This is a genomic window from Endozoicomonas sp. GU-1 (assembly GCF_027366395.1).
Classification (GTDB): domain Bacteria; phylum Pseudomonadota; class Gammaproteobacteria; order Pseudomonadales; family Endozoicomonadaceae; genus Endozoicomonas.
Genome location: NZ_CP114771.1, coordinates 4035109 through 4150451, shown reverse-complemented (window position 1 = coordinate 4150451; position 115343 = coordinate 4035109). Strand labels below are relative to the sequence as shown.

Sequence of the window (115343 nt, the reverse complement as noted above, 5' to 3'; positions counted from 1 at the left end):
AGGAACAGAACCACAACCGGTATCGCCGGTGTAATCCAGCCCGGTACCAGAGGGACGCCGAGCAGATTGGGCAACATAAACCCGACACCACAGACCACAACATAAGCCAAGGCGACGTCATAAGGCAGACCGAGATACTTTTCCAGCAAAGGGATCATGGCCATACCGACCACAAACATGATCATGCCCTGGATGGCTTCAGCCCACTCCCAGCGATAGTGAATAAAAGGCAGGCGAACATGAAAAGGTCCTATTTTACAATAGGGCTGCTCTTCACCATGAGCACGTTTAATAACTGACATGCACTTTCCTCAGGATTTTATCCGTCATTCAGAACTTACAGAACTTTACTTTGAGAAATTTCCTGAACCATCATACGTTCCCCGAGTTTCACGCTGATAAACCACTGGATAAACTCATTCGGCGGGTGTAAGGAATTGTCCCGAAATAATTTCCACATTTTGAACTCGATCTCCGTTCATCCTGAGCTTGTCGAAGGGTGATTGGCACAATACATGAGGCCGTAGTTCGCGCCCTTCGACAGGCTCAGGACGAACGTAGTTTTGAAACTAAGAAATGTGGGAATTATTTCAGGACAGCTCCTAAGCAGTTAATCAGATGTAATAACATTTCCTGCCTAAGCGGTCAGTCACTCTGCGGAGTTACAACTACACTAATTTAGCCAAGACTATGCTCACTAGGTTGTGTCTTGCATAGTAACTGCTCACTTAGCCAGAAAATACGACTCCATTATGACCAGATACTAAGAACTTGAACATATAAACGACAATGTAATTGGAAGAGCCTTGAATCAACTTTTGAACTGGGTGTAAGTCAAGTCTAATTATCGCTGGCTGTCAAGGCAGTGAATGTTTTTAATGTACGAGTTTTCCAGGGTTAACCGTTTGAGGCGGGTAAGTAGTGACAGGCTTGTTCTTTCAATACCTTGCGTCAGCTTTTTACTGATAACATGGTTATCTTCTATTAACATATTCCGGCTTAATGCCAAGCGCTTCAAGGTAATCCGGCAGGTTGAGTATGCAGAGGAAATCGCTCCAGGGTAAAAAAGTAAACTTATTCTGGAGATAGTGTCGTATATCTTCAGCTTCCGAGGAGTATACAAAAGCCGCCAGCCAGTTCACATCACTCAGACTTTGCATGTGAGCCTCATATAACGCATCACTGCTGATCTCTATTTCTGTGGGCAACTGCCCTGTAGCACCATCAATACCCTGCCGGGCTTTTGCCAGATTATGGATATTCATGCATCCCTTTGCTGTTGAATCTAATGCCTTGGGGTCAATCCCTGCTTGCATCATCCCCCGCTGGAAATGGGAGTCTCTTTTGATCAAGTAGTACAAAAGACATGCCTGATAACAGGGGATTGGCAGGTTTTTATCCTCTGTGGTCAAGCTTTTTCTGAGAATCTCTTTTTGAGGCTCAGCCAGAAAACCGGCAGCCCATGGGGACGTCAATATCATGTTGACCAGCCCGGAGTCTGGGGAGGTCATTTGCTTCAGGGCCCAGGACATACTTTGTTGCAGTCTGTCTCGCTCTGCACACAGTGCGTACTCATCACCGGGCAGTATTCTGTTAGCCTCAATCTCAATAATGGTCTTCTGATTAGCGAGGTTGAATTTTTGTGGTTGCAGGGGAAACAATCCCGGAGCGTATGCATTAGCTATTTGCTGGCCAAACTTCGTCAGGGCATTGATTATTTTCTCTGCTGCTCCATCGTGGGCAAATAATGCTGAGTTTTCCTGAATGTAGGCGTCGCGTACCCTGCATCTGAACGACGAGAGTTGTTTAGTGCCCACCTTGATCATCATCCCCCGGTGGTGAACATACCCTTCTGGCATGGTAATCGCCAGATCCCGACGTTGAAATGCGAGATTACTGGCCAGGTTTTTTGCTGACTCGTCGTCCCAGCCCTCTGTAATCAGCTTTTCCAGGCTTTTGATACAATCTCCCACACTTTGAATGCGGTCATAGGACGCTTTTATGCCTGTTCGCCCATTTGCCATACGGACATTGATCAAATCGGCGATCATCAGATTAATGATGAATTTTTTTGACCTGTCATCAACAGCACAATCTGACAGGTCGTATTTGTTCAAAAGAACATTCTGAAATAATTCGTAGTTGATAATTGCGGCATGTAATTGAGTAGTAGCAACTTTTGCCTGCAACTCCTCCAGGCACATCTCTTCTTCAAAGCCAAGCCAGGACGCATCATAGTAAAACTCCCATTTCCCATTGTTTGTCGCCTGTCCTGGCGTTTGTGCATGTTTTCGGGATGTTGTCTGAGCCAACACAAGAGTATCAGGTGCTAAAGGATTCATCGTTGTCGGCGCTCCTGTCATTCACGTTATTTGATTGGCATACAGAGTTACAACTTTTTTTGACTGGATGTTCGTGCATAAGTTCAATTTTTTTCACTGCGGACAAAGCTAATCGTTCAGGTTATAAAATATCCAAATCCAGTTGCAGGGACTAAAAAAATCAACGGCTGAGAAATAAACAGAAAACTTAGGTTTTATACCTAAAAGACGCTGACAATCTTTTTTGTTATATTGTCAAACCATTAAACCAAACAAAGACCAGCACAACCTGGTAAACGACTCGGACTGAGTTGATGTAAACGAGAGCAAGCTGTGACGTCACTGAATAACACAATAATTAGCCATGGAAGCGTTATTGCACGCCAACTGACGTCCTCCGGATTTTTCAGGCTCAATCACCTCAGAACACTCTGTCAGGTTATTCTGATTATCCTGCTTGCCAGGCAGCTGGCTATGATCACATGGCAGCTTCTGCCAGATAACCCGACCGGGCACTCAACAGTCCAAAGTATCAAGGCACAGATCCCGACAGCCCGAACTACGGCCAACAACAATCCGCTTTCTGCGCTGGAAAACCTGCAGCTGTTTGGTAAACCACCCGCCCCACAGCAAACTCCTGTTCCGGAAAATGTCCCCGTGTCACGCCTGGCGGTGCGCATCACCGGCCTGGTTGCCAGCAGTAACCCGGATGAATCTCTGGTCATTATTCGTTCCGGGGCTTCTGATGCCACCTATCGGCCCGGCGACACGCTGAAAGGGACACGGGCAAAAGTGGACAGGATTTATGCTGACCGGGTCATCATTCGTAACGGTGAGCGGTACGAATCACTGCTGATGTACCCGGATGAAGCCAGAAAAGGCACCGCTATTCACACAACCTCAGCAAACCGTCCCAAAAGCCGTGCTGTGGCCGATATTCGCCGAAAGCTTCAGGATAAACCGGACTCCTGGGCAGAGATCGTGACCATTTCACCCGTGCGCAGAGACGGAAAATTACAGGGATACCGGGTCAATCCGGCCAAATATCCGGACTATTTTTCTCAGCTTGGCCTTAAAGCCAACGATATGGCTGTGGCTATCAACGGTTATGACCTGACAGACACCAGCGAAGCCATGAAAGTCATTGGACAACTGTCTTCAATGACTCAGCTCTCATTAACCATTGAGAGGGATGGCCAGCGTTTTGAGATTGACCTGTCTTCCTGATTATTAAGATATACAAAGGTGCCGCTATGTTTTCATCGTCGGTGTGCGCAGGGGAAATCCGTGCACTGATATCCAGGACGCGTTTTTTATCCCTGCGTTGGCCGCAGGCGTTATTAACAGCCATACCGTTTGCGCTGGCGTTGCCTTTATCACCCGCTGTACTGGCCAGCAGTTCTTCTGCACCGAACTATAACTCTCTGGGAACGGGCAGTTATGCATCCGCCCATTCCCTGTATTCCGCCAGTTTTGACAAGGCGGATATTAAAGAGTTTATCCGCACGGTCAGTGCCAACCTGAACCGCACCATCATCATTGATCCCGGCGTTCGGGGTGAGGTGACTATCCGGGCTTATGAGCAACTGAACCGGCAACAGTACTATCAGATGTTTCTGTCGGTACTGTCCGTTCATGGGTTCGCGGCAGTTGAAGATGAAAATGGTCTGGTCAAAATCATACCGGACAAAAATGCCCGCACCTCATCCATACCGGTGGTGGCCGGTAAAAAGCTGGGCGAACAGGTCACCCATGGTGGTGATGAGATGGTCACCTGGGTTCTGCCGGTAAACCATGTACCTGTCCGTGAGTTGTCACCTATTCTCCGACAACTGGTAGATAATTCAGGCAGTGTCGTACATTACGACCCGTCGAATATTCTGATTCTCAGTGGCCGGGCCAATAACCTTGAGCGTGTTGCCGAGGTGGTTCGTCGTGTTGATCAGGCAGGCATGCGCAATATTCAGATTGTCCAGCTGTTCCATGCCTCCGCCAGTGAGATGGAGCGGATTCTGATGTCGATCTACGCCGGACAGGGTCAGAAAGCCAACGGTATACCCCCCGTCATTGTCAGCAACGAGGCCAGCAACCAGATCATTCTCTCTGCCGATACCCAGACCCTGCAACGCATGAAAAGCCTGTTGCTGCAGATGGATGCCGAGCGTAAGTCCACTGGTAATATCCGTGTCTTCTATCTCCACTATGCCAAAGCAGAAGACCTGAAAAAGGTACTGGACGGCATTGGTAAAATGCTGATTGCCTCTGGTCACAGTAAAAGCGCATCCGGTGATTACAGCATTGAAGTCCATGAGCAGACCAACGCACTGGTGGTCACCGCACGCCCTGATGTGATGCAGGCCATGGAATCTGTGATTGAGCAGCTGGATATCCGCCGCGCCCAGGTGATGGTGGAAGCCATTATTGTTGAAGTGGCGGATGGGGATGGCATTAACCTGTCATTCCAGCTGGCCAGTGCCGATGGCACCAGCCTGATGCAGTTCCAGGATGGTTCAAGCGTTCCTATCGGGGAAATTCTGATGGGGATGAAAGAGGCTGAAGGTGAGAAAGGATCAACCGTAGTTACGACTGATCCCAATACAGGCCAATTAATCACCACCACAAACCCGGATAAAGATGGAGATTACACCGCCCTTGCCGCAGCACTGGCAAAGGTCTCCGGCGCAGCCTTCAGTGTCACCTCCGGTGACTGGACCGCACTGCTTCAGGCCGTCACCACATCCAGCCAGTCCAATGTGCTGGCGACGCCAAGCCTGCTGACCCTGGATAATGAAGAAGCCTCCTTTATTGTCGGTGATGAAGTGCCCACACTCACAGGCTCAACGCCCAGCTCCGGTAACGATAACCCTTACCAGACCATTGAGCGTAAGGAAGTGGGTGTCAAACTGACGGTCACGCCACAGATCAATGCCGGAGATGCCGTTAAACTGACCATTGAGCAGGAAGTCTCCAGCGTTAATGGCCGCACTCCCGTTGATGTAACCTTTGCCACCCGCAAGGTAAAAACATCGGTGATGGTGAAAACCGGAGATACCGTTGTTATAGGCGGACTGCTGGATGAAAACGTCCAGGAAAGTGTTTCCAAAGTACCGCTGCTGGGTGATATACCCGTCCTTGGTCATCTGTTCCGTTCGACCTCCAGTAAAAAGGTGAAGAAGAACCTGATGGTCTTCCTTCGTCCAACCATTATTCGGGATGATCTGACCATGAACGCCATCAGTGGCCAGAAGTACGACCTTATCCGTGCTCACCAGCTGGACAGGCAGGCCCAGGGTATTTCATTGATGCCCGGTTTCGACACCCCGGTGCTCCCGGAACAACCAACGGCCCGGGATTTCCTGGATGAACTCAGACGTCAGATGGATGAAGAGTCTGCAGAGGCTGAAAAGGCTGTCGAGCTGGAAAAAGCCTCAACTCAGGCATCCATAAAACCAGTTCGTCGTACCGGCGGGGAAAGGTAATGACCGAAGCAGCCCTGAGCCCTGATACAGCCCTGAGCCCTGATACAGCTTTGAGCCATGGAACATCCCAATGGGAAGAGCAAGCCCTCAGTGAAGCGCTGGCCCTGACCATTGAGAAACGGATGAGGGATTCGGTAACCCCCGGGCCAGAGTCTGTCAGCCCGGAAAGAAAACGCAGCTTGCCGTTCTCTTTCGCCCGTCGCTTTAACTTGCTGCTCGCATACAATGACCAGGGCAAGGCTCAGGTCTGGCACAAAGGGCTGCCGTCTACTGCAGCACTGCAGGAGGTCAGACGTTTCGCAGGCGTATCACTGACCCTGATAGCCCTGGACGATGATGAGTTTGAGCAGAAACTGGCCAACCATTATCAACAGGACTCCTCCGTTGCACGACAACTCATGAACGACATCGGCAATGATGAAGGTCTTCAGGCCCTGGCAGAAGAACTGCCAGAAGATGAAGACCTGCTGGAAGCTGACGACGGTGCACCGATTATCCGCCTGATCAATGCCATGCTCAGCGAGGCCATCAAGGAAGGTGCCTCTGACATCCATATTGAAACCTTTGAGCGAAACCTGACCGTTCGTTTTCGTGTTGACGGTGTTTTACGGGAGATACTCCGTCCCCAGCGCAAGCTGGCCGCCGTGCTGGTGTCCCGGGTAAAAGTCATGGCCAGACTGGATATCGCGGAGAAGCGTATTCCCCAGGATGGTCGTATGTCCCTTCGTCTTGGTGGCCGTGCCGTCGATGTTCGTGTCTCAACCCTGCCTTCTCGCCACGGTGAACGAATCGTTATGCGTCTGCTGGATCGCAACAGTGTCCGGCTAGACCTGGCCAGTCTTGGCATGGAAGGCACACTTTGCCAACAGTTTCGGGAGCAGTTGCATAAACCCCATGGCATCCTTCTGGTTACCGGCCCTACCGGTTCCGGCAAGAGTACCACGCTCTATGCGGGGCTGAGTGTCATTAACAACAGTGAGCGCAACATTCTCACGGTTGAAGACCCCGTGGAGTACGAACTGGAGGGGATTGGCCAGACCCAGGTTAACCCGAAGGTGGATATGACCTTTGCCCGGGGACTGCGGGCGATTCTGCGACAGGACCCGGATGTGGTCATGATCGGTGAGATCCGTGACCTGGAAACCGCCGAAATTGCCGTACAGGCGTCGTTAACCGGACACCTGGTACTCAGCACACTGCACACCAATACCGCCGTCGGTGCCGTTACCCGCCTCCGGGATATGGGGGTTGAGCCCTTCCTGCTGGCCTCAAGCCTGCTGGGAGTACTGGCCCAGCGACTGGTCAGAACACTCTGCCCGGACTGCCGACAACAGCGCCCTGCCACCGACCTTGAAATCAGCCTGATGGGACTTTCAGCAAACCATTTGCTGTGGCAATCCACCGGTTGTGAGGCGTGTCATAACACGGGTTACCGTGGCCGAACCGGCATCCATGAACTGTTTCTGGTCAATGACCGGTTACGCCAGCTGATTCATGATGGTACCGGTGAACAAGTCATTGAACAGGAAATACGTCATTCGTCGAATAGTATGCAAACGGATGGTTTCAGAAAAATTCTCAGCGGCATCACCACTCTGGAAGAGGTGATGCGTGTCACCAGGGAATAACAGCCTATGAGCGTATTTGCTTACGAAGCCCTGGATGCCAAAGGGAAAAAAAGTAAAGGCGTCATAGAAGCCGACTCACCTCGTCAGGTGCGGCAAAAGCTGCGGGTTTCCGGACTCAATGCCATCGCCGTCAGTGCAGCTACTGGCCAGGAAACGTCGGATACGACCCAAAATAAACGTTCATCATCGAGCAGCCTGTTTCGCTCTTTGTTGCAAAGACAGGCAACCGATGCGGAAGTCGCACTGCTGACACGGCAACTGGCGACGCTGGTTGCTGCGGGCATCCCCCTGGAAGAGTGTCTGCAGGCACTGGTAAGACAGCTGCGCAAACCGCACCTGAAATCCATTGTCACCACGGTTCGTTCAAAAATTCTTGAAGGGCAATCGCTGGCGGACAGCCTGGCCTGCTACCCGAAAACCTTTGACCGGCTTTACCGTTCCATGGTGGCGGCAGGGGAAAAATCAGGCCACCTGGATGGCGTGCTGGAAAGGCTGGCCGACTTCACCGAGCACCGGCAGAAAATCAAAGGGCAACTGATTCAGGCAATGATCTACCCGGCCATCCTGACGCTGGTTGCCATTGCTGTTGTGGCAGCGCTGCTGGTGACCGTGGTTCCCACGGTGGTTGAACAGTTTGCCCATATGGGGCAACAGCTGCCCGCCATGACGCTCACTCTGATCAGCATCAGTGACTTTGTTCGTGCCTATGGACCGGGCATTGCCATGGCGCTGCTTGTCACCCTGGTAATACGCCAACAGATCCTGCAGCGAAGCCGAACCTGCCGACTGGTACACGACCGCTGGCTACTAAAATTGCCGCTGATTGGCAGTGTTCTCAGCGGGGTCGATGGTGCCCGTTTTGCCAGAACCCTGAGCATACTGACCAGCAGTACCGTACCACTACTGGAAGGGATGGGAATTGCGGCAAAGGTGCTGGTGAATCAACACATGCAGGCGTCGCTGCTTAACGCCGCTGAGCGGGTCAGGGAGGGATCTTCCCTCTGGCAGTCACTGGAGCAGACCGAACTGTTCTCCCCCATGATGCTTTACATCATTGCCAGCGGTGAAAAGTCCGGTGAACTGACCGGCATGCTGGCCAGGGCGGCAGATAATCAGGATCAGCAATTTGAATCCCAGGTAAATATCGCACTGGGCATTTTCGGCCCATTGCTGATTGTTTCCATGGCCGGTGTCGTACTGTTTATCGTTATGGCCATTTTGACGCCAATGCTGGACCTGAACTCACTGGTGGGCGGTTGATGTTTGTGTACCTTCAGGGTCCGGTGGGAATGCATATCGTACTTACATTCTGTTGCCAGACTTCAGAGTAAACTTTGTGGTAAAAACCAGTATCAGACCATTAGGAAAAACCCAATGAACCCTCTTAATAAAAGACAGAAGCAGTCAGGTTTTACCCTGCTGGAAATCATGGTGGTGATTGTCATTCTTGGCGTACTGGCCAGTATGGTTGCTCCCAACATTATCGGCAATAAAGATAAGGCCGATCTGCAAAAAGCGGTGAGTGATATCGTTGCCCTGGAAAATGCACTGGATATGTACAAGCTGGAAAATAACAACTACCCCTCCACCCAGCAGGGACTGGCAGCGCTGGTCAGCAAACCGTCTGGCAGCCCGGAGCCCAGATCGTACCGTGACAATGGCTACATTCGTCGTCTGCCAAAAGACCCGTGGGGTAACGATTATCTGATGCTGAGCCCGGGGGAACACGGTCCTGTGGATATTTTCTCTTCTGGCCCGGATGGTCAGCCAGGCACCGATGATGATACCGGTAACTGGAACCTGGATAGCTAACCACACCCAATGGCTAACGACGTTACACACTCCGAAACAGGACAGCGAGTCAACCAGCACGGATTCACACTGCTGGAAATCATGCTGGTGATGGTACTCCTGGGGTTAGCCATATCCGCCATTCTTCCATCACTGATGCCTGACGACAGTGGTGCACTTATGCAGAAAGAGGCCCGACGTCTGATCATGCTGGCTCACACCTCGCAGGAAAAAGCACTGCTCAATGGTATCGATATGGGGCTGCAACAGACGACCGAAGGCTATCAGTTTCTGATTTATAAGCAGGGGAAATGGCAGCCAGTCAGCGAGGACCGGACCCTCTCACCGGTTGCATTGAATAAGGCTCTGCGATTGGCCATTTTGCCTGGTGAGTCGGTTTGGCGAGAAACACTGGAACAGGATAAAGGTTTTACCTTTGACACTGATGATAAAGCGTCTTTATCAGACTCCGAACCTAAGGCTGAACCAGATCTGTTCTTCTGGGCCTCCGGAGAGATTTCACCGGCAGAGTTAAAGCTCTTTTCTGCGGATGACCCCAGGCACGCCCTGTCTATCGATATCGAAGAACATGGCGAAATCGCCCTGATGAAAGGAGTCAAACAATGACGCCTTTCAGAGTCTCTGCGGCACAGGGTTTTACTTTACTGGAAGTACTGCTGGCCCTTGCACTGCTGGCCATTGCCGGGATGTCGGTACTGTCCATGAGCGGCGAAAGTGTGCGCAACACGCCGATACTGGAACAACGCACCCTGGCAAGACTGGTGGCGGATAATCAGATGACAGACATTCATCTGACACAGCAGTGGCCAACACTCAGCTGGCAACGGGCAGAGCATGAACTGGCTGGACAGCAATGGTTTGTACGTTTTCGCAGTATCAAAACCGCTGATAACGATTTCCGGGCGATTGATGTTGAAGTACGCGGTGAACAGGGCGAACAAAGTCCGGTACTGGCGACACTGAGAAGCTATATGGTCAAACAGGGATAATGCAGATCAAACGACAGCTAAAGGGCTTTACTCTGTTGGAAATGCTGGCGGCCATCGCTATTTTCAGCATCATCAGCCTCAGTGCCTGGCAGATTTTTCAGGGCGTGATGACCGCCCATGATGTTGTGCTGACTAAAAATGAGCGCCTGCGACAACTGCAATACACGCTGTTGCTGATTGACCAGGACCTGCAACAAATTGCCGACCGGGGAACCCGGGTAGATAACCGGGTCACGGCGCAAAGCCTGTTCAGCGACTCGCAGATGCTGGACAGTGACGATGAAGCACTGGCACTGGTGCGCCATGGTTGGCACAACCCGGACTACCGGTTACCCAGGCCGGAACTGCAGCGGGTCTTTTACCGGCTCCGTGATAACCGTCTGGAGCGCCGGTATCATCATGTCCTCGATCCTGCATCCATCAATGTTGAGCCGGTTACCCAGATCTTATTAACCGATATCAACTCATTGAAATTCAGTTTTTACATCAATGGTCAGTGGCGGGACTCGTTATTATTGGCTGAAGGCTCTTCAACACCCGCAGGCTCTTTACCAGAAGGACTGAAAATTGAGTTTGATATGAACGACCTCGGACGTATAGAGCGACGCTATATACTGCCAGCATCCTGGCAGCCTGCATCATGACGGGTCTAAATAATGATTCACCACAGAGGCACAGAGACACAGAGAAAGGCTTTCTTTTCTCCGTGTCTCTATGCCTCCGTGGTAATTGCTTTTCCAGGCACAAAGGTAGTAAAGCCCATTACCCTGATCGCCAGCAAGGCATTGCCCTGCTGAGCGTATTGCTGATGCTGACACTGCTGGTTTTACTGGCCAATGAGTTAACACTCTCCTTCCGCACCCAGTTGACCAGAACCCAATCCATGCAGGAACGGGAACAGGCGCGCTGGTATGCCTTTTCCGGGGAAAGCCTGGCGATCAAAACACTGAAACAGAACTTTGAAGATGATCCGGACATCACCCATCTCGGGCAGTACTGGGCCAGCAACAATGTAGTATTACCGGTTGAAGGCGGCCAGATTGCCGGTCAACTGAAAGATTCTCAGTCCTGTTTTAATATCAATGCCCTGGCAAAGCCGTTTACAGAAGCGAACGACACATTTCAGAAGTCACCTGAAAGTCAGGTATTTTCTGCTCTGCTGCAATACCTGGAAATACCACAGTGGGAGTCAGACAGCATTACCCGGGCAACCCGAAACTGGGTTAGCAGTGAAGCTCTTCGGGAAGGCGAAAGTGACCTGGATTACCTCGCCCGACCACTCCCTTATTTAAGCAGCAAAACCCTGATGCGCGACATCAGTGAATGGCGTGCCGTGGCCGGAGTATCAACGTCCGTCGCCCAAAAAGTTATGCCTTACCTCTGTGCCCTGCCCAGTACCGAGCTGGCCATCAATGTGAATACCATTCCTGTTGACCAACCGGAAATACTGGCCGCGCTCTATATTGATCAGCTGCCCGTTGATCAGGCACGCAATATTCTGGAAACCCGGCCACGGGAAGGATGGGATGCGGTGGCCGATTTCACCAGCCAGCCACTGCTGGCAAACTTCAGCAGTACTGGCGCAGACAAGCGTCTGACCATCGTCAGTTACTATTTTGAAATGCATGCAACAGCCAATTACGGCGCAAGCGAAGTCAGACTGAACACTCTTCTGGCTCGCTCCAAAGACAACCAATTAACGGTCATTCGCCGTAAATTTGGAGGAGTTTAATGAATCCTCACCTGCTATTGAGGTTACCGGAGCATCACGACCAACCGGTTTATTGGCAGCTTTGCCCGGCGGATATCGCCACTGAAACGCTGCAGGACAACCATGAAGAACACGCTATTGCCTATGGTTGTTGGCCAACAGTATCGGATTTTATTGCGCAATATGCCGACACAACCGTCAGCAGCGGGACATTGTCCGGTCAGCCAATTGCTACGATGGCCGTTACCATTCTGGTGCCATCAGCCCGGGCGACACTGCATACTCTGACTATTCAGGGACGACTGACCCCCACTGTTCGCCAGTCCCTTCCCTGGCGTCTGGAAGAAGAGCTGGGTGATGATGTTGAAGACCTGCACGTTGCCGTTCTCCAACATGGGGACAGCCAGGCTCATCTGGCCGTCATCAAACAGGCCGATATGACACAGTGGCAAGGCTGGCTGACCGATGCCGGGGTGATAACCAAACGCTGGGTACCCGATGCCCTGATGCTACCCATTGAAGAAAACCAGTGCCGTTTATTACAGATTGATGATTTGACCATTGCCCGATATGGCCAGTGGCAGACAGCCGTCTGTGAGTCACAGTGGTTAACGCTGTTTATGGATGGCCTGAAAAAGGAGCATCCTGAACTGACGTTTTTGGAAACAGAGCAACATGTCCCATCGCCATTAACACTGCTGGTCCCTCAGGCCGGTAATACACAGCTCAACCTGCTGCAGGGACAATGGCAGCCTGCCTCACCCTGGCGCCAACGACTACTGCCCTGGTGGTCCACCGCCCTGATGGGCTGCCTGCTGCTGATACTGGTAACCGCTAACTCGGTCCTGGAAACCCATCAACTGGAACAGACTGCGGCATCTTATCAACAGCAGGCCAACGATATTTACCGGCAGCTGTTTCCGGGTGAACGGGTTGTCAGGCTACAATCCCAGATGCGGCAGAAGTTGGCCGCGTTACAGCAACCGGAAGAAACCTCACAGAGTATGCTGGCCATGCTGGCCCGGATTACCCCGGTGCTGAATGCATTCCCCGAGCTGCAAGCCAGCTCCATGACCTTCACTGTTAACACCAGAGAAGGTGCACGACAAAGTATGCGTATTCAGGCACAAGCCAGTGACTTTGAGGTGTTTACCCGTTTTCGGGAACAGTTTGAACAAGATCTTAACCGGGGCGAAGGACTGACCATTGCCATAGAAGCCCTTGAACGTACCGGAGATACAGTAACTGGCATGCTGGTTATTTCAGGAGGTGTGTCCTGATGAGCTTCCTTACCAATACCATAAACAGCGTCAGTCCTTTCTGGCAAAGCATGATTGGCCGCTGGCGGCAGCTTTCCCGGCGCGAGCAGTGGCTCACCGCCACGGCACTGGTGACACTGTTTATCTGGCTGATCTGGCAGGGCCTGATGACACCGCTTATTGAACAGCAGGCACTGGCAGAGAAGAAAGTGGCTGCCAGCCGCGCACAGCTGACGCAGATACAACAGCAGGCAGAGCAGATCCTCAGTTTGAGGGCTTCAGGTGCCACTGCCCGCCCTGTCAGCAATACGCCCATGGACCAGACCATCCACCAGCTGGCGGGTAGAAATCAACTGGTCATCCAGCGGGTTCAGCGAGCCAACGACCAGGGTGAAACACTGGATATTGATCTGGCCAATGCTCGCTTCGATAAACTGATAGGCTGGCTGACAACATTGGAACAACAGCATCGGATCAAGGTGGCCAACATACAACTGGAAGCCACGGATACCAGTGGTTTTGTTGAAGTGCGTCGCCTGCAACTTGAACGTGATTGAGCAGAATATGAAACAGGGAAAAACAGGTAAGGTTATACTGCTTTCGACGCTTGGTCTGGTCAGTTACAGCGGCTTTCTGATAGCCAATATGTCGGCGGCAACCGTTTGGCAATACCTGCCAACCCGGCAATTACCCGTCAACATATCTGGAATTACCGGCACTCTATGGTCTGGAGCCGCCGAAAGCGTCACGCTGACGGTGTTACGAAAGCCGCTGGCGCTACCAGCCATCCGCTGGCAGATTGAACCCGCCTCGCTCCTGAAAGGTGAGGTTCAGGTTTCGGTGGAACTGGGCAATGCAGCATCCCCTGTTGAAGGCCAGGGAACGGTAGTGATTAACCGACAGACGCTGACACTGAATAATGTCGAACTGGATACCACAGCGCCGTGGCTACTCGCATCTTTACAGGACACGACAGTCGGCAATATTCCCGGTGAAGTACAAGGTAATGTCCTGCTGGAACTGGATGAGCTTATTTTAAACGACAAAGGGTGTGTGAATATTAATGGTAATGCAGCACTCACAAACAGTGGATTAACCTCACCCTCCGGCCAGTTTGATCTGGGGAATTCAACTGCACAATTAAGCTGTCAGAACCGAAGCCTGATCGCCAGGGTGACACAGACATCATCCATCATAAACAGCTATGGCGATTTTCAGCTGGGCACCAGTGGCCGTTATACCTTTACCGGAAAAATGACGCCCGATGCGTCGCTACCTGCTCCGATGAAACAAGGACTGGCTTTTCTGGGGCAGCCGGACAGCAATGGTGCCTACGCCTTTAGTTTCAAAAGCTCGATCAAATAAGCTCGATACCAGTCAATTCCCCGGTGATGCAATGGCGTAATACCGGGGTCTAGGAGCCCTGTAAAAAACCGGAGCTTTATTCAGGCTTCGGTCATTGTCTGACTCTTTGCATTTCTTCTTTTCCACGAAAATCAAGCTGTTACCCTGGCTGACCAGCCTGTCAGGCATCTATATGAAAAAAAATGGTTAACTACTTGTAAAGAATTTTCAGGTAATAGGGAAATTTCACTCTAATAGGGAATAGCACCATGAAAATAACAAAATCCATGATAGATCATCCCCACCGTATCAAAGAGCCCACTCCAGAGAAACAAGGCAGTTGGCAGGGACGAAGCTTGAAAGAACTGGCTCTGGCCTGCAAGAAAAAGCTCCAGCGAGTGTATGCTTATATTCGGTACAAAGATTTCCGCCGGGTGTCTGAACGTCCTGTTTCGTTAACGAATCGACATGGCCAGCCTATGGAAGATCTGGGTGAGGGTACCTTGGGCCGTGCGAAACTATGCCGCCATGGACACCATTTCATGGTGGCCAAAAAGCCCCATGCAGATAGGAGAACAGTCACTGAAGTTATGCGTAGCAACATAGTTGATGCATTATCCCAACGCTGTTTCAATAACATTATCACTATTGAGCAAATGGTTGAGGCACAAGATAAGGTGGGCTCACTGCTCGAAGAAATCAATTCCCCCGAAAAAGAGTGTGAAGTGGCCTTGAGATGCGCCGGTGATTATGTAATACCCCATGAATTAATTGACGGCGTGATCCATACGCCACTTCATGGCACAAGTATGGGTTCCTTAATCGAAGCATTGCACAACACAGGTGCCCAGCCCGGGAACGATCCTGCAACAGTTAATACCATCTCCCACAAGGATGAAAAACTGCTTGCCCACTTATTCAAACAAGCTACTTTAGCGGTTGCTTCACTACACGAAAAAGGTTATGTCCATCGGGATATAAAGCCGCAAAATTTTGTGATTGATGGCGAAGCTCGCCTGAAGCTGATCGATTTTGGCTTAGCCAGAACTGCGGGTGATCCGAAGGTTGATTTAACCATCAAGGATTACAACCCGGCAGACTTTGTGCTGCATATCGCTCTTTGCCCCCCTGGCTACAGGTCACCCGATGATCTGATTTTACAAAATGCCAACTTAAAGGCTGAAGATGCCTGGTCTTTGGGTGTACTGCTGACAGAGATGTTTACCGGGAAGCGTTACTTCTATCGATCAGACCTGTCAGAAGCTGTGGAGACGATCGAATACAAACTCGAGGGACGGGATAAGGCCATTGCCGAAATGGAACGTATGGGCGTTAACAAGGAAGCGATCCAACTGGCAAAAGCTCTTTTGCATCAGAACCCAAGTCAAAGGATGACTGTGGCAGAAGCACTGAAAAGCCCGTTCCTGGAGGAAGTTGATCTGGCAGCATTTGGAGCTTAGGAACTGTTAATGCTGCACTTATTACGGGGCAATTCCTTCAAGGTCACTACTCTCAGTTAACGACGATGGTAGAGACCTCCATGTCTGGAGCATTCATCACAGGCAGAGTCCTGTGGAAGCCATCGTTATATGTCTGTTACTTCTGCAGGTGGTTCACAATGATGGCAAGAGTGTCTTCTATCTTGTCAAAGCGTTCACAGGTTTCTTGGCGCAACATTCCAACATCTTGCTGAAGTGAGCTGACATCTTGCTGAAGTGAGCCGACATCTTGCTGAAGTGAGCTGACATCTTGCTGGAGTGAGCCGACATCTTCCCGAAGTGAGCTGACATCTTGCCGAAGCAATTCAATAGCTTGTTCATGTTTAGCGCTGTGCAGGAACAGCCTTTGAATGCCGTCTTGTGTATTCCTGATACTGACTTCCATGCGTCCCATAGGATCATCACTATGTCTGTTATGAGCCATATATCCACCTGCTGTTATTGGAATAGGTAGCGTAGCAGATGATTTTGGGCTTGCCACACAACACTCAGTTTTTACCACCAGCATATTCATCAAAAATGACAGGGATCATTAACATGGAAACTCTTTTGTGGGAGGATTAAGCAGCCAAACCCCTCTCGATAGCTGCATTGGGTCAAACTCACTCAAGCTGATATTTCTGCCGGAAACCATGCAAACTGCGCAAATCAAAGTAACTAATGAAAACGGCCTGCACACTCGCCCTGGCGCTGTATTTGTCAAAGCGTGCCAAGGGTTTGTCAGTACGGTCACCGTTGATAACAAGGGACACAAGGCCGATGCCAAAAGCCTGATGAAGCTCATGTCTGCCGGTATCACCAAAAACGACATGATCACTTTGACCATTGAAGGGAGCGATGAAGCAGCGGCAATGGAACAACTGAAAGTCATTATCGAAAGCCTGATTGGCGAAGGAAAGACCAGCAATAGTCGCTATCTATCCATGCCGCCATGCCATGAAGCGCCTGGTTGATCATCTTAACCTGATCTGCTCTATCTGGTTTTGAAAATCCCTCAGTATATCTTCGATCTGCTTGTAAAGGGTGATATGCGCCTTTTCCAAATCGTCAATTTGCCTGTCAATACCCTTTAACCCTTGTTGATCTTTCCTGGTGACTTTTGCATAGGTCTCTTCATACATTTTTGCGGAGTGATAATATTCATCACTTTTCATATCCAATAACTCCTGAGCCAACTCACCCTCCTCGAGCTCAACAGTAACTGCAGGAACCTCAGGCTGCTCTTCCAGGTGACTCAGCTTTTTTTCCATCAGCCTGTCAGCAAAAGAGCTGAAGCTTACTCTTAATTTTTTATCCGGAGACCCAGAAGAATCGTCGGGAACGTGCGGTGAAATAAGATGCCCTTCTACCATAAGCCCGGAACCATGAGGCATACTCAGTTCCTGCGCTTTTCTGAGAAAAGAAAATTCATTGCCCGCCTGGGGCATTACAATCACAAAATGCTCTTGGTCACAGGCACCATTGATGTCGACACTATTTCTGGTGAACCTGGGTTCAGGCAGCGTTTTACTGACTGCGGGAATCAGGTTTTTTACCTCATAGTACAGCCTTTTTGAGTATTCAGGATCTGTCAGATTAAGGGTCAGAGTGAAAGCATAGTGCAAATCGTTGCCCTTCATTCCGAAATGTACAGAGTCTCTCTTAATACTGTTAGCTTCCAATGTTCCGAATCGAATGGGTGCACTGTACTCTTCACCAACAACAACGTTAAAGATCTTGTTTTTTAAAAAGCAATCATCTGATTTATTTTCATCGATGGGTGCAGCAGCCAAACAATTAACATCCAACAGTACACAGCTCATTATGAATATGGGAAACAAAGCCTTCCAGATCATAAACTACAACCTATTGAGCATTGAGGTCTGATCAGTATATGTTATATCCAGCATTTAGCCTGTGGATTATCTGCCTATTTTAATTTTTTAAACAACAGAAAAACAAAAGGCTTAAAAAGAAAGGAACCACAAAGACACAAAGTGTTTCTGAGATTGCCCGAGCTATGCCAGGCAAATCAAGAAAGGCATCCTTTGTGCCTTCGTGTCTTTGTGTTTCAAGGCTTTTACACTATTGCAACACCATTGAAGCATGGGAACGAGGCAACAGGTCAGTGCTTCCTCACTCCATCCACAGTACGAATGTAGTTGGCCCGTTCAAAGGCTTCCGGGTTGGCCACAGAGCGCTGGCTCATCAGCCCGCGCATGTCATTCAGCCCGACAAAATCCCGCTGTTTCAGCCACACCTCCAGGCCTTTTAACAGCACAGACACATAGTCCGCCCCATTGCGGATCAGTGCAGAAGCCAGCATCACTGTATCCGCCCCACCGAGCAGATATTTGATAATGTCTTCATGGTCGTAGGCTCCGGATGTGGCCGCCAGAGAGGCATTGACCCTGCCGTGCAGCACACTGATCCAGCGCAGTGGAATGCCGATCTCACCGGCTTTGCTGATTGGCCAGTTGGTTTCAACCTGCATATTGTTGAGATTAAAGTCCGGCTGCAGCATTCGGTTGAACATCACCAGTGCATCAACACCCATCTCATCAAACTGTCTGGCCATATTGCCGAAGGCACTGAAGAATGGATCAATTTTCAGGGCAACCGGAATGGTGACACTGTTTTTTACACTGCTTACGACGTCCAGATAGACGTCCTCAACCTGACGTCCGGTGATTTCCAACGAAGGTGGGTTGTAATAAATATGCAGCTCGATACCATCCGCTCCAGCCTGCTCGATCTGTCGGGCATAATCCATCCAGCCACCCTCCGAACAACCATTCAGGCTGGCAATCACCGGGATACCCACTGCGGCCTTAACTTTATGAATGGTGTCCAGATATGCCTGCGAACCACGTTCCAGGGTCAGGCCGGCAGGCAGAAAAGAGGTGGCTTCCGGAAACAGGTCATCTCTGGACAGGGCAATCCGTTCTTCCTCTTCTTGCTCCCGGCGAATCTGTTCTTCAAACAGGGAAGGCAGAACCACAGCTGCAATACCGGCCTTTTCCAGACGCTGGATACTTTTCAATGTAGACGTCAATGGACTAGCTGCCGCTATTAACGGATTTTTAAGGCTTAACCCCATATAGTTGGTGGTCAAATCCATCATCTTTGCTCCTCAATCACCACAGAGACATCAGAGTGCTATTTCTGCACCCTGAGCCTCGTTCCCGGGGGAACGATGGATTAACTCTGTATCTCTGTGGTCACTTTATTAATGAACAGCCGACGCCTTCTCAGGGATAAAGTCCATGGCATTGTGCGTTGCCATTTCCTCATAGACGCCCCACTTCCGGTTGATCACTTTCTGGGCCTCGTCAAGAATCGCCTCCGCTTCATCCGGGCAGGCAATATTCAGGGCCCGGTAGCGAACCTCACCACGGATATACTCCGTCAGAGGCACACTGGGTCTGAGCGAGTCCAGTTCAAACGGGTTCTCATGGTGCTCTGTACGACCAGGGTTGTACCGGAACAAAGGCCAATGGCCAGAACGCACGGCCAGTCGCTGCTGCTCCATACCGTGGGTCATGTTAATGCCATGGGCAATACAGTGCGAATAGGCGATCACCAGTGAAGGCCCGGGCCAGGCTTCAGCCTCACGAATGGCCTGAAGAGTCTGCTGCGGACTGGCCCCCATGGCAATCCGGGCCACATAAACATTGCCATAGGCAATGGCCTGCAGCGCAACATCTTTCTTGGCGGACCGTTTACCTGCCACCGCAAATTTTGCCACCGCACCCATCGGCGTGGATTTTGACGCCTGGCCGCCGGTATTGGAATAGACTTCGGTGTCCATGACCAGCACATTGACGTTACGGCCGCTGGCCAGCGCATGATCAAGGCCGCCAGAACCAATGTCGTAAGCCCAGCCATCACCGCCAACAATCCAGACGACACGTTTCAACAAACGGTCCAGCACAACCTTGAGGCTTTGTGCTGCGGGTGTTTCGACCTGTGCAAGTTTTTCCTGCACCTGCTGCAGTCGCTCTCGCTGATTTTGTACATCAGTATCATTCAACTGAGGTGCATGGATGATGGCATCCACAAGATCATCGCCCAGCAGTTCCCGGAAAGATGCCAGCTCCAGCATCGCCTGCTCCGCCTGATGGTCACTGGACAGACGGAAACCAAAGCCAAACTCGGCATTGTCTTCAAAAAGCGAGTTGGCCCAGGCAGGTCCACGCCCTTCCGCATTTTTTGACCATGGTGTGGTTGGCAGGTTACCACCATAAATGGAAGAGCAACCGGTGGCATTGGCCACCAGCAGACGATCACCAAACAGCTGGGTCAGCAGTTTCAGGTAGGGCGTTTCACCGCAACCACCACAGGCACCGGAGAACTCAAATAAAGGTTCAAGGAACTGGATACCCCGCACGGTGGAGAAATCCACCTGACGGCGATCATTTACAGGCAGCTGCTCAAAAAACGACAGATTCTGTTTTTCCTGCGCCAGTACCGGCTCCTTGTCCATCATATTGATGGCGCGATCACCACTCTTTTTGGGATTACGAACCGGGCACGCTGCCACGCAGAGACCACAACCGGTGCAATCCTCCGGGTAGCACTGCAGGGTGTAGCGGGTTTCCGGAAAACCACGGGCGCTGATGGCTGCTGACTTAAACTCCTCCGGTGCATTCACCAGGCTGGCCTGATGGTAGAACTTCGCACGGATAGCCGCATGAGGGCAGACCATACTGCAATTACCGCATTGGATACAGGCCTCTTCATCCCAGACCGGAATCTGCAGGGCAATATTGCGTTTTTCCCAGCGGGTTGTGCCGCTTGGCCAGGTACCATCCACGGGTATCTGACTGACCGGGATCAGGTCACCCTGTCCGCTAATCATACGGCTGGTGACATCTTTAACAAAGTCAGGTGCCTGCTCAGAAACTACCGGCTTCTCTACAGACGTTTCACCGGGTAAATCGGCATGCGCGATACCTGGAGGGAATTTTACGACGTAGAGATGTTCCAGAGTCTGATCCACCGCCCGGAAGTTTCGCTCAACAACATCTGTACCTTTGCGTCGGTAGGTCTTGTCAATCGTCTGCTTGATACGGGCAATGGCCTCATCCCTGGGCAGAACACCGGACAGGGCAAAGAAGCAGGTCTGCATTATGGTATTGGTTCGGTTGCCCATACCGGCAGATTTAGCCACGGCAGCACCGTCGATCACATGGAACTTCAGTTTCTTCTGAATCAACTGTTCCTGCACACACCGTGGCAGATGAGCCCAGACATCATCCGGTCCATAGGGGCTGTTCAGCAGAAAAACACCGCCCTCCTCGATATTGGCAAGCACATCGGTTTTCTCCAGAAAGTTAAACTGATGACAGGCAACAAAACTGGCCGACTGAATCAGATAAGGGGCTTCAATGGGCTGTCGGCCAAATCGCAGGTGAGAAATGGTTTGTGAACCTGACTTTTTAGAATCGTAAACGAAGTAAGCCTGGGCATTCAGCTGCGGATCACTGCCGATAATCTTCACGGAGTTCTTATTGGCACCGACGGTACCATCGGCCCCAAGACCGAAGAACATCGCCCGGACACTGTCACGATCTTCGATAATAAACGACGCATCATAGTCCAGGCTGGTGCCCATCACATCGTCGTGAATACCAACGGTAAAGTGATTCTTCGGCTTTTCCTTCAGCAGCTCGTCATACACCGCCTTCACCATGGCAGGGGTGAACTCCTTGCTGGAAAGACCATAACGGCCACCAATAACCCGTGGCATTTTCTTCAGCCGGTCACTCATATAGCCTTCGGACAGTACCGTGATCACGTCCTGATAGAGTGGTTCACCGCTGGCCCCGGGCTCTTTGGTGCGGTCCAGTACGGCAATGTCGGTGACCGATTCCGGCAGAAGATGGAGGAATCGCTCCGCTGAGAATGGTCGATAGAGCCGAACCTGAATCATCGCCACCTGGTCGTCTTCCGGCAGTTCCCGATTCATAGCGGCCAGGGTCATCTTGACCGTTTCGGCACCAGAGCCCATAACAATGATCAAACGTTTGGCATTCTGGGGTCCAAACCAGCTGAAAGGCTGGTAATAGCGGCCGGTCAGATCCGCAAAACGCGCCATGCAGGCGGCAACAATATCCGGTGTTTTTTCATAGAAGGGATTGGCACTTTCCCGGGCCTGGAAGTAAACATCCGGGTTCTGTGCCGTGCCGCGAATGACCGGATGTTCCGGATTCAGAGCCCGACGACGATGATCGTGTACCAATTGATCATCAATCATCGCCCGGATCACCGCATCAGGCAGCAGGGCGATCTTGTTAATCTCGTGGGAGGTACGGAAGCCATCAAAGAAGTGCATAAAAGGCACCCGGGATTCCAGTGTCGCCGCCTGGGCAATCAGGGCCAGGTCATGGGCCTCCTGAACCGAACTGGCGGCCAGCATGGCAAAGCCGGTACTTCTTGCCGCCATCACATCCTGATGGTCACCAAAGATAGACAACCCCTGGGTCGCCAGTGAGCGTGCTGCAATGTAGAACACCGTCGGCGTCAGTTCCCCGGCAATCTTATACATATTCGGCAGCATCAGCATCAGCCCCTGGGAGGCGGTAAAGGTGGTGGTCAGCGCGCCGGTCTGCAGTGCCCCGTGAACCGCACCGGCAGCACCGGCCTCACTCTGCATCTGGGCTACATGGGGTCTGCCGCCCCAGATATTTTTGATGCCTTCGGCCGACCACTGTTCTGCCAGCTCCGCCATATTGGACGACGGAGTAATAGGATAGATGGCACAGACTTCATTGGTCCGATACGCAACGTAAGCAGCTGCCTCATTACCATCAATGGTGACTTGAACCGGCTGTTCTTTCGGCTGAGACATTACCGTACCTCCATTTGAGCCGCCATGGCGGGCAGTGAGACGTTTTGATGCACGGCCTGCATCTCGATAGCATGACATGGGCACTGACGGTAGCAGGCCAGGCAGCCGGTACAGAGTTCATGGTTAACCTGGTAGCCCTCACCTTTACCCAGCTTGGTAATGGCACCTTCCGGGCAGGCCCCGAAACAGCCATCACACTCAAAACAGTTACCGCAGGAGAAACAGCGACTGGCCTCGAAACGAACCTGGGCCTCACTGAGACCATGAACCACTTCACTGAAGTCATTACGCTGCGCCACACTGAGCGCATGCTCATGCTGACGATCGGCCTGGGTACGGTACCAGAGATGCAATCCGTCAAAGTCCACCAGGTGTTTTACGGTGATCTCATTCACTTTTTTACCGGTCAGCCAGCTATCCATAAAGTGGGCAGCTTTCTTGCCGTGCCCCACCGCAATGGTGGCAGTACGATCAGACGGCACCATATCACCACCGGCAAAAATACCCGCACAGCCGGTCATCATTTGGTCATCAATGGTCAGTGAGCCCCAGCCATCAAATTCCAGACCGGGTACTCTGTCCAGCATGTCTCTTTCCACATCCTGACCCAGGGCCAGAATCAGGGAATCCACCGCCAGTGTTTCAAAGCGGCCGGTTGGATGTGGACGACCATCATCACCGATCTCCATAATCTCAACGTTAAATTCACTGCCTTCAATATTCTGGATGGTTCGCAACCAGTGGATATTGACGCCTTCTGCCTCGGCTTCATCCGCTTCAAAACGGTGGGCGGGCATATGATCACGGTCGCGGCGATAGATGATCATGGCCTCATCCACACCCATTCTTTTTACCGTGCGTGCGGCATCCATCGCCGTATTACCACCGCCGTATATTGCTACCCGACGACCCAGCACCGGCTGTTCGCCCACGCCGGTTTCCCGCAGGAAGCTGACCGCATCCAGCACTTTGCCAGCATCACGGGCAGGAATATCAACCTGCTTGCCAATGTGTGCACCAATGGCCAGGTAAACCGCATCAAACTGACCTTCTTGCTTTTCTGCCAGCAGGTCTTCTACCCGGTGATTCAGGGTGATTGAGATCCCCATGGATTCAATACGGGCAATCTCGGCGGCAAGCACGTCCCGTGGTAAACGGTACGCGGGAATACCAAACTGCATCATGCCACCGGCAATCGGTGCTGCTTCACGTATTGCAACGGTATGCCCCTGCAGGCGCAAATGATAAGCAGCACTCAGACCGGAAGGACCGGCACCGATAACCAGAACCTTTTTCCCGGTCTCGCTTTTGGGCGTCGGCATAGGCCAGTTCTGCTCAATGGCCATATCCCCCAGGAAGCGCTCGATGGCATGAATACTTACACCGTCGTCCACTTGTACACGACTGCAGCCATCTTCACAGGGGTGATAACAGATTCGACCATGGGTTGCCGGCAGCGGGTTGTTGTTCATGAAGGTGCGCCAGGCTTGTTCAAAGCGCCCTTCCTGAGCCAGTGCCAAAGCACCCTGGATATCATTCCCCGCCGGGCAGGTGTGATTACACGGGGGCAAAGAATTCTGATAAACCGGCTTGCGGGTAACCACCGGACCAGTACCCTGTACCGGCGATTTTTCCGGGGGCTTGGTCATATCCAGGGTATTCATAACGACTCCTCTATTGAACACTCATACCATCGCCGCCTGCTAACAATAAGCGCGGGCAAGTCATTGTGGCCTGTGGGACAAGGCGAAGTGACCAGTCATAACCTGAACTATGGTGAGAAGCTTCAACGCAGGCGATGGGCCAGGCTGTGCAGCCCATGGTTATAGGGTGGCAATGGAGCCGTCACCATACCAGAGCATTTCTGCACAGCAATGATCAAGGTCATGGGAAGCGCTGATTACCTCAATTTCAAAACACTAATTCAGCCTTCCGGCTTCTTAATGCGTCCAGTTTCGATAAGTTGGTCAAAAATCTCTCCTTCATCAAATAGCCCTGCTACTCTCCTGAGAGTCAGAAATTTCAACCTCAGTTTCTCGCAATCCGTACTACGGTGGCCATTTTCGGACCACCTCCCGGAATTGCAAAAGCTGAAGCATGTTATTTCCAGCAGGAGTAATCACCATGTTGACAAACTCGTTGCAAACCCCATCACAGCCCTGCCCACAAAGCCATGGCACCGACGACGACACCAGGGATACATTCAACAGCCAGATAATTTCCTTTCATGGCAGGAACGCCGAAAGGCAGGCTTGCCCTGCCAACTCCGGGACATTTATTTGTGCTGGTAACGGAAGCAGTCCTCTGCCCGGTAATCGGCTGTGCTCCTTTGCCCTTAGAGTGATTCAGGGCAGTGGCAACCTGATGCACAATGCCGCAGAATTTGCCGCAGGACAGGTGATGGGTTCCGATGACATTGACTGGCTATGTCCAGAATTAAAACAGAGCCTGGTGGCTTTGGCGACATTATCCACTCTAGTGCAGACGGCCGGGGCAACAAAGCCATGCAGATCATATCCCCATTTTCATGGGGTCCTTTGTGATCGATCCTGTTTTCAGTGTGGGTCTCGTTATGCACCGATTTGTCTTCCCTTAGTGACGCGATGCAATGGCAGAAAAGATTGCCCAAATAACTTAGACGAAAATGGATGCAATAAACGAACTTGCGAAGACTTGGGGCGCAGGTATCTGTGTGGCAACTCAACATGCAGTAACACCCCATGCTCAACTACTCCCCCTGAGACTACTGAGCCAACATTATCTTCCATGAATACCAGCTTTACCCCATCTTCCGTCCAGATTTTTGAACCCCCGACATCGTTCTTTAATCAGACAACCAACTCCACCAGAGCTTCCCCTTTACGGACTAACGACACCACTTCACCCACCTCTGGCAATACGCCCGAAACAGTCTCTGCGGTGGTTATTGGCGCGATGATTATTCTAGGTGCCTTGACCGCACTCTATTGTGTTAGCAGCTATCAAAGTTACCGGGTACTGAGGCGCAACGATGACGAGTCATCAACTTGCCAGCTGATTGGCAGGGCGCTTGCCAATCCAATGTACTTTCATACACATCAACAGCAAGCTACCGACAGACGGGCTGATGTTGAACTGCTGGACTCCCCCGGACCGGAGTAATCCGGAGAGTTTTCCAGTTTGATAGGGCAAGGGTTTTATTCGGGTTACTACTGAAGCTACACCATCCCATGCTCCTTACGTATCCGCTCAGAAGCATATTTGATAACTTTCGGATCAATATTCATCGCCATTTTAAAAAAAGCTGTGTCATCTTTCAGGGTGTCAGAGAGAGCTAGAGACATGTAATAAGATTCACCACATTTTACCAACCCAAGCATTATTGTCGGATCATCACCGTAAGGCCGCCATTCTAAAAACGAAAGGTAACGCATGTTTAAATCCAATACTTGTAACATGGCATTTCTGACTGTTTTTTTGCCACTCATGGCCTGAACCATGTTGAAAAATAGTTCTTGGCTGGCGTTAGCCGCGGCCCTGAGCACTTCAGGATCATCCCAGAACTTCTCATCGGCATGCTGTAATGCCTCCGGGGTGTGGGTAGCAGCATTCAAAACAACCTCTTTGTCCTGCTTTAGTTCACTGGGCAAATATTCAAGCAACAGTCCATTTAATTTGACCAGTGGTAACATCAGTTGCTTATCACTCAGCCAGTCCGTTTTTGCTTTGACCAGGGGAATCATCACTTGCGGACGCAAAATAAGCAGAAGCTTGATGCATTCCTGATTATGGGTGAAATCATCATCAGAAAGTTCAGGCAACTCATGGCTAGACTCAGGCACGCGGGTGGCAGCAAACCTGATGAGTTTGCTTTGTGGCCCCTCACCCAAAAGCGTGCACAGTAGATCAGGTATATCCTTACCCTCGCATGAAAGCCCGATACTAAAAAGGCTGCACTTTAAAATCCACTGACTATCGACTTTATCCAGACTATCAATATGAAACTTAATCTCGGCAAAGTTATCAAAAGATGGCATGCCAGGCGTTGGTCTGTAAAAACGTATATCTTCATTATTACTGTTATTTAACAGGTTTATTGCCATGAGCAATTGATCCCGCAGCCGGTTTATAGAGGGCACCCTGTTAATTTCACAGACGATTTCTCCAATTGATTCATTAATTGCAATATTGCAGCTTTGCCCGGGATGGGAGCTTGCCACTGCATTCATCAGTAACGCCAGATTAAAAAAACGCTTGCATTTCCCATCCCGCGCTTGGGGGTTCGAGGATGTTACCCACCTGGAGTTGAAGTCATCAACCATCCTGACCTTCAGGGTTCTACCTTTGCCACCGGGTCCATCCGCCATTACCTCAATGACCCCTTTATGATAATTAATTTGGGTATTGATAATGCACACACCGTCCATATTCAACACAGTATTGTCCGAGCCAAATCCCTCAAGAGCTGCTGCACATTCATCTGTGAATATGTCAACGTTGTTCGGTGACGGGAAATTAACCATGGTCAACTTTTTGGATTTTTTAATTGTTTCTCCCTGCCCGGAAGCTACGGCAATAACACCAAGCATATCCACAAACCATTGGTGAATCAGGAAGACGATATCGTGAATGGAATCCACTTCATCCGCTTGCCTTGGCAAACTCAGCTGCAGCAACGAATCCCGTAATGCCACGCAATCCATTCGCCACTGACGGAAACAGACCGGGTCAGGCAGCAGTTCCTGCGCGGTAGTCAGCCCAGCGGTTACTGCTACCAGTTGTGTTGCCACACGTTGCTGTATTTGGTTAACCCGACCTTTCAATACCTCCAGGTTGGCCAGGGCAGTAGTAATTTTTTTGGTGGTTTCTTCCCCTTTTGCGCCGGTGAGCAAGTATTGTTCATAACCGAGCAACAACGCGTCAGTATCTGCCAGTAAATGGGCAATCTCTTCTTCCAGCTTCAGCAATACCTCTGCCCGCTGGGGCGACATGCTTAACAGCAGATTATTATCCGGTGACAGACACTGGTTCAACAGACGATCACGGCTGAAATAGTGGAGTAACAGGCCATTTAACCGGTTCAACTCCCGGAACTGCTCATCAACCCTCATTGAACTGTGTTCTGCTGGCTGCCATTGGTCGGTGTAGGCGATAGCGGTACTGAAGTCACCGCTGACTGCCGGCAACATACTCTCGGCAAACTGTTCATACTGGCTGCCGGCCAGTAAAAAAGCACCGGGCTGTTGGTCAAACTGGCCACAAACCAGGGTCACTTGCTGTCCCTCAAGACCTTCACCCGCTGCCTCGTCAGTACCGGTAATAACACAGGGTTTACCGGCCTGGAGCAGGGTAATGGCCACATGGTCGCCACTGCCTCCCTGCTGGAAAACAAAGCCGCCTGCCTTAGCCAGAACCTCCGGTGCCAGCATCCACAGTTCACAGTGTGGTGCCATAATAATGGCTCCCTGGGGGATGTGACGGCTGGACTCACCGGGCTGTAACCGGATCAACGGCCCCTGGCACAGCCCTTCACTCACCAGCCTGCCAGAACAGATAAACTCCGCAGGCCTGGCAGCGGAAAATTGCCTGCCCCCGCAAAGGCGTGTCATTGGGCGAACCTGAAGGATGACCACTTCGCCCTGGTGGTTAATGGCAAACTCAACGTCCACCGGACAACCGAGCAGGTTTTCCAGCTGTTCAATATAGTGATAAAGCTGCCTAACTGAAGACTCTGGCAGTGTTTGCGACTGCCCGCCAGCAATGGGTGCCAGTCTTTCTGCAGCGGTGTTGTTGCCCTGCGGGTCCAGTACAAACGTACTGTTAACATTGCCTGCCGTGTAAACAGGGGTGATGTTAAGGCCACGGGATATGGTGTATCGGTGCGGGGTAATACCAAATTGACCGGCAACCGCCCCTTTGGGTTGTCCGGGCACAAACTCAATTTGTACTCTGTTATCTTTAAGGTCGGTATAGCTCATTGCCACACCGCCAAACCGGCAGTCCACACAGTGTTGCATGACCAGGGCCATCGGGGCGGGCATGGTCGAGGCGCAAACCTCCGGGCGATAACCGGAAGCCAGCACCTTCAGGCAGGTGCGAACAATATCATCCTCTCCGTGCACCAGTGATTCGTACTTGCCGGCCTGGGCGTCACCGTAGCCATCTTCTCTGGCACCGGAGCTGCGTACGATGATTTTCTGGTCCGGCTGATCCTGGCACAGCTCTTCAAACAGTTGCTGCATGGTTCTGGCCGTCGGATGGTTCTTAACCAGCTGATAAAAGGTTTCCCCGGCGATAAACGCCGATAATGCCGCCAGTTGTTGCTCGCGGAGTTGTTGATCAGCGGTGGCATTAACCCGCGTTTTCAGCTCATGCAAGCTGGTGGTACTGCCGGAACAGAGTGACTGAATACCCGGTATTGCCCGGGCCACAGTGGCAACGCTGACAGGCAGGTTTTCCAAAGCCTGTGTCTGTGCAATCTCCAGACAACGGAAGTCAGGTACCGGAATACCGTGTTCCTTCATGTGTTTCAGGAACATGCCTTTGCCACCGTACCTCGCCCGGTAACCAGGCTCAGGTTGGCTTTGCCTGCCCACGACACTTTCCGCCCGAGCGGCAGAAGCATTATCGGTAGTGTTGGTATCAGGCTGTGCAGAAACATTGTGTTGGCTCTCAGTACCTGCCGAGCTGCTTTCAGGACTGTTCTGAACCGCGGGCTGCACAAATGCAACCTCATTTCCTGGGTTATGGGAATTGGTTACCAAAGGCTCTGGCTGTGATTTTACTGGAACAATATTCGGTGGTTGAATTCGATGGCTGAGTAAAAACCGGTCTTCTTTGGGTACAGGGGCAACCGGTTCAGGGGATGAAAACCGGGTTGTTTCCTGAGTAGTGGCCGGTGTCTTGGTGTCATCCGGGGCTGCAGGCCCGGGTGTTGCAGTCTGAACCTGCAAGTTGCCTGGTGGTTCGTATGTCACCGTCCTGCTGGCAATTTTTTTGAAAAGAGCCGTTGTCAGCCCGGAATCAGGATAAGTGTTGATGTAAATCCGGGCTGCGGCGACTGAGATGGTTCTGGATTTGCCGGAAAAGCAGAAGACAGCGAACAGGGCTTTACCCAATCCAGCAGTTTTGTAGTTGTACTGAATATTTTCCAGCCAGCTCAGCTGGACGGAGGTAGACGGGATCATATTAAAATCCTTTTAATTAATTAGTTTTTTTGTTTTGACCCGTCAGACCAGAATTAGTTCATTTTTACCGGGTATAAAGGCGCAACGATGACGAGAGATCAACTTGTCAGCTGATTGGCAGGGCGCTTGCCAATCCAATGTATTCCGTACATATCAACAGTTAGCTACCGGCAGACGGGCTGATGCTGAATTGCTGGACTCCCCTGACCAGAATCTTCCAGCATGATATGGCATTAAAAGACCAAGCCTGCTGATTAACTTTGCATAGACAAAATATTTTGTATTCGGGAGTCCAATTTCTTTTTTAATTCCTGATAATCTTCATTGCCTTGTGTCATGAAAAGTACCCTGTCAAGAACGTCATGGCCATAGTCTATTAGTTGCTTTAATTCTTCACCCGTAGCAATGACTCTATCCTCAGCATGAGAAATACATTTTGTGTTTTGATAAGCTTGTTTATTCGTTCTGATGTCAGACATCAGCCCGGCAACTTGATGATTGAGATTTTTCAGGATTTCACCTGCTTTCGGTTGGAATTTCAATTTGTTAAATCTGGATCTGAATTGGGTCAGGGCCTGTGCTGCTAATTTATCAGTAATCGTTTGTGATGAGTCAATAACATTGTTGTCAGATCCTAATTTCAACGCCTCACTCCAAGATTTCACATCGCTGATGATTTTTTTGGCAGAGGGGACACTATGGCCATTATCAATAGCTGATAGTTCTTCGGCTATAATTTCAGTGTATAATGGGATTTCAGCTACATTTCTGACGATTTCAAGATACTCTGTTGCCAACTCCTCAAGTTTTGCCATGTTCTCCCGCAATTGATCCAGCCTCTGCTGTTCTGATAGCTGACCTCTGTTGACCAAAGACTCTGACTTGACCGGGACATGCAGGTTGCCTGCAGGACTATGAGTCACCGTCCTGCTGGTAATTTTTTTAAGAGCCGTTGTCAGCCCGGAATCAGGATAGGTGTTGATGTAAATCCGGGCTGCGGCGACTGAGATGGTTCTGGATTTGCCAGAGAAGCAGAAGACAGCAAACAGGGCTTTACTCAATCCTGCAGTATTGTAGTTGTACTGAATGTATTCCAGACAGCTCAGCTGGACGGAGGTAGACGGGATCATATTAAACTCCTTTTTATTCATTAATTTCTTTGTTTTGACCAGTCCGACCAGAATTAGTTCAATTTTACCAACCTCCCGGAATATCTACCCAAGAGTCTGCAGGAGGCTGTCGGACTTAAGACTGTCCGGGGGATCGAGTCCAAAAGCATTTCCACGCTCGGTCAGTCGGTAATGGTTATCTACACCATGTTTTCTAACTTCAAAAGCAACTGATACTGGGAAAAATTCACAAAAAAATCCTGTTGATGTTGAGACGCGGTATTGTCTTGCTGGCTTAAAAAGTGGGGCAGGTAGTTGTCTAATACATGTTCAAATAACCCAACTTCTCGATCACTCAGTGATTTATAGGCATCTACAGCAGCAACTGCAGGAATATCCGCTTTGTTATGCTTGTAATGCAAAATGGCATCGAGAATATCTTTTCCTGCGTCTGAAACTTTAAACCTTGAAAGGATACCTTTCTGATTGACTGCTATCGCTGTTCCCCGATCAGCACAGTGACCAGAACCTGAAAAGCTACCCGTTTCTGATAAACGATTCATCCGATTTACACCCGTTGAGGCTTTTCGTCAGGATAGCTTTTCAGTTCACCCTTATCGATTTAATTCCCAACGAGAGCGAAAACGCTCATTGCTTTATCGTTGCGCTTTTTGAAGGGTGTTTAAGTTGTTAACCAAATCAGGGAACTTAATTGTGTACGTTCAATCGAAACCCTGAGAAAAAACAGTAGATCGAATCGAAATTGCTTACTGGTACTATTTGTCTAAGTCGGAGCCTGTATGAATCCTGCGGAATTATTTACTTGTTCAAACCAAAATCCTGACCAGATTGTTGACGATTTCATCACATCCCAAGGCTCCTTTAATGGCAGCTCCATAAGCAATGCTGACATGGCCTCAAGACAATTAATCCCGCCAGATAATACAGCGGCTCAACAGGCCTCCAGCCTCAATCAATACGACGGTATCTCAAGTACCTTTGGCATTCCTTACCTTTCCGGTCTGTTATTTAAAGCGGGAATGACGGCCACATCGGAACATGTTGACCCGGTTGACCGCAGCCGTGCCAGATCGAAAATCGAGCAATTACTGCAAACTATCCAGGGCTCCATCAATGGAACCCTGACCCATGGCTCAAGAGCGCCGATTGCCGATGCCCCGGTTTGGTTAACACCCGAGGTAATAACAGGGGGTTTTACCACCGGGCAGCTGGCGGCCGGAGGGCCACTGAGTCACTATGAAATAGAACTGGCCAGTCAGTTAGGACTATCAGTAACCAGCGATCTACCCGATGATCTGGCAAACATCAGGTCAGCACTTAACCAGATCTGGTTTACTGAACCGTATTCCTGCCACCTCGAGACCATGCTTCTAAACGGCAAATACCGTGTAAACACCCCCGAAGAAGGGGTTATGTTAATTCTGATGGCGCTTCACCGGTCAGGACACGATGACGAGGCTGAACAACTGATTGAAACCATTTCCCCATATCTGGGAAGTGTCAGGTTTTTCCCGGAACCGGCCGAACAGCCCCTGCCATTAAACACGGATGAAGCCATGAGAAGCGTGGCAGAGGTACTGACTCAACTGGACAACCGCTTTGGCCCTGCCCCTGAACACAAATCCAATAACCGGCTGCGGCTGGATCAAAATGCCCTGGTATTTGATCAGTGGCTGCCACTGAAGGATCGGCTTGTGGCACTGATTCAGGGCACAGTAGAAGGGGATTTACCTTATTACAACACTGAAGGGGAGCTGTGCGGTGGCATGCCTTTGGCCAGGGTCACAACAGAGTGGTTTGAACAAGCCTCACGGTACCTGGCGGATAGAAAGCAGATAACAGAGCAACACCCCGAATTGATGTATCGTACTACCCGTAAACGTGGCAGTGAGCGGATTCTGCAACGTTCACTGGAAATATTACTGGCGTACCCGCCAGAACATCGGTGCCACTCCGATACGGAAGGTTTTCAAAAAATCCAGTTCACACTGAGAAAAACCCTGGCAGATATCCATCGCAAGCAAGGGTTTCCTGACACTGAACGGTATCAGCAAGCACTGAACCAACGCCAGGGCTGGCTTGAACACTATCAAAAGAGATATCACACAGGTCATTCCCTGATCCATCAGCTACAGCCGTTAAAAGACTGTGTTCAGGTAAAACCACAGGACCTGAACATGGACACAGCAGGATTGCCCAAACCGATAAAGAAATTACTGGCAGCAATTCAGTCAAAACCAGTGATTGAGCTGCTTGAATGGGGCGATATCACCTCAGCTGAAGTACTGGCCAGCAAATACCTGAACATCGCCGCCATTGTCAAAAGTGACAGCATACTTGACCCCAGCCTGGCCGCCTTGTTTGCACAAGTGACACAGGCTTTCTTCAAACGACGATCTGTCCTTCTGCTGAAACTTCAACATCAGGTCAGGATGGAAGAACTGCCCTGGGTAAAACATTTACAGGCAATCACCCCCTTCGACCAGGACAAAAGAGTCAAGAATGCAGACAAGCTTTTAACGGATATGGTGACTCAAGTCTTAACCTATTTTCCCCAGACCATTTTGCCCAATAGATTTATCAAATCCCTGGGTCAAATGATCGAAGAACTTCCAGAACTCTCTTTAGAGCCTCCGCTCACTGAAGAGCTTGCAGCCGATATATTCATGCATAAATTCTCTGATAAATTCCTCATGGCTGCCAAACAGGCAGCCAGCCTGATGCAGGGAACCCTTTATGAAACATATTACGGCCTTGATTACGGGAGCATTGCCAAACTTAAAACGCCGGATGCCCTTTATTGTCTGTGCAAGCAAAAAAGTGGTGTGACCAAAGAAAGCCGCGGGTTGTGGAATCACAGAACTGTTGAAAATGGCAAGATCATTGAGTGGCAACAGATAATCACCACGCATAACCTGGCCACGTTGACTGCATTGACCAATGCTTTAGACTTGCCTGAACTGTTTAGCAGTGAGAGTGGTAAGACATTGAACCACAAGATTGCCCGCTGGATAGTGATCAAATGTGTACGCTATAACCCGGCCAATCCTGATAAGATAAGGTTGCAGGAACATAAAAATATTGCCTACGCTTTTCGTCAGATGATATTTTTTCTATCTTTTCAACCCCACGATGCTCAATTATCCGTATTGGAAAAATTAAAAGTTATCCCTCGAAATCTGGCACGTAAAATTACTGATCTCTATATTGAAACACCAGGGCTTGTCAGGTTTGATGATATGAATGTTATTGAAATGATGGCAGCGGGTGAACATGATCGCAAACTTTTGGAAAAGAAACAGCGGCTAGACAGACTGAACAAAAAGAAAGAACAGGTAGACACAATGATTCATTCTCTGGAAATGGTTTTAACTGACCATAAGACACAAGAGTCCTATAAACCATTTGTGGCCTGGTTGTAATAATTATTTAACTATGTCATTGCAGTTAACTTTTAACCAATAAACTTCATAACTCTAACCAACAGAATAAGGAAGTAAACATGTATTCCATTAATTCCCCGGCGGCTAAACGTACCATTGATTCTTTTTCTGACGACGAGTCCGCTGGCTCACCTGCCAGCAGAAATGGCAGCAACATCCGCAGCATACCGCCAACCCATGAGCCGATGGATCAGTTGGAGCAAGGGCAGTCTGATCAGAGACTCTCCCTGAATGATTACTCTGTCAATAATTGTGAGGTTGTCAATACCCTGCAAAGAGAGCTAACCCCGACAGCAAAAGCCCCTTCTTATGATTACCCTGAAGCTTCGTTCAAGCGATTCAATCCAGGTGTGAATGGCGCAAGATTGCAACTGGAGATAGGCCTTGCCAGGGATCACATCCAGTCCTTTATGGACCAGCACTATCCCGGAAAATTTGCCCTGACCATTCCCGATGACAATGCCATGAAAGTGAGCGCTGAATTTGTTGCCCCTTTTGGCTGGTGGGAAGGCGCTTGCTACAAGGTTGAATTCGATTTCAGCAATACTGATAAGCACAATGAAGGGCCATCGGTCAAAGTCCTATTGGCTCCGCCGGTTGCTCATCTGTTTGGTGGAGAATTGTGCCTTGCCCAGATCATTCCGCACTCTGCCTGTCCGGATTATTGGAAAGGAGAAGATGCTGCAAAATACAGCAGCTATAATTTTGACCGGGTGCAACAATTATGAATGTGATGAATTTTCTTATTATGGACACCGACTTCTGGGAAGAAGGAACAGGTTACGCACTGAACTATCCAGATCCCAAAACCTTTCATCTATCCAGGACTTATTCCAGTCAGTTTCATCGTGACAAGGTGAAAATGTTTTCAGGGTCCGAAGGGCTTGAACGTCTGAAGCGTCATATTACAGAGGAGATCGCGTCCGTCAACCAACGGGCCAAAGGTAGCAACAGTTCACTGTCATTCGATGTTGACCCGGAAATGATCTACCAGAAAAATTTTGACCGTCCGGAATTTTCCCTCATCGAGCCCAGAGCGTACGACTTTCCAGCAGCAGGCCCCTATGGCGAAATATTTGAACGGGTAATGATCTACTCCCCCGAGGATTTGTCAGGCTGCATATCGGTGGAACCCATAGTTATCGAACCCAGTGGCCAATGGGAAGATCAGTTGTCAGTAAAAAATCAGGTGATGATGAGGCTCGAACGCAATGGAAAAACGTTGATCACTCCACACAAAGCAGACTACTTTTACCCGATACAGCTTGATCCACAAGGAAGGGTCGGCGAAATTCATATTACCCCTAAAAACCGATTTTTCATCACCTATCGTGATGATAAAGGCAAATTACTATCGTATCCTCCCGGATATAATTATTCTGGTACTGAATTGAGAATTGGATCAAAAAAAGTAGAAGTTGAACCGTTCGAAGCCTTCACCTTAAGTGAGTTAAAAGAAGTATTGAGCATGAAGCTTCGTTATATAACAAGTGACTCACATGAGTTAACCGATGTGTATTATGGTCAAAAAATGATTGAAAACGATGATGATTTGAACGAAGCAATTACCAGTTTAAAACAAGACATCAAAAATAAAAATCGTAACAGGAAACACACAAAAAGATTGGGGGTTATTTTTATTAAAGAACCATCTAAAGAATGGGAATGGTATAATCGCAGGGAGTGGAAAGTATCATTAAAACCGACGAAAACCATCGCTAAAGCCAGTAATCTGGCATTACAGTTCGAACTAACCATTTCTCCGGAGACGCCTATAACCGCCCAGCGTTACCGGGATGGCATGCAGTGGGGAATTAAAGCCAATGCCTGGCTACCGGTTATGGACAAGGAGATGCAAGTTTATGAAAAAATCACGGTTATTAAACAGCTGATTGACTTTGCCCACAAAACAATGAGGCTGCCTTACAATAGGGCCGCTCTCACCGCCTGTGATGCCAATAACATCATCATGAAGTCCATGACCATGACCATGGTCAATGCACTGAAAAATGGTGAGGACTGGCTCCCATCTCAATGCTTCCTGGATTTAATGGTGAATGCTATCAATACGCACCACGAAATCGGTGAGTTATATGCCGATAGAAAGTATCGAAACCTGAGGTTAATGGTACATGCATTTTCAGGAACACTGGCTAAGAATAACCTGAAAGACTTTGCATTTTTAATCAACTATCTGGTGTCTGCCTGGAACCAGCTGGACGGTATCAGTAGCCAGGAACGCGATGCATTAAAGCCAAGGCTAATCATTAATGCTTTTATAGAATACCTTGTCAGGGTAATGGAGCGTGAATCCAAAGATCCTGAGAAATGTGCAGCACAAGGTTTGGATAATGAAGCGGAACTCACGCTGGAAAAGATCATTAACGCCTCAAAGACTGGCTTCAGTGTGGTTGCCCATCAGCTGACCCTGCTTGTTTTTTTATTATGCCGCCAGGACTCTTTAAGCAAGCTGGCAGAGCCTGAGCGGGAACAGTTACAATCACGAATCAAAGAGATCCAACGATTTATTTCCACCAACCAGAAAGACCAGTATGCTCAGCTGATGCAACGACTGCTTCCTGATAAAAACAAATGGATAAAGCCTGTTGACTTTACCTCCAAAGAACATCAGCAAACCATCATCGAGACAGTGCTGGAAAAATTTCATCAAAGAACCCGGCAGCCAGAACCATCACAAGCCAGTGAGGATTCAGAACTGCCAATGGAAGTGGACAACAACAGAACGATACCGGGTAAGGCATTCGCTGTTCTGGATGACAAAGAGTATGAACGTCTGGATACGCAATTGAGCGAGCAACTGGCGAGATTTAAATTGCGTAAAAATGTCGAGGTAGAAGAAGAAGGGTTCATAAAGTATGAGCATAATTGCCATAACTGCGGTGGTCCTTATAAGACCAATAAAAAGCTTTATCAAACGACAAACGAGGTTAAAATGAAACGGGAAAGAGATGGTTTTGTCTACCGTTCTGGAATGCCTGTCCATAAAGAATGCAAAGAGGCAAGGCAGGAAGCCACACGAAATGCCTTTTCTCTAATCATGGCCATGGAAGCAAATTACCCTTATGTCCCCAATGAAAGTACAAACGATTAACGATCTCCAGAAAAAGTACAAAAGATTGTTCGTACCCAGTGATGCTGGACATAAGCAGCTAGCCAAACCATTAAAACTGTCCAATAATTTATCAGAGATAAAACATATTACCCAAATAAAAAAAACGTATTTAGCGACCGATAAAACCGGTACTACCTTAAGTAGCTAACCATATGGAATCATATATTTCTGACTCCTTGTTCAGGCACTCTGCTTCGTTACAACTCCGGTCACATAGCTACGGCTATGCTCCCTCCGTTGTGCCTCGCATGGCACCTGCCCAAGTAGCCAGAAATATAGGATTCCATATGGCCAGCTACTTATAAATTTTAAAGTGGGCAGTTTTTTCCATACCAATGAACGTGAGCTATTGAATTATGCAAAATAAACCAGCAATCTTAACAGGGAGAAAGGTCAAAAGATGAACTCTTCAGATTTACCCGAAAAAGTAAATCGATTAAACCAGGTGTTTGCGAAACAGGCAAACCCTGAGGATGCTGAAACAAAGGAACTGCTTAACAGTCTCTCGGATGTTATTACCAAAACGGTTGCGCACATGAGTGACAATAAAAAGCAATCATTCTCTTTTACTCAGAGTGAAAAAGATATGCTTTGTAACTCAATATTGAGTGCTATCCAGAAGACATCAGCAAGGGACCATGCAGAGGTATTTAAACATCTGGCTCCTGAAATAGTTAATAGCATTGAACAGATAATGACGATGCTACCGGCTCCGGAAACTTGAGCATCTTCTACACGCTATAAAAGTTTACTTACTTTATTGTCAAGATCCCCCCTACTCATTTTATTATAAAGTGTGGCAATGCCTGATGCCTGTGCATCTGCCACACATTGCTTACCTTCGTTGTTGTCAGATTAACAGTTTCCTGATTATTCAGATTTAATGGAACATCATGTTTGATTTAATCCAAACCACCATTCCACTATAAACCACTCTTTTTATTTCTCTCATCAATAAAACCGATGACATTCTGAAGCTCTGCTATGCTGATCATGCAGTCAGTGCATAGCTTTAGAGCAGCCATCGCCTGAATCCCGGGTTGATAAATAGCACTTTTTTTTCCCATAATTTCTAATATGGGTGCTGCATGGCTGTCTAACTACAAAATGGTTTAACACAAGGCTTTGTAACAACAAAAGACAGGTAGCTGTATGTCGCTAGAAACAAGAGTTGAGATGCTGGAGAAGCAACACCAGTCCCTCTACAACACAATTCATGGACTGGTAAAAGCGATGGCGGATATCAAACACATCGCATTGAAAAACCAGCATGAGATCATTGGCGTCAAAGTCAATATGTCCGGTATTCAGACAGAGGTTACCAGCGTTAAAGAGGATGTCTCCGAACTGGCCCAGGCCACGCTGTCCGGTTTTGAACGCACCAGTGAGTTAATGACGAATACCCACAAAATTCTGGATGATATCAGTGAGCATCTGGACACCATTAATGGTCGGCTGGATGAAACCAACAAACTGGTTGATGGAACCCATGAGCGTGTTGATGAAACCTATGAGCGATTAAACGAGACCAATGAGCGCCTCGGTGAAAACAGCGAACGCCTTGATGAAGCCAATGAACGGCTGGATGAAAACAATGAACGTCTCAGCAGTACCAATGAGTGGCTTGGTGGCATCAATCAGCGTCTTGAAGGTGTGGAGAGTCAGGTAAAAGAGGTTCGAAAAGATATTCTCACCCTTGGGCAGATGATCAAGCACCGTCTACCAGAGAAGTGATTCTCTTTTCCACTCCTTGTAAAACGTCTGGCAGGTTTGGTAAGGCCTGCCTCGTTCAACCATGAGTGCAGCCAGTCACTGATAAATACGGTTCCTGAAAATAATGATCGTAATACATGATCAATCATCATCCCTGTTAGCCGCTGCCAATAAGCATCAGATTATACCGGTAGCTTCAGGTTGATTGACTGGCAAGGACACTGCACGATCTCTTAATAACGCCTGATGCAACTTCAAAATATCCCGGTACTCAGTGTCTGACTGACCAGAGAGTGCACTGATAAACGGACTGGTGACCACTTTGGACAGCACACCCAAGGGACTCCGATGCAAACAGTAATAAGCCACTTTACCCCAGAGCGTTTTCGGCGCAGCATCAATGGATCGACTTAAATTCAACCGGAACCGGTTTAATGGATGGACGGAAATTTGCTGATCATGAGCGTAAGTTTCCAGTTCAAGAAAACAGACTGATCCGGATTCAGGTACAGGTCTACTAATATCCTGCTCATAGGCCATCAACTGCTCTTCTGAACCATCAGTGGGTTTCGATCTTCCGGAAAGATAAGACATCCCACTCAAAATCGTGATCACCAATTCATTAATGACACTGGCTATCACGATACTCTGAATTTTCCCCGGTTTAACGCCATCGGCAAACAGATGATCGGTCATCAGCTGTACTCCCAGGGTAGCGCCCCTGAAGATAGCCAATCGAAACAGAGCAAAAAATAGCCATGCCTTTGTTGGAGACAAGCCTTTGTCAATCAGTCTGGACTGTATGGCAGCGCCCAAACCAAGAACAACGGTATGTGCTAAAAGCAAGTCAGTAAACAGTTTGCGTGGGTTACTTTGTTCAGTACTGCCGGTAGCAAAATACTCTCCCCCGGCAATGGAGGCACCAACGGTAAGCATTGTCAAAACCTGGCTGCCAAAAAGTTCAATGACCCACATTTTCACACTTAAGCAGCGTTTCTCAGCGGGGTTTTCAATAAATTGACTATTGATTCCCAAGGCATTCTTAGTGCTCTGAAAACCAAAAAAACTGACCAGGCTGAGAATAACACCGGCATATTTGAACCTTTCCAATACCGGGTTGTCCGAAGGGGTTCCGAGAAAACTGGTACTGGGGTAACCCAAGGCTGTCTGTACTGCCGCAGCCACTTCATCCCCTCCCAGAAACAGTCCGGAGCCAATACAGGTAGTGGTAAAGGCATGCAAGAATGTTCTGAGGTCTGGCTCCGGATTTTTTGAGGCATGGCTTAAGGCACCACCCAAACTTCTGAACAACATTCTGCAAGCTTCCGGCGGGCTGTTCCAATGTTCAAAGTCGTGTTCAAACAGCGCCGCCGGAATAGCGGCTCTATTAGCAAAAACAGCATTGTGTGTACCATAACGACCATCATCATGAGTGGCAGTTTCCAGATGGGTCACTGCCGGAATAATAAAGTCGTTTACCTGCAGTGTTGAATCAACCACCTGATAGCTGTCAGGCCGGGAATCGCCTGATGCTGATTTCGCCAGTCGATAATCCATAACCCGCCGCTCCCCGAAATCAAGAAGACAGTGAATACTCTCCGCCTCACATTCCTGATCATCGCTCACCCAGAAACCACCCACCGCCGTTGCCTCAGTAATACCTGAACTGCTTTCCACATTGACCATGATGGTCTTATCATCTTTACAGATAAAGCAACCCGGTTTTGGCGCATTTAAGGAACAGGTAATCGTTAATTCATTGGGAATATTATTTTGGCCCTTTGATTGAATAATAAAGCTGACTGGACCTTCTTTTAATTTTTCTGCCAGGCTTGCAACCTTACTACCCGACCTCTCTATCATTTCTATCCCGGGCAAAGTATCTTTCTGTCTGAGTTCGACCGCAATTTGATGGGGCAGTTGTTCAGCAAACTGCTGAGGTATGGACTCTACTTCCTTAGAAGTATTGATCGGTGTTAATGAAAAATCATTGTGCTGGAACTGAGTTCTCAGACTCAGAGAAGACCCTGATTCAATCATACCGATAACATCCCAATTTGTTTTTAAAGATAAGAGCAGCGATCAAAGAAAGCAAAAATCAAATCATATGAGGGCTCTGCGTCTTGTCAGAACCTGGGTGTCCTGATTTTAGCCACCACGGACTCGAGATAGCTGACCATGTCCGGGAACAGGGATTCACAAATGGCCTGATGCTCCTCTGTTTCTGTCTTTTGCAGAACCGTCTTCATCATACTGTGCAGTTCAGCCTTCTCCTGCTCACTGAACGAATAGTGATGATCCGGTTCGTGGTGAAGAAAACCCACCATTTCTGTCAGTCCATAACTGAGCGCCTCAAGGACAATCTCCCGGTCAATCTCTCCCGACTCAAGCAACCCTGTTAACAGTTGCTTCACCTGAGTTATCTCTTTATCAATATCGCAGGGATCATTTTTGCCGGATATGGGTTCTGCTTTTGAGTTCAGGTAATTGTCTTTAATAAACTGCTTAAGCTCTCTTTCTTTAACGGTATCGGTTTCTGATACGGCAAGATCATCCTCGGTAAGACCCGGGCTTTCCTGGAACAGTGAAAAATACTTTTCCTGAACATAATCATCGTAATCCATGATCAATCATCGCCTCTGTTAGCAGCATCAGATTATACCGGTAGCCCACTGGCTTCAGGTTTATTGACAGGCAGGGACACTGAACGATCTTTTAATAACGCCTGATGCAACGTTAAAACATCGCGATATTCAGCGTCTGACTGACCAGAGAGCGCACTGAGAAATGGGCTGGTGACCACTTGAGACAGCACGCCCTGAGGATCCCGATGCAAACAGTAATAAACCACTTTGCCCCAGAGTGTTTTCGGCGCAGCATCAATGGATCGGCTTAAGTTCAACCGAAACCGGTTCAATGGATGGACAGAAATTCGATGATCATCAGCGTAAGTATCAAGACCTTTGGCTGATTCGGACTCAGTTGCCGGTTCCCGGATATCCTGTTCATAGGCCATCAGCTGCTCTTCTGAACCATCCGTGGCTTTTGATCTTCCGGAAAGATAAGACATTCCACTCAAAATCGTGATCATCAGCTCATTAATCACATTGGCGATCACAATACTCTGAATTTTCCCCGGTTTAACGCCATCGGCAAACAGATGATCGGTCATCACCTGAACCCCCAGGGCCGCACTCCTGAATATGGCCAACCGAAAAAGGACAAAAAACAACCATGTCTTGGCCGGAGACACACCTTTGTCAATCATCCTGGATTGCACGCCAGCCCCCAGACCAAGCACAACCGTCTGTGCTAAAAGCAGGTCAGTAAACAGCTTTCGAGGATTACTTTGTTCGGCACTACCGGTAACAAAATACTCGCCCCCGGCAATGGCGGCAGCAATGATAAGCATCGACAGAATTTGACTGCCAAACACCTCCATCACCCACATTTTCGCACTTAAGCAGCGTTTCTCAGTGGGATTTTCAATAAATTGGCTACTGACTCCCAGGGCATTCTTAGTGGTCTGAAAACCGAAGAAACTGGCCAGGCTGAGCGTGATACCGGCATATTTGTACCTTTCCAATACCGGGTTATCCGACGGTGTTCCGATAACACTGGTACTGGGAAACCCCCTGGCTGTTTGTATTGCCGCCGCGGCTTCATCCCCGCCCAGAATCAGTCCGGAGCCAATACAGGTAGTGATAAAGACATGCAAAAAGGTTCGCAGGTCAAGCTCCGGATTTTTCGAGGCATGGCTCAGAGCGCCCCCCAAACTTCTGAACAACATGCGGTAGGCTTCCGGCGGGCTGTTCCAATGGTCAAAGTCGTGTTCAAACAGTGCCGCCGGAATAGCGGCTCCGTTGGCAAAAACAGCATTGTATGTACCATAACGACCACCATCATGACTGGCATGTTCCAGATGGGTCACTGCCGGAATAATAAAGTCGTTTACCTGCAGTGTTGAATCAACCACCTGATAGTTGCCAGCCGGTGAACCGGTTGATTCTGATGTCGTCAGTTGATAATCCATAATCCGCTGCTCCCCGAAATCAAGAAGACAGTGAATGCTTCCCGTCCCATCTTCCCCCTCACCACTTATCCAGAAACCATTTGCCACACTTTGATAAATGTCACCTGACGTGTTTTTAACATTAATCATGATGTTTTCATCATTTCTGCAGATAAAGCAACCCGGTTTTGGCTTATTTAAAAAACAGGTGATCATTAATTTATCGGAGGTATTATTTTGGTCTTTTGATTGAATAACAAAGCTGACCGGACCTTCTTTTAATTTTTCTGCCATGCTTTCACTCTTGCTTCCCGGCCTGCCTTTCATTTCCATGCCGCACAGGATATCTTTCTGTCTGAGTTCAACCGCGATTTGATGGGGCAGTTTATCAGCAAACTGCTGCAAGACACGCTCTTTACCATTTAACTGTTCAATGGGTGTTAATGAAACAGCATTGTCTGGTAACTGAGTTTTAAGGCTCAAAGGAAACCCTGATTCTATCATACCGATAACATCTCAATTTATTTTTAAGACAGGAATAGCGACCAAAGATCCCAGAAGCCAAAATTCCACAGTGTGAAAATAGCTATAACAAACAAAAGCTCAAGTTTTTATATATATAAAACGTAACTTCTGACTGATACCTGACAATGACAATTTTGTGCCCTTCAGAATCAGGCGGTAGTACTATCGAATTCTATAAGTAGCTGGCCATATGGAATCATATGGTTAGCTACTTACGACCATATCCTGTAAATTCTGGTTATTCCACAAGTAGCCGATAACACGGTAGCCAAATACCTTTATCGGATTCAGGATGAACACATCATGGACAAGGATAGCCCCGGCAACGGCTCTACCCGACAAAACGATCAGGCCATGTCCGGGATAAAGAAGCGAAGCATCATCTCCCAGCAGGAGGTAAAGCGGACGTTACTGTCCAGTGCAGATTTCACCCGCCCGGAAGTAAAACCCCTGGCAGAGAGGCTGGTCAGCCAGAAACCCACCAATCTGACCGAAGCATTACAGCCACTGAAACAGGGTGTCGATTACGCCTCTGACCTTATACACCGGCTGCAAGATACCCACCCTTCTGCACAAGATGACAGGCGGCAACACGCAAACCGCATCACAGACACCATTCACCTGCTGGAAGGTTTGCAGAAAGCCCTTGAGAAAGAGACAAAAGATCTGTTCAACGCACATAGCCAGACAGAGACAGAACCGCAGAACGGGACTTCTGACAGCCATGCCCTCTATCTGGAGTCATCAACGTTACTGAATACGCTGCAGTCGTATATTAGAACGTTAGAAAAGATGAAGTCGACGTCTGTTGAATAGGCAGTGGAACGACGCATTTCTCACTGACGGTTGTTATTAAAGGCTCCGCTCGATACCCATCATCAGACCACGCAGTTCCGCCAGACCGCGCATACGGCCAATACAGGAGTAACCCGGGTTGGTCTGTTTGGCCAGATCGTCCAGCATCTGATGGCCATGATCCGGACGCATCGGAATCAGACAGTCCGCACGTCCCTGTTCCTGACGGCGATGCTGCTCAATAATCAGTGCACGGGTCACGTCGTACAGGTTAGCCATGCCTTCCAGGTGATTGGCTTCATAGAAGCTGCCATCTTCCTCCCGCTCAACACTGCGCAGGTGCACAAAGTGAATGCGACTGCCCAGTCTTTCCACCATGCCCGGCAGGTCATTGTCTGCTCTTGGACTGAGCGAGCCTGTGCAGAAAGTAATGCCGTTATGGATACTGTCCACTGCCTGGGTAATGCGCACGAAATCGTCTTCGGTACTGGCAATACGGGGCAGACCCAGAATCGCCCAGGGTGGATCATCTGGATGAATACACAGGCGCACACCGGCCTGCTCAGCTGCAGGCACCACCTCGCGCAGGAAAGCAAACAGGTTCTGCCGCAACCCTTCCGCATCAATATGGGCATAGCTGTCCAGGGCCTGCTGGAACTGCTCCAGGGTATAGCCTTCTTCAGCACCCGGCAGACCTGCGATCAGGTTCCTGGTCAGGCGTGCGATGTCTTCTTCGGTCATGGTGGCAAAGCGTTTTTTAGCCCTGGCCTGATCGTCTTCACTGTAATCAATCTCTGCACCGGGGCGTTTCAGAACAAACAGTTCAAAGGCGGCAAACTCAAAGCGGTCAAACCGCAGTGCACGACTACCGTCTTTCACCTCATAGGCAAGATCTGTCCGGGTCCAGTCCAGAACCGGCATAAAGTTGTAGCAGACCACATCAATCCCGCAAGCGCCCAGGTTCTGCAACGTGGTGCGATAGTTTTTCAGATGACGCTGATAGTCACCGGTGCGCTTCTTGATATCTTCTGATACCGGCACACTTTCAACGACGGACCAGCGCAGACCGGTTGAGCGGTCTTGTGCTTCATCCCACTCAATTTCACGCTTGCGCTTTTCAATCTCCGCCACGGTCCACACTTCACCGTTGGCAATGTGGTGCAGGGCAGAAACGACACCGGTTGCCCCGGTCTGCATAATGTCACGGATGGTTACCGGGTCTTTGGACCCGTACCAGCGCCAGGTCTGTTCCATGGTGAAATCCTCATAAAGCGCCGCTACCCCGTTGTGGATAGCGGCCAGATAGGTCGTTTAAATACGTTCCGCCAACAGAGCTACGGCCTGTTTGGCACCCTGCTCACGAATGGTGTTGTAGGCGTCGGTTACCGCTGCAACAAAGCGCTCATTGGCCGCCAGAGCAGGGTCGAATACCGCATCCATTGCCAGGAAAGCCTTAACCAGCTGCGCAGGCTCACCCTGATGGGCAATGGCAACGGCCTTCAGCTGCTCAGCCATCGGGTCACGGACATCAATCTCATGACCCTGCTCATCCGTACCGGAGACATAGTGCATCCAGCCACCAATGCCCAGGGCAATAGCCGCCAGCGATTTCTCTTCCGCCAGCAGTGTTCTTGCGGCATTCAACCAGCGCTGCGGCACTTTCTGGGAACCATCCATGGCAATCTGCCAGGTTCTGTGTTTCAGCCCCGGGTTGCTGAAGCGCTCAATCAGTTTCTCGGCGTAGCTGGCAAAGTCAGTGGCTTCTGGCATTTCCAGGGTGATGGCCGCTTCATGGTTCATATAGTGACGGGTCACTTTCACGAACTGTTCATCCTGCATGCAGGCGTCAATGGTCTCATAACCGGCGAGGTAGCCAAGGTAAGCCAGAATCGAGTGACTGCCATTGAGCATTCGCAGCTTCATCTCTTCGTACGGTTGCACATCGGATACAAACATCGCGCCGTCTATCTTGTCCCATTCAGGACGCCCCATGGTGAAGTGATCTTCAATCACCCACTGACGATAGGCTTCGGTGACAATGGCACCTTTGTCAGCAAAGCCCAGGTAAGACTGGACATCGGCAAAGCTCTCTTCCGTCATGGCCGGTACGATGCGATCAACCATGGTGCATGGGAAGGCCACGTGTTCACGAATCCAGGCGGCCAGCTCTTGATCCATCGCCTCTGCCATCTGAATGACCGCTGCCCGGGCACGTTTGCCATTGTCGGGTACGTTGTCACAGCTTAATACCGTAAAGGGCAGCCGTCCCTTAGCCTTACGCTGTCCCAGTGCCGCAACAATCACGCCCAGTGCCGTCTTCGGGTTATGGGTATTTTCCAGGTCATGGGCGATCAGCGGGTTGTCGATCATCAGTTCGCCGGTTGCCGGGTTCAGGCAGTAGCCCTTTTCGGTAATGGTGAGAGAGACAATGCGTGTGGTCTCTGCCGACATAATCTCCAGCAACGGCCTGCGGTCTTCTTCAACGGCCAGTGACCGGGCGATGGCCGTGGCCAGTTTTACGGTACGGGAGCCGTCCGGATTCATCTCGGTAACGGTGTAAGCGTTGTCCTGCTCCTGAAGTTCCTGAACCAGCTCCTGACCGCCAAAAATGTTGGCTGCACAGATTCCCCAGTGGAACGCCCCGGTAGCGGCAATGGTTTCATGGGTGTACAGCGCCTGGTGAGCACGGTGGAAAGCACCCAGGCCAATATGAACAATACCGGCGGTCAGCTCGGTGCCGTCGTAGCCATTGGCTACGATTTTTTCGTGTTGCAGCTTTTTATCAATCATTGCAGCATCTCTGGTTGTTAATGCGATTACAGGCGATAAGCTTTTTTGGCCAGTCCACTGGTCAGCTCAAGGGCCAGGTCAAAGGCTTCTTCTTCGGTAATGCGGTGCTCACACACCAGAGATGCCAGGAAGTTACAATCCACACGACGGGCCACATCGTGACGGGCCGGAATACTCAGAAATGCACGGGTATCGTCGTTAAAACCAACGGTGTTATAGAAACCAGCGGTTTCAGTCACCATCCGGCGGTAACGCATCATGCCTTCCGGGCTGTCGTGGAACCACCAGGCGGGTCCCAGCTTCAGTGCCGGGTAATGACCTGCCAACGGTGCCAGTTCCCGGGCATACACATCTTCATCAAGTGTGAAGAGGATGATGGTCAGATTCGGGTCATTGCCCACTTCATTCAGCAGCGGACGAAGGTTGTGGACAAATTCAGCTTTCAGCGGAATATCGGCACCTTTATCCGCACCAAAGCGCTTGAACAGTGACTGGTTATGGTTACGGAACACACCACAATGAATCTGCATCACCAGGCCATCGTTCTGGGACATGCGGGCCATTTCCACCAGCATATGGCCACGGAACTGATCGGCTTCCTGTCCGGTAATAGTACCTGCCAGAGCCCTGGTCAGCAGATTCTGGCACACCTCATCGGTTAACACCGTGGTATAAGGCGTCGGATAGCTATGGTCTGTTGCGGTGGCCCCGGTGCTTTTAAAGAAGGCACGACGCTTGCGCAGGGCGTTGAGGTAGTTTGACCAGTTATGGATATCCTCGCTGGTCTGTTCCGCCAGCAGCGCCATATGCGCGGCAAAATCCGGATGCTCAGGGTCCGTTACCGAGTCAGGGCGGAACGTCGTGATCACCCGGCCTTTCCAACCACTGTCGTTAATACGCAAGTGACTCTCCAGCGTATCCACTGCCGTTTCGGTGGTGGCCAGAACGTCAATATTGAATCGTTCATAGAGACTGCGTGGCAGGAAGGCGTCGGTTTTCAGCTGTGCATCAATGTGTTCATAAATTGACCGGGCGTTTTTACTGTTCAGTGGCTGATCAACACCCAGCACTTCGGTCATGGCATGATCCATCCACATACGGCTTGGGGTGCCACGGAACAGATGGTAGTGATCGGCAAAAACCTGCCAGGCTTTGCGTGGATCCTGTTCTACCTCAGTCATTGGATCTTTGGCAGGGATACCCAGGCTTTCCAGGGTAATGCCCTGGCTATAGAGCATACGAAAAGCGTAGTGATCAGGCTGGAGCAACAGAGCCGCTGGATTACCAAAAGGCTGATTGTCAGCAAACCAGGACGGGTCAGTATGACCGTGGGGGCTGACAATGGGCAGATGTCTTATTTCCTGATACAGGGCACGAGCTACGCTGCGAATGCTGCTATCAGCATCAAAAAGGCGGTCGGGGTGTAGCGAATAAGCTTGGGACGACATAACGGCTGCTAACTGATCGATGGGTTAGTGACAAACATACCTTTGCAAAACTGTTATACCAAAATAAAGAAATTGGACCATCCTTTTTCAGGAAAGGGCGATATGGTTTTGATTTAAGCGCAGTTTTACAAACGACATCAACTTGGTAAAAAGAGGACCGCCGTATGGCGGCCCTTTTTTCAGTGGCAGAAAGCGAATCAAACGCCCGTGTTGCGAATTTCTTCAACAAGAACGGACAGCTCTGCATTGTTTTTCTTCAGTGCTACGTACATCGGCTCAACAGATTTCACGAAAGGGGTCTTGTCAATAGACATAAAGGTAACACCCATTTTCTCTTCTGCGTATTTGCGGTTCTTGTCTTCCGCAGCGGCCCACAGCTCTTTCATCTCCATGGTAGATTCACGGGCAGCCTGCTTCAGTGCGGTCTGTTCGTCAGCGCTCAGCTTGTCCCAGCTAATCTTGCTGATCACCAGTACGTCCGGGATCATGGCGTGTTCACTGAAACTGAACTTTTTGGCAACTTCACCGTGACGGCTGGTCACAAAAGAGGTGATATTGTTTTCTGCCGAGTCCACCACACCCTGGTCCAGTGCGGTATACAGCTCACCGTAAGCCAGCGGGGTCGGGGATGCTCCCATATGCTCAACCATACTCACCGCTGTCGGGCTTGGCTGAACACGTACTTTCATACCTTTCAGGTCCGCAGGAGACTGAATGGGCTTGGCGGCATAGAAGTTACGGGAACCGGCATCGTAATACGTCAGGCCGATAAAGCCTTTATCTTCGGAAGAAGCCAGAATCTTTTCACCGATGGCACCCATGGTCACCTGATAGAAGTGATCTCTGTCCCGGAACAGGTAAGGCATGTTGAACGCTGAGTAGGAGGGCTCAAAAGACTCAAGTTCACTGGCATTGGACTTCACCATATCCAGGGCACCAATTTGCAGCAGCTCTGTGGACTCACGCTGTGAACCCAGGGTGGCATCAGGATAGATACGCACATTCAGGGAGCCTCCGCTGAGTTCCTTGGCACGCTTGGCCATGAACTGCATAGCTTCATGCACCGGGTGATTCCGGTCATGGTTATGGCTCAGCTTCAGTGTGGCGGCAGATACGGAAGCGCTGCAGGCCAGTACTGCAGTAGCAACGATACTACTAACCAGCTTATTGATTGCCATTTAGATCACCTTTCTTACTGTTTTTAAGAAATAAAGGCGGGAAGCCTGCAGGAATCAAGATTGAGTCTGACTGGCTCCAACCCACTTGTTATACCAATGTGCGGTAGGCTATCTCAGTCGGACCATCCAGTAAAAGACAGAAGTTGTAAATCTCTGTGGTATTTTCAAATAGTTTGACCAATATCAAAAAAATGGGGTTGGGCTGCTACATGGCCATTCCAGACTATTAATGACAACAATAAACTGAAAAAAAACAGGATGTCTCAAATTCCAATCTCTTTGACCTGCATCAACAAGACGACAGGAACTCTCTCCTATCATAGCGCGACACTCAATATTGGTCAGACCAGCTTGCCTTAACTCGGGCAAGTGGACAGGAATCAGGTAGAAATCTGTCATGCAAGCTCTTATTAATGCTGTAAACAGGTCATTAGCAGGCCTGGTGATTCTGCTATCGTGCGCGTTGGTAGCCTGTGTCGTATGGCAGGTGTTAAGTCGGTATCTGCTGGGGGATCCGAGCACCATCACCGATGAGCTTGCCCGATATCTTTTCATGTGGACCGGTCTGATCGGTGCCGCCTACACCTCCGGACAGAAAAAGCACCTCGCCATTGATCTGCTGACCATGAACCTGACCGGTATGCGCAAACGCATCTCCCAGCTGTTTATTGAAGCCACCACCATTTTGTTCGCGTCGGTCGTGATGATTTACGGCGGCGGCAAACTGTTCCTGAAAATACTGGCCATGGGACAGGTCTCCCCGGCACTGGGTATGCCGATGGGCCTTATCTATCTGGCGCTTCCGGTGTCTGGCGCATTGATCCTTTTTTACAGCCTTCTGAGCATTATCGACCTCCTCCGTGGCACGGCTGATGCCTGATGGATGGCCCTGAATCGTATTAAGCAGCTTTTCAGCGTCTTATCACGCTGGCCCTGATCACTGAACAATGCGGGCACCAATCAATAGTCCCGGCATTATCATAAAAACTGGAGAAACATCGTGGATTGGCTTTCAATAATTGCTCTGTTTGGCACCTTCGCGGTCCTGCTGGCATTAGGGGTACCCATCTCTTTTGCCATTGCCCTGTCCAGCCTTGCATCCATCTTGCTGGCACTGCCTTTTGAACCTGCCATTGCCGTTATTGCCCAGAAGATGGCCACCGGCCTTGATAACTTTGCCCTGCTGGCTATCCCTTTCTTTATTCTGGCGGGCAACATTATGAATAATGGCGGTATCGCCTCCCGTCTGATCAACTTTGCCCAGATTCTTACCGGTCGCCTGCCCGGTTCTCTGGCCCACTGCAACGTCATGGCCAATATGCTGTTTGGCTCTATCTCCGGTTCTGCGGTGGCTTCTGCGGCGGCGATTGGTGGTGTAATGTCGCCTATTCAGAAGAGCAAGGGCTACGACCCATCGTATTCTGCCGCGGTCAATATTGCCTCCTGCCCAACCGGTCTGTTGATTCCCCCCAGTAATACCCTGATCGTTTACTCCCTGGTCAGTGGCGGTACTTCCATTGCCGCCCTGTTCCTGGCTGGCTACCTGCCGGGTATTCTGATGGGGCTGGGCATCATGGCTGTTGCCGGCATTATTGCCAAACGTCGTGGTTACCCGGTAGAAGCCCGTCCGACCTTCCGACAGTTTTTGAAAGTCACCTGGGAAGCATTACCAAGTCTGTTCCTGGTCTTCCTGATCATGGGTGGCATTATCGGCGGTATCTTCACAGCCACAGAAGCATCAGGTATTGCTGTCGTCTATACCCTGGTACTGGCCATTTTCTTTTACAAAGAAGTGTCGTTGAAAGATTTGCCAGGCATCATCTTGAACTCAGCCATCACCACCGCCATCGTTCTTCTGCTGATCGGTGCTTCCATGGGCATGTCCTGGGCCATGACCAATGCCGACATTCCTTATATGGTGTCCGAGGCTTTGCTGGCATTGTCTGATAACCCAACGGTTATCCTGCTGACCATTACCCTGATCCTGCTGCTGGTGGGTACCTTTATGGATATGACGCCAGCCTTGCTGATCTTTACGCCCATTCTGCTGCCAGTAGCCATGGACCTGGGCATTGATCCTATTCACTTCGGTATTATGATGACCTTCAACCTCTGTATCGGTATCTGTACACCACCAGTGGGCAGTGCACTGTTTGTTGGCTGTTCGGTCAGTGGCGTGCAGATCTCGGATGCCATTAAAAACATCCTGCCGTTCTACGCCGTTCTCTTCATCACCCTGCTGTTAGTCACCTTTATCCCGGATATCAGTCTGATCCTGCCACGCTTGTTTGGCTTCTGATTACCGTTATTTACAACAGAATCTCCTTCGGGAGATTCTGCCATTGATTAACAGAGAAACCGTGATGTTTATTGCCCAGCTTGTTGGTGGCTTTGCCTTCCTGATCGGCATCATGGCCTTTTGGCAAAAAGATGATGTGAAATTCCGCTATCAAATGACTGCCTTCAGCCTGGTGATGGCACTGCACTTTGTGCTGATGGGGGCAACCGTTGCGGCAATAGGTGCGGTTATTAATAGCCTGCGCAGTTATGCATCGGTAAAAAGTCAGTCAAAAATTCTGATGGCCATGTTCATTGTTTTGCTGATCTGCCTGACACTGCCCAATGTCGAGCAGTGGTATGAAGTTCCCACCATTATCGGTTCGGTTGTTGCCACCTGGGCCCTGTTTTCTGCCCGAGGCATTCCATTACGATCACTGATCCTGTTGAACTCCTGCTGCTGGCTGGTGCACAACCTGTTGACCGGGTCTATCGGTGGTAGTCTGATTGAGGCAACGTTTGTGGTTACTAATAGCATTACCATTTATAAGCTTTATAAGGCAGCTGTTGTATCAGTACCGGTAATTCAGGAAGTTAAGCTGTAATAGGGTCACTTGGCTTTCTTCGTTCCCACGCTCAGTGGCTAATGCATACCTGCACCGTGCGGTTTTTCACTACCCATGAAAATGCAAGAGTTTAGGTAATTCCCACGGGGGGCCCGTGGGAGTGAGGCCAGAACGCTTAAATATCCCACTTCACGCTGACAGAGAAGTTACGGCCTGGCTGAGTGTAGCGGTTAAGTTCAGGATCGCCAAAACTACGACCACGGACATCTTCCAGTAACCAGTACTTTTTATCAGTGATGTTAAACAACCCGGCTTTTAACGTAACATCCTCCACAGGACTGTAATAAGCCGTTAGATCTACAAGTCCATAACCTGCCGGATTAAACTGGGTTTTACCTGTTGGCACTTCGGAGTCACTGACATCAGAGTCACTTTTACCTTTAACCAACGTCCAGGCAAGCTCACCACCGTAGTTTCCGGAAAGGTCATCATAGCCAAGACCGATCACAGCAGTTATGGGCGCAACACTGTTCAGCTTTTCATTATTTTCTTTATCTTCACCATCAGCATACGCAAGAGACCCTCGTAGTGTTGTTCCCATAGGGGCACCGATTGTTTCGTCAAGCCATAATTGACCCCTGAGTTCTACACCTTGAATCTCAGCTTTACCAATATTCTGTGCTTGAGTGATTCCTCCGGTGTATGTTTGGTCACTCATATCAGTGAATGTATCTATGAAGTTTGAGTAGCGATTATAAAAAGCTACAACTTCAAAACTACCTCTATGATTATCACCTCTTAAACCAAACTCAACAGACTGGCTCTCTTCTGCTTTCAAGTCCGGGTTTGATATAGTTTTATAGGGTTTACCATCGAAGCCTACACCCTCATGGGTATAGTACATATCGTATAAGTCCGGTGCTTTAAACCCTTGGCTATACTGACCAAAAACGGAAAGCTCATCGCTCAAGTTATAAACAGCACCAAGTCGGCTAGTCAGCTTATTCCCTGTACTTTTTTCCAGCTTATCCCCTCCTGGAGAATACTTATAGCTGTCAAATCGTACCCCGGGGGTTAACACCAATCGGTCAGTTAAAGTAATTTCATCCTGAACAAAAAGGCCATATGCCAGCTTATCAACACTTGGAATGTACGTTTTGTCAGCAGGATCTTTCCCGGTCTCGTAACTGATATTTCTGTTTTCTGTTTTTACATCATTGACATCAAAACCATAAACAAAGCTATGCTCGGTATTGCCTAACTGAACCTGTTTATCAAACTGAGTCGCCAGCTGAATGCTTTTTTCTCCATAGAAGTAAACATTCTTACGGTCATTGTATCTACTTGTGGCCGGGATCCAGGTCGTCTGGTCCATCTTTGAATCTTGCCAGTCCAGCTGGGTTCTCAGACTATCAAAAGCAGTGAGACCTGCCTCCCATTCATGAAAGGCACCAATTCGCTTACGGCTGGCAATATCTTCGCCTGTTGTACCGCCTGGCAGCAGTTTTTCTCCTGACTTCAGCTTAACCTTAGTCTTAGCGTCCAGGTATTCACCAGTCAGACCAACTCGATGATCATCGTTTACCTGATACTGTAATTTACCCAGAAAGTTATTGCTGCCAGTATCCAGAGGATCAGCAGCGCCTCTTGCATTACCTTCAATATCTGCACCACTATGAGTTTCCAGTTCTTCAACATCTCTTCGGGTATAAATCAGCATACTTTCAAGATCACCTGTACGATTTGCCAGGGTGAAAGTTTCTGCAAAGCCATGATCTGCACTGGTGTAACTACCCTTTACCGAAGCAGTAGTATCATCACCATCAGACTTCAGGTAATCAGAGGGATCTTTTGTCTGATAAGCAACAATACCCCCAATAGCATCACTTCCATAAAGGCTTGATGCAGGCCCTTTAACAACTTCCACAGCTTTAATGGCATCAATATCAATAAAGTTTCTTTGTGACCGCTGGTAAGTAAAACCAGAGTCAAACTGCTGCGGCTGGTCTATGCCATCCACCATAATTTTAACCCGGTTGTCTTCCATACCCCGGATATTAAAACCTTCAGACCCGGTACGACCATCGGAACCAACACTGACGCCCGGCTCGTAACGAACCAAGTCTCTGATATCGGTAGCCAGCTGTTTTTCCAGCTGTTCTTCGTCCATAACTACGATCGTTCCAGCAATATCTTTCAACTGCTTCTCAGAACGTGCAGCGGTTACCGTAACCTGATTCATCAGAGTCGGCTGATATTTTTTATCGGTGCTTTCTGTGGCAGTTTCAGCCAAAACAGGCGAGGTTTGCGCAAGAGAAACAGTGGCCGCCATCACAGCCAGCGCCAGCGTATTTTTTGAAAACTTCATGAATTTCAATCTGTACCAGTGTGGGCTGTGACAGCCACCAATTGCCTTCTGACAGTCGCCAATGACCGCCTGCTTCTTCTGATTCTCATGCTGAAAAAAATACGCAATGAGAATAAACAACGGCAGGATAATAATTATAAAAAATATCAAATGCAAATCATTATCATTAAGTTTGATATAATCACAGACGACTACGGTTGCATTTCCACGCAGAGCGAGGCTGTATGGGTATTAGCGCTTTCCTGAACTAGTCTTTGGGAACATCATGACACCGTTGATTCTGATAGGGTGATGTTTTGAATTTTTTGAAATCATCAACAACCATCTGATGGGTAACCTCGCCCAGGCTCTTTCCCTCATCTTTCAGGCGCTGCTTGACTCGCTCCCAGCGATCAGGGGTCAGTGAGCCAATGATGTCACCGGTTATGTTATTTACTAACTGATACCGGTCTTCATAAATATGGAGGCGGACCCTTTCAGTGCCCCGGTTAACCACCAGATTGTTACGGTCAGTTTGTTGCCACTCATTTCTTTGCAGGGTTTGCCGCTGGGCTTTGGTCAATGTTTGTTTCCCTTGCAGTGCCAGCACCAGCTGGAAATCCTCCTCTGCCATGTCCAGAATCGCATCTTCATCAATGGTGACTTCAGGGTGATCCTGTTTCAGTTTTGCCACCAGTGCCCGGCGCTCCTGATCCTGGGGTGAGGGGGTTGTGGTGCTCAGGCGCTTGCCTTTTCTGATGGTCTGTTGCATTTCAGCAAGCTGCGCGGGATACAAATGGCTTGAGTCACTCAGGCGGTCGTAACGGGAAATTGCTTCGAAACTTTCAGTGATTCTTTCCACTTTTCCCGTGATGATCATGATGTTTTGTCGTGTCTTTTGCTGATCCGCAGCACTGATATCGGGCATTTTCAAAATGAATTGCAGGCTTACCAGTTGTTCTCTCAGTGCGTCAAAGTAACCGTACAGATGGTCGTCGTCGCCCCCCTGTAACTGATTGGGCATCACCGGCTTGTTGGCATTGATCAAACCCCGCAAAAAGTTGGCGCGATCATTGACTTCCTTTGCGGTTCTTGCCTTGTGCAGTTGTTGCAAGAGGATATTGCACTCGTCGTAATAGCCCTTGATCAAAAAGTGTTTTATCTCTTCGAGATGGACACTTATCTGATTTTGCAGCTGATCAAACGTCTGTGGGCTTGTTGAAGCTTCGTTGCACAGAGCACTGCGCACTGCTGCTTGCCACAGCGCAAAATGCTTTATCAATTCCGGTCCGTAACGTTTCTGATAGGCGCTTGTAATGGCGTTTATTTGTTCATTAATGTTTTCCTGCCTTGCTTCCAGCTGAGCACCTGCACTGGAGCCCTTATCGACTTTAGTCAGCTGGTCAGCCACTTGCTCTAACTCTAAAGCCCGCTTTTTAACCTTGTTGAGCAGGAAGATTTTCCCTGTTGGCAATTCTGCTGCTCTGCTGCCACCTACTGCACCCGCCACGGGCAAGGAATGCTCATCTCTGGCAGATGGAGGACTCAGTACAGAGCCTGGCGCAGACGCATCCCTGAGCCTTAGAACGGGAGGTCGGAGTACGAGTGTCGGGTTCCTCTGTGGCTCTATCGTGACGGTTTTACTGCCAGAAGCTCCCCCGCGCTGGTGGAAGTGGAAAAGGGTGGCATTCACTGGTGCAGGGACGAAGTGATCCCAATGGGTGAATGCGGACAGGTCACATTGATGCTGGTGGGTTTTGGTCTGGCAATAGCCGGAGCCGGGCACGTCAGCCAGGCAGCATTGCCTGAAGAAGGCGGTCACTTCCTTTCGAATCTCTGCCAGGCGGGCCGAAGGGGCAGTAGAATCTGAAACGCCAACGCTGAGTTTGGAAACCAAAGGCAGGTTCATATCTAGCATACAGATACTTCCATAATTAACTGTTGAGATACAAGCCCATACGCTGGTTCAGTTCCTGTTTATGGCTTGAGATGTAACTTTTAGATACCCGGTTGGAAAAATAGTTCCCGAGTACTAGGGTTTATTACACTCATTTTTACCCAGTATTGGCCCCAGGCGGCGGGATAAGCCATGACGGTTCTTCGCAAACAGTTCGTAGCCAAAATCAGCAATGCAGGCAACACCTGGCCAGCGTAAAGGGGCAACCAGGCACCCCATGCCTACAGCTTCCCAGGCCGCCAGGGTTGCATCCACTCCCTTGACTACACGGCCATCAGCCAGCTTCGCGTGAATAACCCGATCCAGTTCTGCCAGGTCAAATTCCGGGTATTTTTCCTGAAAACCATCCTGTCTGATATCAACCAGCTTCAGTAAACCTTTGCGGTTCTTTTTCGCCAGATGATCGACTTCACGCATGCACAGCGGGCATTCTCCATCGTAGAAAAGCGTAACAGGCAGGGATATTTCTTTTCTTTTTAGCACCATAACCGTAATCACCGAAGGTAAATGATTTTTCGAGAATGTAAGCAACCTTGAATAAACGTTTTTTTGCCAATTTTACGGCCCGGGCAGTGCTCCAGATCAAACCATTGGCGGATATTACTTATTAGCACAAACAATGCGAATTATTATCATTCATGTTATTGAACACTATTTATGCTTCGAGTAACCTACGCTGCTGTTAGGTCATTCAACACTATAATCGCTCCTGGTCATGCCTAAAAAAGCTTTCTTCACATTGCTGATATCCGTTGCTGCCCATGTGGCGGTGGTGGTTGCGCTGGACCACCAGGAATCTGAGCCCAGAACCATTTATATGGGTTCTATCCAGGCACCGGTTTCCCTGAGCTTTGCCACGGTCAGCCAGCCGGAACCGCCGGTCAAAGAGCCGGTTGTTCAGGAAGAACCTGAGCCTGAACCAAAGGTAGTCCAGAAACCGATAGAGAACGCCAGGCCCGTTCTTGAAAAGAAAGCACCCAAACCAGAGCCGGTAAAGAAAAAACCGGAAAAAGTGACCGAAAAGCCTAAACCCGTTGAGAAGACCAGGCCTGAAGTGACTGAGCCGGTGATGAAAAAAACCGTGACTGAGAAAAGCCCGTCCCCCGGACTGAGCAACGAGCCCGTGATGGTGACCGAGCCGGCAATCCGTGACTGGGTGCAACCCCGCTACCCGAAACTGGCGCAACGGAGAAATCAGCAGGGCGTGGTGATGCTCGATGTAATTGTTGATGAACGGGGTCACCCGATCACCATCGATATTCTTGAGTCATCCGGCTACCCCGTGCTGGACAGGGCAGCCATTGATGCCGTTAAGCGCTGGTCATTCAAACCAGAGCAGCGTAATAGCCAATTTGTGAAATCCCGGGTGCATATCCCCGTCGCATTTGAAATCAGTTGATTCAGCAAACCATTTACTACTGAGCAGGTAACGCCATGTTGACAGAACACCTTGCATCACTGGGGATCATGGCCTGGCCATTACTGATCACCTCTTGCCTTGGACTGGCCATGATTCTTGAGCGGCTGGTGACCTATGCCCTGCTGCCCTCCATGAACCGCAAGGGGATGACCACACTGTTTAATGAAGTGCGTCAATGCTGTGGCAGCGAGAAGCAGGCACAAAGCAAGGACAATCTTTGCCAGCATCTTAGCCAGGACAAGGGGATTCGTCAGGGGGTTGCGGTACTTCTGAGCCACAGCACCTGGGAAAAGTCGATGCGTGAAGAAGTGGCTGGGCTGTGGCTGCTGAAGCAGAAGCGTAGCCTGAATGCCTGGCTGAAGCCGTTGATGCTGATTGGTGTGCTGGCCCCTATGCTGGGTCTGCTGGGTACCGTATTGGGTATGATCGATATGTTCCGTGATATTGCCGCCGTGGCCGGTCCGGTCACTCCGGATATTCTGGCTGCGGGTCTGTGGCAGGCGATGTTCACCACCGCATTCGGTTTGATCATCGCAATTCCAGCCCTGGCGGCGGCTCACGGTTTTGGTGTCTGGGCTAACCATTATCTCTCGAAACTGGAGTTTGCCCTGAATCACACTAACCTGCTGCTGGAGGGCCTGACGATGGACGACGATGGTTTAGCCACTGCACCTTCAGCACCCGACGTTAAGGGTTTAACGGTAAAGGGTAGTGCCAGTTCAGATACTGGCCAGCCAGAAGTCATCGGTTCCGGAGCGGTAGCGGCATGATTCGCATCAACGATATTGATGAAACCAGCGCATCACTCTCCATGGCGGATCTGACGCCGCTGCTGGATGTGGTGTTTATCGTCATGGTGTTTCTACTGTTCACCGCCAATGTACAGACGCTGAGCCTGCCGGTGGAACTGCCTCAGGCAACCCAGCAGGAGGCGTCGGTCACCACGGCCCCAAAAACGCTGACCGTCAGTATTCTGGAACAGGGCGAGCCCTGGGCTATTGGTGAACAGAAGTTTGAGCAGTGGGAAATGTTTGCTACCACTTTGCTGACACAGGTGAAAGAAGCTCCCGGTACCACTGTACTGATTGCCGGTGATAAAGATGCCCCCCTGGGCAATCTGGTCAAGCTGATGATGTTTTTCAGCCAGCACAAGATTGACGCTGCGCAGGTGCTGATGGAACAGGAAAATGGTAAAGGCGAACCATGAAGAAAACGTTTAAACCACTGTTGGCCATCCTGGTGGCTATCTCTGCTGTCATGGGTGGCAACGCTGCCCTGGCGCACGGATCACACGACAATCAACGTATTGTCTCTGCTGGCAACGGGGTAACCGAGATTATCTATGCCCTGGGTGCCGGTGATCAGGTGATTGCCGTTGACCAGACAAGCACCTGGCCCCCGCAAGTCAACCAGTTGCCCCGGCTCGGCTATCATAAACAGCTGTCTGCTGAGGGGATTCTGGCGCTTGGGCCTACCCTGCTGATTGGTACTGAAGACATGGGCCCAACTGCAACCCTGACCCAGCTGAAAAGTGCCGGTGTGGCGGTGGCAGCCCTGCCCCTGGAGCATACCGCTGACAGCATTGAACAACAGATCAAGTCACTGGCCGGTATTCTTGGTAAAGAGGAACAGGGCGAAGCGCTGTGGGACGACATCGAAGACTCCCTGGATGAGGCGCAAGCCATGGCTGCTGCTTATCAACAACAGCATGACAAGAACGTACCTGTCCTGTTTGTCCTGACCATGGGCGGGCGCTCCCCAACCATCGCCGGTACCGGCACTGCAGCTAATGCGATCATAGGTCTGGCAGGGGGATACAACCCGGCGGCAGAGCAGTTTAAAGGGTACAAGGCACTGTCCAATGAAGCCATGCTGCTGCTGGCACCGGAGGTCATCATTTTTCCGGGCTCAACCAGTAACCCGGATATGACACCGGCAAAACTGCTGGAACAGATGCCCATCCTGAAGCAGACGCCTGCTGGCCAAAACGGCCGGGTGGTTGCCATTGATGGCAATATGCTGCTGGGCGGCCTCGGCCCAAGAACGGGGGATGTTGCACTGTCCCTGGCGAAATCTTTTTACTTAGACCAAGGTAATCCATCCTCCAATGAGTCGTAACCATCAGGGGGCACTGCTGTTAACCGCGCTGGCAATCCTGCTGCCAGTCGTGGTGATTGTGTCCATTGGCGTGGGCGCTGTGCCCATTCCCGCAGGTGATATTCTGACCATACTGTTTGACCGGCTGGGTTTGTCCGACAGCACCATCAGCAACCAGTCTGCGCTGATTATTGAGTCCATTCGTTTACCCAGAACACTGCTGGGGCTTATTGTCGGTGGCTCGCTGGCAGTGGCCGGTGCCTCCATGCAGGGCCTGTTCCGAAACCCGCTGGCGGACCCCAGTATTGTCGGTGTCTCCAGTGGTGCGGCCCTGGGGGCGGGTATTGCTATTGTCCTGGGTGGTCTGCTGTTTGCCGGCGCTCCATCCCTGGTGCAAAGCTACAGCGTTTCCATTCTGGCCTTTGTTGGCGGGGTACTGTCCACCTGGCTGGTGTATAAAGTCGGTACCACCAGCAACGGCACGTCGGTGGCAACAATGCTGCTGGCCGGTGTGGCGATCAATGCCCTGGCCGGTGCCGGGATGGGGATGTTGAACTACGTTGCGGACGATACCATGCTGCGCAACCTGACCTTCTGGCAGATGGGCAGCCTGGGGGGTGCCACCTGGGACCTGGTGATTATCTGTGCCACGCTATTAATCCCGGTGGTGCTGATTCTTGGCCGTTATGGCCTGGTGCTTAACGCGCTGCTGCTGGGTGAGTCGGAAGCTCGCCATCTGGGCATTGATGTCCAGAAGGTGAAACTGACCCTGATTTTCCTGACGGCCCTGGCCGTGGGGGTTTCTGTTTCCGTCAGTGGTTTTATCGGCTTTGTGGGACTTGTAGTGCCTCATCTGATTCGCCTGGCGGTTGGCCCGGACCATCGTATTCTGTTGCCAGCCTCGGCCATGCTGGGCGGTATTCTGTTACTGGTAGCGGATATGCTGTCCCGCACCATTGTCGCCCCGGCAGAACTTCCCATCGGTATTGTCACTGCCCTGATGGGTGCCCCTTTCTTCCTGTCACTGTTGTGGCAGCAACGTAAAAGGATTGTCTGATATGGCCTCTGGTAAGGAAAGCGCAGCGGTAAACACGCTGGAAGTTCAGGGCGTATCGGTGCAGATCGGAGACAGGCACCTGCTTCAGGACATTAATCTGACCCTGAAGCCCCGGGAAGTGGTCTCTGTGCTTGGCCCAAACGGTGCCGGTAAAAGCACCTTGATGAAAGTGATCAGTGGCGAGAGAAAACCTTCCAGCGGCGAAGTGCTGCTTAATGGTCGCAGTGACTGGCCATTGAACCATCAGGCATTGATGCTCGGCGTGTTGCCGCAGTCATCCTCGTTGAGCTTTCCCTTTACGGCGGCAGAAGTCGTCCTGCTGGGCCGCATTCCCTGTGCCAGTCACCATGATGAAAACCTGATGATTACCCGGGAAGCGCTTAACAAAGTTGATGGCTTACATTTGCAGGATCGTCATTACACCACCCTCTCCGGTGGTGAACGCCAGCGTGTGCATATGGCGCGTGTATTAGCTCAGATCTGGGATGAAAGCCCTTATGGTCAGCGCTACCTGTTGCTTGATGAGCCTACATCGGCACTGGACCCGGCCCATCAACAGCTGACCCTGAAAATGGCCAGACAGGAAGCAGACCAGGGCATCGGCGTGATGGTTATCATGCACGACCTGAATCTGGCCGCGCGCTACTCTGACCGGATTGTGATTCTCAGGAATGGCAGGATAGCAGCAGAAGGCACACCCCATCAGGTTCTGACCCCGGAAACGATTGGACAAGTGTTCGATATTGAGGTCAGTGTATCTGAGCACCCGGCCTATCACTGCCCGCTGGTTGTGAACCATTAATTGGCCGTTTAAGCGATGGCCTGACGATGCAGCGTCAGGCCTCAAACAACCAGCGCTACCCTCCTGCCAGCACCGGCTCTCCGTGCCATTGTTCTGCCTTATTCCCTGAAGAAGTCGGGTGCGCAAGGCCATGGGCAAACGTCTCAAATACCTGGGATATATATTTTTCCAGGGAGCGCAGCCCCGGGTCTTGATCCATTTCAATAAAGTCATGAATCATGTCATGACCGCTCTGTGGTAAGGTGAAATCGGCAAACAGCTTACCCGCCGACTGATAACGCCTTTCCTTATTGGGAATCATGGTTTCAAAGGCAATTCTCTGTTTCGCCCTGGTATCGAAACCGTCAAATACGACTTTATCCAGTCTGGAGGCAATGGCTTCAAGCTCAGGATCGTGGGTGCTTAATTCATGAATATCACGGTTACCGGCAAGAATGATGGTCTCAGGCAAACGTACTTCTGTTTTCAAATAGGGACTGTAGTAAGAACGATTGGACGGATCGAGCAGCTTTAACATAAACGAAAGTACATCTTTGCTTTTCTCGTTTCCGGAGATGAAGAGCCGATCAAACTCATCAATCAGCAGAACCTGATTATGGTGATTAATATCCTGGCTTGAATCGGTGCGGGCAACAATCGCATCCAGAATTCTGCCGGCCCTGGCATTGGCACTTTCAAACGGGGTTCCGACAATATCGTCAATGGAGGCACCATCAAGATTGACAATGGCAAGGTTAGTCCCCATCGCTTCCGCCAGCTGTTTGGCTGCATAGGTCTTGCCGGTACCGGGTGCGCCCAGGAAATAAATCGGGTAATGGCTGTCATGGATTGAGAAATCGGTCTGCTGGTAAATCAACTCGGAATGGACAAACCGTTTTAACCGTTCACCTACGTGGGCTGAGTAGTCCTGCAAGGCTTCCTCGATTTTCTCTTCATCGTACACCAGTGCTTTGGAGTAAAACGGAAGCCGTAATGCTTTATCCAGAATTTTCTGCAACCGGTTGAGTGCTTCACCGCCAGGGCTGCGCCAGAAACTGTAAAACAGCTCATCCTCAATGTAATGTTGTGTGCGTTTGTCCAGCAATGCTTTCTTGGCACCGTAGGCCAGAATCAAATTTTCCTCGGCCAGCTTGGGCGTAAATATTCCGTAATAAAGATTCATAGTAAATGGAATAGATGTCGCCATTATTAATGCGGCACCCATCGTAAAAGAGGTGGTAACTAACAGGGTCGTAAGATCCGAGCTGGTCCTCACAAATTCGAAAATGGCTCCTTTGTACGAAAGTGTTGTTCCAGCAACAGCAAAAGCAGGCACATAAAACGCCAGATAGGGCAACGACTCATACAGAGAATATTCCTTCAGTACCCAGTTATACTGCCGTTTTGCCTCAGCCCAGCCTGACTTTACCTGAGCTTCAATTGGTTGCCCCCCATATCCGGAAGCATTCAGACGATCAAAGAAACGGTTGTTTGCCATATATTGCCTGACATAGCTGATATGTAATTTATCCGGTGTTACCGCAGTCTCATCTGCCAGGGCAATGGGACACAAAATAAAGGAGACTAAAAAGAAAATACAAAACTGCCTGAACTGCTTCATCAATTTAACCTTATTAACTTTGTTCGATTTGCGCACTTAGACAATATTTTCCTGATCAAGGTTCACAGGCATGAACTAATCCAATGATTGCGGTAATTCCGGTGACCACTCACATCCCGGAAATGGCCTGCATGGCCGTCACGTAACCACAACAATCCCACAGTGGTAAACCGAAGTTTTTCACCTGAAATCTGTTGATCTATATCAATTGCACACCACCTTACAAATCAAAATAATAATAATTCTCATTTTGCTAGTTAGAACGATCCGATTATGGTTGCCAGACACACCCTGGGTCCCGAGCTGACCGGGATATCATCCCCTGATCCACTGAAGTTTGCCTTTACCGGCAAGACGTCAGCCCACACCCACAGCGGCTCCATTCCGGTTCCTGCTGAGCAGACTCAGGCTGTGTACCGGCAACTGATGGATAGCCCTGCTAACCCACAGCGGCTGACGGACAGTAAGCGACTGGCCTATATCCATATTCCTTTTTGCAGAACCCATTGTTCTTACTGTGGTTTCTTTCAAAACACCACCAAAAAAGATGAAATTGCCCGCTATGTCGACTACCTGGAACGGGAAATTCGCCTGTCGGCACAGGATGCCTGGACTCAGGGAGGCCTGTTCCATGGCGTCTATTTTGGCGGCGGGACACCCACCGACCTGACCCCGGAGCAAATCATTCGCCTTGGCAATGCAGTACGTGAGTCCCTGCCACTGGCCAACGATGTTGAGATGACCTTTGAAGGCCGTTTTCATGGCTTTGATAACGACAAAATCGCGGCCTGCCTGGAATCCGGGTTTAACCGCTTCTCCCTGGGAGCACAGAGTTTTAATACCACCATCCGTCGCCGCATGAGCCGGATCGACTCCGGTGAATTCCTGCTGGAAAGGCTGGACTATTTCAGCAGTCTGAACAATGCAGCCGTCGTCGTAGACCTGATGTTCGGTCTGCCGGGCCAAACCCTGGATGACTGGGAGCAGGATCTGCACACCTTCCTGCAATCCAAAGCCCACGGTGTCGATCTTTATCAGCTCATTCTGCTGGGTTCCAGCCGGATGAAGCAGTCGATTGACAATGGCTCCATGCCCGAGCCGGCCAGCTCACCGGAGCGTGCGGAAATGTTTCGCCGGGGCGTTGATATCCTCAGTTCCCACAACGTCGGGCGACTGACTGTCAGCCACTGGGGACGGGATACCCGGGAGCGGAATATCTACAACCACGGGGTAAAATCCGGTGCCGAAATCATGCCGTTTGGTTCCGGTGCCGGTGGTAACTTTGCCGGGCACAATGCCATGAGCCTGAGAACACTGCCCGCCTATTACGAGGCCCTGGATGCTGGCCAAAAGCCCCTGATGATGATGAGCAAAGCCACGGGTAATAAACCGCTGCTGGGCACCATCGGCTCCGGTTTTGACCGTGGCTGGCTGGAAATCGGCAAGCTTGACCATGTTGCTGGTGCAGGCATGAGCGAGCACTGCATGCCGCTGTTTGAAGCCTGGCAGGACAATGGCCTGGCCACCATTCACCATGGCATTCTCGATTTGACGCTGCCCGGGCAATTCTGGAACGTCACCATGCACCAGGCCCTGATTAATTTTCTTGAACAACATCCTTTTGCTGGACAAAACACGGAGAAAGCCGCATGACTCTGGCTCAACAGGTGCAGGATATTCTGACCGGAAACCCGGCCATTTTACCGGCAGAAATAGCGAACCAGCTCAATGCCAGTGAGCTGGACGTGATTCAGGCCATGCCCGCTGACATGGTGACATTGATTGATGCCAGCCATTACCTGGATGTCCTGCGGGATATCAAAACCTGGGGCGAACTGACGCTGGTGATTGATGTGGATGGTTCAATTTTTGAAATGGTTGGCCATTTCCCGAAAGGGGGTGAAAAGTTTGGCTATTACAATCTGAGCGACCGCCGGACACCGCTGAAAGGGCACCTGAAGCTGGATAATGTTGCGGTGATCGCCCTGGTCAGCAAGCCCTTCCACGGTGTAGCAACCCGCTCGGTGCAATTCCTGAGCAAACAGGGCCGTATGTTGTTCAAAGTTTACCTGCGTCGGGATAAAGAGCAGAACTTTTTGCCGGAACAGCTGGAAAAGTTTGAGGCATTGAAGAGACTCTCTGCCGCCTGATTATCTCCCTGGTAACACGGGCACTGCTGGTTACCAGGATTTAAAACTGGCGTAAGTGATCTTCCACCTGAGCCCTCCGGTATCACCACCCGGAGGCTGACCGGGAATAGTCTGCGAATTTGCAGCAGAACCAGGGTACCCTAACCCAATGTCTGGTTGACTTGAATATTGAAAGAATGGTGTCCGGGAGGAACTTTTAACAGAAAGAACAGTCTCAAGGCAGAATTCAATAATTCCATAATCTAATGGATACGCCTGCCTGCTCTGATTCACACGCTATTTCTTGTTGTCTTCAAGATACCACTTCGTCTGGATCTGGTACATCGGGTCAACTCTTCTTCCGTGAAATAGCAGAAGCAGCAAATATTCTATGTGCCATGGGTACTCATGAAACTAATGAACACCACCTTCAGCAGCCAACGAAGTCTTTTCACAAGGCATTGAATGATGCCCGGTTTGAAAACAGAACGATCGTCATCGCTTATAGCGATAATGAAGAAGATCCACCACGTCACTTGCCGGTAACAACAGGATCGCAGAATAATGATCCTGCCCCCCGTATATATTCCTGAAAATGAACAGTTTTCAATCTATTCTCTGTTAGGGTTAGGGAATGAAATTCATTCATCAGACGATTTAGCCCGGGCAAGAGTTGATGAGCCTGATGAACGTTGCTACTTACCCATTGAGCACGAAAAGAAGCCTCGTAAAGCGCTCACCAAAGCACAGCGCCGAAGGGAGCGCTACAAAAATGACCCTGCCTACGCCGAGCACCTGAGGAAGAAAGGCAGGGAACGTTACCGTAACAATCCCGATTACGCAGAGCGCCAAAAGACGCAAAGCAGAGAACGTTACCAGAATGATCCCGCTTACGCGGAGCGCCAAAGGAAGCGCCAAAGGGATCGCAAAAGAGAGCGCTACCGTAATGATCCCGTTTACGCAGAACACAGAAGGGAGCTCAAAAGAAAGCTTCGCAGAAATCCCGTTTATGCAGAACTCGAAAGGAAGAAAAACAGGGAACGCTACCAGAATGATCCTGCTTACGCAGAGCGCCGAAGGAAGCTCCAAAGGGAGGGCAGAAGAAAGCGCTACCAAAATGATCCCGATTTCGCAGAGCGCAAACGAGAAGCGTCGCGAAGATGCCGCCTACGCAGAGCGCAAAAAAGTGCGTCACCAGAATGATCCCTGTTTTGCCAATAGATAAGCAGTTAACCAAATGAAATCATATTAAAAAGCAATTCTAAATGAACTTTTGCAAAATAATTCAGTCAAAGAGATTCACCCCCTGTTTGCCGCAGCATTACTGCCATAAAAATTGTGGGATATAAATAACTAATATTCTGAGGATATAAGACATATGAATGTCTCTCATCGTACTCCACCGGTGATCAAACAGCCACAACAAGTGGAACATCGGTCGGCCGGTTATGGCTGTGATTTTCAAGTTGTTAAAGACACTGCTAAAATTTCGAGTGGCTATGGTGGTATCGGTGCCTTCGGCGGTTACATGGGGGGTGCATTAATATCCAAGTGCCAAATCGCTTATGCCTTCCTCGGCCTACCTATTGGTTTTGTCAGTCTTGCCTGTCCTGTAGCCACCTTTATTGGCATCTCTAGTCACTGCGCTTGCGTCAAGAAACTTCCGGATCGACAGATCGCCATCTGTACTGAACCAGTCTCCCACACTGGTGACAAGCAACAGAGCTCGGAGCAACCATCGGTATCACTTCCACCATACTGGGATCCCGACAGCATGGCTCCTCCACCGTATTCGGGAGATGCGTTCATCTGCATAGATCCCTCATCGCATTCGTTCGTTTGTAGCAAATGCACAGCTCCCATTCAGTCTCAGCCAGGATTGGAGAGTTCTTTTGATGACACATTCAAAGAGCCTCTGGTATCGTGGGAGGGGGATCAGCAGGGGGCAATTTCTTAGAGTCTGCTTTGACTTGACGAAAAGGCTCTCTTGCCATAATTGAGATGCTTAAATAATTAATGCATCACTTTAATCAATGTGCTGGCAACGGTCTTGGTCTGGCTTCTGGTCATACCAGGATATATTGGCAGTGAAAGACAGTGTTCGGATAACTGCTCACATACGGGTAGTTCATGTTCACCGTCCTTCCCTGCCAATGCCCTTTGCTTATTTAGAGGCAACGGGTAATAAACAGCACTGGCAATACCTTCACCGGCAAGGCGCTTCCTGACCATATCCCGGCCAGTGGGCAAAACAACCGTAAACTGATGATAAATATGTTCCTGCTGCCCATGAGGAAAGAGTACCTTACTATCGTTCAGGAATTCTCGATACCATTGTGCTACCTGTTGTCGCTGAGCATTAAACACCTCTATATGCTCCAGCTTGACTCTTAACAGGGCCGCCTGAATTTCATCCAGACGACTGTTGTAGCCCGGGCACTCATGGTGGTACTGGTATGCACTGCCGTGATTTCGTAGCATCCGTACCGTTTCGGCGACTTTTAATTCGCTGGTAATGACCAGACCACCATCACCAAACCCACCCAGGTTTTTACTGGGGAAAAAACTGAAAGTACCGAGCAAACCGAAATTGCCGGTTTTTCGGGATTGATAACCAGCGCCAAAGGATTGTGCACAGTCTTCCAGCAGGATTAAACCATGACGATCACAGACGGCCTGAATCTCCCGAAGCGCTGCAGGTAAACCAAAAAGATGGACAACCAGCACGGCCCTGCAACGGGAAGTGATACTTCGCTCCAGCTCAAGGGGGTCAATATTGAATGTCTCTGAGTCTATATCAACCAGAACGGGTGTTGCCCCCACCTGGATAATGGCCTCCGCTGTGGAAAAAAAGGTAAAACCCGTGGTTAATACCTCATCTCCCGGCCCTATACCGGCAGCATGGAGAGCAAGAACAAGTGCATCGGTACCATTTGCACAACTGATGGCGTACCTGGCTCCGAGGTAATGAGCGACCTCCTGTTCAAAAAGCTCCACTTCTTTCCCCATGATAAAACGACCACTGCGCAATACTTCCAGCGCTTTTTTTTCTAACTGCGCCTGAATTGGCCGATGCCATGCCTGCACATCCACCATTGGGATAGTATTCATTTTTTTTTGATTCATGGTGCCCCTTTTACACTCAATAAAACGGTACCGATTATTCGCTATATGGTTATTTTATCCTTTGCCAGCCGTTCAACGTTTGCTGTCAGAGGCTTACACCCGTCTTATGAATAATCTCCGAAATTCTATTCGCGGCATGCAACGCATCTCGACCATCTTCACCACTGACCTTTGGGGGGCTTGCTGCCATAACACTCAGAAGAAAGTCTTCAATCTCCAGCCTGAGCGCATCACTGCCCTCATAACTCTGCTCCTGACATTCGATGGCCGGAACCCCCGGATGCAACTCCCCTTCACCTTTGAAGAAATGGCTGACTTTCAACGCTTGAAAGTCAACGCAGATACAGGAGCATTTCTGGAAAATCCGCATTTTCCTTTTGCTTTTCTGACTGATTCGACTGGCGGTCACATTGGCAACACAGCCATTGGCAAACGACAAACGGGCCTGGGCGATATCAATGGTGTCTGACAAGACTGCACTGCCATTGGCCGCAATATCCAGTATCGGGGGAATCCACCATATTCAGAATAATATCCAGGTCATGAATCATCAGATCCATAATCACATTGATGTCCAGGGATCGTGGTTTAAAGCTGGCCAGTCGATGAGACTCAATAAACCGGGGCTGGTTAACCTTGTCGGCAACACACCGCAGTGCTGCGTTGTAGCGCTCCAGAAAGCCAACCTGGAGGATCAGTTGTTGCTTCCTGGCCAGCTTAATCATCTCTTCAGCCTGGGGTACATTGCTGGCAATGGGCTTTTCCACCAGCACATGCACGCCCGCTTTCAAAAAGTCACTGGCTATGGCGTGATGCAGGGCGGTAGGAACAACAACACTGACGGCATCAACCTGCCCGATCAGGTCCCGGTAGTTACTGAAATAATGGGTGTTGCAGCTGCTGGCAACCTGCTGGCCACAGGTCTCGTTGATATCGGCAACGCCCACGAGGTGGCTGGATGCCAGCCGGGCATACTTCTGAGCATGAAATTTACCAAGATAACCCGCTCCAATCACTGCCGTTCGTAGCATTTGCTGGCATCACTCTCTGGCTTATGGGAACGCCGCCACTCTGAACAGTATTGACCCGGTTATGGAATTGGTATTAAAACGATATTCCCTGATCAAGGTTGTCGATGAATAGAAGCAGTAAAGAAAAGATAGACAGAAATTGCAGTTCTGCTAGAAGAAATGAGGCAGAAAGTGAAAGGCAGCGAGGCACGCTGCCTTAGGAATGCATTGCCAGCAATCAGCTGCGCTTGCCGTAGACGCTCACTTCGGCATATTTATGACCACCGACAGCGGTTCTGTAGTCCAGCTCAATCTTGTTGATGACGCGATCACCCTCGAGCAGACGGTATGGCAGTGAACGCTTGCCCTTCTCCAGACGCCTGTTAATGAAAATATTCTGAGACTCACCATTACCAAAGACCACCCGGATCTTCTTCATGAAAATGGGGGCTCTGCCCACTCTGAATGCGATGGTATCGTACCGGCCCTTAAAACCGCTTACATGAATGACATCCTGTTCGCTCTGGAAAGACACACGACGCTCACCGAGTTTTTTCCAGTCATCTGCCATAACGCCAAAGCTCAGCACGCTCATCAGTGCCAGGGTCAAAAGCTTTTTCATAGCAATCCTTATCAACTCTTACGGGTAAAATAATTCAGACGGATATTAAGGAAACTGGAGCCACAACCATAGTCAGTATACATCCAGAATTACGGCGGTTTATTGCTATGAAAAGAGATTGCAAAACGTAAACACCCGACCATGTGCAGCCATATTCACTGACTGCCCATGCATGGCCGGGTATGGCTCAATCAAATACCGAAAAAAATAAACTTCAGAACAAATAACGTGGCCAGAATCCACATACTGATACTGACTTCACTGGTCCTGCCCGCCAGCAGTTTTACCAGTGGGTAAGCGATAAACCCGAGAGCAATACCGTTAGCGATGGAAAAGCTCAGCGGCATCATAATGGCGGTAATCAGTACCGGACCCGCTTCCGTCAGATCATTCCAGTCAATGTTTGCCAGACTGCCTGCCATCAGCACGGCAACATAAATCAGGGCACCGGCTGTCGCATAGGCAGGAACCATGGCCGCCAGTGGCGACAGGAACATGCAGAGCAGGAACAAAACACCCACAGTGACGGCTACCAGGCCTGTTCGTCCACCTGCTGCGACACCTGAAGCACTTTCAACATAGGATGTCACCGTCGGTGTTCCCATCATGGCACCCGCCCAGGAAGCGGTGCCATCGGTAACCATCGCCCGGTTCATGTTGTGCATCTTGCCATGCTCGTCAGCCAGACCGGCTTTATCGCCAACGGCAATCAACGTTCCGGTGGTATCAAACAAATTCACAAACATGAAAGCAACGATAACGCCCAGCATCTCGGGTTTCAGGGCGCCCATGATATCCAGTTTGCCCACCACAGGTTCAAGGCTCGGTGGGGCGGAGTATATTCCCTGAAAGGCGATATCCCCAGCCAAAAGGCCTATGCCAGAAACAACGACAATGGCGGTCAGCACCGCTCCCTTGAAGCCACGGTAAGCCAGCCCCAGAATCAACAGCAGGCTCAAACAGGCCATTACCGGGCTGAACTGGGTAATATCACCCAGCGTGATAATAGTGCCCGGGCTGGCCACCACAATACCGGCATTTTTCAGACCAATCAGTGCGAGGAAAAGGCCAATACCGGCGGTAATACCCACTCGCAGACTTTTCGGAATGCTGTTGATAATCCACTCACGGATTTTGAACAGGCTCAGCAGCATAAAACCGATACCCCCCCCAGAAAACGGCACCCATCGCCTGTTCCCATGAGTAGCCCATGCCCAGCACAACGGCATAGGCAAAGAACGCATTCAGGCCCATACCGGGTGCCAGTCCTACGGGCCAGTTGGCATACAGGCCAATAGCGATGGAGCTCAAACCGGCGACAATACAGGTAGCCGCAAACAAAGCGCCTTTATCCATACCGGCATCGGCAAGCATACCCGGTATCACAAACACCACGTAACACATGGTGACAAAGGTGGTGAAACCGGCCACCAGCTCGGTTTTTACCGTTGTGTTATGTTCCTTAAGCTTGAATAACCGCTCGAGAAACGTGGGCTTCTCGTCTGCTAAAGGCAGTGGTCTTGTATCCGCTCTATTCATAGAGGCTCTAATCCTGTTGTAGAAAATTTTAAGATCCCGGTCGTACGGAAGCAGAGCCTCCCGGATTCAGGTACCTGTATTCTGTCGTTAAAATCGTTATCCAGCCTGGCAAGACTAACAACCTGGAATGGAACAATGCAAATTTCTGACTATATAGTCAATAAAATTCACAGTTGGTGGCTTGCTATTTTACTGACCAGATAGTCAAATTAATGCAAATTAACAGGCTGGAAATGCCATACAGCCCGCCCAACGGGAGCTTCAGAGTCTGTTGCACAAGGCCTGTCATGGCATAGAAAGACAAAATAAAAAGAAAAGGACATGCCATCGTGATTCGCTTTCTTCTTAACGATCGGCTCGTCGAAGTTGAGGACATCGCTTCAGATACCACGGTTCTTGATTATCTTCGAGGCAACGCTGAAACCAGCTCTGCAAAGCCTGCCACTGAACAGCGTACCGGCACCAAAGAGGGCTGCTGCTCCGGTGACTGTGGTGCATGCACTGTTGTGGTGGGTGAGCCAGAGGGCGATCAGCTGAAATATAATACCATGAACGCCTGTATTGCGCTGCTGCCTTCGCTGCATGGTAAGCAGCTACTGACCGTAGAAGACCTGGCAGGCTCGATCCACCCGCAAGATAACCAAAACAAGAGTGAGTTACACCCGGTACAGCAGGCACTGGTTGACCACCATGGGTCGCAATGTGGCTTCTGTACCCCGGGCATTGTGATGTCGTTATTTGCGCTTCACCATGAACCTGCGGAAAACCAGCCGGATGTTCTTGAGGCCCTGGGCGGCAACCTGTGCCGGTGCACTGGCTACCGCCCCCTGATTGATGCCGCTGAGAGCCTGGCCAATGGGCAACCGGATGACAAATTCTTCAGACACCGGGCAGAAACCTTATCCAGACTGCAAACCATAGAACAGCTGGGCAGTGTCAGCGGTAACGGTGCATTTATTCCTGCCAGTGAAGATGAGTTCGCCCGGTACCTGGTGGAAAACCCGGACGCCAGGATTCTGGCCGGTGGTACCGATCTTGGGCTCGACGTGACCCAACAGCTGAAGAAAATAAACAAACTGGTATTGGTAAAGCGTATTCCTTCTCTGCAGACCATTCACGAGGAAGAGAATGAATTGGTGATTGGTTCGGCTGTCACTTATCGGAGCCTGAAACCCATACTGTCAAAGTACTTTCCTGAGTTTGCACAGATGCTGGACCGGCTGGGCTCCCAGCAGATACGCAATCAGGGAACCCTGGGCGGCAACATCGGCAACGCCTCGCCCATAGGCGACACTCCCCCGGTGTTACTGGCGCTGGATGCCTCTCTGGATCTTCGTCACGGAGACACCCTCCGAAATATCCCCCTGAACCGGTTTTTCCTGGATTACAAAAAGACTGCGCTTCAATCCGGTGAATACATTGCCCGAATCCGTATTCCCACAACCCCTCACCAGTTGAAAGTCTATAAGCTCAGCAAACGCTATGGTGATGACATCTCCACCGTCCTGGCCGCGATTAATCTGGAAACCAGCGACGATGGACACATAACCAGGGCAAGAGTGGCATTGGGTGGCATGGCGGCCATCCCCAGACGTGCAGACTTGTGTGAGCAGATTTTAACGGGATCACCACTGAACCAGGAAACACTCAGTCAGGCCAAGGCCGCTCTGTGTCAGGAGTTCAGCCCGATGTCCGATGTCCGGGCCAGCAGCGAGTATCGTCTTGTAGCCGCCTGCAATTTGCTGGAGCGTTATTTTATGGAACTGTCTGGCCAGAATGTAAGGATTATCTGTCATGCGTAAACTACCGGATCTGGCCAGTGAACAGCAGCAAAGTCCTAAAAGCGGAAACCGCTCGGCTAAACACGACAGTGCTTATCTGCATGTGACGGGTAAAGCCATCTATATTGATGATCGCCCGGAAATGGCCAACCAACTGCATGCCGGGTTTGGTCTTTCCACAGAAGCCCATGCAGATATCGTCAGCATCAATGTTGAGGAAGTCTGGAACACGCCCGGAGTTATTGCGGTCATCACCGCAGACGATATTCCGGGTCACAAAGATATTGGCCCTGTCTTTCCCGGCGATATGCTATTGGCCGATGGCCGGGTGGATTATATCGGCCAACCGGTGTTTGCCGTGGCCGCCACCTCCCATAAAGCGGCGAAAATCGCAGCCCGCAAAGCTGTGATTGAATATCGTCCGCTGGAGGCCATTTTGGGTATTGATCAGGCCATGGTGCAAAACTCCTTTGTACGGCCTGACCACACCATGAAAAAAGGCGACGCCGGACAGGCCATCCATAATGCCGATCACCGGCTATCAGGACAGATGTCGAACGGTGGACAGGAGCACTTCTATCTTGAGGGGCAGATTGCCAGCGTGATTCCCCTGGAAGACGGTCAGCTCCATGTCCATACCTCAAGCCAGCACCCTTCGGAAGTGCAAAAGCTGGTCGCTGAAGTCATTGGCATACCACTGAATAAAGTGGTGGCCGATGTGCGCCGTATGGGCGGCGGTTTCGGTGGCAAGGAGACCCAGGCCGCCGCCCCGGCCTGTATTGCGGCGCTTCTGGCGGTAAAAACCAGCAGACCGGTGAAGTTTCGCATTGATCGACAGCAGGATATGCTCTCTACCGGTAAACGACACCCTTTCCGCCATCGCTATACCGTGGGTTTTGATCAGCAGGGCCTGCTTGCCGGTGTTGATATTGAGCTGGCCGGTGATGCCGGGCACTCTCCGGACCTGACCGACGCCATTGTCGACCGGGCCATGTTCCACTCTGATAACGCCTATTATCTCAATAACGCCACCGTGATCGGCCATCGCTGCCGAACCAATACCGCATCCAATACCGCTTTCCGAGGCTTTGGCGGACCTCAGGGCATGCTGGTTATTGAACGGATTATGGACGACATTGCACGTTCAACTGGGCTGGACCCCCTGGAGGTTCGCAAGAGAAACCTCTATGGCATCACTGACCGGAATACCACGCATTACCACCAGCGTGTGGAACATAACGTACTGCATGAGGTGATCGGCCAGCTGGAAGAAAGCTCAGACTACTGGCAACGACGGGAAGCCATCCGCGCATTCAACCAGCAAAGCCCGGTACTGAAAAAAGGGTTGGCGTTAACACCGGTGAAATTTGGTATCTCTTTTACCGCAAAACATCTGAACCAGGCCGGTGCGCTTGTCCATGTCTATACCGATGGCAGTATCCAGATCAACCATGGCGGTACCGAAATGGGTCAGGGTCTTTATATCAAAGTCGCCCAGATCGTGGCCAACGAGTTCGGTGTTGCTCTGGAACGGGTGCAGGTGACGTCTACCCGCACCGACAAAGTACCCAACACGTCACCCACTGCGGCATCCAGTGGTACCGACCTGAATGGCAAGGCTGCTCAGGATGCCTGCCAGAAAATCCGGGATCGTCTGGTTGATTTTGCGGTTGAGCACTATGGCGTCTCAGGGCAGGAAGTGTCATTCCAGGATGACGAAGTGCGTCTTGGTGAACGTCAAATGCCGTTTGCTGACTTTATTCAGGCGGCCTATCTGCACCGGGTTTCCCTATCCAGCAGTGGTTTCTACAGCACGCCGGAAATTCACTACGATCGGGAAACCGCCAGTGGCAGACCGTTCTACTACTTTGCCTGTGGTGCTTCTGTGTCAGAAGTCACCGTGGATACGCTGACCGGTGAGTACAAGGTGGATCGGGTGGACATTCTTCACGATGTAGGCCACTCACTGAACCCGGCCATTGATCGGGGTCAGATTGAAGGTGGTTTTATCCAGGGCATGGGCTGGATGACCACCGAAGAGCTGGTATGGGACGACAGTGGACGTTTGCTCAGTAATAACCCGGCTACCTATAAAATCCCCACCATTGAAGATATGCCACCGGTATTCAATGTTGAGCTGTTCCAGCAGCCAAACCCGAAACACACCATCTATCACTCCAAGGCGGTAGGTGAGCCCCCCTTTATGCTGGGTATGTCGGTGTGGTGTGCCATTCGGGATGCAGTATCCAGCCTTTCGGGTTATCAGGTTAATCCACAAATTGATGTGCCTGCCACCCCGGAAAGGGTATTGACGGCCGTCACATCCATAAAAAAGAACGCGCTATAAACCGTGTGATGGGAGAGGATATGTGGATTGATGCCCTGGCCAGGCTTCAGCAAACCAGCGAGTCCGGTGTACTGGTGACCATTCTGGGATCAGCAGGTTCTGCCCCCAGAAAATCTGGCAGTAAAATGGTGGTCACGGCTGACCAGTGCTTTGACACCATCGGTGGCGGGCAACTGGAATTTCTGCTGATCCAGAAAGCCCGGGAACTGCTGCTTAACCACCACTCAGAGCCGCTTCTGGAGCACTTTCCCCTTGGCCCGAAGCTTGGGCAGTGCTGTGGTGGCAGTGTCAGTGTGCTGCTGGAACCGATCACCACCTGTGGTTTTCGTATCGCCCTGTTTGGTGCCGGTCACGTGGGTCATGCGCTGGTGAATGTTCTGGCACCGCTGGATTGCCAGATTACCTGGATCGATAGCCGGGAAGCACTGTTTCCTGAACAGCTACCGGGAAATGTCCGGGTCTGCATCAGCGATCAGCCGGAGCTGGAGGTAGAAAACCTGCCTGAGAATACCTTTGTTCTGGTGGTCACCCACAACCACCAGCTGGATTTCGCCATTGCCGAAGCAACGCTAAAACACGACCAAAGTCGTTGGTTGGGTGTTATTGGCTCAGAAACCAAGGCCAAGCGTTTCCGTCAGCGACTGGAACACAAAGGCAGTTTCTCGCCCGCCCAAATTGAGCATCTACGCTGTCCGGTTGGACTGGAAAGTGTTGGGGGCCGAAAGCCTGCTGAAATAGCCATTGCAATTGCTGCTGAAATTGTGTCCATACAAAATGGCAATCGGGGTGAGAACCATAAAAAGCGCGAAGGTATCCCTTGGCAAGGCTTGAAAAAACTCTTACATTCTCAGCAGCATGAAATTGCCCAATGATAATAACTAACCTGTGTAGATACTATGCTGTCATCTATCCCGGCTTTTCTCAGGGGTTGCCTATCCGCGAGTGTACTCGCTATAAACACCCTGGTTATGAGCATACCTTTACTGGCATTCAGTCTTAGTCGTTTTCTGATGCCGATCAAACCGTGGCAAAAACTGTGTACCCGCCTGTGCATCGCTATTGCTGAGTGCTGGATCAGCATCAACAGTGGCTGGATGAAATTGACCCGGAGGATGCAGTGGCAAATTGCAGGACTGGACAGCCTGCAGAAAGATGAATGGTATCTGGTCACCTGTAACCACCAGTCCTGGGCGGATATTTTTATTGTCCAGCACCTGCTGAACCGCAGAATTCCCATGCTGAAGTTCTTTCTGAAACAGGAGCTGATCTGGGTGCCGGTTATCGGCTTATGCTGGTGGGCGCTGGACTTCCCGTTTATGAAACGCTATTCACGGGCCTATCTGGAAAAACATCCGGAGAAACGCGGTGAAGATCTTAAAGCCACCCGAAAAGCCTGTGAAAAGTTCCGGGATGTTCCGGTATCGGTTTTTAACTTTATTGAAGGAACCCGCTTTACCGATGCCAAACACAAGCAACAGAAGTCGTCTTTTCAATATCTGCTGAAACCACGGGCCGGCGGTGTTGGTTTTGTGCTTGGAGCCATGGATCAACAGCTGCGCACTTTGATTAATATCACCATTGTTTACCAGGACGGAGTGCCATCGTTCTGGGATTTCCTCTGCGGCCGGGGCGATGCCATCAACGTCAGGATTGAAAAACAGACAATTTCTGACGCTTATCTTGGTCGGGATTACAGTAATGATGAGGTATTTCGGGAACAGTGTCAGAACTGGGTGAATGAACTGTGGACGGAAAAGGACCAGCTGATCCTGTCAGTCAAGGAAAACCACGCCAGAGCAGTGGCGGTTGAGCATGAGTAAGGAATGGCCCTGAATTAACTTCCCGGTTTATAACTTGCAAAAGTTAGTAATAGTTCATCATTCTGGTGATATAATCCCGCACCAAATGCCCATTGATCGGTCTTCTGCATTCGAGTGCCATCAGTTCATTACCGCGCGGTAACCCCGTAAGCCCCTCTTACGGGACATTACTTTTCTGAATACTCATCGGCAGCAAGCATCATTACCGTTGGTCGAGTTCTGCGAACCTGATGTGCCAGTTGATCAACAGGGCAAATTGATCATGCTCCATTTAATGAGGAACAACTATGCTTCCGGTTGAACGTCGCGAACATATTCTTGCTTTTGTTGAAGAAAAAGGCTGTGCCAACATCGAAGAAATGGCCGAACGTTTCGATGTCTCCCAAATGACCATCCGTCGTGATATTCGCACCCTGGAGCAAGAAGACAAGCTGCGCGTGACCTATGGCGGTGCTGTGTCCAAAAGCTTCCTGATGGAAGATATCCCTTACGAAAAGAAAAACGCGGTGAATATCGAAGAGAAAAAATCCATCGCCCATGAAGCCCTGAAGCAGATTCGTGAAGGGCAGATCGTTCTGCTGGACTCTGGTACCAGTACAATGGCACTGGCCAAGCTGATGATGCGCATGAAGGTCACCGTGATCACCACTGACCTGAAAATTGCCCTGCAGCTGTCAGACTCGTCAACGGTTAAGGTGTTCACCACCGGGGGTAATGTCAGTGCCATCACCAAGGCGCACACGGATGTTGCGGCCCTGTCATTCCTCGACAGCATTAATGCGGATATCGCCTTCCTGGCCACCAACAGCTGGAGCCTGAACAATGGCGTGACCACCGCATCCAACGATCACTACTACATCCGTCGCAAAATGATGGAACGGGCCAATAAAACCGTTCTGCTGGCGGATTCCAGTAAATTTGGTGCCTCCAGCATGAAAACCATTGCCCGTCTGGAAGAGCTGGATTGCATTATCACCGACAGCAAGTTTGATGAAGAGAACCTGGCCGCAATCCGCGAAGCCGGTGGCAATATCATTCTGCCGTCCTGACGAGATCGTCTTCCGGGAGCCCTATGGCTCCCTTTTTTTGCCGTGAAAATCCCTGATTTCAGTTGTGATGAATTTGTCGTCAACTCATTGATAGTATTTAGCGACGATGTTTCTTTATTGCCGATTGAGTTTCCAGTCTTCTTCTTACTGCATCACACAAGCTTTTCTAAAAAATTAGTAATAACAAGTTGGTTATTTCCCAGAACAAACAGGAATAAAATCTTTAAACGCTGGTTGTTTATTTCAGGTTCTTTTGAAAAATATTCAGATAAAAAAAGAGGCCTTTGCAGGGAACCATCGGCCATAAACCCGGTCCGACGAACCAGAAAAACCGGAGTTATCGAACCATGCATATTTTAAGCAATTATCAACCCCGTCCCCAGGCCATGAGCCGAAACAGTGATCAGCGCTGTCAGTCCTGTAAGGAACAACGGAGCAATTTACAGCAGGCAATCTGGGTGCCATGCAGCGCAGCAACCTTTGCTGTAGGCTTTTTTTCGGGACTAATTTGCAATTGCTCCGTCGCGGGTTCTTCGTTAACTGGTGTGTCATGTATCGGCTGCTTTACAGTGTGTTGTTGGAACAACATCGGAAGAAGTATTGACAGGTGCCTGACAGAACGGAAATGTTGTCATTTTGATAATCTGCCGTATCAGCCTGATTCTGGCGAGAGCGATAGTTCCGGGGACAGTGAAACTGATGCCAGAAAAAAGCTTCCAGGTGACAGCCATTCGACGACACAACTCCAGATGATCACTTTGCAACCAGGCACAAACTCTGTCCGCAACCGTGCAGCTCCGGGCATCCTCATTTCACCCGATCATTCACTCATCCAGGATAATGATAACAACGATGTGCCAGCCGACTCAGTTAAGAAGACAAAAGCCGACTTTGTTGCTGTGGACATAATGGAAGATTTTCTCATCGGTTAAGGAACACAGGCCAGAAAGTAAAGATAAGTGAGATTCTCCCAGGAGCCTGTGAGGAAGGTTACATTAAAGCGGCCTTGCCCGGGAACTATCACCAATAAACCCGGTCCGACAATCTGGAAAACTGGAGTTAACGAACCATGAATACTGTAATCAATTACCAGCCCGGACCACAGACCTTGTGGGGAAACAATGTTCAGCACTGTGACTTCTGTGAGAAAGAACGTGACAATTTGCAGCAGGTTGTCTGTATGGCATACAGCACGGCGATGTGCGTAACAGGATGCTGTACTCTGGGATGTGTTACTCCCGCCCCGAAGGCCTGTTTATACAGTGCAGCATTGACCGGCGCTTGTGCAATACGTTGCTTGAACAAGGCCGAAAGTACGGTGGACAAGTGCCTGGAAGAACGGAAGTGTTGTCATTCTGATCATTTGCCATATCAATCTCATACCCGCGCGTGGGATAATTATGGCTTTGGTGAAACTGATGCCAGTGAAAAGCCTGTAGTTGACATCTATCCACCTACACAATTCCAGGTGCTCACCTTACAACCAGGCGCAAGTTCTGTCCGAAACCGTGCTGCCCAGGGCTGCCTTACTCCACCCGGGCAGGCCAATGGCACCGGTTCTTAATCGTTTCATCATGCCCGGTGGCCGACGAATCAGTCATGAACATTTGTGACACTCAGCATTGCTGCTAAGCTGATTGAAGTCCCAGCTTTCAGGCGGCCCGGTGTGGCCGATAGCCGAAATGCCTCCCCTGATCTGTATCCCCATGGGTGACCCAGCCGGTATCGGCGCAGAAATCATTATCAAATCACTATGTGACCCGGAGCTTGCCGGAACCTGTCGGCCAGTGGTGCTGGGGGATGTTCGATGGCTGGAACAGGCCGCCAGCCTGTGCAGGGAGAAGGTCAGCTTCCGTTTGATGCAACAAACGACTCCTGACTTGCATCAGCCCGGACAAATCAACCTGCTTGACAGCCCGATCACGAATATCGACCACATCATGTTCGGGAAAACCTCAGCGGCATCCGGCGCAGCAGCATACCAGTTTATTGAGCGAGCGGTTCACTATGTTCAACAGCAGAAAAAAAGTGCCATCGTTACCCCACCCATCAATAAGCTGTCGCTCAAAGCGGCAAAGATTCCTCATATCGGCCATACGGAAATACTGGCATCACTGACTCACACCCATGACCCTATTACGCTCTTCCAGGTTGCCGGGCTCAGGGTTTTCTTTCTTACCCGCCACCTGTCGCTCAGGCAGGCCTGTGATGCCATTGTTGAAGACAGGGTTTTCAAGGGTATTGTCAAGTCTTACCAGATTCTCAAGTCCCTGGGCATCCCTGCGCCATCGCTGGCTGTGGCCGGTTTGAACCCCCACTGTGGCGAGAACGGGCTGTTTGGAGATGAAGAAGTCTGCGCCATTGAGCCTGCGGTGATGCGGGCCAGGAAGGCAGGGTGGAATATCACTGGCCCCATTCCCGCTGATTCCGTGTTCCATCAGGCGCTTAACGGCGCTTATGATGGGGTGCTGTCCATGTATCATGACCAGGGCCATATCGCCACCAAGATGGTGGACTTTCAACGTACGGTTTCCATTACCTGTGGCCTGCCATTTCTGAGAACCTCGGTGGATCACGGAACCGCCTATGATATCGCCGGTACCGGTCAGGCCAGCGAAGTCAGCCTGACGGAAGCGATCAAAGTCGCCGTACAATATACCGATGGAACCCACCGGAATCAGTAATCCGCCTTATGCTTCAGGATCTCACGACGCTGCTTTTTATCCGGACGGTGATCAGGTCTGGGCATGGCACCTCGCAGGGCTTTTCGATTCTCGGCGGCCTCTTCCCGGGCCTGAAGGCTCTCAGGTGTTTCTTCATAGAGCTGCTGGGCCAGCTCAGCCTTCTGCCGCTTATCACTGAGCTGCTTAACGATAACAATGCGCTCATCCCAGCCAGCACGAAGTTTTATCACATCACCCACCCGGGGCTCTTTGCCTGGCTTGCACCGCTGGCCATTCAAGTGCACTTTGCCACCGTCTATGGCTTCTTTGGCGATACTGCGGGTCTTATAAAAGCGGGCTGCCCATAGCCATTTATCAAGTCTGATCTTTTCACTATTACTCATTCGGTCCCCCCTTGGAGCCTGTCGGACGCTTAAGTCCGACAGGCTCCCAGGAAATAAACAGTTCCCGGAAATCCTCAACCGCATTGTAGGTGCCCGTGTCCCAGGGCCCTTTTTGACTGTCGGGATAACGGATGGCCAGCAGCTCGGCAATACCATAGGTTTTTGCTGAATCAAGAATGCCGATATTGTCATCAATAAACAGTGCATGCGCCTTATCGAGGGCAATATCGTCTTCCAGTGCCCGCCAGAAACTCTGATCCTCCTTGGGATGGCCGTAGTCATGGGAACTGATTAACTTATCATAGTTGTCAAAATGGAGGTCTAATAGCGTGCCATCCATATCCAGCAGCACTGTGCTGATCTTGGTCCAGTCAATCATGAGGGCGTCTCAGCTAGAGAATGTTGGGGAATTCAGGGTGTATCAGGTCCTATCTGAACGTTTCCAGCCATTTTACCAGTGCCATAATGTGAATGAAATTCCGTGCTTTCAAGGCCAAAAGTGATCCGGCATCAATGGATACCAGGAGCCTATGCCCACTATAATGACCGGATATTTCCAGCCAGTACCATCAGGAAACCATGACGGAACACATGCCACAGAAAAATAAGCCAGAGATTCGCGCATGCCGGGAAATCGCCCGTACCCGCCTGTTCCGGGTGGAAGAGCTGGATATCCGGTTTGCAAACGGTGAAGAGCGTATTTATGAACGTCTGGGTGAGTTTGAGACAGGACACCGGGGCGTGATGGTTGTGCCACTGGTCGATCACCAGCATTTCATGATGATCAGGGAATACGCTGCCGGAACGGAAGATTACCAGCTCACCCTCCCGAAAGGCCTTGCCGAACCCGGCGAAACCCTGCAAGAAGGGGGCAACAGAGAGCTGAAGGAAGAGATCGGTTTTGGTGCTCAACGCTGGCATCACCTGGGCGACTTCACCCTTTCACCCAACTACATGAAGCGCAGTATTCATATTATGGTGGCGCAGGACCTTTATGAAGAGACGCTGGAGGGCGATGAACCAGAACCCCTGGAAGTCGAGACATTTTCATTTGATCAGTTAATGACGCTGTGTGCCCGGCCGGACTTTACGGAAGCAAGAGTGATCGCAGCCCTGTTTATGGTGCGCGAACAACTTCAAGCCGGGTTGCTGGGTTGACCATTAACCGGCCTGATCCACCTTTGCCAGAGTGCGAGATATGAACGATCCTGAGACTTTAATTCCTGAGTTAGTACACATTGCCCGAGAGGCAGGAAAAGGTATTCTCGCCGTCTATCAGCAGGATGATCTCGGGGTACAAACCAAGGCGGATACCACGCCTGTCACCAAGGCTGATCTGGCGGCCAATGCCGTCATCGTTAATGGCCTGGAAGGTCTGCCGGTAACATACCCTCTGCTTTCTGAAGAGTCGGATCATCCCTCCTGGCAGGAAAGAAGAAACTGGCAGCGTTACTGGTTGATTGACCCTCTGGATGGAACCAAAGAGTTTATCAACCGCAATGGTGAATTCTCCGTCAATATTGCCCTGATTGAGAATAACTATCCGCTCCTTGGCATCGTGCATCTGCCCGCGACGGATACCACTTACTGGGGAGGTAAAAGTCTGGGCGCGTGGAAGCAGGTTAACGATGGTGTTGCCAATGAAATCCGCCCCAGAAAGTTCGCCCCCCAGAAGGAAGTCATCGTTCTTGGCAGCCGCAGTTATGGCACAGAACAGGCCAGTCACTACCTTAACGCACTGAAAGCTGTGTATCCGGGCCTGATATCCAGAAAAGTTGGCAGTGCATTAAAAAGCTGCCTGATTGCTGAGGGTCAGGCTGATATCTATCCCAGACTTGGCCCTACGTCTGAATGGGATACCGGGGCTGTTCAGGCGGTTGTTGAAGGGGCAGGCGGATTGTTTCTTAATCCGGATGGCCAGCGCTTCAGTTATAACCTGAAAGAAAGCCTGATTAATCCAGACTTCCTCGTACTGGCTGATAAAACGATTCAATGGAATAATTTCTGGCCGCCGCGTTCCTGAGGGACTGTTTGACGGGCAGATAGCTATCAAAAGACATAATGAATATCATCCACCTCAACCCTGGGGGCTCTGTCGGGTGGATTATCCACCTCACCTTTAATAATGGTGGGAGAGTTCAGCTTAACCTCCTGATCGGGCAGGGCTGAATCATCAATAAGTACTTTAATCTCACCGGTTTCACCACGAAACAGGTATATTTTTCCTTTGATTTTCTTAACAATTTCACCGGAAATCCGAACCAGTTCTTCATCGTCTGAGGTGTTCAGAATTTCTTCAACACTTTGCTTGTGATACATGGGATTTTCGGACGTATCGCTCTGGTCAAGATTAAAGCGAGTTTCCTGAGAACAGGCCGAGGCAATAAAACCTGACAGGATTACTCCTGCTAACTTTCCTTTCGTCATAAGTCTTATCTCTATTCAATCCATATATGATTATTCGGCAGTGCCGGATTATGATGCAATATCCATTTAACCCTGTTAAAAACGCTATTTATATTCGTAGCTATTTTTTCTGTAGCTATTTTTTTCTGTAGCTAATCATAAATAAGATCCATGCTAATTAAGACCCAATTCATAATAGCAAATGCTTTCCGGGTTTGTTCAAAGCCAACAATTATCTATTGAAATAGTTAACCAAACGAAGACAGGACCGTTCACGAAGAGCACAAAGAAAAGATTTCTTTTCTCCGTGCTCTTTTTGACCTTCGTGGTTATCCACTGCCAAAACCCATTAAAAATATTGGGGTACCATTACAGTAAATTCAATCCTTTTTTGTGCAGGTCTTTCTGAACGCAACGGGATAAGTAGCCAGAAATATATGATTCCATATGGCCAGCTACTTAATTATGCTAACTTGGGGACCTTGTTGCTGAAAAAAGCATCAAGCACCTTTTGAGTTTCCTCCAGGGGAACTAAATTCCCCAAGTCTTTTGCAATGATGGGTTTCAGTAGCTGCCTGGTATCTGCATCGAAGTACTCTTTGTCATTCCATTGGAAACTATCCACAACCGAACGAGGGCCACCCCTTAAATTCTCACATGGCTGATCAATATAGTTGATAATATCTTGCAGAAAGTGCAAGGTTTTGATGGTCTTAGGAATAAACATTGACTCTACCCAATGACTGACCTGCATTTGCTGAACGGGACCCTCCGTCCATTGGTCATAACCTCTCATTAGCTCGCTTTTCTCACTTGAAAGTTCAAGGCTGATCAACTGCTGGAAAATATCTTTATAGTTTTCCTCCCATTTATCAGGGGCCGTAGCCAGCTGAAAGGCTAAAATTAACAAATCCTCATATCCCAATTTATGAGAATGGGCGCTACTTAACTGGTCGTCCAGAGAGTCGTGGTGTTTGGGTTTGGAACGATATTCAGACATTTTGTATAAGACCTTCGTATACGACACCATCAAATGACTGACCCTTTCCATGGTTCCGGTATTATTAGTCGATAATGCGTCAAGCCAGATATCCTTGACCAGACGGAAAAAGACCGGATACTCCAGGAATGAACATTCATCGATTTTGGGAAAATCTGGCGGAGGGTTATTAACCAACGCCTGAACTTGTTGGGCAAACTCACCAAAATAGCGTTGATAGTCATCTGAAGAATAATGCTTACAGGACTTTGGATCAAAACTATGATAATGAAGTTTTGCATGACCAGGAAATATCCGCGGATGGGCACCCGGGTATGATTCACGGTAGTCAGTACAGACTTCTGTGGCAGACCCGAAGTCACATAAGAACTGTTGATCAGCACCAATAGCCAGAACTGGCCAGCCATAACGGATGTAGGTTGCCGACTCCTTGAGGAACTCTGGCCAATTGCTGACAATCTCGGCCACTTTTTGCTGCTCCGGCCACGCAGAGGTAAGGTGTTCGTCAATTTTTTTGTCCAGACTTTTTTTCAGTGACTCGGCAAACCTGACGACCTCTTTGACTATTTGAGATTGATTACGGAAGCCGAGAGTCTTGTCCATCGCCTCTTTGATGATGAGAAATGCGGAGGTTATAGCAACGCGTTTGCCGGCAAGCTCCTGGATAATATCAGCCGGAGTTGGTTTAATTGCCCGTTCATATAGCGCCGTCTCTGCAGTAATAATATCCTTCTCAGAATATCCCAGCATCTTCAGTTGAAGGCGCTCAGATGAGGTGGTGGTGTGCCGGGAATCAAACGTTCCGGCTACTGCAGGTGTAGTGCCGAACGATAATTGATCAGCACCGCCGACGGCAGTGCGCTGGCTAGATGTTTGTGGCTGGATGGAATTCGCCATGTAAACTCCTGAACGTAGAATGAAAACGAAATTCTTGTGATTGACCAGATTAAAAGCGATATGTTGACTGACTGATCAGTTTTATGGACAACAGGACTAGAATTTTGTTCCCAAACTCTCCCGGTTGGCAGCAGTTCAGTTATAGCCTGAAAGAAAGCCTGATAAATCCTGACTTTCTCGTACTGGCTGATAAGTAGCTAACCATCAAAAAACATAATGGATATCATCCACCTCACCTTTCTCTCTTCAATGTTTGTTCAAATCCAACCATCATCTGTCGATATATTTTTAACCTTTTCATAGTGTTAGTTAATTAAAATTGATTTGGAAATCATAACGCAGTCACTTCGCAATAATATGAGGCCCATTATGCCCCACCTTACCATCCGGAAAGCATTCAAGAGCCTGATCTCTCTCGCTCTGGGCATAGTGTTCATGAATCAATGCCTGGCTACCGAACAAGACTGCACCAACCTGCATGAACTCCAACACTACTCTGAACAGCTATTGCCTCTGTGTGAAGCCGATGATTCGGCCACACCGATCCAGCTGGCCTCCGATCAGGCACTGGAGGTCTGTGATGAACCGGATGGCAGTGGCATGTGCAGAACCTATTTCAACGCTACCGGCAATGTGGCAGATGCGCTGGAAGACAATTTTTCCTATGCGCGGTTGATTCCGTTCAACCATCACGATTTTTATATGGCATTTATGTCAGACCCTCAGTACCCATGGTCATGTCGATCATCAAAAGAAAATTGTGATGACCAGGACAAAGCCTGGCAGGAAAATATGAATTATGTGCAAAGCCTGAATGCATTAATGGATGACCTGGGTAAAGAACAACTGGCCGGCGTCGTCATCAATGGCGACCTGACCGCGTTTGGTTATGACTGGCAGTTCGATGCCTACTACCGGCTATACCACAACGAATTAAAAATGAACGTCTATCCGGGCCTGGGTAATCATGATATTTCCAACAATGTTGATGGCTGCTTTTTGAATAACTGTGCTTCCAGAATGATGCTGTATTTACGAGATCATGTGCGTACGTTGAATGTCCGCAGTTTTGACTATCACAGCACGGGGACTTATTTCGAGTTTCCATCACTGAAAAAAAAATTCAGTAAAAGCTTTGCTTATTCCTGGGATATTGGTGACATCCATTTCGTGCAACTCAATAATTACCCAACCTATACGGCACAATGGGATGGCTGGAACTTTGCCCGGACCCGAAGGGATTATTTTGATATCCAATCCGCCAGAGAGTGGCTGGCCAATGACCTGGAACAGGCCAGCAGTGAAGGCAAACATATTATCCTGAACTACCACATATCCGGCTTTACCAATGAGATAAGAGATATCCTGCGGCGATATAAAATTTCTGCCATTTTTGCCGGTCACCTGCACTCTTTTGTAGGCCAGGTTGATTTTCACACCCTGTGGGATTTCTACGGACCAGGTGAGCACCTCCCTGTGTTTCTGGGAGGCGCTACGGTGTTCCAGAAATACATGCTGGTTCGATTTGAAGAAGATCAATTTGAGGTCAGTATTGTGAACAGTGATCAGGGCGCAAGTTACGAGTTGGAGAGTGAGGGTGTATATCCCCTTAATTAAGTCGTTGGTAATGACCAACTCACCAGCCGGGCTCCTCACTGCAATCTGAAATATCACTGGCCAATCCGTCCCGAATGGATTCCCGCACTCCCGGTATATCAAGCAGGTGAAGCGTTTCCTGAATAGCACTCCAGGCTGGCATTAAGAGTGGTGGTCGTGAGCGCCCAGCGGCCTTCAGGCCAAACCAGGCACAGGGAACTTTCTGACATTTTGTAGTTCTAAGATATGGCATAAACAAATGTCGTTCGGTCTGCTCTTTTATAAATGCCATCATCACTCACACCAAAAGCAGCAACCATTTAAGATAGGAAAGTTCTAAGCAAGTTAAGTTCAATTCACTACATTGCTTATTTACACTCAGCGATGTACGCAGCCATTCAGAGAAAAGCAGGGACTTATGGATATATCCGCAGCAAAGCAGGATTTTTTCACTCCACAAGCCTCTCAGAAAAAAAAGCCTGGGGGTCGACAGGGGAAAAAAAAATCCACAATAGGTTATGCACTAGAGTGCAATAATGTGACCCATCCAAGAAAACGTCACAACACCTCTCAGGGCTCAGACCAACTCCCCCACCCTGCAAAGATATTGAAAACACGTAAAATTACCCCGCCCATAACAATGCAGGCAAACAACCTCCATGACCAGATTTTTACGGATCTGACCGAAGACCCCAAACAAGGCAAGGGAAAGAAAATTTTTGGGGATTTCTGGGGTGCTTTTAAAAGTATTCTGGATGCATTCTGTGACCAATACCATGGTGATGATACCCCCATAATTGAGGAAAATATCCTGGCAGCATGGATGCCATGCAAAGATATAACCAGAGAAAATGACAAGAAGTTAGTCAAAATTATCTGGGGTGATCGTTATTGCAAAATCACAACGGTTAATTATTTTTGGGATCAGGCAAAGAATATGGTTTTACGAGGCATCAAGGAAGGTGAAAATTACTTCTCTTATGAAACTGAATACAAAACCGGTAAAAAACCAATAACTGCATGGGAATGTCTGGACATATTTTTAACACAATTCATAAGCCGTAAAGGATGGAAATGTTCAGCAGCATTGCTCAGAGAGAAACTGACTTCATCTTTGAAAGACCCAAAGCCAACCGAATCAGACAAGAAAAAAATCAGTATTAGACACTGTGACCAATTTCTCAAACCTGAAGACATTGACAATAAGGGTCTGCAGCTTTTTGGTAAATCTCAATGGCGAGCAATCACTAAACTGATTGCAACATCCTATAACGGTTATAGACCATCCCAACAGGAAAACTGTACACCCGAGGTTCATGATATTTTCCATCAGGCGTTAAAAGACTTTATTCAGATAATGCCAGAAATGCCCGGTATGGATGAAGCAGATGATCTTCATCCTGAAACTGGAGTACCTATAAGAAGGACAGTCGCAACGACTGAATTTAACATAAGTTCATCAGCTAATAAGCTGAACTCTGAACAAACGTTTGCCACATTGATTTATCCATTTGTTCATGCTAAAAAATACGATCTGATGACACAGGATATTGAGAAATATGAGTTCCTGCTAGCGGCGGTAATGAATTTAAAGCACTACTACTTTATCGTGGTAGATCCCAGAAACACCAGTAAAGAAGAATTTAGAAGTGAAGAATTATGGAAAATTGAGCATAAGTACCATAGTATTTTTCCTTTTCTAGTTGCATTTAAACCAGGTGTTAGCTCTATACCCAGCAGTGAAAATCCTGAAATTGGAGAAGATATAAATTACGATGCTTTAAAAAAATGTTTTTCTTCAGAAAATGAATTATCCACAGTAAAAAATATAAATCTTGAACTTGAATCAAGAATTATCAACTCTGAAAAAAATATATCAAGCCTTACAAATGAAAAAAAATATCTGGAAGAAAAAATAGCGTTACTATCTTCAGATAACACAGAAATGAAAGATGAAAACAAAAAACTAACTGACCAACTGAAAAATCACAAGAAAGAAATTTCTGAATATAAAAAACAAATACAATCAACAGAAGAAAAACTGGAAGAAGCCAATCAGCTACTGTTAAAAAAAGAGGAGGAAATTAAAGAAAAACTCACATTAATCAAAGAAAATGAACACCTGACAGAAGAGCTAAAACTGTCAAAAGAGTCAGCAATATCGTTAGAGGGTGAAATAAAATTACTGACAGATACCATAGGATTTCTAAAAGACAAACTAGGCAAACTTGAAGAAGAACATAAAAACATTGAAGAACAATGCAAGAAAAATATAAGTGAAATATGTCCACCAAAAAAAGACACAAAAAAGAATAAATCAGGAGATAAAGATCCGCTACCCCCATTAAGATCAATGAAAAATATGGTAGAATCCATGTACTTGATAACAAGAGAAACAAAGGAAGAGACTGCAAATTTACAACAAAAATTAATGAAAGAAAAAATCAAAAGCCAAAATTCAATTAAAGAAGCAAAATCATTTAGAGATGCTCTTTCTGACAGGGAAAAACAGATTAAAAAACTGGAAAAGGAGATCCAATCAGTAAGAGAAGAAAGTATAGCTTACAATGATACATTACTTGAAAGCAGTGCAAAGATAAAGGAGTTAAAAATTCAACATCAAAATGAAATAAAAACAAGAACAAAAAAAACAGAAGAACTAAAACAAAATCACACCAAAAAAATAAATCACCTGGAAGAAGAAATCAACAACCTTAAAAAGCAGAAAAAAACAAACCAGGATGAATTAAAAAACCTGAAACAGGATCTCAATGAAGCAAATGCAAAATTAAAAAGCAATAATGACATTTTGTACAGAAGTTTAAGAAATAAAATCACAGAACTCTCGAAAAATATCAAAGAAAAAGAAAGAGATATTAAAGAGAAAGATGAAGAGCTAACATCTACAAAAGACCAGATTACAGAACACAGAACAAACTCAGAACAATTAGCAGGTAAAGTTAATGATCTGGAAAGCAATGTTAAAACTTTAGAAAAAGAAAGAGAACTTCTTTGCCAATTACTCAGAGAATGCAGCAACCAGGATGAGAAAATCAAGCTTGAATCCGAAATCACTCACCTTAAAAAAGAACTATCAAGTTCCAGGGAAACCGTCAAAGTGTATGAGAGTGATTTAAAAAAAATGAAAGACAAGCAAGACTCTCTGTTATCCGAATTAGAAAACATTAGATCTGAATCAGCCAAAAAAGAATCAAATGAACGTGAACAACTAATAAAAAAAAAGGTCCTGGAAGACGAATTAAAATTGACTAAGGCAAGTGTTTTACAATCACAATCGGAAGTAAGTAGCCTGAAAAAAGAATACGAAAGACGTATTAAAGCATATGAGAGTGATTTGAAAACATTAAAAGATAAACAAAGCTCTCTTTTATCTGAATTAGAAAGCATCAGATCTGAACTTGCCAACAAAGAAACCAATGAACGTGAGCAACTAATAGAAAAAAACAAACTGAAAGATAGCCTGAAAGCAAGCGAAGCGAGGATGTTACATCTGCAAACGAAAGTCAGCAGGATGAAAGAGTATGAAAAACGCTTTAAAGCCTACGAGATCAATTTAAAAACAATGAAAGACAAGCAAAGCTCTCTTACATCTGAATCAAGAAATATCAGATCGACACTTGCCAAAAAAGAAGCCAATGAACGTAAGCAACTAATAGAGATAAAGAGACTGGAAGATAGCCTGAAAGCATGCAAGGCAAGGATATTAAAATTAAAAACGGAAGTCATCAGACTGAAAAAGCATGAAGAAACCATTAAAACTTATGAGAGTGATTTAAAAACAATGAAAGATAGACAGCACTCTCTTACATCTGAACTAGCAAACATCAGGTCTGAACTTGCCCAAAAAAAAACAAATGAACATAAACAACTAATAGAGAAAAACAAACTGATAGATAGCCTGAAAGAGAGTAACGCAAGTATTTTACAACTGCAAACATCCGTCACTTCCCTGAAAAAACAGGAAGATTGTTTAAGTACAGAAAATAAAAATCTTAATACCCAGTTGACTGAGATAAGATCAGAACTTGAACAGTCAAAATTGGAAAAAGAAGCTGTTGGGCAAGACCTGAGTCTTGCCAAAGATACCATGACCAGGCAAGCAGAAACCATTAAAATAATACGTCAGGATTCTAACCATACACAGAATGAATTGAAAAGAACTCAGGATAAAAACAACCAATTGAAAGAACGGGAAATTATTTTTATCGAGCAACAGGCAGCACAGCTGGATGAAGAGCAGAAGTTAGAACAAGTGCAGAGAGAACTCATTTGCACAAAAGCCCTGGCAGACGCGAAATGTCAGGAAGTCGAAGAATTGAAGCAAGAAATGAATAACCTGAAAACAAATGTTCCTGTGGTCAATCATACTGTTAATCAGCAGATCAATATACTCCAGATGACGCCTGATCAACTAATGAAATACCAAACGGGAATGGAAACACTCCTCAGGCAGAAAGATATTGCCCTTGATCTATTTCGTGAGATGTTGGCGGCAAACGCACAGGCAGCAAAAATCCAACCCGGGCCTGCTCAACTGCCACCATTAAATCCTAAGGCCGTTGTTCCTGTCGGGACCAACACCAACCCAGCTCAGGTGAATAGCACTACTGGCATTAGTAATGAAACCGGTATTGCATTTTCTGTCCTATGCCAACAATTATTGCAAGACGATAACCCGACATCTGAGCCTGACATCGTTCAGCCACCATTGACCTCAGCAGGTACAGAGTCAGCACGATCAGTGGCAACAGTCACACCTCAACAACTATCAATGTGTGATCCGGGGACGTTCAATTCCAGTTCACAGTGGCCCGTATCCGGAGGAAAACTCTCAACTATATCGTTGAGCACTCCTGTGCAGGAGAGCACCGGGTCAGCCCCAAATACCAACGAATCACAATACAGAAGGTCAGCTTTAACTACCTCCGGATTACCATTCCCCGGGTTAGAAGACACATCCCTTCGCACTCCAGATGCTGACACACCATGGAGCTTTGGATCTATTCCCTCACTGCTTGACATTATCACTGATTTAGACGATATGTCCTCTGAAGAACCTATATTTAAGGCACCAGTCCCTATCCAACCCCCATTGCCAAAATCCTGATGACGTTCCCTTTAAATATGGCTTCTCGTTTGACTGGCTGGCATTTTTTCCCATTGCCATTATTTATCTGATCACTGCCATTGAATCTACCGGTGACCTGACTGCTAACTGCATGATCTCCAGGCAGCCTATCCAGGGGGAAGACTATCTTCGTCGTATTAAAGGCGGCGTTCTGGGCGATGGTTTCAACTCCATGCTGGCTGCAGTTTTCAATACCTTCCCCAACACTACTTTCAGCCAGAATAACGCGGTTATTCAACTGACTGGTGTTGCCAGTCGTTATGTTGGCTATTTTGTGGCTGGGATTCTGGTCATACTCGGATTGTTTCCTGTCACAACAAGTTTGGCGTTAGCGGGTGGCATGAACGAGTGTGGCAGGGCCTGATAAAAGTGCATTTGTAATATCGAAACCTGCTGCTTTTGAAGTATCATACCGGCTTGGCACCGCCCTCCCGGCCATGCCGGTATCAGGAATAATACTTCTCTCAATCACCTGAGGTTATCACCACGAACAGGATTGAATGAGCATATGGACGCAGTTGCGAAAAAATACCGTCCCGGGAAAATCCGGGAAAATAATAAAAAAAGCATTCTGGTCGCTGCCGAACAGGAGTTTGTGACCCATGGCTTCAAAGGCACTACCATGCAGCGCATTGCGGAACGAGCAAACCTGCCCAAGGCCAACGTTCACTACTACTTCAGCAATAAGCTCTCGCTCTATGCTGCCGTTCTGTCGCATATCCTCAAGCTATGGGATCAGAGCTTTAACAGCCTCACTCCTGAGGATGACCCGGAAGAGGCGCTGGCCGCCTATATCCATACCAAAATCATGTTCTCCCGGAAGAATCCCCTGGCATCCAGACTCTTTGCCCAGGAAATCATCAATGGCGGTCCGCACCTGACAGAGTATTTTGGTGAGGACTATCAGCTGTGGTTTCGGGGACGGGCACAGGTGTTCAAAGCATGGTCTGACCAGGGAAAAATGGATGCGGTCGATCCTGTGCACCTTATCTTTCTGCTCTGGTCATCCACACAGCACTATGCAGACTTCTCTTACCAGATAGCCCGGGCCATTGGAAAAGATACGCTTGAGCAGTCTGACTATGACCAGGCAACAGAGACATTAACCCGGATAGTCCTGAAAGGGCTGGGCATTACTCCAAACCAGCGTTAAACCTACTGGCAACATCGACCTTTTCTCGCCTCATTCCAGCGATGAAAGGTTGATATCATTGAACGTCACAAGCGGAACCTAATAATCGTTTTGAGGTCAAACGGCGGTATTTATAGTCCACGTGTGCAGGGTTTTATTCTGAAAGCATCCCCATCAAGCCACCCCCATCGAAGGCCTGCTGGCCGGGTTACCCATCAAGCCAGATCAAGTGGAATTCCAAACCGCTCCACAAGTACATTTAACGGTCAGAGAGTATCAAAGTCCCATAGAGATAAAGCCTCCGCTACGGATCATGGCAAGCAACTTGAAGATGACTTCTGGAATAATAAACCATTACAAGGACGAAAAATCACCCCGGCTGATGTGCTCAGAGCCTATTGGAATGACATGACTTCTCTGAGACGTGGCTTCTTTCTGCAAAAGCTCTGCTTACAGAACATTTTACAGGGCAATAGAAAAGTTACCCCGGAGCAGGTCATTCAGGAATTCAACCGGCAACCAGGCCAATATAATAAGCAAAAATTACCAATAGCACGCTTCAAGGCGGAGTGCTGCCTGAAGGGCCTGTCGCTAAATGGCCATCGGCTCTCAACGGATGCGGTGGTCAAGAATTTTCAGGCACTCAAAGCCCCCCTGGCGTTGGCGCGTTTTAAAGAACAATGTTGCCTGAGAGACCTGGCAGTCAATGGCCAGCGGGTCACACCGGAGGCGGTGGTTCACGATTTTCAGGTGACCAACGCAGCACTGGAACTGGTGCGCTTTAAGGAAATATGTTGCCTGAAGGGCCTGTTGTTGAATGGCCATCACGTCACACCGGAGGCGGTGGCCAGGGATTATCAGGCAATCAACGCAACACAGGAGTTGGCATACTTTAAGGAACTGTGTTGCATGAAGGGCATAATGTTGAATGGCCAGCCGGTCACACCGGATGATGTGATTAAGGGGTTCAGGGGTACCCCGGAAAGCAAACTGTCAATAGCACGCTTCAAAGCGGAATGTTGCCTGAATTGCTTGCCGCTACGCGGCCAGCCGGTCACGCCGGAGGCGGTGGTTAAGGATTTTCAGGCAGTCGGCGTCCTCCTTGACCTGGCGCACTTTAAGGAACAATGCTGCCTGAAAGGCATGACATTGAATGGTCAGCTGGTTGCACCGGAAACAGTGGTTAAGGATTTTCAGGCCGCCGGAGCACTCCTGGGGCTGGCGCGCTTTAAGGAGCATTGCTGCCTGAAAGGCATAACATTGAATGGTCGTCTGATCACACCGGAGGCGGTGCTCAAGGAGTATCAGGCATCTAACGCAACACTTGAGTTGGCCTGCTTTACCGAAATCTGTTGGCAGAAAGGCCTGCCGATACATGGCCAGCACGTCACACCGGAGGTGGTGGTTAAGCATTATCAGATGGCCAGCGCCTCACTGGAGCTGTCCCGTTTCAGAGAGCGATGTTTCCTGAAAGGCATAATGCTGAATGGCCAGCCGGTCACACCGGATGCGGTGGTTAAGGGTTATAAGGTTGCCAATGCATCACTGGAGCTGACCCGGTTTAAGGAACAATGCTGCCTGAAGGGCCTGCGGTTAAATGGCCAGTGGGTAACATCGGATGAAGTGGTGAATGACTATCAGGCAGTCGGGGCAACAACGGATCTGGCGCTCTTTAAAGAACGATGTTGCCTGAAGGGTCTGCCATTGCATGGCCAGCCAGTCATACCAGACACCGTGGTTAAGGATTATCAGGCCGCCAAGGCACCACTGGAGCTGGCACGCTTTAAGGAACAATGCTGCCTGACAGGCTTGTTGTTAAATGGGCGGCCGGTCACGCCAGAGGCGGTGGTTAAGGCCTTCCCGGCTACTCTCGATGGCAAACTGGGAATAGCACACTTTAAGGAGCAATGTTGCCTGACAGGCTTGATGTTGAATGGCCAGCCAGTGAAACAGGATGCGGTGGTCAGGGATTTTCAGGCCGCCAGGGCACCACTGGCGCTGGCACGTTTCAAGGAACAATGTTTCATGATGGGCCTGGCAATAGCTGGTCGGCAGGTCACACCCGATGAGGTGGCCAGGGATTTTCAGGCAGCCAAAGCCACTCTGGAGCTGGCACGCTTTAAGGAACTGTGTTGTCTCAGGAACCTGGCATTGAATGGCCAGCCGGTCACGCCGGATGCTGTGGTGAAGGATTTTCAGGCCGCCAGAGCAACACTGGAGCTGGCACACTTCAAGGAACTGTGTTGCCTGAGGGGCCTGGCATTGAAGGGTCAGCAGGTCACAGCGGATACGGTGGTTGAGGCATATCCCGATAGTCCGGAGGGCAAACTGGGGAAAGCGCGCTTCAAAGCGGAATGTTGTCTGAAAGGCATGGCGTTGAATGGCCAGCCGGTCACACCGGATGCGGTGATTGAGGATCTTCAGGCCGCCAGGGCAACACTGGAGCTGGGTCACTTTAAGGAAGAATGCTACCTCAGGAGCCTGTCACTGAAGGACCAGCAGGCCACACCGGATGCGGTGGTCAGGAGTTTCCCGGATAGTCCGGAAGGCAAACTGGGGGCGGCACGCTTTCAGGAGCTGTGTTGCCTGATGGGCCTGCTGTTGAATGGGCAGCCGGTCACACCGGATGCGGTGGTGAAGGGTTTCCCGGATAGTACCGCAGGCAGACTGGGAATAGCATGCTTTAAGGAAAAATGCTGTCTCAGGGGCCTGGTGTTGAATGGCCAGCCAGTGACACCGGATACAGTGATTAAGGGCTATAAGGCAGTCAGAGCAACGCTGCAACTGGCGCACTTTAAGGAAAAGTGCTGCCTGAGGGGCTTGCTACTGAATGGTCAGCCAATCAAACCGGATACGGTGGTAAAGGCGTTCCCGGAGAGTATGGAAGGTAAACTGGGGATCGCACGATTTAAGGAGAAATGTTACCTGAAAGGCCTCACTCTGCGTGGCCCGCAGCTCACATCAGATGCGGTGGTCAGGCATTTCCCGAGCAGTCCGGAAGGCAAACTGGCGATAGCGCACTTCAAGGAACTGTGTTGCCTGAAAGGCCTTCTGTTGAATGGCCAGCAGGTGACAACGGACAGAGTGGTGAAGGATTTTCCGGACAGCCCGAAAGGAAAACTGGGGATAGCGCACTTTATGGAAAAATGTTGCCTGAGGGGCCTGGTGTTCAAAGGCCAGCCAGTCACACCGGATGCGGTGGTTAAGAGCTTCCCGGATAGTCCTGAAGGCCAGTTGGGAGTGGCGCGCTTCAAAGCGGAATGTTGTCTGAGGGGTTTGCTGTTGAATGGCCAGCTGGTGACGGCGGACTCGGTAGTCAAAGATTTTGAACGCATTGGCAGATTGCTGGAAATCGCTATTTTTTATGCTCAGCTGGCATTGAATGCGAAAAAACTGAATGGCCGTTATCTGGGTAACAAGGACGTATTGGCAGCATTTAATCAAGTCCCCGGGGATCAATCGGCAAGGCAAACCCGATACCTGATTGAAAGGCTGAAACACTCTCAGTGGTGGGATGAAAACAACGACGCTCAGGATTTGCTGCAAGAGGCCTGGCAAATCCTGAACAACGCATCAGTCAAAGGGGATGAGCAACATCGACTGCAATGCGTATTGAAATTCATGGCTATGCAGCATGAACTGTCCATTGATCAACAGGGCGTGTCTGCAGAGCAGGTATTGCAATCCATCAACACCCTGAGACACTCATTTCAGAAAGCACGGCTGCATTTCTTCTTCCTGGCCTACTGCTATCTCACCAGCCACGGGGTTAATGGACATCAAATCCAAAAAGATCAGGTTCTGGAGTGCCTTCAGAGTTTTATCGAAGCCAGCAAACTGCAACATGCTTTAGGCTGCTGGTTTGAGCAATGCAAATCCGAAGCCGATGTAATGGATAATCTACTGCGTCAAAAGGAAAATATGTTCACTCCGGGGAGTATCAGTGCACAAGGATACGTAGCCGCTCAGGCAACAAACACCGGTGTAGCGCACACCCGGCAGCTATGGCCAAATGGACCGGTTTTTTTCGACAAGCAGGTTCCACAGTTAACCGCACTCACACTTAAAGCACTGGATATTATTCAGGAAATCAATATTTCCTGTACCGATTCCCCCGTTCTGATTACCGGTTCTTTCGCACGTTGTTTGCAAAATATGTGCTCAGTATTTAATGACATTGACATTATCTGCGCGACAGAAAAGTCGGCCAGAATACTCTGTGAAAAGCTGCGGGCACTGACCACAGACAGGGATTCAGACATTCCCAAAAGTATTGTCATCCGGGAAGTCCCGGGGTGTCAGGAGATCAGACTACCAAATGGCTTCAATATTTATCTTAAGGACGATGATTTCGGGATAAAAGCCATGGCACTTCAGGTCAGTGTTGATGCCAGAGTCGTTCATGAAAATGCCGCACAATTGGCTGTTCACGTCCACGGTGTTCAGAGACCTGTACAGTGTTTGTCGTTTACTGAAGAAACCCGATTACTGAACGATACGCTGGAATACCTCGCCAAGAGCCTTGATCCGCTCACCGTAAGGCTACAAAAAGGGGAGGTATTTAAAATACCACGAACCATTCTTTTTAATGCCCCTCAAAACAGCGATGAGCGTATTTATGGCTTGCTGTTACGCTGCCTGCTCACTCTGAATAAAGCCAGGCAGTTTATCACCCTGCACTGTGCAGGCAGTCCCGGAAAACCGGACTGCCACAGTCGTCAGCTGCAAAAAGAACAACGACGGCTTTATGCACTGACTGAGAATCTGCACATGAAATTGACCAGCCATGTTTGCCGTAATGATTTTGAGCACAGAATTAACAACTGGCTATCGACAACTCAGCCTGTTAATGATTGCCCGACCAATAAGAAAGAGTTCATCCAGGCACTGCTGGCGATGATGTACGCTTAATAACTCAAATCGGTATTGTTAAGTAGTTGGCCAAATGGAACTTAATGATCATTTTTCAGTCAAAGGGGATGTTTTTCGTTCAGGTGTGCAGGGTTATATTATGAAACCAACTACCTCAACCTTCTCCCCCCCAGAGTCCGCTGGCTATGTTGTCCAACAGGCCGGTTCTGACGAGATATCTGGCCGATCCGCAAGCACCTTTAACGGTATGGGAATCTCAACCCTTGAGTCTTGCGGGCGAACAGCCACCACGGTCTATGAACGCATCAGTATAGAGGTTGCCTTTTGGCAAAACAAACCACTACAAGGACGTCAAATTACCCCGGCTGTGGTACTTAACGCCTATGGAAATGATACAACGTCCCTCAGAAGTGGCGTCTTCCTACAAAAACTCTGCCTGCGAAACATTCCCCATAACAATCGACAAGTAACCCCGGACCAGGTCGTTCAGGAGTTCAACCGACAGCCAGATCAAAACAATGAGTACAAATTAGCCATCGCACGCTTCAAAGCGGAATGTTGCCTGAGGGGGCTGCCGTTGAATGGCCAGCCGGTTACAGCTGATGAAGTGTATAAGGACTTCATGGAGAGTCCGGCTGGCAGCGAGGAGATAACGCTGTTCAACACCAAACGTTATCTGAATGGTTATACTGATCGTCAGGTCGACCCGGGTCATGATCCTGAAGGATACGCAGCCTCTACCTTTCAGCATCAGACTTCTGCTGCCGTTAGAAGAGCGCTTCCCTCATCAGACAATCAGGCTTCGCCGTTAAATGTGCTAACTCGCAGAGCACTGGAGATGATCCAGGAAATCAATGAGTCTTATAACACGCCCCCCATTCTGGTTACCGGTTCATACGCGCGTTTTTTACAGAACCGTTGTGCATCATTCAAAGGTATTGACATTATCTGCTCGACTGAAGATTCGGCCAGGAAACTCTTGAAAAAGATGCAAGCGCTTCAGGAAGAACTTGACATTGACCGGGATTTAGGCGCCAACGACAATATCTCCATCCTCCCAATACCCGGATGCCGGGCGATTCAACTACCAAAGACTTACACTATTCATCCTAAAGACAGCAGTTCAGACATCTCGGGGCTGGGGCTTATGGTCAGTGTTGACGACAGAGTCATCAATGGACATTCAGCACCATTGGCCATTCGTGTTCCTGGCGTTGAGAGGCCGTTATGGTGTTTGTCGTTTGCTGAAGAAACCCGGTTACTGAACGATACACTGGAACACCTCATAGGGAACCTTAACCCGCTGACAGTTGAACTGAATCAAGGCACAGCGCTTGAGCTACCTCGCACCATTCTTTTTGGCTTTCCAAAAAACGGCAAAGAACGTATTTATGGCTTGCTGGTTCGCGCGCTGCTTACCCTGGATAAAGCCAGGCAGTTTATCTCCATATTCGCTGAAGAAGAGCCTGACGGTCAGCTGCAAGCGCAACAACAGCGCCTTCATACACTTGCTGCAATTCTGCAGAGGAAATTGAGCAGGCATATTTGCCGCAGTGATTTTGAATGCAGAGTTTCCTGCTGGCTATCGACGGTTCCGCAGGTGAGTGACTACGAGATCAAGAGGGTGGAATTTCTCACATCACTGTTGAAGATGATGCATCCTGAGCTACATCGGATAGACTCAACTCATTGAACATTTGATCATCGGTAACTCAATCAGAATCTTTCAACCTTCTGTCTCAGGCCAGGTTATGTCAAACACTTTCCAGTTCTTGCAGTTTGGTTCCTGCGAAATATGTGGCCTTGCCCAATTACCGGAGCAACTGGCTTGCCTTATGGTTCCACTTGATCAGAACAAGATGCGTTTTTTCACTCTCTTTTATTGCGCCGATAACCCTCAATGCCACCTGAAAGCCATTGATAAGCTGTCCGAAAAAGAAGGTAAGCGATATTCAGGAATCCAATGCCGCTGACTGCTGACTATTTTGACTTTGCACATGTTGAACTCAAGGTTTCTTGTTCAAATTGCTGGAGGTATGACATCAGATGAACTTGAATATAACGCCGATGCAGTATCGTACGCCATCGGACAATCCTTATGGCATGTGTCAAATCAATCCTGCCGCAGGATGCACTTTCAATCAGTTTAATGTCCAGCAAATTAACCCTCAACTCCAATACTCCATACCAACCACAGAGGAAAGTACAAATCCCCCCCCAACGTAGTTATGTTGAACGGAAAAAGATCCGCGCCGATAATGAAAAAAGACGCAGGGCAACTATTAATCAAGCCTACCAGGCACTTCGAAATGAAATTCCCGGAGCAGCCAATCAAAAATTAACAAAGATAGAGACTTTGATACAAGCCACGGCATACATTCAACAATTAGAAGAGCAACTTGAAGGCTGACTTTTGAAGATAGTCAATTGTTCGACATGACAGACTCGTATGCCTTCTGAAATCTCGAACTCAAGGACTGGAGGTTAAAATATGGATCGGTCATTACCATGCTGAGTTATTGATTCCCTTATCAAGTCAGTCGCTTTTCGACCAGCAATTTTTGCCTGTTCTCTGTCACCGGTATTCTTGAGAGTAAAATAGTAAGCCTTACTGTAAGCCCTTCGACAAGCCTGATGAATAGAATTCTTGCACTTCATCTGGTAAGCCTTCCGGGTAGCTCTCCCTCTCCGGGACTCCTCCCAGGCGCGTTTGACAGCCTTCCCTCTCTCGGACATACGATAAACCTTCTGGTATTCCTTTTTCTATCTGACCGATCGTGAGTGACTGCAGGCGTGCGGGGTAGAGGTATAACATAACGGGACGATTCAGGTGCTCTAAACCCAATAGTTTCCGTTGAAGCCTGCCCTTGTGTGTGTGTATTTAACGGGCCAACGATAGCAACTGGTCGTGATGATGGCTGGGAAAAATCAGCTAATGAATTTTCTGAGGGTACTTCCCGCGCTATCTGTTGAGAGTTTTTAACAGTTAAATCTGTGGGTGAAAAAGGATTATTAACAGGTTGACTGGAAGAATCACAAGATACTTTTACATCAAGCTCTTCTGATGTAAGCCCAGAATGCTTGAATTGACGTTCAGTGGGCGGTCGTTGGGAAATTATAAAATCTTTAAGTGCACGTGAAATTGATGGTATGCCCTGATTGCTTACCTCCCGGTTTGAATATCGGGGCAATGGATCAAGTGCCTGCACCGAATAACCAGCCATGGTTCGCTGTGAGCCAAAGGTATCAGGTGGTAAAGCTGATCCTGGACAACCCTGCGAACAGGAGGAAAAGGAATTTGTGTCTATGTTAAATCTGTACATTAGAATTAGTGAGATATTGAATTACAGCTTAAGACTGTGCCTTCATTATAAAAGTTCCTCCCGGCCCCACCCCATTCAACAATTATTTCAACCAGACCTGAAGATTTACGATGACTGTTAACCATAAGCAGTTAACCAATATCATACTGCTACTGGCTTATCAGTCAGTTTTAAAAGCAGGCAAGTCGGAAGTAGCAGAACCTGATTCAAGCTCACTTTTTTTTGCCTCGCCAGATACTCTTGCAAGAGCGCCAGCCTGCTGACCAGCGATTCTTGCCAGTTGCCTGTCACCGGTGCTCCTGAAAACTTTATAGTAAGCCTTATGATAAGCATGTTGGTAAGACTTCAAGACAACCTGCCCTTGTTCGGACTGTGCCCAGGCTCGGTAAGTAGCCTTCCGTTGCGCAGACACACGGTAAGCCTTCCCTTTCGCAGACTGTTCCCAGGCTCGTTTGGCAGCCTTCCCTTTCTCAGACTGCGCATAAGCCTTGCGGCAAGCCTTCCCTCTCTCAGACTGTAACCAGGCCTTCTGGACAGCTTTCCCTCTCTCAGACTGTGCGTAAGCCTTCTGGCAAGCCCTCCCTTTGTCAGACTGTGCGTAAGCCTTCTGGCAAGCCTTCCCTCTCTCAGACTGTAACCAAGCCTTCCGGACAGCTTTCCCTCTCTCGGATTCACGGTAAGCCTTTCTGACAGCTTTCTTTCTTAGCGACTCCACCCTGGCTCGTTTGGGAGCCCTCCCTTTCTCAGGCTGGGCGTAAGTTTTCCGGGAAGCGTTCCCTCTTTCGGACTCCGTTCGGGTTCGTTTGGAAGCCCTCCGTTTCTCAGGTTGTACGTAAGTCTTATCATGATCGCTGGTCAAAGATTCGCCAGCTCCTGAAACAGAGGCTTCAACATCCAACTCATCTTCTGCTGTTTCGTGCAACGTTGAGATAAGTGGAAGATGATCATTACTTAAACCGTATGAGTGAGAGCTAACTTCATCGACCATACTCCAAACCTGCTCAATTCTTATTTCTGATTGATTGGATAGAATTCTGTTACTTTGTTCGGCCTTCTGATAATCCCCGGGTCTATGTGATATGTCTGGCAGCTTGATTTTTTCAGGTTCCTGCGAATAAATAATCCTGACGGGTATTTTTTTAAAACGGAAATCATTGAACGGGTTATGGAAGTTTTCACTATATGGAATCAAGGGATTTATATAATTATTTGGTACAGTTTGATCAACTCGCAGCCCGAATACCAAACCACTTTGCTGCGACCAGTCTTGAACAGTGAATCCACTGCCCGACATAACAGGCTCATACGCTCTTCGGGATCCCGAATACAAAAAGTGTGAATTAAAATATGGAGTATACATTGAATTATTGATTTATTGAATTGATGACTAGGACTATACTTTCTTATAAAAGTTCCTACCTGAAAGATACTACTCCATATTTATGTCAGCCAGGTATAGCTCATTTATTTTTTGCTTTATTTGAATTCATTATAAAAGCGGTAGCTTGCCTGCCTGCGATTCTTGCTTGCGCTTTATCACCGGTATGATTGAAAACTTTATTGTAAGCACTGGTGTAAAGTGTCCGGTAAGCCTTACCCCTCTCTGAATTTCTCCATATCAGTCTGGACTCCTTCCCTTTCTTGGAGTTTGCCCAGGCCTGTCTGACAGCCCTCCCATGCACGGACTCACGGTAATTCTTCTGGTTCGCCTTCCCTTTCTCGGACTCATCGTAAGCCTTCCGGACAGCCCTCCCTTTCTCGGACAGACGGTAAGCCTTCCGGGCAGCCTTCCCTCTCTCAGACTGACGGTAAGCTCTATAGTATGCCTTACCTACCTCGGACTGAGCCCAGGCTCGTTTGGCAGTCTTCCGTTTCTCGGTATGTTCGTATGCATTCCGGGAAGCTTTTCGTTTATCGCTCTGTTCATAAGCCTCAAGGAAAGCCTTCCCTCTTTTGGACTTCTGGTAAGCCTTCTGGTAAGCCCTATAATAAGCCTTCCCTGCTTCAGACCGATCCCAGGTTCGTTTTCTCGGAGGCCTCCGTTTTCCACTCTGTCCACAGCCCTTCCAGGAAGCCTCTCCTTTTTCGGATTCATGGTGAACCTTCTCTTTCCCGGACTGTGTACAAGCCTTATCAGGAACTACGGCCAGAGATTCACCAGATCCTGAAGCAGAAGCTTCAGCATCAAACTCATTTTCAGCCGTTTCTCTCAACGTTGAGATAAGTGGAGGAGGATCAGTATTTATAAAGTATGAGTGAGAATACGCTTCACCGGCCATACCCAAAACCTGATGAGTTCTTGAATCTGATTGACTGGTAAGAACTCTGTTATTTTTGTCATCCTCCGGTTGTGCCTTGGGTTCAGGTGAGAAGTCTGACGGCTGGTATTGTTCACATTCTTGAGAATAAATCACCCTGACCGGCATTGTTTTAAAACGGGAATCATTGAACGGGTTATGGAAGTTTACACTATATGGAATTAAGGGGTTTACATAATTATTTGGTGCAGTTTGATTAACTCGCAGCCCGAATACTAACCCACTTTGCTGCGACTGGTCGTGAAAAGCCAATCCACTGCCCGTCACAACAGATTCATACGCTTTCTGAAATACTGAATACAAGGAGTGTGAGTTAAGATATGGAGTAGCCACTGATTTATTGAATTATTAGATTATTGAATTAATGATTAGGACTGTACTTTCCTGTAAAAGTTCCCATCTGACAGACCAAATTTAATATTTAACCTGGCACTTAAAGGTTTATCTAAGCGCATTATTTTTTGTTTTATTCGACTCCCTTATCAATTCGCTAGCTTGCCTGCCTGCAATTCTTGCTTGTTCTCTATCTCCGGTTTTCTTGAAAACTTCATAGTACGCCTTTTGGTAAGCAAAATTGCAAGACTTAGCTTGCTCGGACTGTATGTAAACCCTCTGGTAAGCCTTCTGGGTGGCGATCCCTTTTTTGGACGAGCGATAAGCCTTCCGGACAGCTTTCCCTTTCTCAGATTTTGCGTAAGCCTTCCGGACAGCTTTCCCTTTCTCAGATTTTGCGTAAGCCCTCTGGTAAGCCTTCGCTTTCTCGGACCTGGCCCAGGCCCGTTTGTTAGCCTTCCCCTTCTCGGACATGCGGTAAGTCCTATCATAAGCCCGCCGGTAACCCTTACCATGAGAGAGAGGTTCACCAGAGCCTGCCGCAGAAGCTGCAACATCCAACTCATTTCCTGCTGCCAATGGGTTAGAACATTCACCAGCCATACTCCAAACCCGATCAATTCTTATTTCTGGTTGACTGGTAACAATTCTGATATTTTGATCAGCCTCCTGGTATGCTCCGGGTTTATGTGATAGGCCTAACGGTTCACTTTGTTCAAATACTTGAGGATAAATAACTCTGACAGGTACTTTTTTAAAACGGGAATCATTGAACGGGTTATGGAAGTTTCCACCGAATATAATCAAGGGGTTTACATAGTTACATGGTCTAAATTGATCAACTTGCAGGCCGAACACTAAACCACTTTTCTGTGGGCAGTTTTCAACAGGTAACCCATCGTTCAATATAACAGACTCTTGTACTTGCTGAAATCCAGAATACAAGGAGTGTAACTTGGAATATGGATCATTCATTGAATTATTGATTTCATTTGGTTAACTACTTATGTAAGCCAGGCATCGAGATTGATTCAAGTTTATTTTTTTTTGCTTTATATGACTCTCTTACAGGGACTGCAGCTTGCCTGCCCGCAAATCTTGCCTGTTCTAAATCACGGGTATCCCTGAAAGCTCTATAGTAAGCCTTATTGTAGGCATTCTGGTAAGCCCGCCGTATAGCCTTGCCATTTGCGGAGTTACGGTAAAGCTTCTGGTAGGCCTTTTGGGCAGCCTTCCGTTTCTTATCCTGTTCATGAGCATTATCAATAATGATGGTTAAAGATTCGTCAGATTTTGCAGCAGCAGCGGTAAGATCAAACTCATTTCCTGTTGCCAAAGGGTTAGAACATTCACCAGCTATACTCCAAACCTGATCAATTCTTGTTTCTGGTTGACTGGTAACAATTCTGATATTTTGATCAGCCTCCTGGTATGCACCGGGTTTATGTGATAGCCCTAAGGGTTCACTTTGTTTAAATTCGTGAGAATAAATAACCCTGACTGGCATTTTTTTAAAACGGGAGTCACTTAATGGGTTATGAAAGCTTTCACGATATGGCATGAAGGAATTCACATAATTACTTGGTGCAGTTCGACCAACTTGCAGCCCGAATACCGATCCATGTTTCTGAACCCTTGCTGTAAAAGCCGACCCCCTGTTTAACACAACAGATTCATACGCTTTCTGAAATTCCGAGTACAAGGGATAAAAGTTAGAATACGGGTCAGACATTGAATTATTTAATTACAGAATTATAGACTATGACAACTCCTTCTTATAAAAGTTCCTCGCTAACAAAATCCATTCAATATTTATCATAAATATAAAGTCACTATGGTTTTAAAATAGCGATATAAACTGCTTAAAAGTCGGCAACTTACAGATAAACAATAGTTCATTTGTCGTGCAATGTTTTTCCTGGTTGACGATCAAGAACCTGTTTGCTCTCTAAGAGGCTCATTATTGTTTGCTTTATTGGCTTCTCTTATAAGGGCAGTAGCTTGCCTACCAGCGGCTCTTGCCTGTTCAATATCACCGGTAACCCCTAAAACCTCATGGTAAGCTTTACGGTAAGCCTTCAGGCAAGCACGTCCTTGCGGAGACTCACGGTAATACTTCTGGTAAACCTTTTGATAAGCTTTCACTCTCTCGCACTGACTGTAAGCCTTTCGGTAAGCCTTCCGCTTCTCGGTCTGTTCGTAGGCTTTGACGTAAGCCTTCCACTTCTCAGTCTGTTGGTAGGCTTTGATGTAAACCTTCCGTTTTCCCGACTGTGCGTGAGCCTTCTGGCCAGCCATCCCTTTGCTGGACTGACGATAAGCCCGCTGGTAGGCTCTGCGTTTCCAGGACCGCGCGCAAGCCTTCCCTTTCTCAGACTGCGCCCATGCTCGCCTGCGAGCCTTCCCTTTTTCGGACTGACGGTAAGCCTTCTGGTAAGCCCTCTGATAAGCCTTTATTCGCTCAGACTTTGCGTACGCCTTCCGGGCAGCTTGCAATTCCTTGGACTCACAGTGATCCGTGCTGGTCAGAGATTCATCAGAGTCGGAAGCCGTAGCTTTATCATCCAACTCATTTCCTGCAGGCGATGTATCTCGATGCAGCTGTTCACTATCCAGTGGAGGATTAGCAACTAATGCGTTTTGTGAGGTTGATTGCTCTAATCCTAAAATAGACTGGATCGAAAAACGTTCATTACCAGGAATATATTTGGGAACATGATCATTATTCCGTGGTTGTATTCTAAGCGGATGATCTTCTTGAAGATGGCTACTAACCATCAGTATCGACCTTTTTTCAAGCCGGGGATCACCTGATGGATCATTAAAAAGTACTCTTGGCTGCTGGAGGCAGTGTTTAACAGTTTCATCAGCACGCATAGCGCATTGCAAATTTGCTACGTCCACAACTTCACGGAAGAATGCCTGACAGGATGCGGCAGATTCCGAATAAGCACTATCTCGAAGATAAGAAAAGTGATCCGCAGCTATATTAAAATTAAAATCAGCAAAGTAGAAAGGCATAATAATTGAATTATTGAATTATTGAATTTTATCCTATGACCTCTATTTCATATAAAAGTTCATACAGCCTTTAAGAAAAAACCATCTCCATCAGTTCCGTGATCAAATCCATCCAGGACATTACGAGTGGCTGGTGAAGGAGTACAACCAGGAAAAGAACCGGGTAGTGATTGAGAAAACCTTGAAGAGTTGCTGAAGCTGGCAGACCAGCTCCTGCTCAGCAACGGGCATCCAGTAAAACTGGATACCCCGGGCTAATTTGCGAGTCTCACCATTGCATTGGTACTCCTTGCGCACCAGCAGCTGGCGGATGGACTGTTCAAAGGACAAATCGTGCTGACGCGGCGCCAGAAGTCAGCCCCCGGAGCCTGATCGTTGCTGCCCATTGTGGTTAGCTGCTCGGGGCTGGCCAGTACCAGCAGCGAGACATGGTTACCCAGGGGGCGCTTCTCTTTTGTCCGGTCGTATAGACAAGGGTTCTCAGGGGTCAGCAGTTCATTGAACGCTGGCAGCTCCTCGCTGGTGAAAGAACGGATGTCCAGTACCAGCGTCAGCGGGGTATCGCTGGCAAAGAGTCGGCCAGACTCAAGGACGGGCTGGCTGTCAGCCGTAATGTGCAGACGCTGCACCAGGTTGTCTTCACACAAATCATCGGGATGGGTGATAAGCAGCACATTCCCGCCGCTGTCACGGGTCCGGGCGTGCAGCAGACTGCGTACCTCTTGATCAGAGGCTACAAAATGAAAATCGAATGATCTGCCAGGCTGTGCAGTGGGATACTGCCGCACCGCTCTGGTTTTTTCGGTTGCCTGGTGTTTTGCACCAGGGGACGCTGCGGGGGATAATTGCCCTGGTCCAGCAGTCATCTGAATCTGAGGGGATACTTCCTTGATTTTTTGGTGTATTTCGGGCTTGTTGTTTTTACCTGGACATAAATTGTCAGTGATTAACACAACGGATTGAGAAGCGTCCTGAATATTCATAAAAATTCTTCTTTTTTTGTATTTCCCTACCTTGACAAAACCAATCCGCCAACCCTGGAAACCGAAATCCGGCTGGAAGACTTCCCATCACCGGAACAGCTCTGGCATAAGCTCTGCCTCTGGAAAGGCTATACCGAACAACAGCTGTCCATTATCACCCAGGATTACTACGACCAAAATCACCGGTCGCAAGGTGGTTCGTTCAGCTATCAACACCAGACACCCATGGAGGTGATTGCACGACTTTGAATTGGAGAGGCATTTTTAACGTTAACGGTTCGCCCGGAATAACCTGAACTTTTGGGCGCAGCGGTCTATAATCAGACCGTTAATAGACCGACAAAAGAGAGAATCCATGGAAACACAAACATTAAGCTACCTGAAACAGAATGCTGCCAAACTGGATGTGGAGGACGGCCCATTACGCATTACCCAGCATGGTTTACCGGTATATCGAATATATTCCGAAAAGGAAGCCTTAATGCGGGATGAGGCCATTGCCCTGCTCAAACTTGCCAATCGTGCTGAGAGAGATATTCGAAACGGGAACACCATGTCGCCGGAAGAGGCTCTCAAGAGGTTGCGGAATGAGTAAGCCTGTCACCGTCGAAATCACTGAAACCGGTTTTCTGACCCTGAGCTTGCTCAAAGGGTATATGAGCGCATTTTATAGTGGAGATGACTTGAGCCAGTTGTTGACTGAGCTGATTGAGACATCGACAGCGCTGATTCAGGATGTTGCCATAGGGCCTGTTTGCCCGGAGCTGGCTCCGGTCGGAATTCACGACTACCGCCAGTTAAATCTAATGAAACACTATAAAGTGTTATACCGATTCGATGATCAATCCGGTAAGGGTTACGTCATTGCATTTATGAGACAAAAACAGAGTGCAGAAAAGTTGCTGGTCGACCTGGCTTTGATGTAATGCCCGCCATTGCTTTTTATAGCAAGTATTAGCAGCCGAATCACAAGGATAAAGAGTCATGGCTACCATCAATATCTGGCAGCAGTTTAAATCACTCATTCCCGAAGGGGGGCGAACCGTCGTCACCATAACCAGCAACAACGGCGACGGAACCAGCAGAGCAACCTTGAGAGATGGTACAAATATCAGGGTTCAGGGAGAAACCATCGTACCAGGGAATAAGGCACTAATAGAAGATCGGGTGGTCAAAGTAGAATTGCCAGGGCTGGCGGTTTATGAGGTGGAGGTTGGAACTATAGTTTTCACTATAGGTTCTGAAGAGGCACCAGATAGAGCCACTTACAGAGCCACTTACAGAGCCACTTACAGAGCCACTAAAACCGTACGACATAAAAAAACAGCCATTGCTTTGATGTATCAATCATTGCTAAGTGGCTGTTTTTTACCAAATGTGGTGCCGGCACCAAGAGTCGAACTCGGGACCCACTGATTACAAGAGCTCAAAAACCGTAGTCCCAAAATAAATCATAGTGTCTTACCTTTCACTTCACTACACTGAAAGCCTTTATTTTCATAGAATCATAAGATATCAGAACGCCCATTCTGTTTCATCCGATCCGACTTATAACCTATAGTGTTACCCTATAGTAAAAAAATAAGTAGGTCACAGAATAATGAAAATACTTACGGACGCAGAAGTCCGCAGTACCGTTGAAGGTAAAACCAAAACGGAATCGCTGGGGCGTGGTAACGGCGCAATCGTATTTTGGCGGGAACGGGGAACCGTTCAATGCTACTACCGCTATTACTCTGGCAATAGACCAACCCTTATCCAGATTGGCCCTTACAAAGAGTCGAAGGCTGGTGCTGGTTACAAGCTGGTTGAGTGCCGTGAAAAAGCGAATGACCTGGCAAAGACCAAGCGGGAAATTGGCAAGCAGGATCTCAAGCAGCACCTGGAAGTAGAAGCAGATAAGGCCAGGCTTGCTCAGGTTGAAGCTCAGAGGCAAAAAGAGATTGAAGCGACCCGTGGATCATTGGCTGACTTGATCGAAGCGTATTTACAGGACATGGAGCGCAATGGAAAAGATAGCGTTCAGGAAGTTAGACGGGCTCTTGATAAAAATGTTCTGACTCAGTATCCGCACTTGGCGAGAAAGAAGGCACGGGATATTACGCCTGATGATATTGTAGAGATTATTCGCACAGTACTGGATCGTGATGCTCGTTCGCAGGCAGATAAAGTCCGAACCTACCTTCATGCGACCTTTCAGTATGGTGGGAATGCGGATTATGACCCTGCCAGAAAGGGTGGTAAGCGGTTTAACCTTTCCTCCAACCCCGTCAGCATTGTAAAAAAAGATACCAACGCCAATGAGACCCACGACAAAGTTTTATCTGAAGATGAATTGAGGGATTTTTACCTGAATATTCATCACACTTATAAGGTGGGCATTATCAGTACTTGTCTGGTACGAATGATGGTGGCTTCAGGAGGGCAGAGGCCCAAGATGCTGCTGCGGAGCCAGTGGAAGGATTATGATTTTCAGCGCCGAACCATGACTCTGATGGAGAAAAAAGGGAAAGGCAAACCCAGACCTCACACCATTCCCATGACTGCACGAATGATCAGGATCATGAGAATCGTCCAAGCTCACAATGAAGATTTACCCGGCCCTTTTTATACCGGCAAGGGGGAAGTTATGAGGCTGGACTCCCTGAAAAATATTTTTAAATATTGGCATAAACACCGCTTAAATAAGTCAGCGGAGCTTGGCTTGCCAGAACCGGAAAAGTTCACTGCCCGTGATATCCGGCGCACGATCACCAATCTCATCACTGATGCAGGCGTTCGACCTGAAGACAATGATCTGCTCCAATCTCATGACCAGACCGGTGTCGTTCAAAAACATTACGATCGTCATGATCATATTCACAGAAAGCGTGCTGCTCTCAAGCTATTTAATCGAAAACTGAGCCATGCACTGACCGGACGGAAGTGGAATCATCAAGAAGCACTTCAGCGGTAGTGATGAATTTTCCCGTGGCGTATCACTATCTAGCCCTACTCTCTTCAAATAACCTTATTTCCGGCAATCAGAAAACGATTGCCATTAATTTTCATGAAATGAGGAGGTTCGCCATGGGCGGTCCAGATACCGATGATATGAGCAAAGAAGAGCTGGATCTTTGGTCGGATATCAACAATCCAAATAACGACGCTGATATGGATGACTGGGCGGATGCTCATAACCCTAATAACGACAGTTACCTGGGTGATGACGACGAGTAATACCTTTTTTCATTATGTGGAGTTAAAGCAATGACTGATTCTCGTACACAGCAAAACCACAAATCTGACCAGGGTAATGCCAATAAAGGCACCTCCGGGCAAAACAGGCCCCATTCTCAGGTTCATGGTAACCGGGGTAAGCAGATGAACCCCAACCAACAGGATAAGTAACCCTCCACAAAGGTGGTCATTCTGATTTCAGGATGGCCGCTTTTTTATGCCTCTCAAAATGCTCATGAAAAGTACCAAACATTGCAGCAACATCTTCTACTGATAATTCCAGTTTCTGGATACCCGGTAAAAATAATTGAAGCAACCTTTCTATAAATGCGGCAGCAGGATAAAGCAGTTGATAATAGATCGGGTCATAATCCCCACGCCTGTGGATCAGTGATTCCAGAAACTCATCCACAACCTCTACCTTGGGCAAACGTTTAGCCTGGGTCCAGTCCACAAGTTTTCTTCGTTTACTCTCAATATCCGCTTCAGCGCCAGCATCCATGGGGACGTACTCAGCCATGTCATGCCACGACTCATAACCAAAATCTTTACGCACCTGTATAAAGTACATTTCTACCGGGGTGGTTACACTTTCACCATCATCCATGGGAGCTGGCAATATCTGACCAAGAATTGACCTATAACGACTTTCCTCGGGTTCTGCGGACAAGTTCTCCGAAAGCCACTCAACCTCAGCACAAGCAAGAATATCCATCTGCAAGCTGATGCAACCGTGCATAAGACTATGAGCTATCATCTTTTGCTTCATGAGATGTTGAATAGGATCTGATGGCGACTCTCTTGTAGCCTCCGCCAGTAGTTGATCAGGTATAGGCAAACCATAGCGATAATAAAATGGCTCTTGATACAAACACTCAAGAAGTTCTGCAGGCTGGTCTTTATAGTTACGCGCTTTTTTGTAGTAGGCGGATTCCTCATCCAAGATCTGTTTAAGGTATGAGATCGTCTGTGAAAAAAGTGCTCCTCCCGAACTATTCGATAGGCCATATAGCATCCCACGCCAATCAGCTTCACCGGTTCTCATCCCCCAAAGTTGCCTAAAACCAAACTCAACAATCAGCTTAAGTCTTGGGTTTTCTGTAAGCTTTTCAATCCATCGAGCTAGCTTGCCCTGCATAGATTTGGTAGGTGCTTTAACTGGATATTCAAGCAAGTTCTTACGAAGTGTCTTATCACTGATACCAATGCTTACACCAGTTTCCCGCTCAATAAGACGTAAAATGGCAGTGCCTTTAGGGCCACCCCAAAACTGAACAAACAGGGGGACTGGCAGGAAAAAAACCGGGGCTATGGGCATCGTCTTAGACAAAACATACCTCATGTTTTTTGTGGCCGACAAACTACCTGCCAGGCAGCTTTCGCTGTACTTATTTTATATTGAGGCTTTGCTGATGGTTGACCGACTCGATATAACCCAATATGCCCGCTATTTGATGGTAGTTTTCAGAGTACTGATAGATCTCAAGAAACTTATCAAAACGCTGATCACTCAACACCAAAGATGAGTGGGAAAGCTCGATATTAAAAGCAGTGACCTTTTCTGCCGGTCCCTCTTCCTTATCCGTATTCAAGGGAAAACGAGACCTTTCTGCTGCTTCTTTTACCTGAGTTAATGCTGCTTCTGCCGTTTCCAATGACTGAGTGGAAATAACAATATCGTCAACATAAACACTGACCTCAGTCCCCTTCGCCTTGCTTAATCGATGAAGCACAGTACCGAGTTTACTGTGGCGCAAACAGACTGACGCCAGTATAGGCGACTGGACAAACCCAAACGGCAAAATATAAGCCAGCTCTTGAGAGTCGGGTGCAGGCACAGTGGAGGCGATGGCAATCTCTCTAGCCTTCTCATAGCCAAGATACTCTTTGAGAGAGCGTGTGATTCTGCTTCGGTTGATAGCGTAGAAAAAGCGCTTCAGATCAAGATGAATGAAAAATTTACCGGACGTATGAGACTTAAGAGCCTTAACATGGCCGCCCTTCTTAAGATGGTAGTAGTAACCGGGGGCAAACCAGCAACCTTCTAAGACATCCTTAATTGATCTGCCGACATTAACAGATTCCTTGGAAGGTACAAAAACCCAGACTCCAGGCTTAAGTTCAAATTTACTGACCCATTTGGGGTAGGAAGGCATGATTTTGGTGTCGGTTGAAGTAGTTAAAAGCCACGCTCAGAAACGCAAACACGGCTATTCCAAAGTAAGCAAGGCGGGTGCCCAGCTTTACTATGTCACTAGCGAGTTTTACACGCTC

Annotated in this window: 101 protein-coding genes (1 of these 101 running past the window's edge); 59 read left to right on the top strand and 42 right to left on the bottom strand. The window is 48.8% G+C overall.

Annotated elements, in window-relative coordinates; translation table 11 throughout:
- From O3276_RS17355 to O3276_RS17350, 3 genes are all read right to left on the bottom strand, one after another.
- Positions 1–302 carry the 5' end (the start) of a permease family protein gene (locus O3276_RS17355; RefSeq protein WP_269672465.1) on the bottom strand. It extends 1090 nt beyond the left edge of the window, so 302 of the gene's 1392 nt are visible here — the first part of the coding sequence; it begins with the start codon at positions 300–302; the stop codon falls past the left edge of the window.
- 542 nt (positions 303–844) lie between these two features.
- On the bottom strand, positions 845–991 hold the full coding sequence (locus O3276_RS25840; RefSeq protein ID WP_442876531.1) for an IS1 family transposase: 147 nt from the start codon (positions 989–991) through the stop codon (positions 845–847).
- Entirely contained in the window at positions 975–2342 is a 1368-nt protein-coding gene (locus O3276_RS17350) for a hypothetical protein (RefSeq protein ID WP_269672464.1), read from the bottom strand. Before O3276_RS17350 ends, O3276_RS25840 begins: the two co-directional genes overlap by 17 nt.
- Before the next feature lie 312 nt (positions 2343–2654).
- Between O3276_RS17350 and gspC the strand changes: the two genes are divergently transcribed.
- From gspC to O3276_RS17285, 13 genes are all read left to right on the top strand, one after another.
- Positions 2655–3548 carry a type II secretion system protein GspC gene (gspC, locus tag O3276_RS17345; RefSeq protein ID WP_269672463.1) on the top strand — a complete coding sequence of 298 codons (894 nt, stop codon included), beginning with the start codon at positions 2655–2657 and terminating at the stop codon, positions 3546–3548.
- Positions 3549–3574: 26 nt separating this feature from the next.
- Positions 3575–5800: a type II secretion system secretin GspD gene (gene gspD / locus O3276_RS17340; protein WP_269672462.1), complete on the top strand. Its 2226-nt coding sequence runs from the start codon at positions 3575–3577 to the stop codon at positions 5798–5800.
- 122 nt (positions 5801–5922) lie between these two features.
- On the top strand, positions 5923–7428 hold the full coding sequence (gene gspE, locus O3276_RS17335; RefSeq protein ID WP_442876605.1) for a type II secretion system ATPase GspE: 1506 nt from the start codon (positions 5923–5925) through the stop codon (positions 7426–7428).
- Between the two features lie 6 nt (positions 7429–7434).
- Positions 7435–8688: a type II secretion system inner membrane protein GspF gene (gene gspF / locus O3276_RS17330; protein ID WP_269672460.1), complete on the top strand. Its 1254-nt coding sequence runs from the start codon at positions 7435–7437 to the stop codon at positions 8686–8688.
- 114 nt (positions 8689–8802) lie between these two features.
- Positions 8803–9240, top strand: coding sequence for a type II secretion system major pseudopilin GspG (gene gspG / locus O3276_RS17325; protein WP_269672459.1), 438 nt, complete (start codon positions 8803–8805; stop codon positions 9238–9240).
- A 9-nt stretch (positions 9241–9249) separates the two neighbouring features.
- On the top strand, positions 9250–9846 hold the full coding sequence (gene gspH / locus O3276_RS17320; protein ID WP_269672458.1) for a type II secretion system minor pseudopilin GspH: 597 nt from the start codon (positions 9250–9252) through the stop codon (positions 9844–9846).
- Positions 9843–10229: a type II secretion system minor pseudopilin GspI gene (gene gspI, locus O3276_RS17315; protein ID WP_269672457.1), complete on the top strand. Its 387-nt coding sequence runs from the start codon at positions 9843–9845 to the stop codon at positions 10227–10229. Before gspH ends, gspI begins: the two co-directional genes overlap by 4 nt.
- On the top strand, positions 10229–10873 hold the full coding sequence (gene gspJ / locus O3276_RS17310) for a type II secretion system minor pseudopilin GspJ (protein WP_269672456.1): 645 nt from the start codon (positions 10229–10231) through the stop codon (positions 10871–10873). The genes gspI and gspJ overlap by 1 nt, the downstream gene beginning before the upstream one ends.
- Complete coding sequence (gspK, locus tag O3276_RS17305; protein WP_269672454.1) at positions 10870–11961, top strand: type II secretion system minor pseudopilin GspK; 1092 nt, start codon at positions 10870–10872, stop codon at positions 11959–11961. Before gspJ ends, gspK begins: the two co-directional genes overlap by 4 nt.
- Positions 11961–13220: a type II secretion system protein GspL gene (gspL, locus tag O3276_RS17300; RefSeq protein WP_269672453.1), complete on the top strand. Its 1260-nt coding sequence runs from the start codon at positions 11961–11963 to the stop codon at positions 13218–13220. The genes gspK and gspL overlap by 1 nt, the downstream gene beginning before the upstream one ends.
- Entirely contained in the window at positions 13220–13756 is a 537-nt protein-coding gene (locus O3276_RS17295) for a type II secretion system protein M (RefSeq protein ID WP_269672452.1), read from the top strand. The genes gspL and O3276_RS17295 overlap by 1 nt, the downstream gene beginning before the upstream one ends.
- A 7-nt stretch (positions 13757–13763) precedes the next feature.
- Positions 13764–14564: a type II secretion system protein N gene (locus O3276_RS17290; RefSeq protein WP_269672451.1), complete on the top strand. Its 801-nt coding sequence runs from the start codon at positions 13764–13766 to the stop codon at positions 14562–14564.
- A 335-nt stretch (positions 14565–14899) separates the two neighbouring features.
- Positions 14900–16003: a protein kinase domain-containing protein gene (locus O3276_RS17285; protein ID WP_269672450.1), complete on the top strand. Its 1104-nt coding sequence runs from the start codon at positions 14900–14902 to the stop codon at positions 16001–16003.
- Between the two features lie 136 nt (positions 16004–16139).
- Here O3276_RS17285 and O3276_RS17280 read toward each other — a convergent pair whose 3' ends face one another.
- Positions 16140–16556: a hypothetical protein gene (locus O3276_RS17280; RefSeq protein WP_269672449.1), complete on the bottom strand. Its 417-nt coding sequence runs from the start codon at positions 16554–16556 to the stop codon at positions 16140–16142.
- 118 nt (positions 16557–16674) lie between these two features.
- Between O3276_RS17280 and O3276_RS17275 the strand changes: the two genes are divergently transcribed.
- Complete coding sequence (locus tag O3276_RS17275) at positions 16675–16995, top strand: HPr family phosphocarrier protein (protein WP_269672448.1); 321 nt, start codon at positions 16675–16677, stop codon at positions 16993–16995.
- Here O3276_RS17275 and O3276_RS17270 read toward each other — a convergent pair whose 3' ends face one another.
- From O3276_RS17270 to O3276_RS17250, 5 genes are all read right to left on the bottom strand, one after another.
- Positions 16996–17814, bottom strand: a complete 819-nt coding sequence (locus tag O3276_RS17270) for a hypothetical protein (RefSeq protein WP_269672447.1) — start codon at positions 17812–17814, stop codon at positions 16996–16998.
- A gap of 332 nt (positions 17815–18146) precedes the next feature.
- Entirely contained in the window at positions 18147–19145 is a 999-nt protein-coding gene (locus tag O3276_RS17265; RefSeq protein WP_269672446.1) for a dihydroorotate dehydrogenase-like protein, read from the bottom strand.
- Between the two features lie 105 nt (positions 19146–19250).
- On the bottom strand, positions 19251–22874 hold the full coding sequence (gene nifJ / locus O3276_RS17260; protein WP_269672445.1) for a pyruvate:ferredoxin (flavodoxin) oxidoreductase: 3624 nt from the start codon (positions 22872–22874) through the stop codon (positions 19251–19253).
- Complete coding sequence (locus O3276_RS17255; protein ID WP_269672444.1) at positions 22874–24538, bottom strand: NAD(P)-binding protein; 1665 nt, start codon at positions 24536–24538, stop codon at positions 22874–22876. The genes nifJ and O3276_RS17255 overlap by 1 nt, the downstream gene beginning before the upstream one ends.
- Positions 24539–25025: 487 nt before the next feature.
- Positions 25026–25244: a hypothetical protein gene (locus O3276_RS17250; protein WP_269672443.1), complete on the bottom strand. Its 219-nt coding sequence runs from the start codon at positions 25242–25244 to the stop codon at positions 25026–25028.
- A gap of 396 nt (positions 25245–25640) precedes the next feature.
- Between O3276_RS17250 and O3276_RS17245 the strand changes: the two genes are divergently transcribed.
- A complete protein-coding gene (locus O3276_RS17245; protein ID WP_269672442.1) occupies positions 25641–26015 on the top strand; it encodes a hypothetical protein in 375 nt (124 codons plus the stop codon).
- Positions 26016–26071: 56 nt separating this feature from the next.
- On the opposite strand, the gene O3276_RS17240 is transcribed toward O3276_RS17245, so the two are convergent.
- The 3 genes from O3276_RS17240 to O3276_RS17230 form a co-directional block, all read right to left on the bottom strand.
- Positions 26072–30040 carry a PEP/pyruvate-binding domain-containing protein gene (locus tag O3276_RS17240; RefSeq protein WP_269672441.1) on the bottom strand — a complete coding sequence of 1323 codons (3969 nt, stop codon included), beginning with the start codon at positions 30038–30040 and terminating at the stop codon, positions 26072–26074.
- Between the two features lie 254 nt (positions 30041–30294).
- Positions 30295–31170 (bottom strand): V-type proton ATPase subunit C, encoded by an 876-nt coding sequence (locus tag O3276_RS17235; protein ID WP_269672440.1) that lies wholly within the window; start codon positions 31168–31170, stop codon positions 30295–30297.
- Between the two features lie 179 nt (positions 31171–31349).
- Positions 31350–31712: a hypothetical protein gene (locus O3276_RS17230; RefSeq protein ID WP_269672439.1), complete on the bottom strand. Its 363-nt coding sequence runs from the start codon at positions 31710–31712 to the stop codon at positions 31350–31352.
- Between the two features lie 348 nt (positions 31713–32060).
- Between O3276_RS17230 and O3276_RS17225 the strand changes: the two genes are divergently transcribed.
- The 5 genes from O3276_RS17225 to O3276_RS17205 all read left to right on the top strand — a co-directional run bounded on the left by O3276_RS17225 (position 32061) and on the right by O3276_RS17205 (position 39480).
- A complete protein-coding gene (locus O3276_RS17225) occupies positions 32061–34592 on the top strand; it encodes a hypothetical protein (RefSeq protein ID WP_269672438.1) in 2532 nt (843 codons plus the stop codon).
- Positions 34593–34672: 80 nt separating this feature from the next.
- Positions 34673–35341, top strand: coding sequence for a hypothetical protein (locus tag O3276_RS17220; protein WP_269672437.1), 669 nt, complete (start codon positions 34673–34675; stop codon positions 35339–35341).
- A gap of 254 nt (positions 35342–35595) precedes the next feature.
- The gene (locus O3276_RS17215) at positions 35596–37725 is read left to right on the top strand and encodes a hypothetical protein (protein ID WP_269672436.1); all 2130 of its coding nucleotides are present in this window, start codon (positions 35596–35598) and stop codon (positions 37723–37725) included.
- Positions 37726–38146: 421 nt separating this feature from the next.
- Positions 38147–38470, top strand: coding sequence for a hypothetical protein (locus tag O3276_RS17210; protein ID WP_269672435.1), 324 nt, complete (start codon positions 38147–38149; stop codon positions 38468–38470).
- Positions 38471–38898: 428 nt separating this feature from the next.
- Positions 38899–39480 carry a coiled-coil domain-containing protein gene (locus tag O3276_RS17205; RefSeq protein ID WP_269672434.1) on the top strand — a complete coding sequence of 194 codons (582 nt, stop codon included), beginning with the start codon at positions 38899–38901 and terminating at the stop codon, positions 39478–39480.
- 156 nt (positions 39481–39636) lie between these two features.
- Here the strand turns inward: O3276_RS17205 and O3276_RS17200 are convergent, their stop codons facing one another.
- The 3 genes from O3276_RS17200 to O3276_RS17190 all read right to left on the bottom strand — a co-directional run bounded on the left by O3276_RS17200 (position 39637) and on the right by O3276_RS17190 (position 43954).
- Positions 39637–41499 (bottom strand): hypothetical protein, encoded by a 1863-nt coding sequence (locus O3276_RS17200; protein ID WP_269672433.1) that lies wholly within the window; start codon positions 41497–41499, stop codon positions 39637–39639.
- A gap of 86 nt (positions 41500–41585) precedes the next feature.
- Positions 41586–42083, bottom strand: a complete 498-nt coding sequence (locus O3276_RS17195; protein ID WP_269672432.1) for a hypothetical protein — start codon at positions 42081–42083, stop codon at positions 41586–41588.
- A gap of 32 nt (positions 42084–42115) precedes the next feature.
- On the bottom strand, positions 42116–43954 hold the full coding sequence (locus O3276_RS17190; RefSeq protein WP_269672431.1) for a hypothetical protein: 1839 nt from the start codon (positions 43952–43954) through the stop codon (positions 42116–42118).
- 345 nt (positions 43955–44299) lie between these two features.
- Between O3276_RS17190 and O3276_RS17185 the strand changes: the two genes are divergently transcribed.
- A complete protein-coding gene (locus tag O3276_RS17185) occupies positions 44300–44812 on the top strand; it encodes a hypothetical protein (RefSeq protein WP_269672430.1) in 513 nt (170 codons plus the stop codon).
- A 36-nt stretch (positions 44813–44848) separates the two neighbouring features.
- Here the strand turns inward: O3276_RS17185 and uxuA are convergent, their stop codons facing one another.
- The 4 genes from uxuA to O3276_RS17165 form a co-directional block, all read right to left on the bottom strand.
- Positions 44849–46045 (bottom strand): mannonate dehydratase, encoded by a 1197-nt coding sequence (gene uxuA, locus O3276_RS17180; RefSeq protein WP_269672429.1) that lies wholly within the window; start codon positions 46043–46045, stop codon positions 44849–44851.
- A 57-nt stretch (positions 46046–46102) separates the two neighbouring features.
- Entirely contained in the window at positions 46103–47581 is a 1479-nt protein-coding gene (locus O3276_RS17175; RefSeq protein ID WP_269672428.1) for a mannitol dehydrogenase family protein, read from the bottom strand.
- A 26-nt stretch (positions 47582–47607) separates the two neighbouring features.
- Positions 47608–49029, bottom strand: coding sequence for a glucuronate isomerase (gene uxaC / locus O3276_RS17170; protein WP_269672427.1), 1422 nt, complete (start codon positions 49027–49029; stop codon positions 47608–47610).
- Between the two features lie 197 nt (positions 49030–49226).
- A complete protein-coding gene (locus O3276_RS17165; protein ID WP_269672426.1) occupies positions 49227–50207 on the bottom strand; it encodes a TRAP transporter substrate-binding protein in 981 nt (326 codons plus the stop codon).
- A 397-nt stretch (positions 50208–50604) separates the two neighbouring features.
- On the opposite strand from O3276_RS17165, the gene O3276_RS17160 reads away from it, so the two are divergent.
- The 3 genes from O3276_RS17160 (at position 50605) to O3276_RS17150 (ending at position 53089) form a co-directional block, all read left to right on the top strand.
- On the top strand, positions 50605–51087 hold the full coding sequence (locus O3276_RS17160; RefSeq protein ID WP_269672425.1) for a TRAP transporter small permease: 483 nt from the start codon (positions 50605–50607) through the stop codon (positions 51085–51087).
- A gap of 120 nt (positions 51088–51207) precedes the next feature.
- The gene (locus O3276_RS17155) at positions 51208–52506 is read left to right on the top strand and encodes a TRAP transporter large permease (protein WP_269672423.1); all 1299 of its coding nucleotides are present in this window, start codon (positions 51208–51210) and stop codon (positions 52504–52506) included.
- A 43-nt stretch (positions 52507–52549) separates the two neighbouring features.
- A complete protein-coding gene (locus tag O3276_RS17150; RefSeq protein ID WP_269672422.1) occupies positions 52550–53089 on the top strand; it encodes a YgjV family protein in 540 nt (179 codons plus the stop codon).
- A 136-nt stretch (positions 53090–53225) separates the two neighbouring features.
- Here O3276_RS17150 and O3276_RS17145 read toward each other — a convergent pair whose 3' ends face one another.
- The 3 genes from O3276_RS17145 to O3276_RS17135 all read right to left on the bottom strand — a co-directional run bounded on the left by O3276_RS17145 (position 53226) and on the right by O3276_RS17135 (position 57840).
- Positions 53226–55574, bottom strand: coding sequence for a TonB-dependent hemoglobin/transferrin/lactoferrin family receptor (locus tag O3276_RS17145; protein ID WP_269672421.1), 2349 nt, complete (start codon positions 55572–55574; stop codon positions 53226–53228).
- Between the two features lie 91 nt (positions 55575–55665).
- Positions 55666–57315 (bottom strand): hypothetical protein, encoded by a 1650-nt coding sequence (locus O3276_RS17140; protein WP_269672420.1) that lies wholly within the window; start codon positions 57313–57315, stop codon positions 55666–55668.
- A 114-nt stretch (positions 57316–57429) separates the two neighbouring features.
- Positions 57430–57840, bottom strand: coding sequence for a thiol-disulfide oxidoreductase DCC family protein (locus tag O3276_RS17135; protein WP_146000143.1), 411 nt, complete (start codon positions 57838–57840; stop codon positions 57430–57432).
- Between the two features lie 229 nt (positions 57841–58069).
- Between O3276_RS17135 and O3276_RS17130 the strand changes: the two genes are divergently transcribed.
- Genes O3276_RS17130 through O3276_RS17105 form a run of 6 tightly spaced genes read left to right on the top strand, consistent with a single transcriptional unit; the run spans position 58070 to position 62730 of the window.
- Positions 58070–58753, top strand: coding sequence for an energy transducer TonB (locus O3276_RS17130; RefSeq protein ID WP_269672419.1), 684 nt, complete (start codon positions 58070–58072; stop codon positions 58751–58753).
- 35 nt (positions 58754–58788) lie between these two features.
- Positions 58789–59544, top strand: a complete 756-nt coding sequence (locus O3276_RS17125; RefSeq protein WP_269672418.1) for a MotA/TolQ/ExbB proton channel family protein — start codon at positions 58789–58791, stop codon at positions 59542–59544.
- Positions 59541–59981: an ExbD/TolR family protein gene (locus tag O3276_RS17120; protein ID WP_269672417.1), complete on the top strand. Its 441-nt coding sequence runs from the start codon at positions 59541–59543 to the stop codon at positions 59979–59981. The genes O3276_RS17125 and O3276_RS17120 overlap by 4 nt, the downstream gene beginning before the upstream one ends.
- On the top strand, positions 59978–60892 hold the full coding sequence (locus O3276_RS17115) for a heme/hemin ABC transporter substrate-binding protein (RefSeq protein WP_269672416.1): 915 nt from the start codon (positions 59978–59980) through the stop codon (positions 60890–60892). Before O3276_RS17120 ends, O3276_RS17115 begins: the two co-directional genes overlap by 4 nt.
- A complete protein-coding gene (locus O3276_RS17110) occupies positions 60882–61928 on the top strand; it encodes a FecCD family ABC transporter permease (RefSeq protein ID WP_209276391.1) in 1047 nt (348 codons plus the stop codon). Before O3276_RS17115 ends, O3276_RS17110 begins: the two co-directional genes overlap by 11 nt.
- Position 61929: 1 nt before the next feature.
- On the top strand, positions 61930–62730 hold the full coding sequence (locus tag O3276_RS17105; RefSeq protein WP_269672415.1) for a heme ABC transporter ATP-binding protein: 801 nt from the start codon (positions 61930–61932) through the stop codon (positions 62728–62730).
- 55 nt (positions 62731–62785) lie between these two features.
- Here the strand turns inward: O3276_RS17105 and O3276_RS17100 are convergent, their stop codons facing one another.
- Entirely contained in the window at positions 62786–64330 is a 1545-nt protein-coding gene (locus O3276_RS17100) for an AAA family ATPase (protein ID WP_269672414.1), read from the bottom strand.
- 273 nt (positions 64331–64603) lie between these two features.
- Here O3276_RS17100 and hutW point away from each other — a divergent pair, with 273 nt between their 5' ends.
- From hutW to O3276_RS17075, 5 genes are all read left to right on the top strand, one after another.
- Entirely contained in the window at positions 64604–65983 is a 1380-nt protein-coding gene (gene hutW / locus O3276_RS17095; protein ID WP_269672413.1) for a heme anaerobic degradation radical SAM methyltransferase ChuW/HutW, read from the top strand.
- Entirely contained in the window at positions 65980–66480 is a 501-nt protein-coding gene (gene hutX, locus O3276_RS17090; RefSeq protein ID WP_269672412.1) for a heme utilization cystosolic carrier protein HutX, read from the top strand. The genes hutW and hutX overlap by 4 nt, the downstream gene beginning before the upstream one ends.
- A 245-nt stretch (positions 66481–66725) precedes the next feature.
- Positions 66726–67052 carry a hypothetical protein gene (locus tag O3276_RS17085; RefSeq protein ID WP_269672411.1) on the top strand — a complete coding sequence of 109 codons (327 nt, stop codon included), beginning with the start codon at positions 66726–66728 and terminating at the stop codon, positions 67050–67052.
- Positions 67024–67662, top strand: a complete 639-nt coding sequence (locus tag O3276_RS17080) for a hypothetical protein (protein WP_269672410.1) — start codon at positions 67024–67026, stop codon at positions 67660–67662. Before O3276_RS17085 ends, O3276_RS17080 begins: the two co-directional genes overlap by 29 nt.
- Before the next feature lie 175 nt (positions 67663–67837).
- Complete coding sequence (locus O3276_RS17075; RefSeq protein WP_269672409.1) at positions 67838–68416, top strand: hypothetical protein; 579 nt, start codon at positions 67838–67840, stop codon at positions 68414–68416.
- Positions 68417–68472: 56 nt separating this feature from the next.
- On the opposite strand, the gene O3276_RS17070 is transcribed toward O3276_RS17075, so the two are convergent.
- From O3276_RS17070 to O3276_RS25835, 6 genes are all read right to left on the bottom strand, one after another.
- Positions 68473–69570, bottom strand: a complete 1098-nt coding sequence (locus O3276_RS17070) for a DegT/DnrJ/EryC1/StrS family aminotransferase (RefSeq protein WP_269672408.1) — start codon at positions 69568–69570, stop codon at positions 68473–68475.
- Between the two features lie 100 nt (positions 69571–69670).
- On the bottom strand, positions 69671–70057 hold the full coding sequence (locus O3276_RS17065; protein WP_269672407.1) for a hypothetical protein: 387 nt from the start codon (positions 70055–70057) through the stop codon (positions 69671–69673).
- Entirely contained in the window at positions 70041–70616 is a 576-nt protein-coding gene (locus O3276_RS17060) for a Gfo/Idh/MocA family protein (RefSeq protein WP_269672406.1), read from the bottom strand. Before O3276_RS17060 ends, O3276_RS17065 begins: the two co-directional genes overlap by 17 nt.
- A 217-nt stretch (positions 70617–70833) precedes the next feature.
- Entirely contained in the window at positions 70834–71217 is a 384-nt protein-coding gene (locus O3276_RS17055) for a DUF2541 family protein (RefSeq protein ID WP_269672405.1), read from the bottom strand.
- 191 nt (positions 71218–71408) lie between these two features.
- Complete coding sequence (locus O3276_RS17050) at positions 71409–72371, bottom strand: NCS2 family permease (RefSeq protein WP_442876530.1); 963 nt, start codon at positions 72369–72371, stop codon at positions 71409–71411.
- Positions 72343–72756 (bottom strand): solute carrier family 23 protein, encoded by a 414-nt coding sequence (locus O3276_RS25835; protein WP_442876529.1) that lies wholly within the window; start codon positions 72754–72756, stop codon positions 72343–72345. Before O3276_RS25835 ends, O3276_RS17050 begins: the two co-directional genes overlap by 29 nt.
- A gap of 329 nt (positions 72757–73085) precedes the next feature.
- Between O3276_RS25835 and xdhA the strand changes: the two genes are divergently transcribed.
- The 5 genes from xdhA (at position 73086) to O3276_RS17025 (ending at position 79753) form a co-directional block, all read left to right on the top strand.
- Positions 73086–74558, top strand: a complete 1473-nt coding sequence (gene xdhA / locus O3276_RS17045) for a xanthine dehydrogenase small subunit (RefSeq protein ID WP_269672404.1) — start codon at positions 73086–73088, stop codon at positions 74556–74558.
- The gene (gene xdhB / locus O3276_RS17040) at positions 74551–76884 is read left to right on the top strand and encodes a xanthine dehydrogenase molybdopterin binding subunit (RefSeq protein WP_269672403.1); all 2334 of its coding nucleotides are present in this window, start codon (positions 74551–74553) and stop codon (positions 76882–76884) included. The genes xdhA and xdhB overlap by 8 nt, the downstream gene beginning before the upstream one ends.
- Before the next feature lie 20 nt (positions 76885–76904).
- Positions 76905–77756 carry a xanthine dehydrogenase accessory protein XdhC gene (gene xdhC, locus O3276_RS17035; RefSeq protein WP_269672402.1) on the top strand — a complete coding sequence of 284 codons (852 nt, stop codon included), beginning with the start codon at positions 76905–76907 and terminating at the stop codon, positions 77754–77756.
- Between the two features lie 24 nt (positions 77757–77780).
- A complete protein-coding gene (locus O3276_RS17030) occupies positions 77781–78704 on the top strand; it encodes a 1-acylglycerol-3-phosphate O-acyltransferase, YihG family (RefSeq protein ID WP_269672401.1) in 924 nt (307 codons plus the stop codon).
- Positions 78705–78991: 287 nt separating this feature from the next.
- Positions 78992–79753 (top strand): DeoR/GlpR family DNA-binding transcription regulator, encoded by a 762-nt coding sequence (locus tag O3276_RS17025; RefSeq protein WP_101748183.1) that lies wholly within the window; start codon positions 78992–78994, stop codon positions 79751–79753.
- 152 nt (positions 79754–79905) lie between these two features.
- Here the strand turns inward: O3276_RS17025 and O3276_RS17020 are convergent, their stop codons facing one another.
- Positions 79906–80058, bottom strand: a complete 153-nt coding sequence (locus O3276_RS17020; RefSeq protein WP_269672400.1) for a hypothetical protein — start codon at positions 80056–80058, stop codon at positions 79906–79908.
- 42 nt (positions 80059–80100) lie between these two features.
- Here O3276_RS17020 and O3276_RS17015 point away from each other — a divergent pair, with 42 nt between their 5' ends.
- The 3 genes from O3276_RS17015 to pdxA all read left to right on the top strand — a co-directional run bounded on the left by O3276_RS17015 (position 80101) and on the right by pdxA (position 82437).
- Positions 80101–80685, top strand: a complete 585-nt coding sequence (locus O3276_RS17015; RefSeq protein WP_269672399.1) for a hypothetical protein — start codon at positions 80101–80103, stop codon at positions 80683–80685.
- 137 nt (positions 80686–80822) lie between these two features.
- Positions 80823–81317 carry a hypothetical protein gene (locus O3276_RS17010; RefSeq protein WP_269672398.1) on the top strand — a complete coding sequence of 165 codons (495 nt, stop codon included), beginning with the start codon at positions 80823–80825 and terminating at the stop codon, positions 81315–81317.
- 100 nt (positions 81318–81417) lie between these two features.
- Positions 81418–82437, top strand: coding sequence for a 4-hydroxythreonine-4-phosphate dehydrogenase PdxA (pdxA, locus tag O3276_RS17005; RefSeq protein WP_269672397.1), 1020 nt, complete (start codon positions 81418–81420; stop codon positions 82435–82437).
- Here pdxA and hslR read toward each other — a convergent pair.
- Both hslR and O3276_RS16995 read right to left on the bottom strand, forming a co-directional pair.
- On the bottom strand, positions 82431–82820 hold the full coding sequence (gene hslR / locus O3276_RS17000; RefSeq protein WP_269672396.1) for an Hsp15 family ribosome-associated heat shock protein: 390 nt from the start codon (positions 82818–82820) through the stop codon (positions 82431–82433). The two genes, pdxA and hslR, sit on opposite strands and share 7 nt — an antisense overlap.
- Positions 82813–83199 carry an HAD family hydrolase gene (locus tag O3276_RS16995; RefSeq protein WP_269672395.1) on the bottom strand — a complete coding sequence of 129 codons (387 nt, stop codon included), beginning with the start codon at positions 83197–83199 and terminating at the stop codon, positions 82813–82815. The genes hslR and O3276_RS16995 overlap by 8 nt, the downstream gene beginning before the upstream one ends.
- A gap of 200 nt (positions 83200–83399) precedes the next feature.
- Here O3276_RS16995 and nudE point away from each other — a divergent pair, with 200 nt between their 5' ends.
- Positions 83400–83978, top strand: coding sequence for an ADP compounds hydrolase NudE (gene nudE / locus O3276_RS16990; RefSeq protein ID WP_269672394.1), 579 nt, complete (start codon positions 83400–83402; stop codon positions 83976–83978).
- Positions 83979–84018: 40 nt separating this feature from the next.
- A complete protein-coding gene (cysQ, locus tag O3276_RS16985; RefSeq protein ID WP_269672393.1) occupies positions 84019–84843 on the top strand; it encodes a 3'(2'),5'-bisphosphate nucleotidase CysQ in 825 nt (274 codons plus the stop codon).
- A 26-nt stretch (positions 84844–84869) separates the two neighbouring features.
- Here cysQ and O3276_RS16980 read toward each other — a convergent pair whose 3' ends face one another.
- Both O3276_RS16980 and O3276_RS16975 read right to left on the bottom strand, forming a co-directional pair.
- Positions 84870–85247, bottom strand: coding sequence for a NirD/YgiW/YdeI family stress tolerance protein (locus O3276_RS16980; protein WP_269672392.1), 378 nt, complete (start codon positions 85245–85247; stop codon positions 84870–84872).
- A gap of 442 nt (positions 85248–85689) precedes the next feature.
- Positions 85690–87123 carry a hypothetical protein gene (locus tag O3276_RS16975; RefSeq protein ID WP_269672391.1) on the bottom strand — a complete coding sequence of 478 codons (1434 nt, stop codon included), beginning with the start codon at positions 87121–87123 and terminating at the stop codon, positions 85690–85692.
- 369 nt (positions 87124–87492) lie between these two features.
- On the opposite strand from O3276_RS16975, the gene O3276_RS16970 reads away from it, so the two are divergent.
- The 7 genes from O3276_RS16970 to O3276_RS16940 all read left to right on the top strand — a co-directional run bounded on the left by O3276_RS16970 (position 87493) and on the right by O3276_RS16940 (position 102282).
- Positions 87493–88740 (top strand): metallophosphoesterase, encoded by a 1248-nt coding sequence (locus O3276_RS16970; protein WP_269672390.1) that lies wholly within the window; start codon positions 87493–87495, stop codon positions 88738–88740.
- A 397-nt stretch (positions 88741–89137) separates the two neighbouring features.
- Positions 89138–93847: a coiled-coil domain-containing protein gene (locus O3276_RS16965; protein WP_269672389.1), complete on the top strand. Its 4710-nt coding sequence runs from the start codon at positions 89138–89140 to the stop codon at positions 93845–93847.
- Positions 93780–94232, top strand: coding sequence for a solute carrier family 23 protein (locus tag O3276_RS16960; RefSeq protein ID WP_332328279.1), 453 nt, complete (start codon positions 93780–93782; stop codon positions 94230–94232). The genes O3276_RS16965 and O3276_RS16960 overlap by 68 nt, the downstream gene beginning before the upstream one ends.
- Positions 94233–94376: 144 nt before the next feature.
- The gene (locus tag O3276_RS16955) at positions 94377–95021 is read left to right on the top strand and encodes a TetR/AcrR family transcriptional regulator (protein ID WP_269672388.1); all 645 of its coding nucleotides are present in this window, start codon (positions 94377–94379) and stop codon (positions 95019–95021) included.
- A 123-nt stretch (positions 95022–95144) separates the two neighbouring features.
- Complete coding sequence (locus tag O3276_RS16950; protein WP_269672387.1) at positions 95145–99911, top strand: hypothetical protein; 4767 nt, start codon at positions 95145–95147, stop codon at positions 99909–99911.
- Positions 99912–100011: 100 nt separating this feature from the next.
- On the top strand, positions 100012–101565 hold the full coding sequence (locus tag O3276_RS16945) for a hypothetical protein (protein ID WP_269672386.1): 1554 nt from the start codon (positions 100012–100014) through the stop codon (positions 101563–101565).
- A gap of 405 nt (positions 101566–101970) precedes the next feature.
- The gene (locus O3276_RS16940) at positions 101971–102282 is read left to right on the top strand and encodes a basic helix-loop-helix domain-containing protein (RefSeq protein ID WP_269672385.1); all 312 of its coding nucleotides are present in this window, start codon (positions 101971–101973) and stop codon (positions 102280–102282) included.
- A 1073-nt stretch (positions 102283–103355) separates the two neighbouring features.
- Here the strand turns inward: O3276_RS16940 and O3276_RS16935 are convergent.
- The 6 genes from O3276_RS16935 to O3276_RS16910 all read right to left on the bottom strand — a co-directional run bounded on the left by O3276_RS16935 (position 103356) and on the right by O3276_RS16910 (position 109541).
- Positions 103356–104183, bottom strand: a complete 828-nt coding sequence (locus O3276_RS16935; protein ID WP_269672384.1) for a hypothetical protein — start codon at positions 104181–104183, stop codon at positions 103356–103358.
- A gap of 472 nt (positions 104184–104655) precedes the next feature.
- Positions 104656–105780 carry a hypothetical protein gene (locus O3276_RS16930; protein WP_269672383.1) on the bottom strand — a complete coding sequence of 375 codons (1125 nt, stop codon included), beginning with the start codon at positions 105778–105780 and terminating at the stop codon, positions 104656–104658.
- A 174-nt stretch (positions 105781–105954) separates the two neighbouring features.
- On the bottom strand, positions 105955–106821 hold the full coding sequence (locus O3276_RS16925; protein ID WP_269672382.1) for a hypothetical protein: 867 nt from the start codon (positions 106819–106821) through the stop codon (positions 105955–105957).
- A gap of 25 nt (positions 106822–106846) precedes the next feature.
- Positions 106847–107407, bottom strand: a complete 561-nt coding sequence (locus tag O3276_RS16920; RefSeq protein WP_269672381.1) for a hypothetical protein — start codon at positions 107405–107407, stop codon at positions 106847–106849.
- Between the two features lie 368 nt (positions 107408–107775).
- Entirely contained in the window at positions 107776–108414 is a 639-nt protein-coding gene (locus O3276_RS16915; RefSeq protein WP_269672380.1) for a hypothetical protein, read from the bottom strand.
- Between the two features lie 707 nt (positions 108415–109121).
- Positions 109122–109541, bottom strand: a complete 420-nt coding sequence (locus O3276_RS16910; RefSeq protein WP_269672379.1) for a hypothetical protein — start codon at positions 109539–109541, stop codon at positions 109122–109124.
- Positions 109542–109826: 285 nt separating this feature from the next.
- Here O3276_RS16910 and O3276_RS16905 point away from each other — a divergent pair, with 285 nt between their 5' ends.
- The 7 genes from O3276_RS16905 to O3276_RS16875 all read left to right on the top strand — a co-directional run bounded on the left by O3276_RS16905 (position 109827) and on the right by O3276_RS16875 (position 113240).
- Positions 109827–110099: a hypothetical protein gene (locus O3276_RS16905; protein WP_269672378.1), complete on the top strand. Its 273-nt coding sequence runs from the start codon at positions 109827–109829 to the stop codon at positions 110097–110099.
- A gap of 106 nt (positions 110100–110205) precedes the next feature.
- A complete protein-coding gene (locus tag O3276_RS16900; protein WP_269672377.1) occupies positions 110206–110445 on the top strand; it encodes a type II toxin-antitoxin system Phd/YefM family antitoxin in 240 nt (79 codons plus the stop codon).
- Complete coding sequence (locus tag O3276_RS16895) at positions 110438–110776, top strand: hypothetical protein (RefSeq protein ID WP_269672376.1); 339 nt, start codon at positions 110438–110440, stop codon at positions 110774–110776. The genes O3276_RS16900 and O3276_RS16895 overlap by 8 nt, the downstream gene beginning before the upstream one ends.
- A 58-nt stretch (positions 110777–110834) precedes the next feature.
- Complete coding sequence (locus O3276_RS16890; protein WP_269672375.1) at positions 110835–111266, top strand: hypothetical protein; 432 nt, start codon at positions 110835–110837, stop codon at positions 111264–111266.
- 184 nt (positions 111267–111450) lie between these two features.
- Positions 111451–112806 carry a tyrosine-type recombinase/integrase gene (locus O3276_RS16885; RefSeq protein WP_269672374.1) on the top strand — a complete coding sequence of 452 codons (1356 nt, stop codon included), beginning with the start codon at positions 111451–111453 and terminating at the stop codon, positions 112804–112806.
- Positions 112807–112919: 113 nt separating this feature from the next.
- Entirely contained in the window at positions 112920–113069 is a 150-nt protein-coding gene (locus O3276_RS16880; protein ID WP_269672373.1) for a hypothetical protein, read from the top strand.
- A gap of 30 nt (positions 113070–113099) precedes the next feature.
- On the top strand, positions 113100–113240 hold the full coding sequence (locus tag O3276_RS16875) for an alpha-amylase (RefSeq protein WP_269672372.1): 141 nt from the start codon (positions 113100–113102) through the stop codon (positions 113238–113240).
- A 16-nt stretch (positions 113241–113256) separates the two neighbouring features.
- Here the strand turns inward: O3276_RS16875 and O3276_RS16870 are convergent, their stop codons facing one another.
- Positions 113257–114399, bottom strand: coding sequence for a hypothetical protein (locus O3276_RS16870; RefSeq protein WP_269672371.1), 1143 nt, complete (start codon positions 114397–114399; stop codon positions 113257–113259).
- A 58-nt stretch (positions 114400–114457) separates the two neighbouring features.
- Positions 114458–115225: a reverse transcriptase domain-containing protein gene (locus O3276_RS16865; RefSeq protein ID WP_269672370.1), complete on the bottom strand. Its 768-nt coding sequence runs from the start codon at positions 115223–115225 to the stop codon at positions 114458–114460.
- Positions 115226–115343: the final 118 nt, after the last annotated feature.

Coding starts and splice junctions, on each gene's coding strand:
- O3276_RS17280 (WP_269672449.1), bottom strand. CDS start 16,556: ATGAATATGCTGGTGGTAAAAACTGAGTGTTGTGTGGCAAGCCCAAAA.
- nudE (WP_269672394.1), top strand. CDS start 83,400: ATGACGGAACACATGCCACAGAAAAATAAGCCAGAGATTCGCGCATGC.
- xdhC (WP_269672402.1), top strand. CDS start 76,905: ATGTGGATTGATGCCCTGGCCAGGCTTCAGCAAACCAGCGAGTCCGGT.
- O3276_RS16965 (WP_269672389.1), top strand. CDS start 89,138: ATGGATATATCCGCAGCAAAGCAGGATTTTTTCACTCCACAAGCCTCT.
- gspI (WP_269672457.1), top strand. CDS start 9,843: ATGACGCCTTTCAGAGTCTCTGCGGCACAGGGTTTTACTTTACTGGAA.
- O3276_RS16940 (WP_269672385.1), top strand. CDS start 101,971: ATGGCATGTGTCAAATCAATCCTGCCGCAGGATGCACTTTCAATCAGT.
- O3276_RS17225 (WP_269672438.1), top strand. CDS start 32,061: ATGGCCTCAAGACAATTAATCCCGCCAGATAATACAGCGGCTCAACAG.
- O3276_RS17080 (WP_269672410.1), top strand. CDS start 67,024: ATGATCCTGCCCCCCGTATATATTCCTGAAAATGAACAGTTTTCAATC.
- O3276_RS16900 (WP_269672377.1), top strand. CDS start 110,206: ATGGAAACACAAACATTAAGCTACCTGAAACAGAATGCTGCCAAACTG.
- O3276_RS17215 (WP_269672436.1), top strand. CDS start 35,596: ATGATCTACCAGAAAAATTTTGACCGTCCGGAATTTTCCCTCATCGAG.
- O3276_RS16975 (WP_269672391.1), bottom strand. CDS start 87,123: ATGGCGAATTCCATCCAGCCACAAACATCTAGCCAGCGCACTGCCGTC.
- O3276_RS17165 (WP_269672426.1), bottom strand. CDS start 50,207: ATGGCAATCAATAAGCTGGTTAGTAGTATCGTTGCTACTGCAGTACTG.
- O3276_RS16925 (WP_269672382.1), bottom strand. CDS start 106,821: ATGAATGATCCATATTCCAAGTTACACTCCTTGTATTCTGGATTTCAG.
- O3276_RS17350 (WP_269672464.1), bottom strand. CDS start 2,342: ATGAATCCTTTAGCACCTGATACTCTTGTGTTGGCTCAGACAACATCC.
- gspL (WP_269672453.1), top strand. CDS start 11,961: ATGAATCCTCACCTGCTATTGAGGTTACCGGAGCATCACGACCAACCG.
- O3276_RS17255 (WP_269672444.1), bottom strand. CDS start 24,538: ATGAATACCCTGGATATGACCAAGCCCCCGGAAAAATCGCCGGTACAG.
- O3276_RS16865 (WP_269672370.1), bottom strand. CDS start 115,225: ATGCCTTCCTACCCCAAATGGGTCAGTAAATTTGAACTTAAGCCTGGA.
- O3276_RS16995 (WP_269672395.1), bottom strand. CDS start 83,199: ATGATTGACTGGACCAAGATCAGCACAGTGCTGCTGGATATGGATGGC.
- O3276_RS17265 (WP_269672446.1), bottom strand. CDS start 19,145: ATGATGGATTTGACCACCAACTATATGGGGTTAAGCCTTAAAAATCCG.
- O3276_RS17160 (WP_269672425.1), top strand. CDS start 50,605: ATGCAAGCTCTTATTAATGCTGTAAACAGGTCATTAGCAGGCCTGGTG.
- O3276_RS16980 (WP_269672392.1), bottom strand. CDS start 85,247: ATGACGAAAGGAAAGTTAGCAGGAGTAATCCTGTCAGGTTTTATTGCC.
- O3276_RS17055 (WP_269672405.1), bottom strand. CDS start 71,217: ATGAAAAAGCTTTTGACCCTGGCACTGATGAGCGTGCTGAGCTTTGGC.
- O3276_RS17120 (WP_269672417.1), top strand. CDS start 59,541: ATGATTCGCATCAACGATATTGATGAAACCAGCGCATCACTCTCCATG.
- O3276_RS17135 (WP_146000143.1), bottom strand. CDS start 57,840: ATGGTGCTAAAAAGAAAAGAAATATCCCTGCCTGTTACGCTTTTCTAC.
- O3276_RS17070 (WP_269672408.1), bottom strand. CDS start 69,570: ATGAATACTATCCCAATGGTGGATGTGCAGGCATGGCATCGGCCAATT.
- O3276_RS17230 (WP_269672439.1), bottom strand. CDS start 31,712: ATGAATCGTTTATCAGAAACGGGTAGCTTTTCAGGTTCTGGTCACTGT.
- O3276_RS25840 (WP_442876531.1), bottom strand. CDS start 991: ATGTTAATAGAAGATAACCATGTTATCAGTAAAAAGCTGACGCAAGGT.
- O3276_RS17105 (WP_269672415.1), top strand. CDS start 61,930: ATGGCCTCTGGTAAGGAAAGCGCAGCGGTAAACACGCTGGAAGTTCAG.
- O3276_RS17100 (WP_269672414.1), bottom strand. CDS start 64,330: ATGAAGCAGTTCAGGCAGTTTTGTATTTTCTTTTTAGTCTCCTTTATT.
- gspE (WP_442876605.1), top strand. CDS start 5,923: ATGAGGGATTCGGTAACCCCCGGGCCAGAGTCTGTCAGCCCGGAAAGA.
- O3276_RS16945 (WP_269672386.1), top strand. CDS start 100,012: ATGAAACCAACTACCTCAACCTTCTCCCCCCCAGAGTCCGCTGGCTAT.
- O3276_RS17205 (WP_269672434.1), top strand. CDS start 38,899: ATGTCGCTAGAAACAAGAGTTGAGATGCTGGAGAAGCAACACCAGTCC.
- O3276_RS17110 (WP_209276391.1), top strand. CDS start 60,882: ATGAGTCGTAACCATCAGGGGGCACTGCTGTTAACCGCGCTGGCAATC.
- O3276_RS16955 (WP_269672388.1), top strand. CDS start 94,377: ATGGACGCAGTTGCGAAAAAATACCGTCCCGGGAAAATCCGGGAAAAT.
- O3276_RS17200 (WP_269672433.1), bottom strand. CDS start 41,499: ATGATTGAATCAGGGTCTTCTCTGAGTCTGAGAACTCAGTTCCAGCAC.
- O3276_RS16895 (WP_269672376.1), top strand. CDS start 110,438: ATGAGTAAGCCTGTCACCGTCGAAATCACTGAAACCGGTTTTCTGACC.
- hslR (WP_269672396.1), bottom strand. CDS start 82,820: ATGAGTAATAGTGAAAAGATCAGACTTGATAAATGGCTATGGGCAGCC.
- O3276_RS17245 (WP_269672442.1), top strand. CDS start 25,641: ATGAATACCAGCTTTACCCCATCTTCCGTCCAGATTTTTGAACCCCCG.
- O3276_RS16920 (WP_269672381.1), bottom strand. CDS start 107,407: ATGCCATATCGTGAAAGCTTTCATAACCCATTAAGTGACTCCCGTTTT.
- O3276_RS17115 (WP_269672416.1), top strand. CDS start 59,978: ATGAAGAAAACGTTTAAACCACTGTTGGCCATCCTGGTGGCTATCTCT.
- O3276_RS17220 (WP_269672437.1), top strand. CDS start 34,673: ATGTATTCCATTAATTCCCCGGCGGCTAAACGTACCATTGATTCTTTT.
- hutX (WP_269672412.1), top strand. CDS start 65,980: ATGACTCTGGCTCAACAGGTGCAGGATATTCTGACCGGAAACCCGGCC.
- O3276_RS17125 (WP_269672418.1), top strand. CDS start 58,789: ATGTTGACAGAACACCTTGCATCACTGGGGATCATGGCCTGGCCATTA.
- O3276_RS17185 (WP_269672430.1), top strand. CDS start 44,300: ATGGACAAGGATAGCCCCGGCAACGGCTCTACCCGACAAAACGATCAG.
- O3276_RS17020 (WP_269672400.1), bottom strand. CDS start 80,058: ATGGCCGATGGTTCCCTGCAAAGGCCTCTTTTTTTATCTGAATATTTT.
- O3276_RS17210 (WP_269672435.1), top strand. CDS start 38,147: ATGAACTCTTCAGATTTACCCGAAAAAGTAAATCGATTAAACCAGGTG.
- O3276_RS16935 (WP_269672384.1), bottom strand. CDS start 104,183: ATGGTCGATGAAGTTAGCTCTCACTCATACGGTTTAAGTAATGATCAT.
- gspJ (WP_269672456.1), top strand. CDS start 10,229: ATGCAGATCAAACGACAGCTAAAGGGCTTTACTCTGTTGGAAATGCTG.
- O3276_RS17290 (WP_269672451.1), top strand. CDS start 13,764: ATGAAACAGGGAAAAACAGGTAAGGTTATACTGCTTTCGACGCTTGGT.
- O3276_RS17140 (WP_269672420.1), bottom strand. CDS start 57,315: ATGCTAGATATGAACCTGCCTTTGGTTTCCAAACTCAGCGTTGGCGTT.
- O3276_RS25835 (WP_442876529.1), bottom strand. CDS start 72,756: ATGAATAGAGCGGATACAAGACCACTGCCTTTAGCAGACGAGAAGCCC.
- O3276_RS17235 (WP_269672440.1), bottom strand. CDS start 31,170: ATGATCCCGTCTACCTCCGTCCAGCTGAGCTGTCTGGAATACATTCAG.
- O3276_RS16970 (WP_269672390.1), top strand. CDS start 87,493: ATGCCCCACCTTACCATCCGGAAAGCATTCAAGAGCCTGATCTCTCTC.
- O3276_RS17025 (WP_101748183.1), top strand. CDS start 78,992: ATGCTTCCGGTTGAACGTCGCGAACATATTCTTGCTTTTGTTGAAGAA.
- O3276_RS17015 (WP_269672399.1), top strand. CDS start 80,101: ATGCATATTTTAAGCAATTATCAACCCCGTCCCCAGGCCATGAGCCGA.
- O3276_RS17175 (WP_269672428.1), bottom strand. CDS start 47,581: ATGATTGATAAAAAGCTGCAACACGAAAAAATCGTAGCCAATGGCTAC.
- O3276_RS17195 (WP_269672432.1), bottom strand. CDS start 42,083: ATGGATTACGATGATTATGTTCAGGAAAAGTATTTTTCACTGTTCCAG.
- gspK (WP_269672454.1), top strand. CDS start 10,870: ATGACGGGTCTAAATAATGATTCACCACAGAGGCACAGAGACACAGAG.
- O3276_RS17085 (WP_269672411.1), top strand. CDS start 66,726: ATGGATACGCCTGCCTGCTCTGATTCACACGCTATTTCTTGTTGTCTT.
- O3276_RS16880 (WP_269672373.1), top strand. CDS start 112,920: ATGGGCGGTCCAGATACCGATGATATGAGCAAAGAAGAGCTGGATCTT.
- O3276_RS17030 (WP_269672401.1), top strand. CDS start 77,781: ATGCTGTCATCTATCCCGGCTTTTCTCAGGGGTTGCCTATCCGCGAGT.
- O3276_RS17075 (WP_269672409.1), top strand. CDS start 67,838: ATGAATGTCTCTCATCGTACTCCACCGGTGATCAAACAGCCACAACAA.
- cysQ (WP_269672393.1), top strand. CDS start 84,019: ATGAACGATCCTGAGACTTTAATTCCTGAGTTAGTACACATTGCCCGA.
- O3276_RS17060 (WP_269672406.1), bottom strand. CDS start 70,616: ATGCTACGAACGGCAGTGATTGGAGCGGGTTATCTTGGTAAATTTCAT.
- O3276_RS16885 (WP_269672374.1), top strand. CDS start 111,451: ATGAAAATACTTACGGACGCAGAAGTCCGCAGTACCGTTGAAGGTAAA.
- O3276_RS17295 (WP_269672452.1), top strand. CDS start 13,220: ATGAGCTTCCTTACCAATACCATAAACAGCGTCAGTCCTTTCTGGCAA.
- O3276_RS17010 (WP_269672398.1), top strand. CDS start 80,823: ATGAATACTGTAATCAATTACCAGCCCGGACCACAGACCTTGTGGGGA.
- O3276_RS17130 (WP_269672419.1), top strand. CDS start 58,070: ATGCCTAAAAAAGCTTTCTTCACATTGCTGATATCCGTTGCTGCCCAT.
- O3276_RS17050 (WP_442876530.1), bottom strand. CDS start 72,371: ATGCTGCTGAGCCTGTTCAAAATCCGTGAGTGGATTATCAACAGCATT.
- gspH (WP_269672458.1), top strand. CDS start 9,250: ATGGCTAACGACGTTACACACTCCGAAACAGGACAGCGAGTCAACCAG.
- uxaC (WP_269672427.1), bottom strand. CDS start 49,029: ATGTCGTCCCAAGCTTATTCGCTACACCCCGACCGCCTTTTTGATGCT.
- gspF (WP_269672460.1), top strand. CDS start 7,435: ATGAGCGTATTTGCTTACGAAGCCCTGGATGCCAAAGGGAAAAAAAGT.
- xdhB (WP_269672403.1), top strand. CDS start 74,551: ATGCGTAAACTACCGGATCTGGCCAGTGAACAGCAGCAAAGTCCTAAA.
- O3276_RS16890 (WP_269672375.1), top strand. CDS start 110,835: ATGGCTACCATCAATATCTGGCAGCAGTTTAAATCACTCATTCCCGAA.
- nifJ (WP_269672445.1), bottom strand. CDS start 22,874: ATGTCTCAGCCGAAAGAACAGCCGGTTCAAGTCACCATTGATGGTAAT.
- gspG (WP_269672459.1), top strand. CDS start 8,803: ATGAACCCTCTTAATAAAAGACAGAAGCAGTCAGGTTTTACCCTGCTG.
- gspD (WP_269672462.1), top strand. CDS start 3,575: ATGTTTTCATCGTCGGTGTGCGCAGGGGAAATCCGTGCACTGATATCC.
- O3276_RS17240 (WP_269672441.1), bottom strand. CDS start 30,040: ATGATCCCGTCTACCTCCGTCCAGCTGAGCTGGCTGGAAAATATTCAG.
- hutW (WP_269672413.1), top strand. CDS start 64,604: ATGGTTGCCAGACACACCCTGGGTCCCGAGCTGACCGGGATATCATCC.
- O3276_RS16875 (WP_269672372.1), top strand. CDS start 113,100: ATGACTGATTCTCGTACACAGCAAAACCACAAATCTGACCAGGGTAAT.
- uxuA (WP_269672429.1), bottom strand. CDS start 46,045: ATGGAACAGACCTGGCGCTGGTACGGGTCCAAAGACCCGGTAACCATC.
- O3276_RS17275 (WP_269672448.1), top strand. CDS start 16,675: ATGCAAACTGCGCAAATCAAAGTAACTAATGAAAACGGCCTGCACACT.